This is a genomic window from Pseudomonas sp. ACM7 (assembly GCF_004136015.1).
Taxonomy (GTDB): Bacteria; Pseudomonadota; Gammaproteobacteria; order Pseudomonadales; family Pseudomonadaceae; genus Aquipseudomonas; species Aquipseudomonas frigoris.
Map to the genome: position 1 here is coordinate 4311776 of NZ_CP024866.1, position 85647 is coordinate 4397422.

Genomic DNA, 85647 nt, shown 5'->3' on the forward strand with positions numbered 1-85647 from the left:
GTGCGCCAGGCATGGCGCGTTGCGCGCAAGCGCAACCAGCTTGGCTGTGGTGGCCTCGCTGGTGACTTGGAGGTGAAAGTCCTCTACACACCCGGCAAGGGGAAGTGTTAGCCAGAGGCAAGGGTGTCGCGGGTGACCGCGAATCTGAAGGAAGCCCGAGGCAAAATGCTGGCTTGACGAACAGCAAGCGGATAGAGGCGGCGCAGCGGGGTAAAGGGGCGTGTTTCCCTAAAGCCCAATACTTGCACGGGACGCTGCGACGTAGATCCGACAGGCATAAGCAGGAAGGTCGCGCGAATTACCCTGGGAGATCTGCACGTTTGCCACAGTGCTACCGAGCGTCGAGAGGCGACGGGATGAACGTGCAGAAGTCAGCCGAGGCCGTAGTAAGTGGCGAATAACCCCGTCACCAAGGGCCGAACAAGTTATGCCGCCAGTAGGCGTCAAAGTCTCGTTGAATACCGAAATGCAGAAATTTCTCCAAGAGAAGACTGTTACTCCGAGTCCCGGACAGTATCCGAGGATGACGGCTGACAGCGCACAGGTATCGGCGGCGTCTGTGACGTGGACGAACGCGGAGCCGGACACGCTTATGGAACGGGTGCTTGCACCGGCTAACCTTAGGCGTGCGTATCAACGCGTGGTCAGCAACAAGGGCGCACCGGGTGCCGATGGCATGACGGTCGACGACTTGGCGGACTACGTGAAACAGTATTGGCCGACCCTCAAGGTGAGGTTGCTGGCCGGCGAGTATCACCCGCAGGGTGTACGCGCCGTTGACATCCCCAAACCCAAAGGCGGAACACGGCAACTGGGTATTCCCAGCGTTGTGGATCGCCTGATCCAGCAGGCACTGCTGCAACAGCTCACGCCAATCTTCGACCCTCTGTTCTCGGACTACAGCTACGGTTTTCGTCCGGGCAGAAGCGCTCATCAAGCCATCGAAACAGCCCGCGCCCATGTGGCGGCGGGTCACCGTTGGTGCGTGGAACTCGATCTGGAGAAGTTCTTTGATCGGGTCAACCACGATGTCCTAATGGCCTACGTGGCGCGTCAAATCGAAGACAGGCGTGTGCTCACGCTGATCCGTCGTTACCTCGAAGCGGGAGCGATGTCGGGTGGACTCGTCAGCCGACGGCAGGAAGGGACACCGCAAGGCGGCCCGCTCTCGCCGTTGCTGTCGAATATCCTGCTCAACGAACTCGACCGCGAACTGGAACGACGAGGCCACCGCTTCGTGCGTTATGCCGACGACGCGAACATTTATGTGCGCAGTCAGCGGGCTGGCGCACGGGTGATGGCCGGTGTTGAGCGCTTCCTGAATCAGCGCCTGAAACTGACGCTGAACCGGGAAAAGAGCCACGTAGCACGGCCTTGGGTCTGCGACTATCTGGGTTATGGGATGAGCTGGCATCAGCAACCGAAGCTGAGAGTGGCGACGATGAGTCTGGGTCGCTTGCGCGACCGGCTAAGAGACCTGCTGCGCGGGGCGCGGGGCCACAAGATGGCGAATGTCGCGTCGTCTGGCGACAATGGAAGCGGCCCTCAACGAGGGCACGTAACTTGATGCGCCTGGGGCTTAGCGAAGCTCGCGCCTGCAAATCAGCCTTCAATGGCCGAGGCCCATGGTGGAGCTCAGGCGCATCTCATATGAATCAGGCGCTGCCGAAGAAACTATGGGGTCAGCTTGGGTTAGTTTCGGTACTGGATACGATAAACCGGCTTAGCCGCATAGCTTGAACCGCCGTATACGGATCCGTACGTACGGTGGTGTGAGAGGACGGCGGCTGTAAAGCCGCCTCCTACTCGATCTGCAATTTATTTCTGACAAGCGTCAGCCCATCATGTCCTTGATCATGCGCTCTTCCTCCATCAGCTCACGTTGCCGTGCGTCGATCCGCGACGACAGCGGGAAATTGGTACCTGCCTTGCGCTTGGCGAAGTCCAGTTGCTGAATGGCCTGACGGTAATCACCAATCAAGGCGAAATACTCGGCACGGGCCTGATGCAGGCCGATGATGTTGCCTGACAGACCGCGAGTCTCGGCCACCATGTACCAGACGTCCGGATCGTCCGGACGGCTCTTGAGCAGATTCTCCAGTGCTTTTTCCGCGTCGGGCGCACGGTTCTGCTTGAGCAGCAGGTCAACACGCACCGAATTCAGCGGATAGTTGCCGGGATATTGCGTCAACATCCGGTCAACCCGGGACTGGGCGTCCGGCAGACGATTGTTGGTGATGTCCAGATCGACCTGCGCCAGGTTGTAGATGATCTCGTTCGGCGACTTGGCCAGCAGCAACTTGAGGTTTTCCCGTGCTTCATTCAGCTGGCCGCCCTTGATCTGGGCGATGGCCAGGCCATAGCGAGCGACATCATTTTTCGGGTTTTCATCAAGCTGGGCGCGAAAGCGTTTGGCGCCCAGGCCTGGGGTTTCTTCATAGATCAACTGGACCCGTGCACGAATCAGCTGATAACGCATCGTGTCTTCGATGCCGCCGGGTTTTGCCTGTTCGGCGCGGTTGCGTGTGTCAGCGATCCGCGACTCGGTCACCGGGTGAGTCAGCAGAAATTCCGGTGGCTTGGCGTCAAAGCGATATTGGCGCGCCAATCGCTCGAACATGGTCGGCATCGAGCGCGGGTCGTAACCGGCCTTTTCCAGATTGAGGATACCGATGCGGTCTGCTTCCTGTTCGTTCTGGCGAGAGAAACGCCGTTGTTCCTGAACGGCTGCCGCCTGCGTGCCCGCAATGGCTGCAATCCCGGCATCGCCGGCGCCGGCTGCGGCAATCACGATCCCGGCCAGCAGCGCGGCCATCATCGGCACCTGCATGCGCTGTTGGGCTTCGACGCCACGGGCGAAGTGGCGCTGCGACAAGTGAGCCAATTCGTGAGCGAGTACCGAGGCGTATTCGCCTTCGGTCTGGGCATTGAGGAACAAGCCACCGTTAACCCCGACAATGCCGCCCGGTGCGGCGAAGGCGTTGAGTTGCGGGCTGTTGATCAGGATGAACTCCAGGCGCCGGTCATTGACCTGGCTGGTCTCTACCAGCCTGTAGACGCTGGATTCGACGTAGTCCTTGAGCTGTGGATCGTTGAGCTGCGAAACCTGGCTGCGCAACAGCGCCAGCCAGGCACGGCCCAACTGATGTTCCTGTTGCGGCGAGACGATGGCAGAACTGGCGTCGCCGAGTGACGGCAGGTCGTCGGCGAAGCCCGGTGAGGCGAGCAGGCAAGCGAGCGTCAGCAGGGTAGGGCGCAAAAAAGTCATGCACAAAGCCTTAGTCGACAAAGACCTTACTGTAGCCGGACACTACGCTTGGGACCAGATATTCTAGCCGCTCAACCACCTGAACCGGAGTGATGCAATGACCGACGCTGTAGCCCATGACGCCGAACTCGACGCCAGTGGCCTGAATTGCCCCTTGCCGTTGCTGAAGGCCAAGCTGGAACTCAATCGACTGGCCAGCGGCGCGGTGCTCAAGGTGATCGCCACCGATGCGGGCTCGCAGCGCGACTTCCGCACCTTTGCCCGATTGGCTGGTCATACGCTGCTTCGTGAAGAAGATGAAGCGGGTGTTTACCGCTACTGGTTGAAAAAAGCCTGAATTCTGCTGCGTTCGTTTCTAAGGATTATTGATGTTCAAAGTGTTACGCGACTGGATTCAGCGCTACTTCTCCGATGAAGAGGCCGTTGTGCTGGCGGTCCTGCTGTTTCTGGCGTTTACCGCCGTGCTAACGCTGGGCGGCATGCTTGCGCCAGTGCTGGCCGGGATGGTGCTGGCGTATCTGATGCAGGGGGTGGTCGTCACTCTCGAACGCCTGCGCATGCCGGGCGGGTTGGCGGTGGGGTTGGTCTTTGCGTTGTTCATGGGGCTATTGCTGGTGTTCATCGTGATTGTGGTGCCGTTGCTCTGGCATCAGTTGATTACGCTGTTCAACGAGTTACCCGGCATGCTTGCCAAATGGCAGTCGCTGTTATTGCTGCTGCCCGAGCGCTACCCGCATCTGGTATCCGATGAGCAGGTGCTGCAGGCCATCGAAGTGGCGCGGGGCGAGATTGGCAAGTTTGGTCAGTGGGCGCTGACGTTCTCGCTGTCGAGTCTGCCGCTGCTGGTGAACATCATGATCTACCTGGTGCTGGTGCCAATCCTGGTGTTTTTCTTTCTCAAGGACCGGGAGATGATCGGTCAGTGGGTGCGTGGTTACCTGCCCCGTGAGCGGGCGCTGATCACCCGCGTCGCTCATGAGATGAACCGGCAGATCGCCAATTACATTCGCGGCAAGGTCATCGAGATTTTCATTTGCGGTGGCGTGACCTACATCGGTTTCGTTGTTCTGGGGCTGAACTACGCGGCGCTGCTGGCATTGCTGGTGGGTGTGTCGGTGGTGGTGCCTTACGTCGGCGCTGTGGTGGTAACCGTGCCGGTCATGCTGATTGCACTGTTCCAGTGGGGCTGGAACGATCAGTTCATTTATTTGATGGCGGTCTACGGGATCATCCAGACGCTGGACGGCAACGTGCTGGTGCCGCTGCTGTTCTCGGAAGCGGTCAATCTGCATCCGGTGGCGATCATCTGCGCGGTGTTGTTGTTTGGCGGGCTGTGGGGGTTTTGGGGCGTGTTCTTTGCGATTCCGCTAGCAACCCTGTTCAAGGCTGTACTGGACGCGTGGCCGCGCAAAGAGCCGGTGGTGGCGCCGCTGCTTTAACTATCTGGCCTGATTATTCAGTGAGATTAAGGGCCTCTTCGCGAGCAAGTCGAATCGTCGCACCGCCGCTCCCACATTCGACCGCGTCCGTCAGAACAACTCGGTCAACTGTGGGAGCGGCGGTGCGACGATTCGACTTGCTCGCGAAGGCGTCCGAACAGGCGCCGAAATAATCAGGCCTTGTTCAAAGCCTGCGCCGCAGCCAGAACAGCATCCACATGACCCGGCACCTTCACACCACGCCATTCCTGACGCAGCACACCGTCCTTGTCGATCAGGAACGTGCTGCGATCAACGCCCATATATTCTTTGCCATAGAGTTTTTTCAGCTTGATCACGTCGAACTGCTGGCAGAGCGCTTCTTCCTTGTCGCTGATCAGCTCGAAGGTGAACGCCTGCTTGGCCTTGAAGTTTTCGTGTGATTTAAGGCTGTCGCGGGACACGCCAAAGACTTCGGTATTGGCGGCTTTAAAGGCGTCGAGCTGGTCACGAAAGCCCTGACCCTGAGTGGTGCAGCCTGGAGTGCTGTCCTTCGGGTAGAAGTAAATCACCACCTGCTTGCCTTTGAGGCTCGCGAGGTTGACGGTCTGCCCGCTGGTGGCGGGTGCTTCGAAGTCGGCAACCGGTTGGTCGATGGCAACGGCCATGAAAGCTTCCTTACATTGGGTTTTGTGGGCGCCACGGTTCGATCAGGGCATCCAGGTTCAGCGCGTCAGCGAAATCCAGGAACTGATCGCGCAGCCAGCTGATTTGCACACCGGCCGGCAAGGTCACGGTAAACGTGGCATTGAGCATGGTGCCGCCGGTTTGCGGAGCCTGATAGGTGTCACAGGTCAGGTTTTCCAGCTCGACGTTGTGGTCCATGAAGAACTGGCACAGCTCGTTGATGATGTCCGAGCGGTAAGCCGAGCTGACATAGGCGACGTATGGCAGGGCCTGAGGACGATTTTCCAGCGCTGCGCTGCGCACCACATTAACCGTAAAGGCGTGCTTCTTGGCGAGGCTTGGCAGGCTGCCTTCGAGGCGCGCCAGGGCGTCCCAGCTGCCGGAGATCTCGAGGATCAACGCGCTGCACTCGCCATGACGCGTCAGGCGAGAGGTGACCACGGCGCAGCGGTTTTCATGGCTGGCGCGGCACAGGACGTTAGTCAGCTCCATGGGGTTGGCGCCGAGGGCACTGATGACAAGGAATTGTTCGCGAACTGTGGGGGTGGACATGCAGCATTCCTAAAGCGATGAGCGGTCGATACTTCTACGGGCTTTTTTTGCCGGGAGCGAGCCTGCGGATGCGAATTCAAAAAACCCGAGCCGCAAGGTTGCAACGTGCTCCAGAGTGGCAAGAGCGAGGGGTAGCAACGCTGGATCGGGGCTTGTGATGCCGAAAATGGAGGCTGGAACCCGGCGTACGAGCTTATCAGTACCGATCAAAGTCTGAAGGGTAGCGAAAAGCAGCGCCAAGGGGAATGGCAGCAGCGCAGTACTTCGCTTGTACAAGCATCTTGGCGCCAGTACCATTACCGCTCTCTTTTTCCGGCAGGAGCGGTTGCATGATTGCGGGCAGTATGGTGGCACTGGTCACACCCATGGATGCACAAGGTCGTCTCGACTGGGACAGCCTGAGCAAACTGGTGGACTTTCACCTGCAAAATGGCACCCACGCCATCGTGGCGGTCGGCACCACAGGTGAATCGGCCACCCTTGACGTGAACGAGCACATCGAAGTGATTCGTTACGTGGTGAAGCAGGTTGCAGGGCGCATTCCGGTGATCGCCGGTACCGGCGCGAACTCGACTCGCGAAGCCATCGAGCTGACCACCAATGCGAAGACCGCCGGCGCCGATGCTTGCCTGCTGGTGACCCCGTATTACAACAAGCCGACCCAGGAAGGCTTGTACCAGCACTTCAAGGCCATCGCCGAAGCCGTCGACATCCCGCAGATCCTTTATAACGTGCCCGGCCGTACGGCGTGCGACATGCTGGCCGAAACCGTGATCCGCCTGTCGACCGTGAAAAACATCATCGGTATCAAGGAAGCCACCGGCGACCTGTCCCGCGCCAAGGCCATCATCGACGGCGTGAGCAAAGACTTCCTGGTGATCTCCGGTGACGATGCCACCGCAGTCGAGCTGATTCTGCTTGGCGGCAAGGGCAACATCTCGGTGACCGCCAACGTTGCGCCGCGTGACATGGCCGACCTGTGCAACGCTGCTCTGAAAGGCGACGCCGTGACGGCCCGCGCGATTCACGAAAAGCTGATGCCGCTCAATAAAACCCTGTTTATCGAATCCAACCCTATCCCCGTGAAATGGGCACTGCATGAAATGGGCTTGATGCCGGACGGTATCCGTCTGCCGCTCACCTGGCTCAGTGCTGCCTGTCACGAACCGCTGCGGCAGGCCATGCGCCAGTCCGGCGTCCTGGTTTAATTGAGGAAGTACTACGCATGAAGCGATTGGCCGGACTTTCCGCACTTGCCTTGATCATCTCCAGCACCAGTGGCTGCGGATGGGTCTGGGGCCCGGAAGGTTATTTCCGTGACCGCGGTAGCGATTACCTGGAAGCGCAACAGACTGCACCCATGCAATTGCCGTCGGATGTCAGCACCGCCAAACGTCTGGATCCGCTGTTGCCGATCCCGCGCAACGTGGCCGATGACACCGTCAAGGGCGAGTACATCGTGCCTCGTCCGCAGCCGTTGTCGGCAGGGGCCGACGCCAGCGCCTACTCCCTGCAAAAGACCGGTGATTCGCGTTGGATCGTCGCACAGAACCCGCCGGCCGAAGCCTGGCCAGTGGCCGTGCAGTTCTTCCAGGACAACGGTTTCCGTCTGGACGAACAGCGTCCGCAAACCGGCGAATTCACCACCTCCTGGCAGCATTCCGACGAACTGTCCGCCGCAATGGCCAAGCGCCTGAGCGCAGCTGGTGTCGGCGCTGACAGCGAAACCCGCGTGCGGGTCCGCATCGAGCCAGGCGTGCAGCGCAACACCAGTGAAATCTACGTGGTCAGCGCCGAGCGTCCTGCCGGTAGCACCTCTGACGTGGCCTTCACCAACCGTTCGGTCAACAGTGGCCTGGACGCGGCACTGGTCGACGACATGCTCGCGAGCATGAGCCGCACTTCGGAGAAGGGCGGTTCGGTCTCCATGCTGGCGTCGCGTGATTCCGATACGCCAAGTCGTGTCAGCCTGAGCGAAGACGGCAGCGGTAACCCTGTCCTGAACGTCGGCACCGATCTGGATCGTGCCTGGTCGAGCGTCGGTCGTGCGCTGGAACAGGGCGAATGGCGCGTAGAAGACATCAACCGCAGCCTGGGTCTGTATTACATCAACCTGTCTGAAAAAGCCGAGAAGAAAGACGAGAAACCTGGTTTCTTCAGCGGCCTGTTCGGCAGCGCGCCGAGCAAGGAAGAAGTTGAAGCCCGTGCCGAGCGTTATCAGGTTCGCCTGAGCAAGGTTGGCGACAACGTCCAGGTCACCGTCGAGAAAAACATCAACACCGTGGCGCCAGCAGACGTGGCGCGCAAGGTATTGAGCGTGATTCAGGACAATCTGGGCTGATCACATGCGTTTTGCCGTTCTCGGCAGCGGTAGCCAAGGGAACGGCACGCTGATAGCCAGCGCTGACACGTATGTGCTGGTGGATTGTGGTTTCTCCCTGCGGGAAACCGAAAAGCGCCTGCTGCGCCTGGGTGTGAACCCTGCGCAGTTGAGCGCGATACTCGTGACCCACGAACATGCCGACCACGTGCATGGCGTGGGTTTGCTGTCTCGGCGCTACAATCTGCCTGTCTACCTCAGTCGCGGTACCCTGCGCGGGATGCGCAAACCAATTGAACCGGCTGGCCTTCTGGCCGGCGGCGAGCAACTGCAGATCGGCGCACTGAGCATCGGCGTCATTGCCGTGGCCCATGATGCACAGGAGCCGACGCAATACGTCTTCAGTGACGGTGAACGGCGCTTTGGCCTGTTGACCGACCTGGGCTCGTATTGCAACAAGGTGCTGGACGGCTATCGGGACCTCGATGCGTTGATGATCGAGTCCAACCATTGCCGTGACATGCTGGCTCGCGGTCACTATCCGTACTTTCTCAAGCAACGGGTAGGCGGTGAACTGGGGCATTTGAACAACCATCAGGCGGCATTCCTGGTGTCCGAGTTGGGCTGGCAAGGCCTGCAACACCTGGTCCTGGCCCATCTGAGCAGCAAGAACAACCTGCCGCAGCTGGCCCGGCAATGTTTTGTCGACACCCTCGGGTGCGACCCGGACTGGCTGCAACTGGCCGATCAAGATTCAGGGCTCGACTGGCGACACATCGCCTAGCCCACCTACTTAGCAAGCGGAGCCCATCATGGAAAAACGTGAAGAACTCTACCGCGGCAAAGCCAAATCGGTTTTCAAGACCGACGACGCTGACCGCTTGATCCTGCTGTTTCGCAACGACACTTCGGCGTTCGACGGCAAGCGCATCGAGCAGCTCGACCGCAAAGGCATGGTGAACAACAAGTTCAACGCCTTCATCATGCAGAAACTCGAAGCAGCCGGCGTGCCGACTCAATTCGACAAACTGTTGGGCGACAACGAATGCCTGGTGAAGAAGCTCGACATGATCCCGGTCGAGTGCGTCGTGCGTAACTACGCCGCCGGCAGCCTGGTCAAGCGCCTGGGCGTCGAAGAGGGCATGAAGCTCAACCCTTACACCTTCGAACTGTTCCTGAAGGACGACGCCAAGGGCGACCCGTTCATCAACGAATCCCACGTCGTGGCATTCGGTTGGGGCACTGCCGAGCAACTGGTTCGCATGAAAGAACTGTCGCTCAAGGTCAACGAAGTCCTGAGCAAACTGTTCGACGACGCCGGCCTGCTGCTGGTCGACTTCAAACTGGAATTCGGCGTGTTCTCCGACGGCTCCATCGTCCTGGGCGACGAATTCAGCCCGGACGGCTGCCGTCTGTGGGACAAGGCCACCGGCAAGAAAATGGACAAGGACCGCTTCCGTCAGGGCCTCGGTGACGTCATCGAAGCCTACGAAGAAGTCGCCAATCGTCTGGGCGTACCGCTTTAATCGACGCAAGCATCTGATAGCACGGAAAAATTTCGCTTAGGGGGTTCGCTTCCGGCAAAAGTGTTGTTATGATGCGCGCCGTTGGAGAGATGCCAGAGTGGCCGAATGGGACGGATTCGAAATCCGTTGTACCTTCACCGGTACCTAGGGTTCGAATCCCTATCTCTCCGCCATTATTGAATAAGACTAAGCCCCTGAAATTGTTAAATATTTCAGGGGCTTTTTCGTTTCTGGCGTTTCGTTTCAGGGCAAATTGGCCGCCTGTTTTCCCGGCGAGCGGTACGACTTTCTCGCGAAACATCAGCGGTATCGCTCTTTGCTATCGAACCTGAGCTCTCGCCCGGATCACCCACAATCCCAGCAAAGTCAGAACGGCAAAGCCCCCACCCATCAAGAAAGTGCCTTGGAAGCCTACCGTGTCCCACAACGCCCCAGCGATGACGCTGGCCAGCAGCAAGGTCAACCCGGTCAACAGATTGAACATGCCAAATGCCGTCCCGCGAAGTTCAGCCGGCGCGCAATCGGCGATCAGGGCGGCGAATATCCCTTGGGTAAACCCCATGTGCAGCCCCCATAGAACGACGCCGACGACCAGGCCATCGATACCCGGCGCGAACGCCAGAGTCAGGTCGGCAGCAATCAGCAATATCAAACCTGCGCCGAGCACCGCCACGCGGCTGACACGATCAGACAAGGCCCCGGCGGGATAGGCTGACAGTGAGTACGCCACCCCCATCAGGACAAGCACCGCTGGCGCCCACATCGGCGCCAACCCGACAGCCTGACCGCGCAGAATCAGAAAGGCTTCGCTGAAACGCGCCAGGGAGAACACCGCAGCGACACCCACCACCCACCAGTAGCCAGCGCCCAGTCGGGCTAATTCCCGCCGGCTCAAAGGCGCACGCACCCGGTGCGTCCCTTCCACTTGTTTGGGCTCATGAACGAACACCAGCAGCACCGCGACGGCAAGGAAGGCCGGGATGACGGCCACCCAGAACACAGTCTGGAAGTGGTTCGCGGTTAGCCACATCAATCCGATCGCCAGCAACGGTCCCAGGAATGCACCAACGGTATCCAGAGTTTGCCGCAGGCCGAAAGCGGCCCCCCGTATCGCGGGCGGCGTGATGTCGGCCACCAACGCATCGCGCGGGGCGCCGCGAATACCTTTGCCAATGCGGTCGATAAAGCGAGCCCCGATCAGCCAGTCCAACGAGCCCGCCAAAGGAAAGATCGGTTTGGACAGCGCCCCCAGCCCATAGCCCAGCGCCGCGAGCAGTTTGCGCTTGCCCAATCGATCGCTGAGTGCCCCGGAGAATACCTTGGTGATAGAGGCCGTAGCCTCGGCTATGCCTTCGATGAGACCCACGGCCAAAACGGAGGTACCCAGTACTGTGACCATATAGAGCGGCAACAACGCATGGATCATTTCTGAGGAGATGTCCATCAGCATCGAGACGAAGCCCAGCGCCCAGATACCGCCAGGCATGGTGCGCCAGACGTTGCCGGTTGACGCCTTCTCGATTGGCGCAGTAACCGAAGTGTCACCCGACTTGTCAGTGGTTTTCATCATGAGCCTCGAAAGCCTGTTTGGCATAGGCAGCTAATAGCGCCTCGCACCCCTGCAGCCGCATTGCCGCTGCCTCCGCCAAGATACGCTGTATCGATGAGTGATTTCGATCAAACAGTTGCGCAATCTGCTGAAGCTGGTCGCCTTTCTGTCAGCGATCCCACATCAGCTTTTTCTGGCTTTCGGTGTAACCCTGGTCATTAGCTATCATGCAATACAGAGCAAATCACCGGATGACGGGGGAATGCATGAACAGATGGCGAAAGCTTTGGGTGTTTGTGAAGCTGGTGGCAGCATTTGCAGCCTGCCTGGCCGTTGCTGTTCAGGCTTTTAACTACATGTTGGAAAGTCCCGATGCAGCGCAGATGCACCCTTTGAGCATTGTGGTTGTTGGACTGATCTTTGGCTTCATCACCTATGGAATCCTTTCACTGATTGAAAGGGCTATACGGGGTTTCCTGCCCCATCCTGACCCAGTCACCACCACGGTAGCGGCTCAACCTCAAACAGAACTTGAGGAAGAGGCCGTGCTGGCGGAAGAACAGCCTTTGGCCCTGTCAACTGACGATTCAACTCAGCAGAAAAATCAGTGAACTGTCTGTGAGACATGTATCTGGGCGATCATCAAAGGCTCGAATCAGAGTTTTTGCGTCGGACCAGACAGCACCGCAGCGTAAGAAAAATATGCATCTTCAAGGGAAAAGTTACTCTGCGCAGTCATCCAATTTACCGCCGCCCGGATCTATTGGTCGTCCCGCCAATCAAGGCTGGATCTGCGAAACATCCCCTGACATTGAAAGACCCTGCCTCAAAAAGACCTCATCTACTCTGGTTTCGCAGGTCACTGATCTGCCGTCATCAGCAATCGCAAGGAGCGAGCAATGTATTTTGAGATTTACAGGCAAACCCGTGGCATCGTACAGACCGGCAAAGGTCAATGGCGGTGGCGTTTGAGGGCGGGAAACCATGAAACGATTGCCAGCGGGGAGGCTTACGTCAACAAGTCTGATTGTGTGCATGCCATCAGTTTGATCAAAGGGACCCACGATCAGACCCCGGTCAAGGAAATCTAGGCTTCCGGTGGTGAAGCTGCTCCGTAAGAGCAGCTTCGTTTCAACGGGCGGTCTTACGGTTGTGAGTGGCCCAGTTTTCGTTTGATCAGGTCGTAGACTTCCTTGTGGGTGGAGTTGTGCAGGGTATTACTCTTGCAGGCCAATTTGAGAAACGTTTTAACCTCTTCTTTGGCGTGAGGGTAAAGGCCGGCGACGTAGTCGGCTTCATGGTCCTGAGTGCAGTTGAAGTGTTTGTCGTCTTTCGCTTTATCTCTAGCCATTGATGGGCTCCTTTGAGTTCAAATGGTTGGGTGGTCAGGGCTGTTTTGCCCTAAACGTTGCTGAGCTTAGAGACGCAATCGCTTCCCGCCAGATGAACAAAGAAATCAGGAAGAGGATGTAAGACCAAGCCGTTGCCTTAATCCGGATTAAACGCAAACTGCTTGAGTCGCATAGACGCCGATTGCGACACCTACCTAAACTGTCATCAGATTTGGGAGCGGGGTCAGTGGATGAATCGTAACGAACTACGCAAGGCCGACATCAACCTGATGGTGGTGTTTGAAACGCTGATGCTCGAACGCAACGTCACCCGGGTGGCGGAGAAATTGTTTCTCGGCCAGCCGACCATCAGTTCGGCGCTCAATCGCTTGCGCACGATGTTCAACGATCCGCTGTTCATACGTGTCGGGCATCGTATGGAGCCGACGGCGCGGGCCGAGGAAATAATTCTGCACCTGTCTCCGGCGCTGGATTCGTTGTCGGTGGCGTTGAGCCTGACCCATGATTTCGACCCCGCCAGCAGCACCATGACCTTTCGTATCGGGCTGTCGGACGATGTCGAGTTTGGCCTGCTGCCGCCGTTGCTGCGTGCCTTGCGCCATGAAGCACCAAAGGTGGTGTTCGTGGTGCAGCATGTCGATTACTGGCGGATTCCGGATTTGCTGGCGTCCGGCGATATCACCGTTGGTATCAGCCAGACTCGCGGGCTGCCGGCCAACGCCAAGCGCAAGTTGTTGCGGCACATTCTGCCCTGCATTTTGCGCGCGGACGCATCGGACACACCGCTGACGCTCGATGAGTATTGCGCGCGACCGCACGTGCTGGTTTCCCACACTGCCAATGTCAGTGGTTACGCCGATGAGTGGCTGGCGGAGATTGGTCGCACGCGCCAAGTCGTCCTTTCCGTGCCGCAATACAGCTCGTTGCCGGCCTTGCTTGCCGGGACCGATCTGATCGCCAGTCTGCCGGACTACGCCGCCGAAGCGATGGCCGCGTCCGGCCAGCTGTTCAAGGAACCGTTCCCGTTCAAGGCGCCGACCCTGGATCTATCGATGGTCTGGCTCAGCCATGTCGATACCGACCCGGCCGAGCGCTGGTTGAGGTCGCGGCTGGAGGCGTTCATGAGTGAACGCGCGGTTTTACCGCCCGAGTGAGTAGGGCGATGCTGTGTAATATGTACGACCTTTCTGCCAACCTTCAGGAGCTCAGTCATGCCTCACCTGCACATGGAATACACCGCCAATCTGCCCGAGCTCAATGCCGACGTGGCGTTGATCCGGCTCAACAATGCGTTGGTGGCCTCCGGTCAGTTTGCTGCCGAATACGACATCAAGAGCCGAGCGGTGAAGGTTGATACGTTCAAGGTCGGCACGGCGTTAGGTGAACGGGCCTTCGTGCATGTGAAACTGTCACTATTGAGCGGTCGCTCACCTCAGATCAAGAAGCAGTTGTCCGAAAGCTTGCTGGCGGTGGTTCAGGATCTGTGTGAATGGCCAGCAGATGTTGAAGTCCAGCTGGCCGTGGAAATCCTCGACATTGATCGAGAGTCCTACACCAAGGTCGCCATCAGCCACTGAGTTTCAGGCCAATTCCTGCTCGGCGCAGGCCTTGACCACTTGCTCGCGCAGCCAGGTGTTGGCGCTGTCCTGATCGACATTCTGGCTCCATTGCATGTCGAGGCTGAAACCCGGCAAGCCATTGGGCGCTTCGCAATGATTGAAGATCGCGTCGTTGGCCAGCAATTGTTGGATACGTCGAGGCAGAGTCAGGATGAAGTCGGTGCCGGTGATCATCTTCAGTGCCGCGCTGTAGCTGTTGGAACGCGCGACGATCTGCCGTTTTTGCGCCTGCTGCGCCAGCCAGCCGTCGACCATGTTGGTGGTGGAGGTCCAGGGTGTCGGGAACACATGCCTGCGTTCGACGAAGGCTTGCAGGCTTAAACGCGGCTCCGGCGGTGTGGCACGTTTATCGAAGACACAGACCAGGTCGTCCTCCAGCAGCATCCGGGATTTGAAATCGCCGTGACTGCGATGAAAGTTCGGGCCGAAGCAAATCACCAGGTCGAGGCTGCCGTCGCGCAGTTCTTCGGCCGGGATGTCGGTTTCGAATTTGTGCATGTTGACCATCACTGGCAGGTCGGCGAAATCGAAGCTTTTCAATAGACGCGGCAAGATCAATTGCTCGAAGTATTCCGGTGCGCAGATATTGAAGGTGACTGGTTGCAGGGTGGGGTCGAATGCTGGTGCACCGGCGTGACACAGGTTGATGCTTTCCAGGATCTTCAGCACGTGGGCGTACATGGTGCTGGCTTTGTAGGTGGGGCGCATACCCGCGCGGGTATTGATGAACAGCTCGTCTTCGAAACTGGTGCGCAGCTTTTTCAGGCAGTAACTCACGGTGGACTGGCTGACGCAGAGCGCCTCGGATACACCGCTGACGCTGCTTTGCTCATACACGGCGATAAACACCATGAGGTCCTGCATATCGAGCTTTCTAAGCAAGTTACTGTTCAGCATCCGTTGGGTCTCGCTGTGCTCCTTGCGCTGACTGTGCGCAACTTGTGCGAGTGATCCTAACGGAACGATGGTGCCAGGAGAATGCCCCGTAGGAACTTTCATGGAAAGTTGTGGGGCAATTCCAGAGGCCTTCAGCCCTGAACGGCTGCAGGCACCGCGCGGCGGCTGGACATCAGCAGTGCCAACATACCGATGCCCACCAACAGCGCGCCGATGATTTCCAGCGGCAATGGCGACTGACGTAACCAGAACCAGTGAAACAATGTGAGGAACAGCGTGCTCAGGTAAATGTAGGAAATGACCGAGGAAGGGGCGATAACGCCGATGGCCCGATGCAGCAGCCAGAAGGTCGCCAGCGTGGCGAACACCGCCAGGTAAATCAGCCACCAGAAATCGCTCACGGTCAGCAATGACGCGGATCGCCAGCCGCCGCTTAATCCACAGAATGCCAGCAGAAACAGCGCGCCGAACAGCATGTTCCAGAAAGTCATGCCCGCCGGGCCGCGCCCCTTGAGGCTGCTGGCCTTGAGCCGTTGACTCAGGGGCGAGTAGAGCGCCATCGCCAGGCAACCGACGCTATACACCGACACTGCATACAGCGAAGGCAGCTCACCAGGGCCTGCGCCTTTCAAAACCAGCAGCACGGCCCCGGCAGCGGCAATCAGCATCGGCAGCACCCGCTGTTTCAGGTTGCTGTCGGGCATCAATATGGCTTCGAACAACAATGTCAGCAGTGGTACCAAGGTGAACATCGTTCCGGTATTGACGGCCGAGGTGTAGCGCAATGCCTCGAACAGCGAGCCGAAATACACCGCCAGCAGCAAGCCGAGCGCGGCATGGCCGAACAGTCCGCGGGCGGTCATGGCGGTATCGCCTTTGAACAGCAGCAGCGGCAAAAATACCAGGGCGCAGAATAACAGGCGCAAACCGGTCAGCAGGATCGGGTCGATGGCCTGGCTGACCTGTGCTGCCGCAGAAAACGATGCAGCGATCAAAAGTGCCCAGAGCAGCATGCCGACGTGAGCGGCGGCGAAACCGGTGTGTTTCATGATGTGAGTTCCTGGGTCAGCGAATGTGTTGGGCGTAATGCCGCGGATCGAAGCGCAAGACCATCAGGATCATCAGTGCCATAACGCCGGTCAGTGACCACCAGGCCCATTCGAAACTGCCGAGATGATCGCGGATCAACCCGGCAATCAGCGGTGAGAGACCGGCGATCAGGTAGCCGATGCCTTGCACGAACGCGGTCAGGCCGCCGGCACGCTGGGGATTGTCCAGATGATCCAGGGACACAATCAGGCTCATCGGGAACAGTCCGCCGATGCCGAGCCCCAATAGACATGGCCACAACAGACTCAGGTACTGCGGGCTGAGAATAAGCCCGCAAAAACCCGCCATGATCAGCGCCAGCAACACTACCAGCACCACGCGCCGGTCACGGCTGCAGTTGGCGATGGCCGGTGTCAGCAGGCCAGACAACACTTCCATGGCGGTCAGGAAACCCAGCAGCAACCCGGCGTTTTGTTCGCTCCAACCCTTTTCCACGTAGTACGGCGCCAGCCAGGCCAGCACACAGGTGTAGGACGCCGTGCCCAGGCCGAAGAAGATGGCGAGCAGCCAGGCGCGGGAATTGCCGAAGAAGGATTCATTGCGTTGCGTCTGAGCAGGCTGCGCCGGCAGCCTTTCACGTTGCACGCACCAAAACAGCAGCGCTACCAACGCCAGCGCCGCCCAGATCGCCAGGCCTACGCGCCAGCTGCCCGTGCGGATCATCACCAGCGGCGCAAACGACGCCGCAATCGCTGCGCCGCCCATGATCGACGTGACGTAGAGCCCCATGCACACGGAAACGTTATCGCTGAAGCGGGATTTGATCAGCGCCGGCATCAATGCCTGGATCAGCGCGATACCGATACCCGCCAGTACGGCGCTGAGGATCAGTTCGGCCGCCGAATCGAGGAACAACCGCGACACCGTGGCCACGCCGATGATCAGCAGCGAGAGCACCATGGTGCGTTGTTCGCCGATTCGTTGGCTGACGCCCAGCCCAAAGAACATCGCCAGCCCCATCGCCATCACCGGCAGCATGGTCAGCAGCGAGGCCAGGCTGAAACTCAGTGCAATGTCGCCGCGAATCGCCGACAGCAAAGGACCGACGGCGGCCATGGAAGGCCGCAGGTTCAGGGCGACAAGAATGATGCTGAACATCAGCCAGAGGGCGGGGCGGGAGATTGCGCGAACGTTTTCCATCTATCGGACCTTGAATGACCAGGAGCCGATTAGGCGCGCGAGGCCTGGAGGCCGCAAATCAGAAAGTCCGGAATAGTATTTAGAAATTAAATAGCACTCCGCTCGCCCTGTAGCAGCTGCCGAAGGCTGCGTCCGGCTGCGAAGCAGGCGCAAATTCTGCCACCGGATTAACCTGCCATACCGCATTGGCTGATTTAACGTCTGCTTCGCAGCCGGACGCAGCCTTCGGCAGCTGCTACAAGTACCGTGGTGCTGCTCAATTGTTTAGCCAGCCCACAACCAAAGTTCTTCAAATCCCGATTTAACGACTTAACCTCCCGTGTGACGCTGCTGCTCATCTGTTCTATGCGGTTTTCTCTATGGACGATTGTCCAGTCGCACTTCCCTCCGAATTAGCCTTTTGGGCGCTGTGGCACTGCCGTCACGCGCGCCCACCGGATTCCTGCATTTCCCGTTGATTGTTCTTACAGGTCCCGCGCTATACGCCGGGATCAAAGCGGCGACGCCTGTGCGTTTGCCTGACGCGGAAATAAGAGAATTCCCATGAGTGTTGCCACGACATCTTTCGCCTCCAAGCAAGAAGCCCTGACCTTTCTGGAACAGAACCCGGGTATCGAGATGTTCGAGTTGTTCATCCTCGACAACAACGGTGTACCTCGGGGCAAGTTGCTGCACCGCGATGAATTGCTGGCGGTGTACGAAAGCGGGCGGCCATTGCCGAGCACCATTCTTGGCCTGACCATCAACGGCGATGACGTGGAAAACTCCGGCCTGGTCTGGGACGTTGGCGATATCGACTGCCGGGCGTACCCGATCAGCGGCAGTTTGACGCGCATGCCATGGCGGCTGATGCCTACGGCGGCGGTGCAGGTCAGCATGCACCCGAAGGAGGGCATGCCCGCGACGATTGCCGATCCACGGCATCTGCTGGCGAAAGTCATCGAAGGCTTGCAGGCCGACGGTTATTACCCGGTGATGGCGGCGGAGCTGGAGTTCTATCTGCTGGATCAGCAGCGCGACAGTAACGGTCGACCGCAACCGGCGCGGGATGTCGATGGCGGGCGGCCACGAGGCACTCAGGTCTACGGATTGCGTGAACTGGAACAGATCGAGCCGTTTCTGGCCGATCTCTATAGCGCCTGCAAAGTCCAGGGCATTCCGGCGCGCACGGCGATTTCCGAATACGCGCCGGGGCAAGTGGAAATCACCCTCGAACACCGCACCGACGCCTTGCAGGCGATGGACGAAGCGGTGCGCTACAAACGACTGGTCAAAGGTGTGGCCCACAAGCATGGGATGACGGCGTGCTTCATGGCCAAACCGTTCGATGACCTGGCGGGCACTGGCATGCACATGCACGTCAGCCTGGCCGACAAGGAAGGCAACAACCTGTTCGCCAGCGAAGCCCCGGACGGTACGCCGCTGCTCAAACAGGCGGTCGGCGGGATGCTCAGTACGTTGCTCGATTCATTGCTGCTGTTTTGTCCGAACGCAAACTCTTACCGTCGCTTCCAGACCAACAGCTATGCGCCGCTGGCAGCCACCTGGGGCGTGGACAATCGCACCGTGAGTTTGCGCGTACCCGGCGGGCCGGCGTTCTCCCGGCATATTGAACACCGCATCTGTGGCGCCGACGCCAACCCGTATCTGGCGGCTGCGGCGATTCTGGCCGGGATCCATCGCGGTATTCGCGAACAACTCGATCCTGGTGTGCCGGTGGAGGGCAATGGCTACGCCCAGGCCACGGAACTGTTGCCGACTGACTGGCTGACCACGTTGCGGGCGCTGGAAGGTTCGAGTTGGGCGCGAGAGGCATTCGGCGGTGAGTTCCTCGGCGTGTACCTGGCGGTAAAACGTGCCGAGTATCGACAGTTCATGGGGGAAGTCGGCGAGCAGGACTGGCGTTGGTATTTGAATCAAGCCTGAACAGAACCTGAAGCATTCTCAAATAAGTTGACCGTTTTTGCCTCGTGCCATGAGCCAACTAATCGTTGGCTTCTTTTTCACAAAAAATTGATGGTTGGCAGCCTACACTTAGTGATGTTACGGCCAATGAAATTTTCACATTTGGCGAAGGCACTTTTATTCAGGAACAGCCGATCATCATGTTGAAGATTAAAGCCGTGCGCCCCGAGTGGGTGACACTGATTTCCAGCGCCTTTCTATTGGCAGGATTCAATTTCGTTCTCTGGCAACACCTGTTTGAAATCACGGCCTCTGACGGTCAAGGCATCGTCATGCGTGTGGCATTCGGGGCGATGATCCTTGCTGCTTTCAACATTGTGCTGACCCTGCTGGCGTTCCGGCCGGTAATGAAGCCCGTTTTGACGCTGATCTTTATGGTCAGTGCCAGCGTCGCGTACTTCATGGGTCAATATGGCGTGCTGATTGACACCGGCATGTTGCGTAACTTTGCGCAAACTAATGCGACGGAAGTGCGTGACTTGCTGTCGTTGAAGTTGCTTGTTTATATCCTTGTGCTGGGTGTTTTGCCGTCGTTGTTGTTGTGGCAGATCCCGGTTAATTACCGCCGCTGGCACCGTGAGCTATTAAGTAAAGCACTGGTAACTGTCGCGTCGGTTGCCGTGATTGGTGGCGTTGCACTGGTTAACTATCAGGGCCTGTCTTCGTTGTTTCGCAATCATCATGAATTGCGCCTGATGGTCGTGCCAAGCAACTACATCGGTGCCTCTTTCGGCTTTCTGCGTGAGCAGGTCGCGTCTGCGCAGCAGCCCTTTGTCAAACTGGGTGAAGATGCCCAGAGAAATCCCGCCTGGCAAACCCATGAGCGCAAATCCCTGACCGTGCTGGTGGTGGGCGAAAGTGCCCGGGCCGAGAACTTCGGCATCCTGGGGTATAACCGTGACACCACCCCCAAACTGAGTAAAGAGGCCGGCCTGATCGCGTTCACCGACGTGCATTCCTGCGGGACGGAAACAGCCGTGTCGGTGCCGTGCATGTTCTCCGACATGGGCCGCAAGGATTACAACGCCAGCAAGGCAAAGAACCAGGAAGGCCTGCTGGACGTACTTAAACGCGCGGGTCTCGACGTGATCTGGCGCGATAACCAATCGGGCTGCAAAGGCACTTGCGATAGGGTGACCGTCGACGACGTCAGTAACCTGAAAGACCCGGTGCTGTGTGCCAATAGCGAATGCCGCGATGAAATCCTGCTGCAGGGTTTGCAGCACTTCATCGATACCCTGGATAAAGACACGGTACTGGTATTGCACCAGATGGGCAGTCACGGTCCGGAATACTTCAAGCGCTACCCGAAAGAGTACGAGCGCTTCACCCCGGTTTGTGAAAGTAACGCCCTGAATAATTGCAGTCGCGAAAGTATCGTCAATGGCTACGACAACACCCTGGTGTATACCGACCACGTGCTGTCGACCCTGATCGATTTGTTGCGCAACAATCAGGACAAAGTCGATACCGCGATGCTCTATTTGTCGGACCACGGCGAATCCCTGGGCGAGTACAACTTGTTCCTGCATGGCACGCCTTACATGCTGGCGCCGGAACAACAAAAGCATGTCGCGATGCTGGCCTGGTTTTCCGACAGCTATCAAAAGTCGTTCTCGGTGGACGCCAATTGCCTGCAACTGAGTCGCGACAAGCCCTTGAGCCAGGACAACCTGTTCCATTCGATGCTCGGTTTGCTGGAGGTCAAGACCACGGTGTACAAGCAGAATCTGGATATGTTTGCCGGATGTCGTGGTGCGGTGACCGACGGCGTGTTGGCCAAAAAGTGAGTACCTCAACCTTTTTTTCATGCCCCGGTCGCTAACTTGCGGCCGGCAGAGTTTCCCCCGAGAGCCATTGCACATGCCCGCTCAACCCCCATCTGCCATCGAGCTTGAGATCGCCCGGCGCTACGATCAGGAGCACGCCCGCGTCTGTCTTCAGCCGCGACCGCGTGGCCTGGCCGGGCGGTTGACGTTCTGGCGTGACGAGCAATTGGTGCGCAGCGCGCTCAAGGCTGCCGGCGAACCGGGTCTGGTTCTTGATTTGGCTTGCGGTGTCGGGCGCTTCTGGCCAGTACTGGCCGAGCATGCAAACCGGGTGATCCTCGCGGCCGACCCGTCGCAGGACATACTCGATCATGCCCGCACTCACCATCCGCAGAGCCTGCTGAAACGGGTCAAGACCTTTCAGAGTTCAGCGTTCACCATCGGCTTGTCGGCGAATGCGGTTGACTGCATTTTTTGCATGCAGCTGTTTCAACACATCGCCTGCCCCGAGCATCGTTTGGCCATGCTTAAGGAGTTCCATCGGGTCAGTCGCGATACGGTGATTGTGGGGGTTCGGGTCGATGCTCATTTCAAAGGCCGGCGCACGGATGCACAGGGCGTTCCGGCCCGACCGTTGGCCAGCAAGGCCGACGTGGAAGCCGAGTTCAAGCTCGCAGGTTTGCGCGTGCTCAGTCATCAGGACTTCCTGCCCGGCTGTGCGCGGATGCGCGTCTACGTACTGCGTAAGGCCGGCTAGTCTCCGCTTGTCAGACATTTCTTGCCGTCTGGCAGGCATTTTCGCTAAAGCTCTTGTTCAGTGGAGGCGCGGAAATCGCCGGGGGCGATATATACTGCGCGCCATTCTTCAAGGGAGAGCCGTGTGGCCATCGATATTCACTGGATTCGCGACAACGATAGCCTCGGTCAGTTTTGCGCCGAGTGGCAGCAGCTGCCATTCGTTGCCCTCGACACCGAATTCATGCGGGTCGACACCTTTTATCCGATTGCAGGCCTGCTGCAGATCGGCGATGGCGTACGCGCTTACCTGATTGACCCGCTGAGCATCGACAACTGGCAGCCTCTGGCCGCGTTGCTGGAAAACCCGGCCGTGGTCAAAGTCGTCCATGCGTGCAGCGAAGACCTCGAAGTCCTGCTGCGCCTGACCGGCAGCCTGCCGGCGCCGTTGTTCGACACTCAGTTGGCCGCCGCTTACCTGAACCTCGGTTTTTCCATGGGGTATTCGCGGTTGGTGCAGGAAGTGCTCGGCATCGACCTGCCCAAGGGCGAGACCCGTTCCGACTGGCTGCAACGTCCACTTTCCGACACCCAAATCAGCTACGCCGCCGAAGATGCTTTGCACTTGGCGGAAGTTTTCGTACAGCTTCGTCCGAAGCTTTCTGACGACAAGTACGCCTGGGTCCTGGAAGACGGCGCCGAGCTGGTGGCCAACCTGCGCCGCGAAGTTGATCCGTATGAGGTCTATCGCGAAGCCAAGCTGGCCTGGAAGCTCTCCCGTGCCCAACTCGTCGTATTACGTGAACTGTGCGCCTGGCGCGAGCGCGAAGCCCGCGCCCGTGATCTGCCGCGCAACCGCATCGTGCGTGAGCACTCCCTGTGGCCGCTGGCGCGGACTCAGCCGGACAACCTCGGCGCGTTGGCGAAAATCGAAGACATGCACCCGCGTACCGTGCGTCAGGACGGCGAATTTCTGCTTGATCTGATCAAACGCTCTGGCAGTGTGTCGCCTGATCAATGGCCGCCTGCGGTGCCGGAGCCTTTGCCGGTGGACGCCGCCACGCTGGTCAAACAGCTGCGTGCGATCGGCCAGGCCGAAGCCGAGCGCCTGAACATTGCGCCGGAGCTGATGCTGCGCAAGAAAACCCTGGAAGCGCTGCTCAAGAGCGGCTATCCCAATGGTCCTTACCAATTGCCTGATTCGCTGCGTGGCTGGCGCCGCGAATTGATGGGCCAGGCGCTGCTCGACAGCCTGGCCACCGCCGGAGAACAGCCTTGAAACGTATTTGCTCCATTTATCGAAGCTTGAAGAAAAACGAGATGTACCTCTATGTGCTCAAAAGCGATGCACTGGAGCGCGTCCCGGAAAGTCTGATGGCCGCCTTCGGCAAACCGCATCACGCCTTCGACCTGGTGCTGACCCCCGAGCGTAAACTGTCGCGCGAGGACATCACCGTGGTGCTGGAAAACCTTGAGAAGCAGGGTTACCACTTGCAAATGCCGCCGGCCGAAGACGAATACATCGAACACTTGCCGGAAGAATTGCTGCGCCGCAACGACCCGATGTGACTGGCAGACAGGCTCTGTTCAGAGCCTTTATGAAACACTGGAATGATTTTGGCGAGGGCCAGGGCGATGGAGCGTTACTCCATCGGCGGCCGTCTGCACTGTTTTTGAAAGGTTTGAACCATGCGCGTTCTGATTGCTGAACACGACCACCCGGTGTACGCCCAGCTGTTGCGTCAAGCAGCGCCCGACCTGGAAGTGCTGACCAGCGGCGACTCCGCCGAACTGGCCAGCCAGGCCGCTGATTGTCCGATCTGGCTCGGTCAGCCGGACCTGCTGGCGACCTTGCTGCGTCAGGGCCACGAGCCACAATGGCTGCAATCGACCTGGGCGGGCATTACGCCGCTGCTGGCCGACGGCTTGCCTCGCCACTATCGCCTGACCCGGGCAGTGGGGATTTTCGGTCAAGTCATGGCCGAATACGTGCTGACCTACATGCTCGGCCACGAGCGCGAAGTGCTGCCGCGGCTGGTCAGCCAGGTCGAGCGCAAGTGGGACAGTCGCCAGGGCCAAAGCCTGGCCGGGCGTAAAGTGTTGATCGTCGGCACCGGTGACATCGGCCAGACCGTGGCGCAGTTCCTGGTGCCGTTTGGCGTCGAGTTGTACGGCATCGCCAGCGAAGCCCGTGAGCAGGCGCCGTTTGTCGAAGTCGGGGCGCTGGCTGATCTGCCGCGTCTGGTCGGTGAGGTGGATTACGTGATCAATCTGCTGCCGAATACGCCGAACACCCACGACCTGTACGACGCGGCGCTGTTCAAGCAATTCAAGCCGACCGGGTTGTTCATCAACGTCGGACGCGGCGTGGCAGTGGTCGATGCGGACCTGGTGGAAGCTTTGAAAGAAGGGCATCTGGCCGGTGCTGTGATCGACGTCTGTCGTCAGGAGCCGCTGCCGCAGCGTCATCCGTTCTGGACCGCTTGGGGCCTGCTGCTCACTGGCCACAGCTCGGCACCGACCTCGCCATTGATGATGGTGAATCTGTTTGTCGAGAACCTGCGGGCGTATCAGGCGGGTGAGGCATTGCGCGGGGAAGTGGATTTCAATCGCGGTTATTGACTTCACCGCAATCAAAATGTGTGGGCTTGGCTCGCGAAGAGGCCGGCACATCCAACATCAATGTTGACTGACAGACCGCTTTCGCGAGCAAGCCCCACATTGGATCTTCATTGTTGGTTAGAGGGTGAAATCACCCTCGGCGGCCAACTCGCTCAGCGGACGACGCGGGCTCGGTTCTTCACGTGCTTGCAGGTAATCCGCCAGCGTCGACTTGTCGCCCAGTTTGCCCACCGCTACCGCAGCGTGCAGCGCATAACCTTCTGGAATGTTCAGCTCCTTGCGGGTCAGGTCCTGGTCGAAACCGGCCATGCCGTGGGTGTGCCAGCCGCTGATGCTCGCTTGCAGCGCCAGATGGCCCCAAGCGGAACCCGTGTCGAAGGTGTGCCACAAGGCCGGGGTCTCTTCGGTGGCGCCAGGCACCGCGAAGGTGGTTTTCGAGATAACGATTACCAGTGCCGAGGCGTGTTGCGCCCAGCTGCGGTTGAATTCGTTCAGCAGGCCCAGATAGCGCTCCCAGTTTGGCGTGTCGCGACGCGCATACAGAAACCGCCAAGGCTGCGAGTTGTAGGCCGATGGCGCCCAACGTGCAGCTTCGAAGAAGCTCAGCAGAGTTTCTTCGGAGATCGCTTCGCCGGTGAAGGCGCGGGGCGACCAGCGGTCGGTGAACTGAGGGTGGATGGCATAGTCGGCAACGCGTGGATTAGCACTCATCAGGAGATTCCTTGCTACGTTTGAAGGTGAGGGGCGACGCAAAACCCTACTGGGCGGCACAATAACTGACAAGCTCGTTTTTACCGGCAGTCGCCAACGCTTGGCCCACAAGGGCCTTGGCACTAGACTGGCGGCCTTTTCACCACCTGATGTTGATGCTTGAGCCATGGCCGCCAAAGTCGAACAGTTCTGGATACGCAAAACCCTCGATCAACTCGATCAAGAGGAATGGGAATCGCTGTGCGACGGCTGCGGTTTGTGCTGCCTGCAAAAGCTCGAAGATGAAGACGACAACAGCGTCTATTACACGCGTATCGCCTGCAAACTGCTGGACCTGAAAACCTGTCAGTGCACCGATTACCCGAACCGCCGCGATTTCGTCCCCGACTGCATCCAGCTCACACCGGGCAAGGCTGACGAATTCAAATGGTTGCCGCCGACCTGCGGCTATCGACTGGTCAGCGAAGGCAAGGACCTGCCGCTTTGGCACCATCTGGTGTGCGGTGATCGCGATGCGGTGCACCACGAACGTATTTCCCAGTCCGGGCGCATGCTGGCCGAAGGCAGCGTGGCCGAAGACGATTGGGAAGACCATTTGATTTTCCGGGCGGGTTAATTCCCACTCAAAAAATCGGCAGTGATTACTAGAATTTGGGGCTGCTACGCAGCCCAGCGCGAGCAAGCTCGCTCGCCACAAGGAGTGTGTATGGCTGTGGGATTGCGGCTGGCGCTGGCCTTTGGGCTTTTGGCTCTGAGTTCGCCCGCGTGGGCGGCGAAGAAGGTCGATCTGGATTATCACGTGCGCCTGTTGCCGCAAAGCGATCAGGCTGAAGTGCAGTTGACGCTCGCTCAGGGTTCGGCGGTACGCAGTCTGGATTTCGACCTGGGCGATGGTAGTCACTACAGCGATTTCAAGGCCGATGGCCAATGGCAGCTCACGCCGGGCAAGCAGGCCCGTGGTGTCTGGCGTCCGGCCGCCGACAAGGCCAGCCTGACCTACCGCGTACGCATCAGCCACGGGCGCAAGAGCGGCAGCTTCGATACGCGCATGACGCCAACTTGGGCGTTGATGCGCGGCGATGATCTGGTGCCGGCAGCCAAACTCGATCAGCAGGACGGCATTGAGCTGGTTTCACGCCTTGAATTCGAATTGCCCACCGGCTGGAAAAGCGTCGAAACCGCCTGGCCGCGAATCGGCAAGAACAAGTTCCGGATTGATAACGTCTCTCGATTGTTCGACCGGCCCACGGGCTGGATGCTCGCTGGCCACCTCGGCAGCCGTCGCACGCGGTTGGGGGAAACCGAAGTCACCGTCGCCTCGCCCCAAGGCCAGGGCATGCGCCGCATGGATGTGCTGACGCTGCTGACCTTTGTCTGGCCGCAAGTGCAGGCGGTGTATCCCCGTCATCCCGTCAAACTGTTAATCGTCGGTGCCAACGACCCGATGTGGCGTGGCAGTCTGGGCGCGCGCGAATCGATCTATCTGAACACGCGTCTGCCGATGGTCAGCGAAAGCGGTACCAGTGCGCTGGTGCGGGAATTGGCGCAGGTGTTCGGACGGATCAACGATCAACAGCGCAGTGACTGGATCAGCGAAGGATTTGCCGAGTATTACGCCATCGAACTGGTGCGCCGCGCTGGCGGCATGAGTGATGAGCGGTATGAGAGTTTGCAGAAGAAGTTGGCCAAGGACAGCCAGAACGTCACGACCTTGCGCGCTGAGCAGGTCAGCCCGGCGCAGGTGTCCAAAGCGGTCGCGTTATTGCAGGAACTGGATCGCGAGATTCGCCTGAAGACCCGCAACAAGCGTTCGCTGGATGATGTGTTGCAGGGGGCGATGCATTTGGAGAGCGTGGATACCAAGGAATTTGTTCAGCTTGCCGAAAGCATCATTGGTGAATCGTCCAAGGTCCTCGATACCGAGTTACTTCAGTAATACCGCTATCGCGAGCAAGCTCGCTCCCACATTGGAATGCGGTCACCTGTGGGAGCGAGCTTGCTCGCGATGAGGCCCTTCGACTCACCACAATGTCTGGATCAAACCCCGGTTTTAGGCGACTTCAACGAATCATTACCGGTCACGGTAGCGGTATTGGTCGCCGCTTCAGCATTCGCCTTCAACCGGTTCAACTCTTCACCCGCCCGCTGAATCTTCGCCCGCACGTTGTTCATGTCCTGACGGCTTTTCTGCAGCAGGCTTTTCGCCGAACTGTGCCCGGTAATACCACGGGCCAGGGCTACACCGCCGATCGCCACTTGAATCAACCCGAACACGCCACCGCGACGCAGGCCCTTGCCGACCATCACCACACCGCCGGCCAGGGAAGCAATGCGTTCCCAACCCTCAACGTTTTGCTCAGTGTGAGTCTGGAACGGGGTGGATTCGATGCGTTCTACACGATTGAGTTCGCTCATTATCTGTCTCCTGGCTGGAATGGCTTTCAAGAATAGATAATTAAGCTGACTGCCGAGGCGGGCGGCTTGTTCCATCGGATGTGCGGTGAATCAGCGAAACTTCGCCCCGGAGCGGGTGTTGAGTCCCTTGGACAGGCGGTCATAGAGCACGACGTTGACGGTGGCCGCCAGGTTCATGCAACCGGTGGTCGGGATGTAGACCACGTCTTCGCACCAGTCGCGAATCTCTTTATCCAGCGAGCCGTCTTCCGGGCCGAAGATGTACAGCGCGCGGTCCGGATGGGTGTATTCCGGCAGCGAACGGGCGCCGTCCACCAGTTCCACAGCGACCGGAACGCAGCCCAGCGGCAGGATTTTTTTCAGGTCGTCGATGCCGATCAGCGGAATGTCGTAGTGGACGCGCTTGGTGTCGGTGACGAAGTCGGCGGCGCGCTCATAACGTTTGCCGGTGTAGAACACGGACGCCACGCCATAACAGCCAGCGGCGCGCATCACCGAACCGACGTTCTCCGGTGATTTGGGGTTATACAAACCAATGCAGCTGTACCGTTTGTCTGCCACGAGCGGGTGCCTTCGGGGAAAAAACGGCGATTATACGGGGATTGGGGGAGGGGTGTTCGGTTTGGAGATTGGTGGTGTCTGGTCGGCCGTCTTCGCGAGCAAGCCCGCTCCCACATGGATCCTGAGTGTTCACAAATGTTGTGTTCACAGAAGATCCCCTGTGGGAGCGAGCTTGCTCGCGATGAGGCCAGGTCAGGCGCTGAAGATATTACTCGTCTTTCTTCATCAGGCCGGCCAACGCCGCAAACGGGTTGTGGGTCGCCTTGGCGATTTTCGGCGAGCTCAGCGAGCCTTCACCGAAATACTGTTGATCGGTGTACCGCGAGTGTTCGTTGTCGTGGCAATACAGGCACAACAGTTCCCAGTTCGAGCCGTCCTGAGGGTTGTTGTCGTGGTTATGGTCGCGGTGGTGCACGGTCAGTTCGCTCAGGCGCTTGCCGGAAAACTCACGGGCGCAGCGACCGCACACGTGCGGGTACATTTTCAGGGCCTTGTCGCGGTAACCCATTTCCTTGTCGCGCTGGTTGTCAGCAAGGATGCGGTCCAGTTTCGACGTGTTGGTCGGAGGCGTTGACGAACTCATGGGTTCACCTTTGTAAAAAGACTAATGACGGTATTAATCGCAGTTTAGCTCAGCCCTTGAGCTTCTCGGCAATCCAGATGGTGTGGCGGGTGCCTTTGTTGCCGTGGGCGAAGACCTGGACTTCCTCGGCCTTGAAGCCGGCCTTCTTCAGTTTGTCGGAAAACTGTCGGTCAGCGCTCGCGGACCAGACGGCCAGCACGCCTTTGGGCCGCAGGGCCTTGGCGCAGGCGCTCAGGCCGCCGGCGGAGTAGAGCCAGCTGTTGGCCTTCTGGGTCAGGCCTTCGGGGCCGTTGTCGACGTCGAGCATGATCGCGTCGAAACCTTGCGGCTCTGCCTGCAGGACTTTGGCCACGTCTTCCATGCGAATGACCGTGCGCGGGTCAAGCAACGGGTTCCCGGCTTTCTCGCCCAACGGCCCACGGTTCCACTCCACCACCCCCGGCACCAGTTCGGCGACCACCACTTCAGCGGTCTTGCCCAGGTGCTTGAGGGCCGAGGCGAGGGTGAAGCCCATGCCCAGTCCGCCGATCAGCACGCGCGAATTCGGCCGGCCGGCCACTTTACGGCACGGGATCTCCGCAAGAGAGTCTTCCGATCCGTGCATGCGGGTGTTCATCAGTTGCCCGCCGTCGCCGCCCTGGATCTTGATGACGAAATCCTCACCGTATTCGAACAGGCACAAGGCACCGCCATTTTCAGGAATTGGAGTGGTGTCGAGCAGAACGAAACGTTTCATGGGACTCACTTGAGGAGAAATTGGCATAAGAGGGGGAAGGCAAACACGCGCAGTTGGGAGTAGCCTGCAAAAAGACAACAAGGCCAACGGAGCCATTGATGAAGCGCACCATTCTAACGGTCATTGCCTTGGCCGCGCTCTCGATAACTGCAGTGCAGGCCCAGCAGTTGCAAACCATTCCGACCAACCCGGCGCCGATGCCTGGTTCACCCGGCACCGCGACCCCGACACCGTACCCGCAAATCACCCCGACCGCTGCGCCCAGAACCGGGCCCGGCAGTGGTGGCCCGCCGTTGGTGCCCATTGAAATGCCTAGCCCGCCCAGCAAGGACCAGCCACTGCCGGGGCTGGAGCAAAACACGTCGAAAACCAAATCACCCGGCGGTTAAACCTGCTGCGAGAGCAGTTGTCCATCGGCCATGCGCAAGCGTTTGGAGAGGGAGACGGCGAGGGCACGGATGATTTTGGCGGCGATTTTCGGCGCATCGTTGAGCATCTTTTCCAATGAATCCTTGCCCAGATTGAGCAACTGGCAATTGCTCGCGGCCACGCAACTGGCCGAGCGCCGTTCGCCGTCGAGTACGGCCATTTCGCCGAACGCCCGACCGCTACGCAACGTTGCCATAGTCACCAGGTGCCCGTCGCTGTTGGTTTTCTGCACTGCCACCTGGCCGGTGTGGATGATGCACATGAAGCTGCCGGCATCACCCTCATGGAAAATATCTTCGCCCGAAGCAATGGTGCTGATGCTGAAGTAGCCCGAGGCCGTGGCGAAGTCCGCCGGCAGCAGTTGATCGAACAGGCCACAGTCCATCAGCCAGTCACGAATTTCGTTGTTCAGTAAGGTCGGTTCTGACATGTCGTCACGGTCTTTTTCTTGTGTCTGGTTCCGGTTTTCTGGACGTCCCCAATCCCCTGTGGGAGCGAGCTTGCTCGCGATGGCGGCGGCACATTCAACATCGATTGTGAATGTTATGCCCTCATCGCGAGCAAGCTCGCTCCCACAGGGTGGATGTGTTGTACCGGGTTCGGTGTTCGGTGTTAAGACCGGCACACCGGGCCAAGTTCCTCAGGCGATGCCCAAAACCTTGAAAACAAATGCGTATTCGAGTGCTACGTCACGCAATCCCTGATAACGACCGCTCATCCCGCCGTGCCCGGCACCCAATTCGGTCTTGAGCAGCAGGGGATTGGTGTCGGTTTTGGTTGCGCGTAATTTCGCCACCCACTTGGCTGCTTCCCAGTACTGCACGCGACTGTCGTTGTAGCCGGCGATCACCAGGGTCGCCGGATAAGCTTGTGCGGTGACGTTTTCGTACGGGGCGTAGGCCTTGATCCGCTCATAGACGTCCGGTTCTTCAGGATTGCCCCACTCGTCGTACTCGGTGACGGTCAACGGCAGATCCGGGTCGAGCATGGTGTTCAGCACGTCGACGAACGGCACTTCGGCAATCGCAGCAGCAAACAACTCCGGGCGCTGATTGAGCACCGCGCCGATCAGCAGACCACCGGCGCTGCCGCCGCTGATCGCCAATTGCGATGGCGTGGTGAAGCCATCGGCGATCAGGTGTTCGGCGCAGGCGATGAAGTCGCTGAAGGTGTTGTGTTTGTGTTCCTGCTTGCCAGCGCGATACCAGGCTTCACCCAGTTCACCGCCGCCACGTACGTGAGCGATGGCGAACGCCACGCCACGGTCGAGCAGACTCAAACGGGCGTGGGAGAACCACGGGTCGAGGCTTTCACCGTAGGCGCCATATCCGTACAGATAAAGCGGCGTCGGCTTGCCGAGTGCTTCGCGTTTGACGACGAGGCTGATCGGCACTTTCGTACCGTCAGGTGCCGTCGCCCACAAACGCTGACTGACGTAGGCATCGGCGTCGAACGGGCCGAGCACCGGGGTTTCCTTGAGGACTTTCTGCTCGCCGTTGCCCAATACCAGTTGGCGGATTTGCGCCGGACGGTTCAGCGCTTCGTAGCGCAGGCGGATCCTGTCGCTGACGAATTCCAGGCTGTTCTGCACGTGCAGGCTGTAGGCCGCATCCGGTAATTGCACACGGTAGCTCGGCAGGTCTTGCGGATGAACTTCGATGATCGGCAAGCCACCCTCACGCAAGCTCAGGGTCACGGCCCCGGCGTTCAGGCTCATGCCTTCGATCATCACCGTGTCACTGTGGGGGATCAGGTTCTGCCAGTCGGCCTCGGTCGGCGCCACGCCGGTGTCTACGGCGTGGTACAGGGCAAAGTTGATGCCGTCGCGATTGGTGCGAATGAACCAGGTCCATTGACCGTCGAGCGCGCCGTGGTCGACGTCGTACTCATGGTCTTCAACCCTCGGTGCGATGCAGGTAAAAGCCTGCTGCGGCTGGAACGCGTCAAGCACCCAGACTTCGCTGGTGGTCTTGCTGCCGAGGGACAGCAGCAATTGCTGCTCGGAACTGGAGCGGTAGCAATGCATGAAGAATCGACCGTCCGGCTCATGGAACACTTCTTCAGCCGCCGTACCGTCCAGCCGATAGCGGAACAGTTTGTGCGGGCGATGGGTGTCGTCCAGCTCGCCGAAGAACAGCGTCAGGCTGTCATTGGCCCAGGTCATGCTGCCGTCGCAATCCTGGAATTCCAGTTCGCTGACACGGCCGTTGGACAATTCCTTCACGAACAGCGTGTAAATCTCATCGCCCGTGGCGTCGATGCTGTAGGCCAGACGCTGGTGATCCGGGCTGATACTGAACGCGCCCAAGGAAAAGAAACCGCCTTTGGCCAGTTCGTTCGGGTCCAGCAGCAGCTGTTCCTGGCTTTCGTCGAGCTGCAGGCTGTCATCGGCAGGGCGCGGGCAGCGGTAGTGACGGGCATATTCATCACCGGCCGTGGTGCGCGTGTAATACAGGTACGGACCCCAAGGGGAGGGCAAGGACAGGTCGGTTTCGAGAATCCGGGCCTTGATCTCTTCGAACAGGGTTTCACGCAACCCGGCCTGATCGGCGGTTTGCGCCTCTTGGTAGCGGTTTTCCGCTTTCAGGTAGTCGAGCACCGCGTCGGTGTCGCGCTCCTGCAACCAGGCATACGGGTCGTCGCCTTCGGCCTTGTGGGCAATCGGGGCGCTGGTGACGTTGGCGGTTAAGGGCATGAAGGGCTCTCGGACGATGTACGGAATAAGGGTTTTTCAGGTCTTGATGCCGCTGCAGACCCCTGTGGGAGCGGGCTTGCTCGCGAAAGCGGTGTATCAGNCAACAATGATGTCGACTGACACTCCNNCTTCGCGAGCAAGCCCGCTCCCACAGGGGTTAGGCATAACGGCCCGGCATTGGGGCAAGCCTGACGTGCGAAAAGTCGTTACTATAAGCGCCTCTTTGCCTGCCTTGCCATGGACACCATGACCGAGAACGACTATCTGATCGCTTGGGGGCTCTACGCCTTCGCCGCTTTGGGCTGCCTGCTGGTGTGGATGCGCCTGACCCGCTGGATGTGGCGCTGGCTGCGTGAACCGTTACGGCTATTGGTTGCCGTGTTGCTGTTCAGCCCGACCATCATCGACCCGGTGAAGGAAAAGGTCGCTCCGGCCATCGCCATTACTGCCCTTGATCTATTGTTCAAGGTCGGCAACAACGCCTGGCGGGCGGTTTCCGACCTGTTCATGTACGGCATGATCGCCTTCGGCATTTACCTGGTATTCGTGGCGATCCGTTTCCCTATAGAACGTGCGTCCAACGCTCGCAAGGAACAGGCTGCCGCTGCCAAGGCTGCGGCCCGGGCCGATGACCCTGAAGAGGATCGTCCTTTCGGCGGTGCGGGCGATGATCGTTACGGTCGTCCACCGGTGCCGAGCAACCCTCAGCGATTGCGGGTCGAACCGCGTCTGTAACCTTGCCCCTGCCTTTCAGCGAGAATCCGAGCATGTGTGAGTTATTGGGCATGAGCGCCAATGTGCCGACCGATATCGTGTTCAGCTTCACCGGGCTGATGCAGCGCGGCGGCCGCACCGGTCCGCACCGTGACGGCTGGGGCATCGCTTTTTACGAGGGCCGTGGCCTGCGCCTGTTTCAGGACCCGGCGGCGAGCTGCGAATCCGAAGTCGCGAACCTGGTGCAACGCTATCCGATCAAGAGCGAAGTGGTGATCGGGCACATCCGCCAGGCCAACGTCGGCAAGGTCTGCCTGTCCAATACCCATCCATTCGTGCGCGAGCTGTGGGGCCGTAACTGGTGTTTCGCCCATAACGGCCAGCTCGCGGAGTTTCAACCGATCAAGAGTTTTTACCGCCCAGTCGGCGATACCGACAGCGAAGCGGCGTTCTGCGATTTGCTCAACCGCGTGCGCGCAGCGTTCCCGGAACCGGTAGAGGTCGAAGAACTGCTGCCAGACCTGGTGGCCGCCTGCGCCGAATACCGTAGCAAAGGCGTGTTCAACTGCCTGCTCAGCGATGGCGATTGGTTGTTCTGTTATTGCTCGACCAAATTGGCGCAAATCACCCGTCGCGCGCCATTCGGCCCGGCGCGCTTGAAGGATGTCGATGTGATCGTCGATTTCCAGGCCGAAACCACGCCCAACGACGTGGTCACGGTGATCGCCACCGAACCCTTGACCGAAAACGAAACCTGGACCCGCTACGAACCGGGCCAATGGAGCCTCTGGCGACGCGGTGAATGCGTCAGCCAGGGCAAGACCGAATAAGGATTTCCCTTCATGTTGCTCAGTTATCTACGGCTGGTGTTGTTTGCAGCGGGCTTGTTGATCGGTGTCCAGGTGCCGGGGTTCATCAGCGATTACGCCAAACGGGTCGAAGCGCATCTGATTGAGGCGCAGACCAGTCTGAGCGGTTTTCAGGGCACGGCGAATCAGTTCTTCAAGGGCGACATGCAGGCGTTGGTGGCCCATTACCGCGGCAGCGAAGACCCGATTTTTCGCAGCGATGCTGACAGCCTGAGCACCTTGCTGACCCGTCAGCTGGCGCTCGACAAACAGTTCCAGGCCATGCAGGGGCCGTGGTACATCCGCTTCCTGCAGGTTGCACTGGCGGCTGATCCGGATATTCGCAAGGAAACCTGGAACGGCTACAGCTACCAGATCCTGCTGACGCCGGAAGCGATGATCTGGGGCATGAGCGGAGCGTTGCTGTTGTCGTTCGGCATTGAATGCCTGTTCCGTCTGATCGACTGGGTGGTACTGGGCGGCAAACGCCTGCGCCAGAGCCGACCGATCGAAGATCGGGATGTGCGGGGGTTGTAACAGCAAAAGATCGCAGCCTTCGGCAGCTCCTACATTGGAATGCGTTCCCCTGTAGGAGCTGCCGAAGGCTGCGATCTTTTGCTCTTCAACGACTCAAAGTGATGTAATCCTCACCCACCTTCTTCGCATACCCGTCCAGCACCTGCTGACACAACGAAACAATCTCCTCGACCCATTCCACGCCAACCCGCCACGACACCACCACCTGCAAATTCGGTGGACGTTGATCGATGGCCAGCAAGGTCAATTCCCCCCGCGCCAGTTCCTCGGCTACCAGCACCGGTGGCAGCGCGCCAATACCGAAACCGTCCCGCAGCAACCGGGTGATCGCCGATACCGAGTTCACGCAGTTCAACCGTGGCGTCATGATGCCGTTGGCCTGCATCAGGGCGAGAATCTCCTGATGCGGATGGGAGTTTTTCGAATAGGTAATGATCCGTTCCCGCGCCAGGTCGGCAATACCTGAATACTCGCGGTTGTAGATCGAATTCGTAGCCACAATCCAGCCCATCGGGTGACTGGCCAGCTCAAGGCTGCGCACACTTTCCTGACGCAACAGGTCGGTTTGCAGGATCAGATCGAGAAAGCCTTTTTGCAGCTGATCGCAGAGGTTGAGCGCGGTATCGGCCACCAACTCGATTTCCACCAGCGGATAGTGATCCATCATGTGCGCCACCAACGGGCTCAGCCAGGTATGGATGACCGTGTCCATCACGCCGATGCGAACCCGTCCGACCTTGCTCGAGCGGGTTTCGATCGACTGCTTGAGGGCTTGCATGGTGTCCATCATTTGCTCGGCGTACTCGAGCACTTTCAAGCCTTCGGGCGTCAGGCTCACGCCACGTGAATCTCGCAGGAACAGCTTCACCCCGAGCTCGCCTTCGAGCACGGCAATGCGGCTGGAAACCGACGCCTGGGTGGTGAAGAGCTTGTCTGCCGTCAGGCGAAAACTCTTGAGTCGGGCGACCCAGACAAAGGTCTCGAGAAACTTCAGGTTCATGGGGTCTGCTCGGGGATAAAGAATTCTTATGTCTAGGGCGGGGTTTTATTAGTTGGACGTAGCAGGGCAAGGCGCCCAAAAATCGGGCCATCCGGTTCCCACGATAGGCGTCGTCGGGGCTCAGAACAATACCAATAAAAATTAGCGCGGAGATTTGCCATGAGTGCGCCCGACACGCTCGACATCCCCAAAGCCACGGTTCGTCCTGGACCTTTCGACTGGTACCGCAACATCAACAAGCAGGAACGCCGCACCTTCTGGAGCTGCAAGATCGGCTATGGCCTGGACGGCATGGACACGCAGATGCTCAGCTTCGTGGTGCCGACCCTGATTGCGATGTGGGGCATCACCACCGGCGAGGCCGGGTTGATTCACACCAGCACCCTGATCGCCTCGGCTATCGGCGGTTGGGTGGCGGGGATTCTGTCCGACCGAATCGGTCGCGTACGCACCTTGCAACTCACCGTGCTGTGGTTCGCCTTTTTCACCTTCCTCTGCGGCTTTGCCCAAAACTACGAACAACTGCTGATCAGCCGCACGCTGATGGGCTTCGGTTTCGGCGGCGAATGGACCGCTGGCGCGGTGCTGATGGGTGAAGTGATTCGCGCCAAGGACCGGGGCAAGGCTGTTGGCATGGTGCAATCCGGCTGGGCATTGGGTTGGGGACTGACTGCGATTTTGTATGCGCTGCTGTTCTCGGTGCTGCCACCGGAAGACGCCTGGCGCGCACTGTTCATCCTTGGCATCGTGCCGGCGATCTTTGTGATCTTCGTCCGCCGACTGGTCAAGGACCCGGAAATCTATCGCGAAGCCAAGGCTAAGCAAGAGCCCAGCAATCCGGCAAAATTCTACGAGATATTTGCTCCCGGCATCCTTTTCACCACGATTCGCGCGTCGGTGCTGACCACCGGTGCTCTGGGCGGTTACTACGCGATCACCTCCTGGTTGCCGACGTTTCTGAAGAACGAACGCGGTTTGAGCGTACTCGGTACGGGCGGTTATCTGGCGATGGTGATCGTCGGTTCCTACGTCGGTTACGTCATCAGTGCGTATTTGACTGACATCCTCGGGCGTAAAAAGAACTTCATTCTGTTCGCGGTCGGCTCGTTCACCATTGTTCTGCTCTACACCCAATTGCCGGTGAGCAATGGCGTGATGCTCTGGCTAGGCTTTCCTCTGGGCTTCTTCGCCTCGGGGATCTTCAGCGGCATGGGCGCGTTTTTGACCGAGCTGTTTCCAACACGGATTCGCGGTTCGGGTCAGGGCTTTTGCTACAACATTGGTCGGGCGCTGGCGGCGTTGTTCCCGCTGTTGATCGGCTTGATGAGCCAGAAGGTGCCATTGAGCGTGGGAATCGGTGCTTTTGCGGCAGTGTCCTACGGGGTGGTGATCCTAGCGGCCCTGAGTCTGCCGGAAACCCGTGGCAAGCAACTCGAAGCCCAATAACTTAATGCCCAGCAACTGATAATCTGCGGGCAAATGCCTTACAGATAGAAAAGAATAAAACTTACAGGAGTGTTCACCGTGAGCCGCCTGCTATTGAACTGCGACATCGGCGAGAGTTTCGGCAACTGGACCATGGGTCTGGACGCCGAGGTCATGCCCTTCATCGATTGCGCCAACATTGCCTGCGGCTTCCATGCCGGCGATCCGAGCATCATGCGCAAGACCGTCAGTCTGGCCTTGAGCAACGGGGTGCAGATCGGTGCTCATCCGGCCTATCAGGACCTTGTGGGGTTCGGCCGCCGTTCCATGGCTTATACCGCCCAGGAACTTCAGGACATTGTGCATTACCAGATCGGCGCCCTCGACGGCATTTGCCGGGCTCAGGGTGGGCGGGTGAGTTACGTCAAGCCGCACGGCGCGATGTACAACGACATGATGGCCAACCCGGCGCAATTGCGCGCAGTGCTTCAGGCTGTGGCGTCCTATGATCGTGAGTTACCGCTGATGTTGATGGCCACTCGCGACAACAGCGCAGCCCAGCAGTTGGGCGATGAATACGGCGTAACCCTGTGGTTCGAAGCCTTCGCCGATCGCGCTTACGACAGTGCGGGAATGCTGGTCTCGCGGCAACTGCCGGGCGCGGTGCATCACGATCCCGAAACAATCATCGAGCAGGCGCTGACCATTGCCCGCGGCGGCAACCTCACGGCCAGCGATGGCAGTGCCTTGCACTTGCAGGCCAATACCCTTTGCGTACACGGCGACAATGCCAGTTCGGTAGCCGCCGTGCGGCGTATTCGCGAAGCACTTGATCAGCAGAGCGCGCCATGAAAATCCGGGTCGAAGTGGTGGCGCTGGATTGCTTGATGGTCCGTCTGTTTGATGAGATCAGCGAGGCCAACATGCCGTGGATGCTCGCCGCCAGTGAAAGTCTGCGGGCTGCATTCGCCGGGCATCTGATCGATCTGGTGCCGTCCTATACGACGTTGATGGTGCATTACGATCTGACCGCGTTGAGTCCGGCCCAGGCTCGGGAGCTGATCGCCGAGGCCTTGATCGATCTGTCGCCCAACGCCTGCACCCGCGGCAAATGTCATGTGTTGCCGGTCTGGTATGACTTGAGCGTTGGCCCGGAGTTGAGCCTGTTGTCCCTGCGCAGCGGATTGGCCGTGGATGAAGTGATCCGTCGCCACAGCGAGCGCGAGTATCAGGTATTCGCCTTGGGTTTCGCGCCGGGTTTCGCCTTCATGGGGCTGGTGGAAGAAGCGCTGGCGGCGCCGCGTCTGAACACTCCGCGTAAAAAGGTGGCCGCCGGCAGTGTCGGCATCGCCGAACGCCAAACGGCCGCTTACCCGGTGGTGTCCCCCGGTGGCTGGAATCTGATCGGTCGCACCCCGGCCAAATTGTTCGACCGCGAACGCGACGGCTACAGCCTGATGCAACCAGGCGACACGGTGCGCTTCGAAGCCGTCAGCCATGCCGAATTCATCAATCTGGGCGGTGATGACACGCCGTTGGAGGCGCAGGCATGAGCCGTCTATCAATAGAAGCGAGTACACCGCTGTGCCTGTTGCAGGACGCTGGCCGTTTCGGCGTGCGGCATTTGGGCGTGACCCAGGGCGGGGCGGCGGACTGGCGATCAATGTCGTGGGCTAATTGGTTGCTGGGCAATGGCCTGGAAGCACCGGTGATTGAAATCACCCTGGGTGGGTTCACCGTCGTTGCCGAAGAGGATTGCGTGCTGGCCTTGGCCGGAGCGGATCTGGGGGCACAGGTGGATGGCGAGGCGTTGGCACCGTGGCGCAGTTTCAGGCTGAACAAAGGTCAGCAATTGCAATTCACTCAGCCGCTGCTTGGGGCTCGGGCATATTTGGCGGCCCCGGGCGGATTTGATGCGCCAAAGGTGTTGGGCAGCAGCGCAACGGTGGTCCGTGAGGAGCTCGGTGGGCTGGATGGCATGGGCCGGGCGTTGGCCAAAGATGCGCAGTTGAGCTACTCCGGGAGCTCGCTGCTACTGATACGGGAATTGGCGCGCGAACAGGTGCCGGATTTCAAACTCAACGCGCCACTGGACCTGGTGCTCGGTGCCCAGATCGGCGAGTTCAGTGGACAGAGTTCGTTTGACGCGTTCAACAGCATCTGGACCCTCGACAGCCGTGCCGACCGGATGGGCATCCGCTTGCTGGGAACGGCGTTGCAGTATCAGGGTAAGCCGATGATTTCCGAAGGCATCCCGCTGGGTGCGGTTCAGGTGCCGCCGGACGGGCAGCCAATTGTGTTGCTCAATGATCGGCAGACCATTGGTGGCTATCCGCGATTGGGCGCCTTGACGCCGTTGGCACTGGCGCGACTGGCGCAGTGTCTGCCGGGAACGCAGGTACGGTTGAAGCCGGTGGTGCAGGAAGTCGCGCATCGGGAGCAGCTCGAGTACCTACGCCGGTTTGTGAACCGCTAAAAGCATCGTCGGAACGCCGCCCGGAGCAAGCTGGCTCCCACATTGGATCGTTGTTGCCCACACATTTTGTGAACGACACATTCCCCTGTGGGAGCGAGCTTGCTCGCGATGGCGTCCGGTCAGGCACCGAGTTATTTGGAAAGAAACCGCATCCCTTCTTCCAACCCCCGCAATGTCAGCGGGTACATCTGGTCGTTAATCAAGTCCCGCACGATGTTGGTCGACGACGTATAACCCCACGTATCTTTCGGATACGGGTTGATCCAGATGACCTTCTTGTACTTCTCCATGAACCGCTGCATCCACACATAACCCGCTTCTTCGTTCCAGTGCTCGACGCTGCCGCCGGCCTGGGTGATTTCATACGGCGCCATGGCGGCGTCACCGATGAAGATCACTTTGTAGTCGGCGCCGTATTTGTGCAGCAGATCCTGGGTCGAGGTGCGCTCGGAAGTGCGGCGCATGTTGTTCTTCCACACCGATTCATAAATGAAGTTGTGGAAGTAGAAATACTCCAGGTGCTTGAACTCGGTCTTGCAGGCCGAAAACAGCTCTTCGCAGATCTTCACGTGGGCGTCCATCGAGCCGCCGATGTCGAACAGCAGCAACAACTTGACGGTGTTGCGCCGCTCCGGACGCATCTGGATGTTCAGCAGCCCGGCATCTCGCGCGGTGTGGTCGATGGTGCCATCGATGTCCAGTTCTTCCGCCGCACCCTGGCGCGCGAATTTGCGCAACCGACGCAGGGCGACCTTGATGTTGCGGGTGCCCAATTCGACCGAATCGTCGAGGTTCTTGTATTCGCGCTGATCCCAGACCTTGACCGCTTTGCCCTGACGCTTGCCGGCATCGCCGACCCGAATGCCTTCCGGGTTGAAGCCCCCGGAGCCAAACGGACTGGTGCCACCAGTGCCGATCCACTTGTTACCGCCGGCATGACGTTCTTTCTGTTCTTCGAGGCGTTTCTTGAACTCTTCGATCAGCTTGTCCAGGCCGCCGAGAGACTGGATCGCCGCCCGCTCTTCTTCGGTCAGCGAACGCTCGAACTCCTTGCGCAGCCAGTCTTCCGGGATCAATGCCTGAAGGTGATCGTCAAGTTTTTCCAGGCCGTTGAAGTAGGCACCGAACGCGCGGTCGAATTTGTCGAAATGCTTTTCGTCCTTCACCAGAATCGCCCGGGACAGGTAATAAAACTCGTCCATGTCGGCGAAGGTCACGCGCTGCTTCAGCGCGTTGATCAGGTCCAGCAACTCCCGTACCGAGACCGGCACTTTGGCTGCGCGCATTTCATTGAACAGGTTGAGCAGCATGGCGTTTGCCCTTATCGAGTGCCGCGACGGCTCATGAACGCCAGACGCTCAAGCAACTGCACGTCCTGTTCGTTCTTCACCAAAGCGCCTGCCAGCGGCGGAATCGCTTTGGTCGGATCGCGTTCGCGCAGTACTGCTTCACCGATGTTGTCGGCCATCAGCAGTTTCAGCCAGTCCACCAGTTCGGAGGTCGATGGCTTCTTCTTCAGGCCCGGTACCTTGCGCACGTCGAAGAACACGTCCAGCGCTTCGCTGACCAGGTCTTTCTTGATGTTCGGGTAGTGCACGTCGACGATCCTCTGCATCGTGACGCGGTCGGGAAAAGCGATGTAATGGAAGAAGCAGCGGCGCAGGAAGGCGTCCGGCAGCTCTTTCTCGTTATTGGAAGTAATGATGATGATCGGGCGTTTCTTGGCTTTGATGGTCTCGTCGATCTCGTAAACGTAGAACTCCATCTTGTCGAGTTCTTGCAGCAAGTCGTTCGGGAACTCGATGTCGGCCTTGTCGATTTCGTCGATCAGCAGGATCACCCGCTCTTCGGATTCGAAGGCTTCCCAGAGCTTGCCCTTTTTCAGGTAATTGCGAACGTCGTGGACCTTTTCGGTGCCCAGCTGCGAGTCGCGCAGACGGCTGACCGCGTCGTACTCGTACAGGCCTTGATGCGCTTTGGTGGTGGATTTGATGTGCCAAGTGATCAGTTTGGCGCCGAAGGACTCGGCCAGTTGCTCGGCGAGCATGGTTTTACCAGTGCCCGGCTCGCCCTTGACCAGCAGCGGGCGCTCCAGAGTGATGGCGGCGTTGACCGCCAGCTTCAGGTCATCGGTGGCGACGTAGGCCTGGGTGCCTTCGAACTTCATCTGCTAATCCTCGAACGGTAACGCCGACCTGAACGAGGCAGGGGTGGGCGCAATAATTGTAGTACCCGACTATAACGCGGTGCCCGGTCGACTGTGAACGCAGACGGCTTATTCAGTCTCTGAATGGGGCGTCACATCTTGACTCAGTCTCGGCTGCTTGCCAGTATTGAGCTATCGCCATTTTGGCGATAGCTTGCGGGCATGTCTACTAAATACCGATTTCGCGATACGTACCGCATTCAGTTGCGCGAGAAGGATCATCCGCCGCCCCATGTCCACCTGACCGGTGGCGGGCTGGACGGCATGCTCAGCCTTGAAACCGTCGAAGTGATGGTGGGCAAGGCGCCGCCGCTGATTATCAAGGAAGCGCTGGCGTGGGTCAGTGCCCATCAGGTGCAATTGCTGGAGGATTGGAAACGATGTTACCCATGAAACGACCACGGCTGTCGGCCGTGCAGGCGTTGCCGGATCACCGCCTGACGCTAACCTTTATCGACGGTCAGCAACTGAACCTCGATTTGAGTCGGGACCTGCGCGCCTATCCGGGGTTGCAGCCGTTGCTGGAGGTTGGCGCTTTCGATGGGGCAACCCTGGGCGACGATGGCTGGAGCGTTGAGTGGCCCGAACTGGACATCCAGATCGGCGCAGACACTCTTTATCTGGATGCGCTCGCGCAAAACGCATCGGACGAAAACACGCGGATTTTTATCGACTGGCGCGCTCGTACCGGGCTGCCACTCAATCAGGCGGCCGAAGCGTTGGGGGTCAGTGCTCGCAGCATCACGCGCTACAGCAGTGGGCGTGAAGCCGTACCGCGATCGCTGGCACTGGCCTGCCTGGGCTGGGACTTCTTGCAGCAGCAATCGAACCCGGCGCGGGTGGCCGAAGAAACCGGTCGCTACATCGTCACCCGAAAACCTTAGCCCGCATCCGGCTTGGGTCGTTCGTATTGGGCATTGAACGCCTGGATGAAGCCGTTGCGTAAAATCTGCAAAAAAGCCTCGAATGCGCTGATATCTCGGCGATGCACATTGCCGCTCAGTTCCACGCGAGTCGCAAACTGGTTTTTGCCCTGGTTTTTCAGCACCGTTTCGGAGCCGCCGACGATGGCCTCCCAAATGGAGCGGAAAATCCCTTTGTCCTTGTTCTCGACGTCCTGATGCCAATTGAACACGTCGACGTCCTTTAGCAGCGGTTTGATGTAACCCGTTAATTGAGCTTTTTTAGCCTGCGCTTCAATGACCACATCACCGTGACCTGCATTGAAGTCGAACTTGCCATAGGCGGAGGCAAAGTCGTTCATGCGTTTGAGCTCGATGTTTTTGGCCCGCAGGCGGAACTCGAAATCTTCAAAGTTGCTTAAGGGGTCGAAGGTGGCGGTGGTTTCCAGTGGTGCGTGCCCGAGCAGCAGCGCCTTGCCTTCGAAGCGAGCATCGCGCTTGCCTTTGGTGTCGACCACGTTGGTCAGGTTATAGATGCTGGCGTTGACCTGAGTGGCGTTCATGTTCACGGGGGGCTTGGAATTGAAGTTGCGGAAACTGATCTTGCCATCGCTGATCCGCACTTCGTTCAGGGTGATGGGGGCCAGTTTGCTCAACTGCGCACGCCAGTCGGTGCCCTGACCGGTCTGGGAGTTTTGCTTGTTGGCGCCGCCGTCGACGAAGTTCACCTCGGGGTTGAAGAACTTCACCTCGGCCACAACGGCGTGGTCGTACAAGAGCGAGTGCCAGCTGACAGAAAGATCGATCAGCGGCGCGTTGACGAAAGGCACCGGAACCTTGCCCTCGACCTTGACGATTTTCAGTCCGTTGATTTTGTACGCTCCGCGCCACAGGGCCAGGTCCACATCAGTGATCTGGCCACGGTAGTCGCCCATGTCCGCCAGCTTGTCGTTCAGGTAGTCGCGCACCATGTAGGGCAGGGCGATGTGCAGGGCAATCAGCAGCACAACGAGGCCAGCGAGGATCCACAGGGGCCAACTGTATCTGCGTTTCATGATGACAAATCTCTGGCGATGTATAGCCATTGACTGCTGCGGTTACGGGACGTTCGACTGACTGGACGACCAAGGGCAACAGGCATACCTTGGAGAGCTTATTTAACGCTGTATAAGGACCCAGCCATGAGCCGTATCTACGCTGACAACGCTCATTCCATCGGCAATACGCCGCTGGTGCAGATCAACCGTATCGCCCCGCGCGGCGTGACCATCCTGGCCAAGATCGAAGGGCGTAACCCCGGTTACTCGGTCAAGTGCCGGATCGGTGCGAGCATGATCTGGGACGCCGAAAGCACCGGCAAACTCAAGCCTGGAATGACCATCGTCGAACCGACCTCGGGCAATACCGGTATCGGCCTGGCATTCGTTGCTGCGGCCCGCGGTTACAAGCTGATGCTGACCATGCCGGCGTCCATGAGTATCGAGCGACGCAAAGTGCTCAAGGCACTGGGGGCCGAACTGGTACTGACCGAACCGGCCAAGGGCATGAAAGGAGCGATCGAAAAGGCTGCTGAAATTGTCGCCAGCGACCCGGCTGCCTACTTCATGCCGTCGCAGTTTGAGAACCCGGCCAACCCGGGCATCCACGAAAAAACGACCGGTCCGGAAATCTGGAACGACACCGACGGTGCAGTCGACGTACTGGTGGCAGGCGTCGGAACGGGTGGAACCATTACCGGGGTTTCGCGGTATATCAAGAATACCCAGGGCAAACCGATTATCTCGGTGGCGGTGGAGCCAGCGGTGTCGCCAGTCATCACCCAGGCAATGGCCGGTGAAGAAATCAAGCCGAGCCCTCACAAGATCCAGGGTATTGGTGCCGGTTTTGTGCCGAAGAATCTTGATCTGTCGATGGTCGATCGGGTTGAGTTGGTCAGCGATGAAGAATCCAAGGCCATGGCCCTGCGACTGATGCAGGAAGAAGGGATTTTGAGCGGCATTTCCTGCGGGGCCGCCATGGCGGTGGCCGTCCGTCTGGCGGAAACCCCGGAAATGCAGGGCAAGACCATCGTGGTGATCCTGCCGGACTCCGGTGAACGCTACCTGTCGAGCATGCTGTTCAGTGATCTGTTTACCGATCAGGAGAATCAGCAGTAGGAGCTGCCGCAGGCTGCGATCTTTTGATCTTGTTTTTGAACTTGTGTAAGGGGGGGTGACTCAGGTCAGCCCCCGTTCAGGACCTTTATGTTAAGAAGTGCTTTATTGCGCAATGTTTAACACTGAATGTTCAGTTACACGGGTATTTCCCGAGGCCGGTAATGTTTATCATGGCCGGCTGCCACGTTGGGTAAATGGCGTTGCGCAGAGTTGTCTACTATCAAGGAGTTGTTGATGACCTTTTCCCTTGCCGCGAAAGCGTCGCTGTTGCTGCTGTTCCTCGGCAGCACTCTCTATGTGCATTTGCGCGGCAAGGCACGATTGCCGGTCCTGCGTCAGTTCGTCAACCATTCAGCGTTGTTCGCGCCCTATAACGCTTTGATGTACCTGTTCTCCGGTGTGCCGTCCAAACCCTATCTGGACCGCAGCAAGTTCCCGGAACTGGACGTGCTCAAGGACAACTGGGAAGTCATCCGCGACGAAGCGATGCACCTCTTCGACGAGGGCTACATTCGCGCCGCCGAAAGGAACAACGACGCCGGTTTCGGATCGTTCTTCAAAAAAGGCTGGAAGCGTTTCTACCTCAAGTGGTACGACAAACCGCTTCCCTCAGCTGAAGCCTTGTGCCCGAAAACCGTGGCCTTGGTCAGCAGCATTCCCAACGTCAAAGGCGCCATGTTCGCGTTGCTGCCAGGCGGCAGCCACCTCAACCCGCATCGCGATCCGTTCGCCGGTTCCCTGCGTTATCACCTGGGGCTGTCGACGCCGAACTCCGACGATTGCCGGATCTTCGTCGACGGTCAGGTCTATGCCTGGCGTGATGGTGAAGACGTGATGTTCGACGAAACCTATGTGCATTGGGTCAAGAACGAAACCGACAAGACGCGGGTCATCCTGTTTTGCGACATCGAACGACCGTTGAGCAACCGCCTGATGACCCGCATCAACCGCTGGATCAGCGGCCTGCTCGGTCGCGCGACTGCACCGCAGAACCTTGATGATGAACGTGTTGGCGGGATTAACCAGGCTTACGCCTGGAGCAAGAACTCCAGCGACAAGTTCAGTGGCGTGATCAAAAAGTGGAAGCGTCGCAATCCCAAGGCCTACCGCGTGCTGCGACCGGTGTTGGCGGTGGTGGTGCTGACATTGTTGGGGTATTGGTTGTTTGGGTGATTCCGATTCCTGAAGAAAAAAACCGCTCCTTGGGAGTAATGTCAGTCAGTTAAGCAATTTCACCAGCAACGCATACCTTGTAGCAGCTGGCGAAGCCTGCGTTCGGCTCGGGCCGCGATCGGACGCAGCAGTCGTGAAATCAGGCAGTGCGGTGTTTCAGATAAACCTCGCACACAGGTTTTACGACTGCTGCGTCCGATCGCGGCCCGAGCCGAACGCAGCCTCGCAAGCTCGACAGCTGCTACAGCGCCGAACGCAGGCTTCGCCAGCTGCTAAGGATCGCGTTATGGCTTACTGATCGGCATTACTCCTTGGGAGCGTTTTTTTATGCACCTGTTCGTCACTGGGGTTGGTGTAAGACTCTTGCTTATCGGTTCTTCCAGCTTAGTCATTGCAATCCATCTCACACGCTGGTTATAGTCGGCGCTCGATGTTTTCCAACCCAGCTTTCTACCCTTCAAAAAAGATCAGCCCATGCCAGCTTCCCTCATCAACGCGGTAGTCGATTCAGCGGTCAACGCTGGCGTCGTGCCGTGCGGGAATCAGCAGCCTGCGCAGATCAGTCATTACCCTCCACCTGTCAGTAGCACGCCGGTGTGCGCAGTCGTATCACCGCCAGGCGTTGGCTTCTCGGGCTGATCAGCTTTTTTCTGCTGTTTCCATGCCCGTCTAAAAAGTGCCCGCCTGAAAAAACTACTGAATTTCAGCTTCGGCTGAGTTGGCTTTTTTTGCCTGACTACAGGTGGTATTCATGTTTGTCCTTTCGAAAAACACCGCGCTCGCGGCGGCGTCCACGAGCCTGTTCGTTTTGCTGTGGAGCAGCGGGGCGATCTTCTCCAAATGGGGCTTGGCCCACGCGTCACCCTTTGCTTTTCTGTTGATTCGCTTCGCTATCGCAATCTGCGGATTGGTGCTGCTGGTGCCGTTGCTCAAGCTGAAACTGCCCAAGGGCGGCAAGCCGATGGTGTATGCGATGGCCACCGGCGTGGTGTTGCTGGGGGCTTATCAGATTTTCTATCTGCTGGCCCTGGACCTCAAAGTCACACCGGGCGTCATGGCAACGATCATGGGCGTGCAGCCCATTCTTACGGTGGTGATCATGGAGCGTCAGCGATCAGCCAACAGAATGTTTGGTTTGGCACTGGGTTTGGCCGGGTTGATCATGGTGGTGTACCAAGGCATCGGTCTGGCCGGCATGTCGTTCGCCGGAATGCTCTTCGGTTTGCTGGCGCTGGCGAGCATGACGTTCGGCTCGATCATGCAGAAACGCATCACCGAAAATCCCCTCGGCACGCTGCCAGTGCAGTACCTGGCGGGGCTGTTGCTCTGCGGGATCTTCGTACCGTTCCAGCCCTTTCATTTCGAACACAGCACCGGTTTCATCGTGCCAGTGTTGTGGATGGGATTGGTCGTGTCGGTGCTGGCGACCTTGTTGCTGTATCGGCTGATTGCACGGGGCAATCTGGTGAATGTCACCAGTCTGTTTTACCTGGTGCCGGCGGTGACGGCGGTGATGGACTACCTGATTTTCGGCAACCGGCTGGCGGCGTTGAGCATGCTTGGCATGTTGCTGATCATCATCGGTCTGGTGTTCGTATTCCGTAAAAACGCTTGAAACAAAACAAGGCCTGGGGCATGAGTTCCAGGTCTTTTTTATTTGGCCAGCGCATGCTCGGCCCGCACCGAATTCACATTGGCCGCACCACAAAACTACCTGGCAACCACCTCTTTCGACTTCACCACCGTCGTCTTCAACACCAACCACAACGCCGCCGCAATCAACACCCCGCCATAGATATGCGCCATCGACAACGGCTCATCCAGCAACAGCGCTCCCCACAACACCCCGAACGGCGGAATCAGAAAGGTCGTGGTCATCGACTTCACCGGCCCGACCGAGCTGAGCAACCGGAAGTAAATAATGTACGCAAGCGCCGTACACACCAGCCCCAAACCCAGCAATGACAACCAGACACTCCAGCCGCCCCAGCTCTCCGGTGGCTGGCTGATCACGCTGTAACCGAACAGCGGCAACAGAAACAATGTCGCACCCAGCATGCTGCCCACCGCCGATAGACGACTGTCGAGACCACCGGCCTGATCAAGCCAGCGGCGCGCGAGGAACCCGGCGAAACCGTAGCAGGTCGTGGCGAGCAGGCAGGCGAGGGCGCCCATCATCAGTTCCATGTCGAACGCCACCGGACCGGCTCGGGTCAGGATGCCCACGCCCAACAGCCCGAGGAACACGCCGCCAAGTTTGGCGGCGGTGAGTTTTTCATGGAAGAACAGACCTCCGATCAGCACGCCCATCAATGGCGTGGTGGCGTTGAAAATCGCCGAGTAACCGGCCGGCAGCACCTGGGCGGCTACCGAGTACAGGGTCGCCGGAATCCCGGAGTTGATCACTCCAAGCAGCATCACGGTTTTGAGTTTGCCTTTGAAATCCCAGCTGATGCGCATCAGCCCCAGGATCACCAACAGGCCGACCGCGGCAATCGACACGCGGAAAAAGGCAGTGGGGATTGTGCCAATCACCGGGGCAATGATGCGCATGAACAGAAAGCTAGCGCCCCAAATGGCGGCGAGCGACAACAAACGCAGAGTATCGACGGGGTTCACAGCACGTTCCTTCCTTGATTAGCGCGCAAGTGTCGCGCCAGTCAGGACGCAAGGCAATGGTTGCGTTGCGTAACAAAGGGCCACTAAGCTCATGCCCCACGATAAGAATCAGCCGCCGAGGTTTTACCTATGCCGCAGCAATGGCCAGCCGCCGACATCGCCCGAATGATCCTCGATGGCTTTGACGATTATCGCGAGCATTTCCGCCAGATCACCGACGGCGCCCGGGCTCGCTTCGAGCAGGCCAAGTGGCAGGAGACGCAAACGGCGTCGGCCGCGCGGATCAATCTCTACGAAGAAAAAGTCAGCGAAACGGTAGGGCGGCTGCACATCGCTTTCGACGCTGACACGCTGGATGTCAGCTGCTGGCCGCTGGTCAAAAGCGCTTACATCACGCTGATCGACCTGCGCTTCGACGATGAACTGTCCGAAACCTGGTACAACTCGATCTTCTGCGGGCTGTTCAGCCACGACCTGATCAGCGACGGCTGCATGTTCATCCACACCACCCGGCCGAGCCTGCGCCGGGCCCGTGCTGCACAAACCCGCACGTACAAGCCCCAGGGCCAGTTGTCCGGGATGCTCGCGAGCATTTTTGCCGACTACCGCTTCAGCGAGGATTACGCCAACCTGGCGGGCGACCTGAGTCGTCTCGAAGGACAATTGCGCGAGAACCTGCCGGACTGGGTCTGCAAGGACCCGGAGCTGAGTGTCGAGCTGTTTTCCTCGGTGCTTTACCGCAACAAAGGCGCGTACCTGGTCGGGCGCATCTATACCCAGGACGAACAATGGCCGCTGGTGATTCCGCTGCTGCACCGTGAAGGTCGCGGGATTCAGATCGATGCGCTGATCACCGATGAAGCGGACGTGTCGATCATCTTCTCGTTCACCCGTTCGTACTTCATGGTCGACGTGCCGGTGCCGGCGGAGTTCATCGGTTTCCTCAAGCGCATTTTGCCGGGCAAGCACATCGCCGAGCTGTACACCTCGATCGGTTTCTACAAACACGGAAAATCCGAGTTCTACCGGGCGCTGATCAATCACCTGGCCAACACCGACGACCAGTTCATCATGGCCCCGGGCGTGCGTGGCATGGTGATGAGCGTGTTTACCCTGCCGGGCTTCAACACCGTATTCAAAATCATCAAGGACCGCTTCTCGCCGTCAAAGAACGTCGACCGCGCCACGGTGATCGAGAAGTACCGTCTGGTGAAAAGCGTCGACCGGGTCGGGCGCCTGGCTGACACCCAGGAATTTGCCGACTTCCGCTTCCCGTTGAGCAAGTTCGACCCGGCCTGTCTGGAAGAATTGCTCGAAGTGGCCGCGTCCACCGTGTCGGTAGAGGACGACACCGTGCTGATCCGCCACTGCTGGACCGAACGGCGGATGACGCCGTTGAACCTGTATCTGGAGAACGCCAACGACGCTCAGGTCCGCGAGGCGCTGGAGGATTACGGGCTGGCGATCAAGCAACTGGCGGCGGCGAACATCTTTCCCGGCGACATGCTGCTGAAGAATTTTGGCGTCACTCGTCACGGGCGGGTGGTGTTTTATGACTATGACGAGATCTGTTTCCTGACTGAAGCCAACTTCCGGCATATCCCGCAACCGCGTACGCCGGAAGACGAGATGGCGTCGGAACCGTGGTATTCGATTGGGCCGCTGGATGTGTTTCCTGAAGAGTTTCCGCCGTTTTTGTTTGCCGATTCGGGGCAGCGCAAGTTGTTTGATCAGTTGCATGGTGAGCTTTACAACGCCGATTACTGGAAAAGCCTTCAGGAAGCCATTCGCGCCGGGAAGTTGATTGATGTGTTTCCGTATCGGCGCAAGGGCCTGGATAACGAATAACACCACGCTACCTGTAGAAGCTGTCGAGAGAAACGAGGCTGCGATCTTTTGATCTTGTTTTTTAAAATCTAAAATCAAAAGATCGCAGCCTCGTTTCACTCGACAGCTCCTACAGTAGAACCCCCCGCAATCCCTGCCAAATCTGCGACAATCCGCCCCCTGCGCCACTAGACGACTTATTGCGTACCTGATGACTGACGAATCGCCCTCCATCGACAAACTGCTGAAAAACCTCGATCACGCCATGCTCGCCGACCGCCACCGGCTGCGGCGGCAGTTGCTTGAGCTGCGCAAAAAACCTGACGAGGCCAAGCTGGCCCAGTGGGTAACGCGCACGCAGGCGTCCTGTGATCAGGTGTTGGCGCGGCGGGCCAGCCTGCCGGTGATTCGTTACGACGACAGCCTGCCGATCGCCGCCAAGCGCGACGAAATCAAAGCAGCGCTGCTCAAGCATCAGGTGCTGATCATTGCCGGTGAAACCGGTTCGGGTAAAACCACCCAGTTGCCGAAGATCTGCCTGGAAATCGGTCGCGGTCAGCATGGCCTGATCGGCCACACCCAACCCCGTCGAATCGCCGCCCGCAGCGTGGCGAGCCGGGTCGCCGAAGAACTGGCGACACCCTTGGGTGCGCTGGTCGGCTATCAGGTGCGGTTCGAGGATCAGAGCGATTCCAACACCCTGATCAAACTGATGACCGACGGCATCCTGCTGGCGGAAACCCAGAACGACCGTTACCTCGAACGCTACGACACGATCATCGTCGACGAAGCCCACGAACGCAGCCTCAACATCGACTTCCTGCTCGGTTACCTGAAAACCCTGCTGCCGCGTCGCCCGGACCTGAAAGTCATCATCACCTCGGCGACCATCGACCTGGAGCGTTTCTCCAAGCATTTCGATGACGCGCCGATTGTTGAAGTCTCGGGCCGCACCTTCCCGGTAGAAACCTGGTACCGTCCGCTGACCCTGGAGCAGGACGAAGAGGGCAACCGCGTCGAGGATGACCTGACCGTGGATCAGGCGATCCTCGCCACCCTCGACGAAATCGCCGCGTTCGAACGCAGCGAACGCAAGAGCCCCGGCGATGTGCTGGTGTTCCTGCCCGGTGAGCGTGAGATTCGCGACGCCGCGGACATGCTGCGCAAGGCCCAGCTCAAGCACACCGAGATTCTTCCGTTGTACGCGCGGTTATCGCCGGCCGAACAGCAGCGGATTTTCCAGTCGCACCCAGGCCGTCGCGTGGTCCTGGCAACCAACGTCGCGGAAACCTCGCTCACCGTGCCGGGCATTCGTTACGTGATCGACAGCGGCACCGCGCGCATCAGCCGTTACAGTTACCGCGCCAAGGTCCAGCGCTTGCCCATCGAAGCCATTTCCCAGGCCAGCGCCAACCAGCGTAAAGGTCGCTGCGGACGGGTCGAGCCGGGCATTTGCATCCGCCTCTATGGCGAAGAAGATTTCATTGGCCGACCGGAATTTACCGACCCGGAAATTCTGCGGACCAACCTCGCGGCGGTGATTTTGCAGATGCTGCATCTGCGCCTCGGCGAGATCACCGATTTCCCGTTTATCGAGCCGCCGGATGGCAAAGCCATCAGCGACGGTTTTAACCTGCTGCAAGAACTCTCGGCGGTCGACCGCAACAGCCAGCTGACGCCACTCGGTCGCCAGTTGGCGCGCTTGCCAGTGGACCCGCGCATGGGCCGCATGCTGCTGGAAGCGGCGAAACTCGGCAGCTTGCAGGAAGTGCTGATCGTCGCCAGCGCCATGTCGATTCAGGACCCGCGCGAGCGTCCGCCGGAACGTCAGCAAGCGGCGGATCAGGCGCACGCACAATGGAAAGACGTGGACTCGGACTTCGCCGGCCTGGTCAATTTGTGGCGTGGTTTCGAAGAACAGCGCCAGGCGTTGACCGCCAGCCCGCTGCGCAATTGGTGCCGCAAAAACTTCCTGAATTACCTGCGTCTGCGCGAATGGCGCGACTCCCATCGGCAGTTGAGCCTGATCTGCCGCGACATGCAGTTGAGCCTCAATAAAGAGCCGGCGGATTATCCGAAACTGCACAAAGCCGTGCTCTCGGGGCTGCTCAGCCAGATCGGCCAGAAAACCGAAGACGGCGACTACCTCGGCGCCCGTCAGCGGCGCTTCTGGATTCACCCGTCATCGGGCCTCGGTAAAAAGCGTCCGCAATGGCTAATGGCCGCCGAACTGGTGGAAACCACCAAGCTCTACGCGCGTATGGTCGCCAAGATCGACGCCGACTGGATCGAGCCCTTGGCCGGGCACCTGATCAAGAAAAACCACTTCGAACCCCATTGGGAGAAGAAGCGCGGTCAGGTCGTGGCCTTCGAGCAAATCACCTTGTTCGGGCTGATCGTGGTCGGTCGCCGGCCGGTGCATTACGGGCCGATCGATCCCGTGGTGTCTCGTGAGTTTTTCATTCGTGAAGGCCTGGTGCGCGGCGAGATTCAATCCAAAGCCAAGTGCCTGACGGCCAATGCGCAACTGCTGGAACAGCTCGACGAACTGGAAGCCAAGGCTCGCCGTCGCGACATTCTGGCGGACGAAGAAACCCTGTTCGCCTTCTACGATGCGCGACTGCCAGCGGAGATCCACCAGACCGCGACCTTCGACAGCTGGTATCGGGTCAACAGCCAGAAAGACCCGCAGCTGCTGATCATGCGCGAAGAAGACGTACTGGCTCGCGAGGCCAGTGAAGTCACCGCGCTGCATTACCCGGACACCTTGCACATCGGTGATCTGGAGTTGGCGCTGAGCTACCACTTCGAACCGAACCACCCGCGTGACGGCGTGACCCTGCGTGTGCCGGCACCGTTGTTGCCGATGCTGCCGCCGGAGCGCCTGGAATGGCTGGTGCCGGGCGTGATCGAGGCCAAGTGCATCGCGCTGGTGCGCAACCTGCCTAAAGCCCTGCGCAAGAATTTCGTACCGGTGCCGGACTTCGTCAAAGCCGCATTGCAGCGCGTGACTTTCGCCGAGGGCTCGTTGCCTCAAGCGCTGGGCCGTGAACTGTTGCGCATGACCGGTGCGCGGGTCAGCGATGAAGCCTGGGCCGAAGCGTCGCAGCAGGTCGACAGTCATTTGCGGATGAATCTGGAAATCGTCGACGGCCAGGGTAAGTTCCTTGGCGAAGGGCGTGATCTGGCGGAACTGACCGCACGCTTTGCCGAAGCCAGTCAGGCCGCGTTGGCGGTGCCGCAAACCGCGAAAAACCAGCAACCGGTGGAGCCGAAAGTGTTTGCCGCCGTCGCCGAGAAAACCCAGCAGAAGATCGCCGGGCTGTCGATGACGGTGTACCCGGCGCTGGTGGAAGAGAGTGGCACGGTCAAGGAAGGACGTTTCTCGACACCGGCCGAAGCCGAGTTTCAACATCGCCGCGCCTTGCAGCGTTTGCTGATGCAGCAACTGGCCGAACCGGCGAAGTTCCTGCGCAGCAAGTTGCCAGGGCTGACCGAGCTGGGGCTGATGTACCGCGACATGGGTCGTATCGACAGTCTGGTCGAAGACATCCTGCTGGCCAGCCTCGACAGCTGCATTCTCGACGGCGAAGACCCGCTGCCACGGGATGGCGCCGGGTTGGCATCGCTGGCCGAACGCAAACGCGGCGGCTGGACCGAGCACGCCGAGCGTCTGGCCAAGCTGACGCTGGAAATCCTCAAGCTCTGGCACGGCCTGCAAAAACGCTTCAAGGGCAAGATTGATCTGGCGCAAGCCGTGGCCCTGAACGACATCAAGCAGCAGCTCAGTCATCTGGTGTATCCGGGGTTTGTCCGGGAAACCCCGATGCAGTGGCTCAAGGAGTTGCCGCGTTATCTGAAAGCGGTCGAGCAGCGCTTCGAGAAAATCGGCGCTCAGGTGCAGAGGGATCGGGTCTGGAGTGGCGAGTTGTCTGGCCTGTGGACGCAATATCAAACCCGCGCCAACAAACATGCCCAGGAAGGTAAACGCGATCCGCAGCTGGAGCTCTATCGCTGGTGGCTGGAGGAATACCGGGTTTCCCTGTTCGCCCAGCAATTGGGGACCAAGGTGCCGATTTCCGACAAGCGCCTGAACAAGCAGTGGACCCAGGTCGAACCCTGAACCCGATACCCTGCGATCACCGCGATCCACTGTAGGGGCTGTCGAGTGAAAGGAGGCTGCGATCTTTTGATTTTAGATTTTTAAAAGCAAGATCAAAAGATCGCAGCCTCGTTTCACTCGACAGCTCCTACAGTCCTACAAGTAGTGTGCGCTTTATCCAGCAAAAGGCGCCAAACCCCAATGTTTATGGCAAACTTCGCGCCTATAAACGCCGGTCCCGCGGTTTTGAGCCTTCACAGGTCTGGGCGGATTGGAATAAAGCGATGCCAGGTTTGCTCCCCCTGACGGGAGCAGATCCTTTGTGTGTTGGTACGTCGGTGCCAACACTTTCTGCCTGAACAGATTAGAGAAACGACCATGCATAACGTCGTCATCAGCGGCACCGGCCTGTACACCCCGGCCAACAGCATCTCCAACGAAGAGCTGGTGCAGTCTTTCAACGCTTACGTCGCGCAATTCAACGCCGACAATGCCGACGCCATCGCGCGCGGCGAAATCGAAGCGTTGACCGAGTCCAGCGCGGCGTTTATCGAAAAAGCCTCTGGCATCAAAAGCCGCTTTGTCATGGACAAGGAAGGCATCCTCGACCCGCAACGCATGGCGCCACGCCTGCCGGAACGCTCGAATGACGAGTGGTCGGTGCTTTGCCAAATGGCCATCGGCGCCGCCGAGCAAGCCTTGCAGCGCGCCGGCAAAACCGCCGCGGACATCGACGGCGTGATCGTCGCCTGCTCCAACCTGCAACGTGCCTACCCGGCCATCGCCATCGAAGTCCAGGAAGCCTTGGGAATCCAGGGTTTCGGTTACGACATGAACGTCGCCTGCTCCTCGGCGACCTTCGGCATTCAGGCTGCGGCCAACAGCGTGCAACTGGGCCAGGCCCGGGCGATCCTGATGGTCAACCCGGAAGTCTGCACCGGTCACCTGAACTTCCGCGACCGCGACAGCCACTTCATCTTCGGCGACGCCGCTACCGCGGTGATCATCGAACGTGCTGACCTGGCGACGTCCAAGTATCAGTTCGATATCGTCAGCACCAAGCTGCTGACCAAGTTCTCCAATAACATCCGCAACAACTTCGGCTTCCTCAACCGCGCGGCGGAAGAGGGCATCGGTGCCAAGGACAAACTGTTCGTGCAGGAAGGCCGCAAGGTGTTTCGCGATGTCTGCCCGATGGTCGCTGAGCTGATCGCTACGCACCTGGAAGAGAACACGCTCAACATCAGCGACGTGAAACGCTTCTGGCTGCATCAGGCCAACCTCAGCATGAACCACCTGATCGTCAAGAAGCTGCTGGGCCGCGAAGCCACCGAAGAAGAAGCCCCGGTGATTCTCGACACCTACGCCAACACCAGCTCCGCCGGTTCCGTGATTGCGTTTCACAAGAACCAGGACGATCTGGCCGCCGGTTCGCTGGCAGTGCTCAGCTCGTTCGGCGCCGGTTACTCGATTGGCAGCGTGATTCTGCGCAAGCGCTGAGTTCGCCTTAAAAGATCGCAGCCTGCGGCAGCTCCTACACGGGATTGGATTTCAACGCGATATCGCGGTTGGAATACGGTCGGTGTAGGAGCTGCCGCAGGCTGCGATCTTTTTTTGCGCCAACAAAAAAACTCGCGCTGCAGTATCGGACGGATGATGGGGACCGATACCACAACGCGAGTTTGTAAAAGCGGCTCAGGTTTCCTTGCCCGAGTCGTGTAGCGGGGAATCAGAACTTCGCTTCGGCATCCAGTTGCAGGGTGTTGATGTCCGAATCTTTGAGAGTGGCGTTAGTGTAGTCAGAGTTAGCCATGAAGTACGTCGCACCCAGGTTGAAGTTTTTGTCCAGCTCATAACTCACTTTCAACTTGCTGCCACGCGAACCGGTGAAACCGTTGGCGAAGTCGGAGTCGGTGAAGGCGCCGACCACCGCGTTACGCTGTACGTCGCGGTAGTTGTAGTCCACTGCGAAGCCGTAGAACTTGGTCTTTACACCGGCCAACCAGGCAGAGTCCTGATCGTTGCTGGCGTCTTTGTTATTCACGTACTGACCGTACAGCGAGAGCGGCATAGGCAGGCCACCGATGTCGAGCTGACCAAAGCCTTCGTACAGTTTGAATTGCTCGTTCGGGCTGTTGCCGTTGATGGCCAGTGCGGCTGGAATGCTTGTGCCCCCTGCTCTGATGTCGTCATCATTGTCGTAGCCGTAGACGCTGCCACCCAGGGTCAGTTTCAGGTTGTCAGTGATGGCGAAGCGCGCACCCAACTGGCCGGCGTAAAGACGCAGGTCGTGTTTGAACTGCACACCCTCGCCGTCGACGTTGTCCTTGAGGGTGTAGTGACCGGCGCTACCGAACAGCTCGGTGCTGCCGCCCAGCGGGTATTTGTAAGTCGCTGCCAGGCCTTCCGGGTTGATGTCGCTATCCCAGATGATGTCGCCCATGCTCACCCATTGTTGCGGCATCTTGCCGCCGACGAGGTGCAGGTTCTTGATCGCGTCGGGGTGGTAGTCGACGTAGCCCTGGTCCAGCCAGATCGACTTCTTGTCGAAGTAGTTGTTCAGGTCCTGGTTGGTGGACCGGGCGTCGTCGTTGCTGCCGGTGGCGATACGAATACCGGTGTCGACCTGAGGGTTGATTTCGCTGTAGGCACCCAGACGGGCACGAATGCGCTGACGATCCTGGTCTTTGTTGTTTGAAACGCCATCGTTGTGGACGGTTTCCTGACGGAAACGCACGTCACCCTTGAATTGGGTCTTGGCGGCCCACGCCAGTTTCTGGTCGAAGGTACTCAGTTCATTGGTTTTCTTCGCGGTCGCTGCGATCTGTTCGTTGGTCTCTTGTTGAGCCTGACGAGCAATCTGCTGGTCCTTTTGATCCCTGGTCAGCTCGGCTTGCAGTTCGCTGTACTGCGCGTTGGTAATCGAGCCGTTTGCCTTAAGCATGTCGAGCAGTTTGGCGTCGACTGCGGCGCTGGCCGGAACGCTCATGGCCAGCAACAGCCCGCCACACAGGGCTGCCGCAGTTTTCGTGGAAGCAAGACGCATATCAATCTCCGAAGATGAGAGGGGATGACTGAGCCATCCAGGACACAACCGACCGTTACGGGCGGAAAACAGTGGCCGGGCTAGAACCCGACGCTCTAAAAACAGGCGCCAGTATCGCGATGGTTTATGACAGAGCAGTGGCAATGTGATGGCGTCTCGATGACGATACAAATATGGCGTAAGGCCTTATCCAGAGCCCTGTCGGCGGATTGCTCGTGTGGATTTTTTGGCGATGGGCGATACTCGCCGGGCTTTCACGCAAAGAAGTAGGGAAGAACTGATGCCGCTGCAACGTCTGGAAAGTCTGTCCGAAATCGCGTCGCAGACGTGGGATGCCCTGGTGCCCGAGAATCAGCCCTTTCTGCGCCACGCCTTTCTCCGCGCGCTGGAAGACAGCGGCAGCGTCGGCCCTCATTCCGGCTGGCAACCCGAGCATTTGTTGCACATCGAAGGCGATCGCCTGATTGCTGCGCTGCCCAGTTACCGCAAATGGCATTCCTACGGCGAGTACGTGTTCGATCACGCCTGGGCCGATGCCTGTGAGCGTGCCGGTATCGATTACTACCCCAAGCTGCTGACGGCTGTGCCGTTCAGTCCGGTCAGCGGCCCGCGTTTGCTGGCGGCCACGCTCGAGGACGGTTTCGAACTGTTGAAAAGCCTGCCGGGCTACCTTGAAATCGAACAACTCTCCAGTGCCCACATCAACTTCACCGACCCGTTCACTGACGCGGCCTTGGCCGAGCAGCCAGGCTGGTTGCAGCGAATCGGCTGTCAGTACCACTGGCAGAATCGTGGCTATCGGGATTTTCAGGACTTCCTCGACGTCCTCAGTTCGCGCAAGCGCAAGCAGATGCGCAAGGAGCGCGAACAAGTGGCGGGGCAGGGTATTGATTTCGAATGGCTTGAAGGTAGGCAGCTCGATCAGGCGCAGTGGGATTTTGTCTATGCCTGCTACGCCAACACCTACGCAGTGCGTCGGCAAGCGCCGTATCTGACGCGGGAGTTTTTCAGTTTGCTGGCCGAGCGCATGCCAGAGTCGATTCGTGTGGTGTTGGCCAAGCAAGGCTCACGGCCGGTGGCAATGGCCTTCAGTCTGGTGGGTGGCGACAGCTTTTACGGTCGTTACTGGGGCTGTCTGGCGGAGTTCGACCGTCTGCATTTCGAGACCTGTTTCTACCAGGGCATGGACTACGCGATTGCCAATGGCTTCCAGCGATTCGATGCCGGTGCTCAGGGTGAGCACAAGTTGATTCGCGGGTTTGAGCCCGTGATCACTCATTCATGGCATTACCTTCGCCACCCTGGACTGAAAGCAGCGGTGAAGGATTTTCTCGAGCGGGAACGGGTGGGGGTGCAGGCGTATGCGCACGAGGCAAAATCGGCTTTGCCCTACCGGCAGACTTAAGGTCGCCGCGACGACTTTTTCATCGGCAGACGTTCGTTTGTAGTGCGTGCGCAATCTCCATCATGGATTCAGGCACCTTCGTCTTCCCTTGAAAACGTGGTTCCAGATGACTCGAATTATTTGTCGGACTTATGGATTGGTTCTCCGCTGAATCGATAAACCTGATACTTGTGTCAGTAGCTTTGTAAAAGAGATGAGTATTTAAATGGTCCTAAACCTCGTTTGGTTGTAAACGACTTGACCATCAAAGGTGCTTTATCATGAACAAGCAACTTGACACTCTGCGCAAAGTGGCCGGCGATTTAGATCAAAGCTTCAATAAGGGAAGTGTGCTTACTTTTAGATTTTATGAGCGTGAGATGAATTTCGCATATGACGCCGTCGTAGGAGTGGATGAGCGGATTTATATCGCGGGTTCTGTCATTGGGCGATTTGCGATCGCTGTATTAAATCAGGATGGAACGTTTGCGAATGAGTTCAATGGTAACGGCAAGTTGCTGGATTCATTTCATGGTGATGAACGGTCCACGGGATATCGGATCAAGCTGGTCGACGGAAAGATCCGGTTGCTGGGTGAGACCGATGTGTCGATGGAGGCTGGCGTAAGACGCTGTCCAGCGATTGCCAGTTATCATTTGAACGGTCAACTGGATACTGCATTTGGTGATGGCGGGTACAAGGTCATCAATCCCGATTTTGAAGCCGGCGTTGAATTTATCCATCACTATAACGATTTGCATTGGTCCACTCATGGCAATAAAACATACGTTGCGGCCTTTCGACCATACGATCTTTCCGTCGTAGTGACCTGCCTGAACATTCACGGCCAGGTGGACCCTCTGTTTGGTGTCGGCGGAGTAGCTACTATCAAACACCCTCGCACTGCGCAGATGGCGCTTATCCGTGCTACGGACGAGGGTATCTACCTGGCAGGTTCATTTTCGATGGGGGGAGTTGACCGTAGAGCCTTTTGCAAACTCGACCTGGAAGGAGAGATGGATCTGAGTTTCGGTACCGACGGTTTTGTGCATGATGAAACTCCGTACTCGGGTGTAAGCGCACTGCCTCAGCATTCCAGTGCCACACTCCTGGGTGTCGGGAGAAACACCAATGGCTCCGATGAAGAGGGATACATCAGGTATCAAGGCGCCCTGGTGAGCCTCGATCAATTCGGTAACCCTGATAAAAATTTCAATGACGGCGCGCCGGTGTTCACCGAGATCGATTTTTCAACGGTCTGGATGACCGGGGCTGTTCAGGAAGATGGTGTAATCGTGGCATTAGGATCAACTGGAGATCCGAGGCCCTCGGCCCCACGTACAGCACCTGAACAGCCGGAGCTTAAGTACGTTGACCATAATAAACACGACAGGGCGCAGGAACGGGGCCTTGAAAGCTATCGATTTACCGTCGCACGTTTCTTGCGCGAGGGGGCTATTGATACAAGTTTCGGTAGAGATCATCGGGGTTGGATAACGTTTAATATTAACCAAGGGGCTGAGCCTATGGGTATTGCCGTGCAGTCGGACCACGCGATAATCGTCGTTGGGTTTACCGGTGATTACAGCGTTTTTGTTTGTCGGTTCAACGGTTGATCCGAATCGGTATTCGAGTTATGTGCCAACTGGATGTGGCAGAACACGGGCATCCAGACTTACGGTGACAGGGATCGAGATCAGGTGAATCAGCGTCAGGGCCAGGCCGATGGTGATCGGCGCCAGCCCGGCGGGGGCGCGTTTGTCGGTGGCACCGAGGATGATCAGCACGAACATCGCCGTCATCACCAGCTCACAGACAAAGCCTGCGGCCATCGAGTATTTGCCGGGAGAATGCTCGCCGTAGCCGTTGGAAGCCAGACCGTTGGCGAGATCGAAGCCTTCCTTGCCGTTGGCGATGTAGTAGATCAAGGCCGCCGCGATAATCGCGCCAATCACCTGAGCGATGATGTAGGCGGGCAGCTCTTTGGCGGGGAATCGAGCGCCGACGAACAAACCGACCGAGACGGCGGGGTTGAGATGACAGCCGGAAATATGGCCAATGGCGAATGCCATGGTCAGTACCGTCAGACCAAAGGCCAGGGCCACACCCAGCACCCCGATCCCCAGCGGAGAAGACGCGGCCAGGACCGCACTGCCGCAACCCCCCAACACCAGCCAGAACGTACCTAACAACTCAGTGACTGAACGTTTGAACAGAGACAAGAGAGCGTCCTTGATAGGCTTCCTATCGAGACTGTATCGAGTGATGCCTCCTGCACATTTACGACAGGCTCATCTCCAGAACCTTGGCTGATTACAGCAGGGGTTTTGCGGATTTCCAGCGGCCATAAAAAACCGCCAAGGCCCGTGGTTGACGGTCTCTGACGGTTTTTCAGGGTGTCGAAGATAAATGTGGGAGCGAGCTCGCTCCCACAGGGGACAGTGTTGATCACACGATATCAATCGATGCCGACAAATCCACCCGTCTGGTGCTGCCACAACCGCGCATACAACCCGCCATGGGCCAGCAGTTCGGCGTGGCTGCCGGTTTCGGCGATCTTGCCTTTTTCCAGCACCACCAGCCGGTCCATGCGGGCGATGGTCGAGAGCCGGTGAGCGATGGCGATCACGGTTTTGCCCTGCATCAGGGTTTCGAGGCTTTCCTGGATCGCCGCTTCGACTTCCGAGTCCAGCGCCGAAGTGGCCTCGTCCATGATCAGGATCGGCGCGTCCTTGAGCAGCACGCGAGCAATCGCAATCCGCTGACGCTGGCCGCCGGAGAGTTTCACCCCGCGCTCACCGACGTGGGCATCGAAACCGGTGCGGCCTTCGGAGTCCGACAACAACGGAATGAACTCGTCGGCGCGGGCCTTGTGCACCGCCTCCCAGAGTTCGGCGTCGGTGGCGTCGGGTTTGCCGTACAGCAAATTGTCGCGGATCGAGCGATGCAGCAAGGACGTGTCCTGGGTGATCATGCCGATGCGCTCGCGCAGGCTTTCCTGGCCGACTTCGGCGATGTTCTGGCCGTCGATGAGGATGCGTCCGCCCTCCACGTCATAGAGGCGCAGCAGCAGGTTGACCAGTGTCGACTTGCCTGCGCCGGATGGACCGATCAGGCCGATTTTCTCGCCAGGCTTGATGGTCAGGTTGAGGTCGCCAATGATCCCGCTCTTCTTGCCATAGTGGAAATCCACGTGCTCGAAACGCACTTCGCCACAGGTTACCAGCAACGGTTTGGCCTGCTCACGATCAGTGACGCTGACCGGTTGAGAAATGGTCTGCAAACCGTCCTGAACCATGCCGATGTTTTCGAAAATGCCGGTGACCACCCACATGATCCAGCCGGACATGTTGACGATGCGGATCACCAGGCCGGTGGCCAGGGCAATGGCGCCTACGGTGATCAGCGACTGCGTCCACAGCCACAGGGCCAGGCCGGTGGTGCCGACGATCAGCAAGCCGTTCATGCTGGTGATGACCACGTCCATGCTGGTGACCACCCGGCCGGCCAGTTGGGCTTTTTCGGTTTGTTCCTTGATCGCTTCGCGAGCGTATTGCTGCTCGAAATTGGTGTGGGCGAACAGCTTCAGGGTGGTGATATTGGTGTAGCCGTCGACAATCCGTCCCATGAGTTTGGAGCGCGCATCGGAGGACACGACCGAACGTTCCTTGACCCGTGGCACGAAGTAGTAAAGGGCACTGATGAAGGCGACGATCCAGGTCAGCAGCGGGATCATCAGGCGCCAGTCGGCTTCGGCGAACAGCACCAGCGAACTGATCGCGTAGATCAGCACGTGCCACAGCGCGTCCACGGCTTGCACGGCTGAATCGCGCAGCGAGTTGCCGGTTTGCATGATGCGTTGGGCGATGCGTCCGGCGAAGTCGTTCTGGAAAAAATTCAGGCTCTGTTTGAGCACATAACTGTGGTTCTGCCAGCGGATCAGGCTGGTCATGCTGGGGCTCAGGGTCTGGTGCACCAGCAGGTCATGCAGGCCAACAAAAATCGGCCGAAAAACCAGGGCTACCACCGCCATCCAGGCCAGTTCGATGCCGTGTTCCTTGAAGAAGTCGACGTTAGGCGTGCCTTGGGTCAGGTCGATGATGCGACTCAGGTAACTGAACAGCGCTACTTCGATCAGCGCACCGATCAGACCGACGAACAGCAGGACGGCGAAACTCGGCCAGACCTGCTTCAGATAATAGGTATAAAAAGGGAGAACCCGATCCGGCGGAGCGGCCGTCGGGGCCTCGCGGAAAATGTCGATCAGTTTCTCGAAACGGCGATAAAGCATCAGTTCTCCGCCCGCGCACGGGCTCTCCTTTGAACAGTGTGAGCGGCGCACTCCGGCGGCCGCTCAAGACTTCCTGTGTAGCTTAGTCGATGACTTTGGCTGACTTGATGAACACAGGGTCGGCTGGCACATCTTTCATGCCGCCACGGGTGGTGGTTTGCGAGTTGACGATGACGTCCACCACGTCCATGCCTTTCACGACTTTACCGAAGACCGCATAGCCGTCACCGCTGTCGAGGAAGTCGTTGTCCTTGACGTTCACGAAGAACTGGCTAGTGGCCGAATCAGGATTAGAGGTGCGGGCCATGGACAGCGTGCCACGGACGTTATGCAGACCGTTTTTGGACTCGTTCTTGATCGGTGCCTTGGTTTCTTTCTGCTGCATTTGTTGAGTGAAACCGCCGCCCTGGATCATGAACCCTGGAATGACACGGTGAAAAATCGTGTTGTTGTAGAAGCCGCTGTTGACGTAATCAAGGAAGTTCTTGGTACTGATCGGCGCTTTGACCGGGTCCAGTTCGATCTCGATCTGGCCGTTGGTGGTTTCCAGCAGCACGTGCGGCGCCTTGGCGGGCGTTGCGGCCATCAGGTTGGCGGCAAACAGAACGGAGCCAGCGACGAGGGCGATTTTTTTCAGCATGGGTCAGTGATCCTGAGTGAGGTGGTGTCGACTGCGGTGAGAAACTCGAGCAGCGTTTGGTTGAATATTTCGGGTTGATCCAGCGGGGTGGCGTGGCGCGAATCGGCAATCACCACCAGCCGCGCATCGGGCAGCAGTTTTACGTAGGTCTCTTTCAGCGAAACCGGTGTGTAGTCACGGTCGGCGCTGACGATGAGGGTTGGACAGGAGACCCTCGAAAGTCGTTCCTGAACCCCCCAGCCAACGATTGCATCGAAGCTGGCGAGATAAGCATGTTTGTCGTTTTTTGCCCAGCGCTCGGCCATTTTTTGTCGCAAGTCACCCTGTTCGGGTTTCGGGAACAGCTTGCCGCCCAAGGCCGTGCCGATGGCGCCCAGACTGAGGACGCGCATCAGGCTCCAGCGCTTGAACCACTGCCAGTAATCGTCGCGGCTGCGCAGTTTGACCTCCGGCGCGCTGTTGACGATGCACAGGCTTTTGAGCAATTGCGGCTGATCCACGGCCAGTTGAAAACCGATCATGCCGCCCATGGACAGGCCCACGTAATGAGTGGGGCCGAGGTTCAGGTGTTCAATGAGGGCGATCAGGTCGGCGCTGAACCCGGCGATGCTGTAGCGCTCGCGGGGTTTGTCGGAGCGACCGTGGCCGCGTACATCCGGGACGATCACCCGGTAGCGGGCCGACAGCGCCGGGATCTGCTTTTCCCAGTCCAGGGTGCTGGAACCCAGCCCGTGAACCAGCAGCAACGGCGTGCCGTGGCCATATTCCTCATAGTGCAGGTTGCAACCTTCATGTTCGAAATAGGCCATGCGTACACTCCGTGTCAGGCTTGTTCAGGGGCGGCGAAAGGTGCATCCAGCGGCGCAGTGTCGAAAGTGCGCAGCAGTTCGATAAGAATCTGCGTGGCCGGACCCAAGGGTTTGTCCTTGTTCGAGTACAGGTAGAAGCTCGGGTTGCGGCTGCCACCCTGGTCCAACGGTAGCAGCTTGAGCAGACCTTCCTTGAGTTCTCGTTCGATCATGTGCCGAGGCAACCAGGCGAAACCCAGGCCGCTGCTGACAAAAGTCGCCGCGGTGGCCAGGCTGCCGACGGTCCATCGCTGTTCCGCGCCGAGCCAGCCAACGTCCCGTGGCTGCTGGCGGCCGGAGTCGCGAATGACCACTTGCATCTGAGATTCCAGATCCTGGAAGTTCAGTTCGCGGTTCAGTCGATGCAGCGCATGTTCCGGATGGGCAACGGCGACGAATTCAACATCGCTCAATTCCGCGCCCAAATAACCGGGAATGCTGAACCCGGTGATCGCCAGGTCCGCCACGCCTTCCAGCAACACTTCTTCGACACCCGACAACACCTCTTCGCGCAGACGCACCCGGCAGCCACGGCTCTGCGGCATGAACGCGGTCAAGGCGCGGACGAGGCGGGCGCTCGGGTAGGCGGCGTCAACCACCAGTCGCACTTCCGCTTCCCAGCCTTGTTCCATGTGGTGGGCCAGGTCTTCCAGCTGACTGGCCTGTTTCACCAGTTGCCGCGAACGACGCAGCAGCACGCCGCCGGCTTCGGTCAGCACCGCTTTGCGGCCGTCGATGCGCAACAGCGGCACGCCGAGCTGGTCCTGCATGCGCGCCACGGTGTAGCTCACCGATGATTGCGAGCGGTGCAGCGCTTCGGCGGCCTGGGCGAAACCGCCGTGGTCGACCACGGCCTGTAACGTTCGCCATTGATCAAGGGTCACGCGGGGCGCTTTCATGAATAGCTCCTCTTGTCCTAAGCTGGCAGTCCTTATTGGAGACTGCTGAATGAAAAAATTCTGTTGCGTGCTGTTGGCAATGCTGCCGCTGACGGCGTTTGCCTATCCGATCGACGTTGAAAAACAGCTGAACGGCTTGAGCATCGACTACAACGCGTATGACACGGATAGCGACATCGCCTCCATTCAGGTGAACAACTACGGCACCACCGATGCGGCCTGTAAGGTAGTTTTCAACAATGGCCCGGAAGCGCCACGCACCCGCAATATCGAAGTGGCCGCTGGTAAACACAAAAATGCCACCGCCAAGTTCAACCGGAGCATCATCAAGATGCGTATCAAACTGACCTGCACCCCCAAATGACCTTACAACCCTGTGGGAGCGGCGGTGCGGCGATCCGACTTGCTCGCGAAAGCGGTATGTCAGTCAACATTGATGTCGACTGACACGGCCTCTTCGCGAGCAAGTCGGATCGCCGCACCGCCGCTCCCACAAGGCATGCTCCGCTTATAAACGAATTTATTGATGGTTTATAGCAGTTATTTGCGCTTTTTCATCGATTTAACTCTGTTTAACCTTCACTCCATCGACCTACAGCATTCTCAGATGGAGGCTACATCCCATGTCCCGCGTTCTGATCATCGAAAGCAGCGCTCGTCAGCAAGACTCGGTTTCGCGTCAACTGACCCAGACCTTCATCAGCCAGTGGCAAACCGCGCACCCGAACGACCAGATCACCGTTCGTGACCTGGCCGTCAACCCGGTACCGCATCTGGACATCAACCTGCTGGGCGGCTGGATGAAAGCTGCCGAACAGCGCAACGACATCGAACAGGTTTCCCTGGAACGCTCCAACCAGTTGACCGACGAACTGCTGGCCGCCGATGTGCTGGTCATGGCCGCTCCGATGTACAACTTCGCCATCCCGAGCACCCTCAAAGCCTGGCTCGACCATGTGCTGCGTGCCGGCGTGACCTTCAAATACACCGACACTGGCCCGCAAGGCTTACTCAGCGGCAAGTGTGCCTACGTGCTGACTGCGCGCGGCGGGATCTACGCCGGCAGCCCGGCGGATCACCAGGAACCCTACCTGCGTCAGGTCATGGGCTTCATCGGGATTCACGACGTGACGTTCATTCACGCCGAAGGCATGAACCTGGGCGGTGACTTCCAGGAGAAAGGCCTGAGCCAGGCCAACGCCAAGCTTTCCCTCGTCGCCTGAGGCTTTAATCGCCAGATAATCCCTTGATGTTCAAGTGACCTGGCGCAACCTCTTCAAGGCTTTACGCGCATCGAACCTCCCTTTGCACTTGTTGCTCCTGAGTGCTGTAGCCCGATTGAACGCTTTAGCGAGATCGGGCTTTTTTTTGCCCGGGATTCGGGAGCGTGCACATAACCCCTGTGGGAGCGGGCTTGCTCGCGATTGCGGTGTGTCATTCAACATTGATACCGACTGGCACGCCCTCTTCGCGAGCAAGTCGAATCGTCGCACCGCCGCTCCCACATTAGTGGATTTGTGTGTTGCCTGACGATTCGCAGAGAAGAGTAAAAACCGCTATCGTCGCCGCCATTCGAAACGAGGCGAGCATGGGCTATCTACTTTTTGTCACGCTGATTCAGGCGTTTTCCTTCAGCTTGATCGGCGAATACCTGGCCGGTCATGTCGACAGTTACTTTGCGGTGCTGGTGCGAGTGGTACTGGCGGGGCTGGTGTTCATTCCGTTGACCCGCTGGCGTTCGGTTGAACCGGCGTTCATGCGCGGCATGCTGCTGATCGGCGCGTTGCAGTTCGGCGTGACCTACGTCTGTCTGTACCTGAGCTTTCGGGTGCTGACAGTGCCGGAGGTGTTGCTGTTCACCATCCTCACACCGCTGCACGTGACCTTGATCGAAGACGCGCTGAACCGGCGCTTCAATCCGTGGGCATTGGTCGCGGCACTGGTGGCGGTGATGGGCGCGGCGGTGATTCGCTACGACCGGATCAATCCCGATTTCTTCATGGGCTTCCTGCTGCTGCAACTGGCCAACTTCACCTATGCCGCCGGGCAGGTCCTGTACAAACATCTAGTGGCGCGCCATCCGAGCGATCTGCCGCATTATCGGCGCTTTGGTTACTTCTACCTGGGGGCATTGGCGGTGGCGTTGCCGGCGTTTCTGTTGTTCGGCAAACAGAACTTCCTGCCCGAAGCACCGCTGCAATGGGGTGTGCTGGTGTTCCTCGGGCTGGTCTCGACGGCGCTCGGGTTGTACTGGTGGAACAAAGGGGCGTGCCTGGTGAATGGCGGGACGCTCGCGGTGATGAACAACCTGCATGTGCCGGTGGGGTTGCTGATCAATCTGCTGATCTGGAATCAGCATGAAGCGCTGGGGCGGTTGTTTCTCGGTGGATCGGTGATTTTGATGGCAGTGTGGATCAGTCGGTTGGGCGTCAGGCGAGAAGTACTTCCGTTGCGGGAACGGCCATGACGGACCTGATCGACGCCATCGAGCAGATCTACAAGCCCGCAGGCATGACATTAACGGATGAAGCTCGGCGCGAGGAGGAGAGTGCCGACTACGGCGCCTGCCGCTTTGGCCTCGATGGCCAGGCGATGGTCTTCCGCGTAGCGAAAACCACGCCGACCAAGATTGGCCAATTCGTCACGCTCTGGAAGCGGCCAACGCCTGCCAGCGAGATTGCACCGCTCGACACCGGCGATGGCGTCGCCTTTGTGGTGGTGAGCGTTGCTGATGAAACCCATCGCGGGCAGTTTGTGTTTGACCGGGAGATATTGGCAGCCAAAGGGGTCATGTCGATTGATGGCGAAGGTGGCAAGCGGGCGATTCGTGTCTATCCGCCATGGTCCAGACCCGTCGCTAAACAAGCTATGAAGACGCAGCAGTGGCAGTTGACGTATTTCCTCGCGCTTGACCAAAGCGGTAATGCCGACCTCGTTCAGGTGCGCCGACCCCTTCAAGTCTAAACATACAAGCGAGCTTGCTCGCGATGGCTGAGTGTCAGGCAACATAGATGTCGCCTGACACTCAGCCATCGCGAGCAAGCTCGCTCCCACAAGGGATCTCAGTGTTACATGACGTGTTTTTCGGCCTCGGGAATGTGGCTTGCGCCCAACATTGCCGGTAACAACCCCGCCCGCAAATCCCCGCCACTGGGCTGCTGATAAAGGCTCAAGCCAAACTCCGGCAACACCGCCAGCAGGTAATCGAAAATATCCCCCTGAATCCGCTCGTAATCCGCCCACACGGTGGTGCGGGTGAAACAGTAGATCTCCAGCGGAATCCCCTGCGCAGTAGTCTGCATCTGGCGGACCATGCAGGTCATGTTCGACTGGATTTCCGGGTGACTCTTCAAATACGCCAATGCATACGCGCGGAAGGTCCCGATATTGGTCATCCGCCGACGGTTAGCCGACATCGCTGCAACGTTGCCCTGCGCTTCGTTCCACGCCTTGAGCTCGGCCTGCTTGCGACTGATGTAGTCGGTCAGCAGATGCACCTGGGACAGCTTCTGCTCTTCGTCATCGCGGATGAATCGCACGCCACTGGCGTCGATGAACAGGCTGCGCTTGATCCGTCGTCTACCGGACTGCTGCATCCCGCGCCAGTTCTTGAACGACTCGGACATCAGGCGCCAGGTCGGAATCGAAACGATGGTTTTATCGAAATTCTGCACCTTGACCGTGTGCAGCGTGATGTCGACCACGTCACCGTCGGCGCCGACTTGCGGCATCTCGATCCAGTCGCCGACCCGCAGCATGTCGTTGCTGGTCAGCTGCACGCTGGCGACGAACGACAGCAGGGTGTCCTTGTAGACCAACAAAATCACCGCCGACATGGCGCCCAGACCCGACAGCAGCAACAGCGGCGAGCGGTCGATCAGCGTGGCGACAATGATGATTGCGCCAAGCACGTACAAAACCATTTTCGTGAGCTGCACATAGCCTTTGATCGAGCGGGTACGGGCATGTTCGGTGCGCGCATAGATGTCGAGCAGGGCGCTGAGCAGGGCACTGACCGCCAACAGCAGGAACAGAATGGTGAATGCCAGCGCGACGTTTCCGAGGAAGATCAGACTGGTCTTGCCCAGCTCCGGCACCAGGTGCAAGCCGAACTGGATCACCAGCGAGGGTGTGATCTGCGCCAGACGATGAAAGACCTTGTTATGCCGAAAGTCATTGATCCAGTGCAATGCCGGCTGGCGACCGAGCATTTTGGTCACATGCAGAATGAGGTAGCGCGCCACTCGTCCGAGGACCAGCGCAACCACCAGCAATAGCACCAATGCCAGGCTGGAATGCAGGAGCGGGTGCTGATCGAGGGCACCCCAAAGGTCTTGGACGTTGAGCCAGAGCTGTTTGATATCCATGGGCAAAAACGGTTCTTCTGTAGGACGCGACGGGGCGATTAGAGCACTTAAGACGCTTTGGATGACGTTTGAGGACAAAAGACGCAACAAAAAAACCACTGTTTAGCGCCGTTTGTATAAAGAAACTCGGCCTTAGCGCTCGAAACCGTTACCCTATGCAGCTGTTTTTTTGTATTTCTTCGAGGTAGCACCCGTGTTTTCCCAATTCGCCCTGCACGAACGCCTGCTCAAAGCCGTGGCCGAGCTTAAATTTGTCGAGCCAACGCCTGTGCAAGCAGCGGCTATTCCGCTGGCGCTCCAAGGGCGTGACCTGCGGGTGACAGCGCAAACCGGCAGCGGCAAAACCGCCGCCTTCGTTTTGCCGATCCTCAACCGTCTGATCGGCCCGGCTAAAGTCCGCGTCAGCATCAAGACCCTGATCCTGCTGCCGACCCGCGAGCTGGCCCAGCAGACCATCAAGGAAGTTGAGCGTTTCGCTCAGTTCACCTTCATTAAGTCCGGCCTGATCACCGGCGGTGAAGACTTCAAGGTCCAGGCCGCCATGCTGCGCAAGGTGCCGGACATCCTGATCGGTACGCCGGGCCGGATGATCGAGCAACTGAACGCCGGCAACCTCGACCTCAAGGAAGTCGAAGTACTGGTCCTCGACGAAGCCGACCGCATGCTCGACATGGGCTTTGCCGAAGACGTCCAGCGTCTGGTGGAAGAGTGCACCAACCGCCAGCAGACCATGCTGTTCTCTGCCACCACCGGTGGTTCGGGCCTGCGCGAGATGGTCGCCAAGGTGCTGAACAACCCTGAGCACCTGCAGCTCAACAACGTCAGCGATCTGAATGCGACCACCCGTCAGCAGATCATCACCGCTGACCACAACCAGCACAAAGAACAGATCGTGAACTGGCTGCTGGCCAACGAGACCTATCAGAAGGCCATCGTGTTCACCAACACCCGGGCCATGGCCGACCGTATCTACGGCCGCCTGGTGGCGCAGGAATACAAAGCGTTCGTCCTGCACGGTGACAAAGACCAGAAAGACCGCAAGCTGGCCATCGACCGTCTGAAGCAGGGCGGCGTGAAAATCCTGGTTGCCACCGACGTCGCCGCTCGCGGCCTCGACGTGGAAGGCCTGGACCTGGTGATCAACTTCGACATGCCGCGCAGCGGCGACGAATACGTGCACCGCATCGGTCGTACCGGTCGCGCCGGCAACGATGGCCTGGCCATCTCGCTGATCTGCCACGGCGACTGGAACCTGATGTCGAGCGTCGAGCGCTACCTCAAGCAGAGCTTCGAGCGCCGCACCATCAAGGAAGTCAAAGGCACCTACGGCGGACCGAAAAAGGTCAAGGCCTCGGGCAAAGCCGTTGGCGTGAAGAAGAAAAAGGTCGACGCCAAAGGCGACAAGAAGAAAACCGGCGCCAAGGCCCCGACCAAACGCAAAATCGCCAACCGCCCGAAGACCGACGCCCTGTCGCTGGTCAGCAAGGACGGCATGGCGCCGCTCAAGCGCCGCAAGCCGGAAGCGCCGGCTGCTGAATAAAGCAGCGTCGTGATCCCATAAAAAAACCGGACCAATGTCCGGTTTTTTTATGCCTGGGATTCCTGAGCTGGATCAACCCTCGGTTTTCTTCTCCGCTGATTCCAGCTCCTTCAATCGCTGATCGATCAATTGGCACTTGTCCGGCAAATCCTTGCTCGCCGTCCCCAAATCCATTTTCTGTAACTCATCGTTGATCTCCTTGGCCTTGGCCGGATTTTGCTCGGTGAGCTTGGTCACTTCCTTGGCTAATTGTTCGCGTTTTTCAGTGGCTTCCTCGGGCGTGCAGGCCCAGATGGGGAGGGCGCAGGTGAGGGTGGCGGCGAGGGTGAGTTTCAGCAGGGTTTTCATGGAGTGGGCCTCAATATCTGCATCGCGACGATATTGAGTGGAGGGTCGAGCGCTCTCAAAAGTTCAGGGAATTTGCGAAGACCAGCGGCCTAGAGCGTTGGTGAAAAAAACCTGAAATCAACTTATTGACGTCAGAATGATGGCAACTTAACATCGCGCCACTAGATTGATATCACGTTGTCATTTCGAGGGATCGAACAGTCCTGACGCCTGCCGTCGCGAAGGACAGTGCAGCCTGCCCTGGACGTCCTGACCGGGGCGCGCACTTATCCCTTTTGAAGTCCGACCCGCTGCGAGCACCCATCGTGCCGGCAGTGACGGGATTGCTTTGCCTTCGATTTTTGTCTTCCACCATCGCTCCGACGAAACGAGATCTTTGACATGGACGTTCGCCACTATGCCCTCCTCGCTGGCCAGCCCTCTGCTGCGGTCAAAAACCGTGAGCGCTTCTGGGGTATGCCCAAGCGCGGGTTGGCGTTCCTGTTGGCCAACGTCATGTTCTGGCAACCGATGTGGGCCCAGGCCGAGGGGATCGTTGTGGCGACGCCGGGCACTAGTCTCGGTCAGGCGGGCAACGGTGTGGCGATCGTCAATATCGCCACGCCAAATGGCACCGGGCTGTCGCATAACCAGTTCCACGATTACAACGTCGGCACCCAGGGCGTGATCCTCAACAACGTCGCCAACCAGACCGGCGCGACGCAGTTGGGCGGGATCATCGTCGGCAACCCCAACCTGACCAACCGGATCGCGGCGCAAACCATCCTCAACGAAGTGATCGGCGGAAGCCCCAGCCAGTTGCGCGGTTACACCGAAGTGGCGGGGCAGTCGGCACGCGTCATCGTCGCCAACCCGTATGGCATCAGTTGCAACGGTTGCGGTTTCATTAACACCCCGCGTGTGACATTGACCACCGGCAAACCCGTGCTCGACGGCGGCGGTCGTCTGGATCGCTTCCAGGTCGATCAGGGCAGCATCGCCATCGAAGGTGCCGGACTCAACGCCACGAACGTCGACCGCTTCGAAATCATCACCCGCAGCGCGAAAATCAACGCCGAGATTCAGGCGAACAACCTGACCCTCATCGCCGGGCGCAACGACGTCAACGCCGACAGCCTCAACGCCACCGCCCGCGCCGACGACGGCAGCGCCAAGCCGGGGCTGGCTATCGACTCCTCGGCCTTGGGCGGCATGTACGCCGGGGCGATCAAACTGGTGGGCACCGAAGCCGGGGTCGGGGTGAAACTCGACGGCAAACTGATTGCCAGCGGCGGCGACATTCAGCTCGATGCCAACGGGCACTTGAGCCTGGTCGACACCTCGGCCACCGGCGCCGTTATCGTCAAAGCCGCGAGCCTCGACGCCCGCGGTCCGGTTTATGCCGGATCCGCGCTGAACGTTCAAACCAAGGGCAACCTGACCAACCAGCAAACCCTCGCCGCCCGCGACAGCATCATGTTGAGCGCCGGTGGTCAGTTGACCAACAGCGGCGTCATCGAGGCCGGGGTTAACGCCGACAGCAGCCGCAACGCCAACGGTGATGTGAGCCTGACGGCGCAAAATCTCAACAACAATGGAAAAAGCGTGGTTGCCAGTCGCAACCTGTCGGTCAATACCGCGCAGACCCTGAGCAACCAGGGCGGCACGTTGAGCGCCGCGCAAACCGCAAACATTACCGCCGGCACACTAGATAACCGGAACAATGGTCGGGTATTGAGCACGGGGGCGCTGAACATCACGGCCAATCAGGCGTTTAACGCAAGCGGGGTCATCAACAGTGTCGGCAATCTGACGGGCACTTTCGGTCAGATGAACAACAGCAACGGTGAAATCTCCAGCACCCGCATCACCCGGCTCAACGCCATTACGCTGAACAACCAAAGTGGCCAGGTCCTGGGCGACCTTGGCTTGAACATTGACCTCAGCGGCGCGCTGGATAACCGGGACGGTTTGCTCGGTTCAGGCAAGCAGGTTGAACTCAAAGCCGCCAGCATCGACAACCGCGACGCGGGCGTGATCGTCAGCGACGGTAGCCTCACCGCGCGCATCAGCGGTTTGCTGGATAACCAGAACGAGGGCGAGATCAGCGCCAAGGGCGCAATCGATGTACGCAGCGGCAGCCTCGACAACCGCGGTGGCAAAGTCAGCGGTAAAGACACGCTGACCGTCAGCAGCGACTCTGCTGATAACCGTGGCGGGGTGATCCAGGCCGACAAACAGCTGAAACTGCAAATCAGCCAACTGGATAACCGCGATAAAGGTTTGATCAGTGGCAAGGCCGGTATCGCTTATGACGGTACTCGCCTGGACAACAGTGCCGGTTTGCTCAGTGCCATCGGCGCGGTCACCCTCAACGCCGATGAAGTGCAAAACGCGGCCGGGCGGATCTCCAGCCAAAGTGACCTCACTGCCAACATTGGGCTGCTGCAACAACAAGGCGGGGCATTGGTTGCCCAAGGCAATCTGAGCCTGACCGGCACGACCCTCGATAACCGCAACGGCGGCCTGGTCGGCACCACTAAAGCGCTGACGCTGAAAGTCGGCGACATCGACAACCGTGCAGGCGAGCTCTCCAGCGGCTTGTTGCTGAACATCAAAGGTCAGCGCCTGGACAACAGTGATGGCGGGAAAGTGCTGGCCGCGACCCATCTGGAAATGGTCGTTGCCAAACTGATTAACCAGAATAAAGGCCAGATCGTCGCCAAGGGCGCAACGACGCTGACCGGCACCACGCTGGATAATACTGGCGGCACCTTCGACAGCCTCAATGGTTTGGTGATCACCCTCGACGATGCCTTGCTCAATGGCCAAGGGCTGATCAGCAGCGAAGGGATTTTGACCATCAACGCGGCCAGCCTCGACAACAGCGCCGGCAGCCTGGGCAGTGCCGGTGCGTTGTCCGTGACCAGTCGTGGCGCCTTGGTCAATCAGAGTGGCTCGATCAGCACCGACAACACTTTGACCCTTGATAGCGCCAGCCTGGATAACAGCCAGAAAGGCCTGATATCCGGCAAAGACACCACCCGCGTCGTCACTGGCAACGTTGATAACAGTCAGGGCGGGCGTCTCATCAGTGGCGCCACGCTGGAGCTCACTGCCAAGCAGGTTAATAACGCCACCGGACGCATTGCCAGCCAGCAAGCATTAACCGCCTCGGTCACCGGGCTTGACCAACAGGGCGGTGAACTGTTCAGCCAAACCAGCCTGAGCCTGGACCTGAACAACGGTCAACTGAACAACCAGGGCGGTCTGATCAACGCGCCGTTGCTGATGTTGAAAAACCTCAAGGACGTCAACAACCAGCACGGTGAAATTTCCAGCGCTCAAGCCTTCACACTGGCCGCTCAAAACCTGGACAACAGCAACGGCAAATTGCTGAGCAATCAGGGTCTGACCCTGCGCATCGCACAAGCCTTGAACAACCTCAAAGGCGTGATCTCCGCCTCTTCCCTCGATAGCCACAGCGCCAGCCTCAACAACAGCGAAGGCTTGATCAGCAGTCACGACCGGCTGGAACTCACCACTGACAACACACTGGATAACCAGCAAGGTGCGGTCATCGCTGACGGTGAACTGCTGCTTACTGCCGACACCCTGGACAACCTTGGCGGCGATATTGCCGGCAAGGCCGACGCCACCGTTCAGGTCAAAACCCTGAATAACCAGAAAGGCAAATTGATCACCACCGGTGTGCTCAAGCTGACCGCCGATACCCTCGATAACCGCCAAAAAGGTCTGCTGGGGTCCACCAAAGCCATGACCCTGACGGTCGATGACCTCGATAACCGCGGCGGCGAAGTCAGCACCAACGCCGACTTGTCGGTCACCGGCACAAAACTCGACAACAGCGATGGCGGCCAGATTTTCACCGGTCAGGCACTGACCCTCACCGTGGATCAGTTGCTCAACCGCAACAAAGGCCTGCTCAGCGCCACCACCGCGCTGAACCTGCAAGGGCGTTTGCTGGATAACAGCGGCGGCCATTTGCTCAGCGTGCAAAACATGCACTTGAACCTGACCGGCGCATTCGACAACAGCCTGGGCGAGGTCGGCAGCGAAGGTGCGTTGACCGTCAAAACCACGCAACTGACCAACACCGAGGGCAGTCTTTCCAGCGCGGCCGGCCTGAAGCTCACCAGCGACGGCAGCGTCAGCAACCAGGGCGGTGCAGTGGTCACCGATGGTGCACTCACACTCAACAGTGCCAGCCTCGACAACCGCCAGCAAGGCAACATCAGCGGCAAAGGCGCGGTGACGGTCACCACCGGCGCGTTCGATAACAGTCAGGGCGGGCGACTCAACAGCGCCAGTACCCTGAACCTCGTCGCGGGCCAAGTCACCAACCGGGCCGACGGCCGTATCGGCAGCGAGGGCGCCTTGACCGCTTCGGTCACCGGGCTGGATCAGCAGGGTGGCAAGCTGTTCAGCAACAGCAGCCTCAGCCTGGACCTGAACAACGGCCAACTGAATAACCAGAACGGGCTGATTAATGCTCCCGGTACCTTGCTGCTCAAACAACTTAAGGGTGTTAACAACACGGGCGGCGAAATTTCCAGTACCGAAGCCTTCACGCTAACTGCGCAAAGCCTGGACAACAGCAACGGCAAATTGCTGAGCAATCAGGGCTTGACCCTGCGCATCGCCAACGCGCTGGATAACATCAAAGGCCTTATCGGCGCGGCGTCCCTTGACGCGCACGCCGCCAGCGTGAACAACAGCGGCGGTAGCCTGACCAGCCGCGGCGATCTCGAACTGACCGTCGACGGTGTGTTGCGCAACGATGCCAAGGGCCTGATCAACGCGGCTCAGCTACTCAAAATCGGTAGCGCCGAATTCAATAACCAGAGCGGCACCGTGCTCGGCGTCAGCGCCGTCATCCTCGATGCCATGGCGCTGAACAACCGTGATGGCGGCTTGATTAACAGCCAGGGCAACCTGACCCTGATCGCCACCAGTCTGGACTCTAGCAACGACGGCGAAGTCTCGGCCAAGGGCAACATCGACCTGACTCTGACGTCCCTGACCCAGAACGGTGGTCGCCTGCTCGGCGACAAAGCCGTCACTGTGGAGCTGGCCAACGGCGACTTCGACAATCGCAACGGCCTGCTCACGGCCAAGGGACCGCTGACCCTCAAGCGCCTTCGCGATCTCAACAACCAGAACGGCGAAATCTCCAGCAACCTCGGTTTTGATGTGATTGCCCGCGCCTTGGATAACAGCGCCGGCAAGCTGATCAGCAATCAGCTACTGACCGTCAACGGCACCGCCCTGGTCAACCAGAAGGGACTGATCTCCGGCTGGCAGGGCCTGACCGTCAACGGCGATAGCCTCGATAACCGCGACAGCGGCACACTCTCGAGTCGCAACGGTGATGTTGCCGTGGACCTCAAGGGCGCCTTGCTCAACAGCAATGCCGGAGCATTGGTCGGTCAGGGCAGCCTGAACGTCAAAGCGAGCACACTGGATAACAGCAACAAGGGCATTCTCAGCAGCGCGGCGGGGCAGACACTCACCCTGACGTCGCTCAACAACAACCAGGGCGGCCTGATCGACAGCGGCGCCGCACTGGACATCACCGCCGGCGCATTGACCAACGCGGGCGGCACGATCAACGCACAAGAGGCGATCAATGCCACGGCCACCGGCCTGGACAACACGGCCGGGAGCATCGCCGGCAATGGCGCGGTGACGCTGGATCTGCTTGGTGCATTGACCAATACCCGCGGCAAGCTGGCCGGTGCCGGACCGGTGCTGATCAAGCGCGTGACCGATCTCGCTAACCAGAACGGCCAACTCGCCAGCCAAAGCACACTGACCCTCCTGACCGGTTCGCTGGACAACAGCAACAACGGCACCATCGCCGCCAAAGACGCGTTGCAGATCACCGCCAGCGGCGCGGTACGCAATGACGCTAATGGTTTGATCTACAGCCAGAACGCCGGCCTGAACCTGCAAGCCGCCAGCCTGGCCAACGGCAAAGGCGCGATCCAGAGCCAGAACGGTCTGACCCTCGACGTCAGCGGCAACCTCGATAACCAGAGCGGCAAAGTCATTGCCGAGAACGGCGTGGTGACGGTCAAAGCCGCCAGCATCGACAACCGCGGCGGCGTGCTGTCGAGTATCAAAGGCGCCCTTGAAGCACGAACCGTTGGCGTATTGCGTAACGGCTACGACCTCAACAACAACCGTCAGGGCGGGATCATTCAAGGCCAGGGCCTGACGCTGTCGGCACTGGCCGGCCTGGACAACAACGGCGGACGGATCTCGGCGCAAGCCACTGACGCGAGCATCACCACCGCCGCGTTCGACAACCGTAATGGCGTGCTCTATGCCAAGGGCCTGGTCGGCGTGACCGGCATCAGTCTGGACAACGGTAACGGTCAGATTGCCGGCAACCGCATCGACCTCAGCCTCAGCGGCGCCCTGAGCAACCGTGCCGGTATCGTTGAAAGCGACACCACGCTGACCGTCAAAGCGGCTAGCGTCGATAACCAGACGGGCCGGCTTCGCTCTCTGGGCACTACCGGCAAGACCAGCTTCCAGATCGGCGGTTTGCTGGATAACCGCAATGGCGTACTCGAGACCGCCAACACCGACCTGACCTTGGCCGTTGGCAGCTTTCTGAATGCCGGTGGCCAACTCAATCACGTCGGTCGTGGCCGATTTGATATCTCCACCGCCAACGTCATCGGCGCCGGAGGCGGCATCACCACCGGCGGCACGCTGGATCTGAATGCCGACACCTGGGCCAACTCCAGCGTCATCCAGGCCGGGCGCTTGAACGTTAACGTCAATAATTTCAGTCAGACCGCGAGTGGCAAGTTGCTGGCCTCTGACTACTTGCAAGCTCGTGGTGGTAACTGGACCAATGATGGCCTGATCGCCAGCGATGGCGTGTTGGATATGCAGTTGGGCGGCAGTTACAGCGGCAACGGGCGGATGTCGAGCATTGGCGGTCTTTCCCTGACCGCGGCACAACTGAGCCTGAACGCAGCCTCAAGCATCGCGGGTGGTGGTGATTCCACGGTCAAAGTTGGCGGACAACTGACCAACGCCGGGCGGCTGACTTCCAATGCCGACCTGACTGTCGAAGCCGGTAGCCTGAACAACACCGGCACACTGGGCAGTTCGCAAGCGCTTCTGATCAAAACGCCTAACCTGATGAATGATCGCGGCCTGATCTTCAGCGGTCAGAACACTGCACTGGAAGTCGGCAGCCTCACCAACAATTACGGCGACTTCTACAGCCTCGCTGACCTGACCATTAAGGGCTACGCGGGTGCGGCGCGAGCCAACGTCTTGGAGAATATTTCCGGGGTGATGGAGAGTGTCGGCAACATGTCGATCAATGCCACGACCCTGAACAACCGTGGCGACAAGTTTGAGGTGACGCGCAAGCTGGTGTCCGGCTTCATTGCGGTTCACTGCAATGATTGCCGCGGGGATACCTATTCCGTCGACTACGGCCTGCGGGAAATTTACGAAGGCTCGGTCTCCGATCAGTCGCCCGGGGCAAAGTTGACCTCGGGCGGCAACTTCACGTTCAACGGCGGTGACTTCCTCAATAGCCGCAGCGAAGTGGTCGCGGCTAGCAATATCACGATCAACGCCAACAACTTCACCAATCTCGGTGCGTCAGCTGGCACCATCGAACGTACGCGGATCTTCACCGCACCGGGGATAACCGACGGTACTCATACCCGTTTCGTCCTGGGCGATCTCTGGGAATACAACAAACGCAATGACAACGGCCCATTGACCTTTCACTACATTGACAATACCGGGCAGTTTCGCACCACCAATTATGCAACTGAGGAGTACACCCTCAAGGGGAGTTTTGAGTATCGCAGCATCCTTGTGGACAGTGAAACCGGCAAGAAGCTGATAGGCTACGGCGGCGCGCGTCACCCTGACCGTTATGAGCAATCGGAGTACGACCCGAACAATCTGCTTTCGATACCCACTCGGCTTGCTAACTATGCGGTGGTCAGCGACGTTGAGGTGTCCCGCGACGGCGGCGCTGTTCAATCGGCCATCGTTCAGGCAGGTGGCAAAGTCAGCATCAACGCCGCGCAGAACCTCACCAATAGTGTGATCCACCAGGATTACGGCTTCAGCGCCGGCGTTGATCGTCGACAAAATACCCAAGGTGGCGGGACCGGCAAACCGCTGCTGGTGCACCTTAACAGCCAACTGCCACCAGACCTTTCACAGCAGCAAGTCAACCCGCTGACATTGCCGGGCTTTAGCCTTCCCTCCGGGGAGAACGGCCTGTTTCGCCTTAGTGAACAGGGCGCAAGCAGTCTTCCAGCGGGGGTAGGGACACAGCATCCGTCGAACTGGATTGTGGGCAGTGAAAACGTCAGCACCCTGGGACACGTGGTCGCCGCATCCAGCGGTGGCCCGCGCAGCTTGCTGGTAGACAGTCCTGTGGCCGTCTCCAGCAGTGATCGCGCCGTCGACCCGGTCAGGCGTCCACCGACGGTGGCGGCGGGTGTCGCCAGCACACTCGACGTTTCCGTGACGTCGACCGCTCCTCGCACGGGCGGACTCGGCGACGATATGAAGAGCTCGTTTGACAACCGCCCCGTGACGCGCGTCACCGGCTTGCCGGACGTGAAAGCGCCGGCCAACGGTCACAAATACCTGATCGAAACCAATCCGGTACTCACCAACCTCAAGCAGTTCATGAGTTCGGATTACCTGCTGAGCAACCTCGGCTACGACCCGGACACCAGCGCCAAACGCCTGGGCGACGGTCTCTACGAACAGCGCCTGATCCAGCAAGCGGTCGTCGCTCGCACCGGCCAACGCTACATCGACGGCCAGACCACCGACGAAGGCCTGTTCAAGTACCTGATGAACAACGCCATCGCCAGCAAGGACGCCCTCAATCTGTCGATGGGTGTCAGCCTTACCTCGCAACAAGTCGCGGCGCTGACCCACGACATCGTCTGGCTCGAAGAGCACGAAGTGAATGGCGAAAAAGTCCTGGTGCCGGTGCTCTATCTGGCACAGGCCGAAGGCCGTCTCGGCCCGACCGGTGCGCTGATCGCCGGTAAAGACGTGACGCTGATCGCCGGTCAGAACCTCGATAACGTCGGTACGTTGCGCGCCACCAATAACCTGTCGGCGACGGCGGGCAAGGACCTGGTCAACAGCGGCTTGATTCAGGCGGGTAATCGCCTGGACGTGCTGGCGGGTAATGACGTCATCAACAAGTCGGGCGGTATTCTTGCTGGTCGTGACGTGAGCGTGAACGCGATCATGGGTGACGTGCTCAACGAGCGCACCATTACTTCGCAAGACAACAAAACGCGCTTCGGTACGCAACATCACGATTTCGCTGACAGCGCCGCGCGCATTGAAGCCGCCAATGACCTCAATGTCTCGGCGGGGCGGGACATCAACAATATTGGTGGTGTGCTGCAAAGCGGCCGTGACATAGACCTGAATGCCGGACGGGATCTCAACGTCTCCTCGGCGCAGGTCACCAACAGTGTGTTCCGCGATAGCAGGCACAACAGCAGCGACATCACCCAATTGGGTGCCACCGTCAGCGCCGGCCGTGACCTGTCGGCCCAGGCTGGGCGTGATATCAGCGTGATCGCCAGCCAGATTGATGCCAAACGCGACATCGCGATGTCGGCAACCGATAACCTGATCATCAGTTCTGCGGCGGACGAAGAGCACTCCCTGTCCAAGAGCAAAAAGCTCACCCGGCAGGAAGATCATGTCAGCCAGGTCATGTCGGGTATTACGGCGGGCGGCGACGTGGCATTGGGTGCCGGTCAGAATCTCGCCGTGGTCTCCAGCCGCATTACTGCCGGCGACGAAGCGTATCTGGTGGCGGGCGACAGCCTCGACATTCTCGCGGCGCAGGACACCGATTACTCGCTATACGACAAAAAGAAAAAAGGCTCCTTCGGCTCGAAGAAAACCAAGCGCGATGAAGTCACCGATGTGAAAAACATCGGCAGCGAAATCACCTCCGGCGGCAACATGGTGCTCGCCAGTGGCGGCAATCAACATTACCAGGCCGCCAAGCTCGACAGCGGCAATGACTTGACCATCAGCAGTGGCGGGGCCATCACGTTCGAGGGTGTGAAGGACCTGCATCAGGAGAGCCACGAGAAAAGTGATACCAGCCTGTCCTGGAACTCAATGTCGGGCAAAGGCAATACCGACGAGACCCTGCGGCAAAGTCAATTGGTGGCTCAGGGGCAATTGGTGATCAAGGCGGTTGATGGCCTGAACATCGATATCAAACAGATTAATCAGAAATCGGTCAGCCAGACCATTGATGCAATGGTGCAGGCAGATCCACAACTTGCGTGGCTTAAAGAGGCCGAGAAGCGTGGGGATGTGGATTGGCGTCTGATCAAGGAGACACACGAGTCCTTTAAATACAGCAACTCCAGCCTGGGCCAGGGCGCGATGTTGGTGATCATCATTATTGTCACTGTCCTGACGGCCGGAGCCGCGAGTGCGGCTGCGGGGACTGCCGCCGGCGCGACGGCGGGTTCAGGGACTGCCATGGCAGCAGCGGGTACGGCATCCGCCTCGGCAGTGGCCGGCGGCGCTGCAGTCGGTTCAACCGTGGGGGCGGGGTTGGGGAACATGATGGCTTCCGCCGTGTTGACCTCCATGGCCAGCACTGCGGCCGTCAGCACGATCAACAACAAAGGCAATGTCGGAGCAGCTTTCAAAGACGTCTTCTCTTCTGACAACCTCAAAGGTTATGTGCTCGCAGGTGTCACCGCAGGCATCGCCGCACAATTCGGCTTTAACCCTACGGAGTTGACGTTCGATTCGGCCGATGCCAAGGCCGTGGCAATCAAGATTGCAGCCGACACAGTGGCCAAAACGGCAATTATGGGCGGTAGCCTGACGAACAATCTGGTCGACGCGACGGTAGGGGCCGGGATCAGTATTGGTGGGGCACTTGCGGCCAACAAAATTGGCGATGTAACCCTGTTTGAAAACGGCAAGTTGACAAAACTCGCGATGCACGCGGCTCTCGGCGGCCTGATGGCTGAGGCCATGGGGGGCGACTTTCGTACGGGGGCTCTGGCTGCAGGGGCAAATGAAGCGGTTGTGGACTTCCTGGCCGACAAGTTGTTACCGGTCGGGGTCGACAGAAATAGCCTCGAGTATCAACAAGGGGTTAGTAAGCTGCTGGCGGCCTCCCAACTGGTCGGCGTGTTGACGGCGGCCGTTACGGGAGGCGATGCCTCCGCCGCCGCTGCAGTGACGGCAAACGCAACGCAATACAACAACCTCGACCATCCGTCGGCTGAGCGATTGCTTAAAGAGCTTCAGGGCTGCCGGGCGACTCAAGGGTGTACTGCCGAAAACATCCGCGAAATCGTTGGACAGTACGAAAAACTGTCGAGCCAGCGCTCGATGGCTATTAACGCCTGCGGAAACAGGGCGTGTGTGGAGGATATTCAGAAAAGTGCGGTCTCGCTGGAGACACCCGTTGCCAAGGACTTGATGGATTTCCTGCGGCGTAATATTTCATATGACATGGCAGGGCTGCTAACGGGAAATCCAGGATTGATTGCAGTCCCATCGCAGGGGGTTGATCCGTGGGGAGCAATGTTTACTTCGGATAAGCAGATGGCTTTCGCGAAGTACGTCAAGGAAGGCTGGCTGACACCTGATGAAACGGCAGGCATCGATCAATGGGTCAAGGACACTAGTTGGCTTGATGTGCAGGCTGGGAAGCAATTGTCTCTGCAGGATCGAGCGAACATGATGACCGGGCTGACATCTGCGGCTGCGATGGCGCTCATTGGTCGGAATCCGGCGGGTGCAGGTGGAGTCGGTGCAAAAGGGGTAAGTTCGGTTGCAGATGATTTCTTCGCGGGAACTAAATATACGGATAAGGTTGTAGGCCAAATTAAAATAGGCGATCTACATGCGTTCCCGGAAAGTGTCAAAGCATTCCAAGGCTCTGGGCAAGTGACGAAGATCACTGGAGGGGATGGGGTCGTGAGGGATATGCTGAAAATTCCCGGCGAGTACCGTGGCAAGCAAGGTGTATTCGAATTCATAAAGGAATCGGATGGGTCAATCAATCATCGTCTATTTAAACCGAGTTCGGGGCAGTGAAGTATGAATAATATTTGGTCGAGTGAGGTTGATGTCATTCTAAGTGTCGGTGTGCCCCTAGAGTGCATTGGAATAAAAAATTGGGCTTTAAGTCGTAATGAAGCGATATCTGCTATTTGTGAACTTGAAACTCATGGAATACCTATACTAGGTGGCGATGTATATCATTTGGTTAATGGGGCGGCTGAGCAAACATACGACAATTGGTACTGTGACCGAGATGCAAATGAACTGGCTTCAGAGTTTTTAAGACGCAGTGTGAGTAAAGCAAAAAGCTATATCGAGAATTACGAAGTGGATGGTGCTTTGTTTGCGATAGTGCCTATGATTGGAAACTCTGAAAAAGACATCCAGATTTGGTGAAATACGCACCTCGCACAAACTGAGCGGTTGAACCCCGATGAAACAGATGTCCTTCGCCGATGCCGAATATGCCGGAAAACGTAAGCAGACCCGCCGCGAGCGCTTCCTGATCGAGATGGATCAGGTGGTGCCTTGGAAGGGCCTGATTGCCTTGATCGAGCCACACTATCCGAAGGGCGAAGGTGGCCGTCCGGCGTATCCGTTGATGGCTATGTTGCGGGTTCATCTAATGCAGAATTGGTTCGGCTACAGCGATCCGGCAATGGAAGAATCACTGTATGAAACGACCATTCTGCGTCAGTTCGCGGGGTTGAGTCTGGATCGGATTCCCGATGAAACCACGATCCTCAACTTCCGGCGCTTGTTGGAGAAACATGAGTTGGCGGGCGGAATCTTGCAGGTTATCAACGGCTATCTGGGTGACCGTGGCTTGATGCTGCGCCAAGGCACGGTGGTCGATGCGACGATCATTCATGCGCCGAGTTCGACCAAGAACAAGGNCGGTAAACGCGACCCGGAAATGCATCAGACGAAGAAAGGAAACCAATATTTCTTCGGGATGAAAGCGCACATCGGCGTCGACGCCGAATCCGGCTTGGTGCATAGCCTGGTGGGCACCGCAGCGAATGTAGCGGACGTGACACAGGTCGATCAGTTACTGCACGGCGAGGAAACTTATGTGCGCGGGGATGCGGGTTACACCGGAGTGGACAAACGCCCAGAGCATCAGGACCGCAAGATGATCTGGTCGATTGCGGCACGCCCGAGCAGCTATAAAAAGCACGCTAAAAAGAGTTTGATCGGGCGTATGCGACGCAAGATCGAACACGCGAAAGCGCAGGTCCGGGCCAAGGTTGAACATCCGTTTCGCGTGATCAAGCGCCAGTTTGGCTATACGAAAGTGCGCTTTCGTGGCTTGTCGAAAAACATCGCTCAACAGACAACCTTGTTCGCTTTGTCGAATCTGTGGATGGTGCGAAAACGGTTGATGGGTATGGGCGAGGTGCGTCTGTAATGCAGGCTGATCGCCCTGAAGCAGCGCGACTAGAGGAAAGAACCATGAATTAAGGACAGGAAAGGCCTGTTTTTCGACCGACTCATGATTTTTTGAACCTCAAGCAGAGAGGGCATGAAAAATCGGTGGGTACTTCAGACCTTCC

The 85647-nt window shown here is 58.7% G+C and carries 71 protein-coding genes, 1 tRNA gene and 3 pseudogenes; 47 read left to right on the forward strand and 28 right to left on the reverse strand.

All coding sequences use genetic code 11. The features are described from left to right. The first annotated feature begins 427 nt into the window (after positions 1 to 427). A pseudogene (gene ltrA / locus CUN63_RS20470) lies at positions 428 to 1740 on the forward strand (group II intron reverse transcriptase/maturase). A gap of 94 nt (positions 1741 to 1834) precedes the next feature. On the opposite strand, the gene CUN63_RS20475 reads toward ltrA, so the two are convergent. Next, positions 1835 to 3268 carry a M48 family metalloprotease gene (locus CUN63_RS20475; protein WP_129441942.1) on the reverse strand — a complete coding sequence of 478 codons (1434 nt, stop codon included), beginning with the start codon at positions 3266 to 3268 and terminating at the stop codon, positions 1835 to 1837. Between the two features lie 97 nt (positions 3269 to 3365). Here CUN63_RS20475 and CUN63_RS20480 point away from each other — a divergent pair, with 97 nt between their 5' ends. Both CUN63_RS20480 and CUN63_RS20485 read left to right on the forward strand, forming a co-directional pair. Continuing rightward, positions 3366 to 3605 carry a sulfurtransferase TusA family protein gene (locus tag CUN63_RS20480; RefSeq protein WP_020300476.1) on the forward strand — a complete coding sequence of 80 codons (240 nt, stop codon included), beginning with the start codon at positions 3366 to 3368 and terminating at the stop codon, positions 3603 to 3605. Between the two features lie 31 nt (positions 3606 to 3636). Then, positions 3637 to 4707 (forward strand): AI-2E family transporter, encoded by a 1071-nt coding sequence (locus tag CUN63_RS20485; protein ID WP_129441944.1) that lies wholly within the window; start codon positions 3637 to 3639, stop codon positions 4705 to 4707. A 173-nt stretch (positions 4708 to 4880) separates the two neighbouring features. Here the strand turns inward: CUN63_RS20485 and CUN63_RS20490 are convergent, their stop codons facing one another. Beyond that, a complete protein-coding gene (locus CUN63_RS20490) occupies positions 4881 to 5354 on the reverse strand; it encodes a peroxiredoxin (protein WP_008153083.1) in 474 nt (157 codons plus the stop codon). Positions 5355 to 5364: 10 nt separating this feature from the next. Beyond that, entirely contained in the window at positions 5365 to 5925 is a 561-nt protein-coding gene (locus CUN63_RS20495; RefSeq protein WP_008034925.1) for a glycine cleavage system protein R, read from the reverse strand. 329 nt (positions 5926 to 6254) lie between these two features. Between CUN63_RS20495 and dapA the strand changes: the two genes are divergently transcribed. The 5 genes from dapA (at position 6255) to CUN63_RS20525 (ending at position 9944) form a co-directional block, all read left to right on the forward strand. Continuing rightward, a complete protein-coding gene (dapA, locus tag CUN63_RS20505; protein WP_129441946.1) occupies positions 6255 to 7133 on the forward strand; it encodes a 4-hydroxy-tetrahydrodipicolinate synthase in 879 nt (292 codons plus the stop codon). Between the two features lie 17 nt (positions 7134 to 7150). Then, positions 7151 to 8266 carry an outer membrane protein assembly factor BamC gene (bamC, locus tag CUN63_RS20510; protein WP_129441948.1) on the forward strand — a complete coding sequence of 372 codons (1116 nt, stop codon included), beginning with the start codon at positions 7151 to 7153 and terminating at the stop codon, positions 8264 to 8266. Between the two features lie 4 nt (positions 8267 to 8270). Beyond that, the gene (locus CUN63_RS20515) at positions 8271 to 9029 is read left to right on the forward strand and encodes an MBL fold metallo-hydrolase (RefSeq protein WP_008153089.1); all 759 of its coding nucleotides are present in this window, start codon (positions 8271 to 8273) and stop codon (positions 9027 to 9029) included. A 28-nt stretch (positions 9030 to 9057) separates the two neighbouring features. After that, positions 9058 to 9771, forward strand: coding sequence for a phosphoribosylaminoimidazolesuccinocarboxamide synthase (gene purC / locus CUN63_RS20520; RefSeq protein WP_008034929.1), 714 nt, complete (start codon positions 9058 to 9060; stop codon positions 9769 to 9771). A gap of 83 nt (positions 9772 to 9854) precedes the next feature. Next, positions 9855 to 9944, forward strand: a tRNA-Ser gene (locus CUN63_RS20525). Between the two features lie 146 nt (positions 9945 to 10090). Here CUN63_RS20525 and CUN63_RS20530 read toward each other — a convergent pair. After that, a complete protein-coding gene (locus tag CUN63_RS20530) occupies positions 10091 to 11257 on the reverse strand; it encodes an MFS transporter (protein ID WP_218570153.1) in 1167 nt (388 codons plus the stop codon). A 329-nt stretch (positions 11258 to 11586) separates the two neighbouring features. On the opposite strand from CUN63_RS20530, the gene CUN63_RS20540 reads away from it, so the two are divergent. Together CUN63_RS20540 and CUN63_RS20545 are read left to right on the forward strand one after the other, a co-directional pair. Beyond that, a complete protein-coding gene (locus CUN63_RS20540) occupies positions 11587 to 11931 on the forward strand; it encodes a hypothetical protein (protein WP_165353261.1) in 345 nt (114 codons plus the stop codon). A gap of 288 nt (positions 11932 to 12219) precedes the next feature. Beyond that, positions 12220 to 12411, forward strand: a complete 192-nt coding sequence (locus tag CUN63_RS20545; RefSeq protein WP_129441952.1) for a DUF1508 domain-containing protein — start codon at positions 12220 to 12222, stop codon at positions 12409 to 12411. A gap of 53 nt (positions 12412 to 12464) precedes the next feature. Here the strand turns inward: CUN63_RS20545 and CUN63_RS20550 are convergent, their stop codons facing one another. Continuing rightward, positions 12465 to 12671 (reverse strand): hypothetical protein, encoded by a 207-nt coding sequence (locus tag CUN63_RS20550; protein WP_129441954.1) that lies wholly within the window; start codon positions 12669 to 12671, stop codon positions 12465 to 12467. A gap of 231 nt (positions 12672 to 12902) precedes the next feature. Here CUN63_RS20550 and CUN63_RS20555 point away from each other — a divergent pair, with 231 nt between their 5' ends. Both CUN63_RS20555 and CUN63_RS20560 read left to right on the forward strand, forming a co-directional pair. Beyond that, a complete protein-coding gene (locus CUN63_RS20555) occupies positions 12903 to 13826 on the forward strand; it encodes a LysR substrate-binding domain-containing protein (RefSeq protein ID WP_129441956.1) in 924 nt (307 codons plus the stop codon). Positions 13827 to 13883: 57 nt separating this feature from the next. Next, positions 13884 to 14249: a 5-carboxymethyl-2-hydroxymuconate Delta-isomerase gene (locus CUN63_RS20560; RefSeq protein WP_129441958.1), complete on the forward strand. Its 366-nt coding sequence runs from the start codon at positions 13884 to 13886 to the stop codon at positions 14247 to 14249. Between the two features lie 3 nt (positions 14250 to 14252). Here the strand turns inward: CUN63_RS20560 and CUN63_RS20565 are convergent, their stop codons facing one another. The 3 genes from CUN63_RS20565 to CUN63_RS20575 form a co-directional block, all read right to left on the reverse strand. After that, on the reverse strand, positions 14253 to 15188 hold the full coding sequence (locus tag CUN63_RS20565; protein ID WP_129441960.1) for a LysR family transcriptional regulator: 936 nt from the start codon (positions 15186 to 15188) through the stop codon (positions 14253 to 14255). A 131-nt stretch (positions 15189 to 15319) separates the two neighbouring features. Further along, on the reverse strand, positions 15320 to 16237 hold the full coding sequence (locus CUN63_RS20570; RefSeq protein ID WP_129441962.1) for a DMT family transporter: 918 nt from the start codon (positions 16235 to 16237) through the stop codon (positions 15320 to 15322). 16 nt (positions 16238 to 16253) lie between these two features. After that, positions 16254 to 17438, reverse strand: a complete 1185-nt coding sequence (locus CUN63_RS20575) for a cyanate transporter (protein ID WP_129441964.1) — start codon at positions 17436 to 17438, stop codon at positions 16254 to 16256. Positions 17439 to 17981: 543 nt separating this feature from the next. Here CUN63_RS20575 and CUN63_RS20580 point away from each other — a divergent pair. The 6 genes from CUN63_RS20580 to CUN63_RS20605 all read left to right on the forward strand — a co-directional run bounded on the left by CUN63_RS20580 (position 17982) and on the right by CUN63_RS20605 (position 24529). Then, complete coding sequence (locus CUN63_RS20580) at positions 17982 to 19364, forward strand: glutamine synthetase family protein (protein WP_129441966.1); 1383 nt, start codon at positions 17982 to 17984, stop codon at positions 19362 to 19364. 179 nt (positions 19365 to 19543) lie between these two features. Further along, complete coding sequence (locus CUN63_RS20585) at positions 19544 to 21193, forward strand: phosphoethanolamine transferase (RefSeq protein WP_129441968.1); 1650 nt, start codon at positions 19544 to 19546, stop codon at positions 21191 to 21193. A 73-nt stretch (positions 21194 to 21266) separates the two neighbouring features. Then, the gene (locus CUN63_RS20590) at positions 21267 to 21929 is read left to right on the forward strand and encodes a class I SAM-dependent methyltransferase (RefSeq protein WP_129441970.1); all 663 of its coding nucleotides are present in this window, start codon (positions 21267 to 21269) and stop codon (positions 21927 to 21929) included. Between the two features lie 123 nt (positions 21930 to 22052). Continuing rightward, a complete protein-coding gene (gene rnd, locus CUN63_RS20595; RefSeq protein WP_129441972.1) occupies positions 22053 to 23186 on the forward strand; it encodes a ribonuclease D in 1134 nt (377 codons plus the stop codon). Next, positions 23183 to 23476 (forward strand): YcgL domain-containing protein, encoded by a 294-nt coding sequence (locus CUN63_RS20600; protein ID WP_007898694.1) that lies wholly within the window; start codon positions 23183 to 23185, stop codon positions 23474 to 23476. Before rnd ends, CUN63_RS20600 begins: the two co-directional genes overlap by 4 nt. Positions 23477 to 23596: 120 nt before the next feature. Continuing rightward, positions 23597 to 24529 carry a D-2-hydroxyacid dehydrogenase gene (locus CUN63_RS20605; RefSeq protein WP_129441974.1) on the forward strand — a complete coding sequence of 311 codons (933 nt, stop codon included), beginning with the start codon at positions 23597 to 23599 and terminating at the stop codon, positions 24527 to 24529. A gap of 117 nt (positions 24530 to 24646) precedes the next feature. Here the strand turns inward: CUN63_RS20605 and CUN63_RS20610 are convergent, their stop codons facing one another. After that, positions 24647 to 25240 (reverse strand): nitroreductase family protein, encoded by a 594-nt coding sequence (locus CUN63_RS20610; RefSeq protein ID WP_129441976.1) that lies wholly within the window; start codon positions 25238 to 25240, stop codon positions 24647 to 24649. 166 nt (positions 25241 to 25406) lie between these two features. On the opposite strand from CUN63_RS20610, the gene CUN63_RS20615 reads away from it, so the two are divergent. Both CUN63_RS20615 and CUN63_RS20620 read left to right on the forward strand, forming a co-directional pair. Next, positions 25407 to 25856, forward strand: coding sequence for a YcgN family cysteine cluster protein (locus CUN63_RS20615; protein ID WP_129441978.1), 450 nt, complete (start codon positions 25407 to 25409; stop codon positions 25854 to 25856). A gap of 90 nt (positions 25857 to 25946) precedes the next feature. Next, on the forward strand, positions 25947 to 27176 hold the full coding sequence (locus CUN63_RS20620) for a hypothetical protein (RefSeq protein WP_129441980.1): 1230 nt from the start codon (positions 25947 to 25949) through the stop codon (positions 27174 to 27176). A gap of 101 nt (positions 27177 to 27277) precedes the next feature. Here the strand turns inward: CUN63_RS20620 and CUN63_RS20625 are convergent, their stop codons facing one another. From CUN63_RS20625 to CUN63_RS20640, 4 genes are all read right to left on the reverse strand, one after another. After that, positions 27278 to 27655, reverse strand: a complete 378-nt coding sequence (locus CUN63_RS20625) for a DUF2892 domain-containing protein (RefSeq protein WP_129441982.1) — start codon at positions 27653 to 27655, stop codon at positions 27278 to 27280. Positions 27656 to 27745: 90 nt separating this feature from the next. After that, the gene (locus CUN63_RS20630; RefSeq protein WP_129441984.1) at positions 27746 to 28216 is read right to left on the reverse strand and encodes an RNA methyltransferase; all 471 of its coding nucleotides are present in this window, start codon (positions 28214 to 28216) and stop codon (positions 27746 to 27748) included. Positions 28217 to 28424: 208 nt separating this feature from the next. Continuing rightward, positions 28425 to 28799: a YajD family HNH nuclease gene (locus CUN63_RS20635; protein WP_056742523.1), complete on the reverse strand. Its 375-nt coding sequence runs from the start codon at positions 28797 to 28799 to the stop codon at positions 28425 to 28427. A gap of 49 nt (positions 28800 to 28848) precedes the next feature. After that, entirely contained in the window at positions 28849 to 29535 is a 687-nt protein-coding gene (locus CUN63_RS20640) for a spermidine synthase (RefSeq protein ID WP_129441986.1), read from the reverse strand. Between the two features lie 98 nt (positions 29536 to 29633). Here CUN63_RS20640 and CUN63_RS20645 point away from each other — a divergent pair, with 98 nt between their 5' ends. Then, positions 29634 to 29924: a hypothetical protein gene (locus CUN63_RS20645; RefSeq protein ID WP_129441988.1), complete on the forward strand. Its 291-nt coding sequence runs from the start codon at positions 29634 to 29636 to the stop codon at positions 29922 to 29924. On the opposite strand, the gene CUN63_RS20650 is transcribed toward CUN63_RS20645, so the two are convergent. Together CUN63_RS20650 and CUN63_RS20660 are read right to left on the reverse strand one after the other, a co-directional pair. Continuing rightward, positions 29921 to 30394, reverse strand: a complete 474-nt coding sequence (locus CUN63_RS20650) for a cyclic nucleotide-binding domain-containing protein (RefSeq protein WP_129441990.1) — start codon at positions 30392 to 30394, stop codon at positions 29921 to 29923. The two genes, CUN63_RS20645 and CUN63_RS20650, sit on opposite strands and share 4 nt — an antisense overlap. A 210-nt stretch (positions 30395 to 30604) precedes the next feature. Further along, entirely contained in the window at positions 30605 to 32659 is a 2055-nt protein-coding gene (locus tag CUN63_RS20660; RefSeq protein WP_129441992.1) for a S9 family peptidase, read from the reverse strand. 237 nt (positions 32660 to 32896) lie between these two features. On the opposite strand from CUN63_RS20660, the gene CUN63_RS20665 reads away from it, so the two are divergent. From CUN63_RS20665 to CUN63_RS20675, 3 genes are read left to right on the forward strand one after another with little or no spacing between them, the layout of a single operon-like run. Next, entirely contained in the window at positions 32897 to 33394 is a 498-nt protein-coding gene (locus CUN63_RS20665; protein WP_129441994.1) for an MFS transporter, read from the forward strand. 32 nt (positions 33395 to 33426) lie between these two features. Further along, positions 33427 to 34203: a class II glutamine amidotransferase gene (locus CUN63_RS20670; protein WP_046046095.1), complete on the forward strand. Its 777-nt coding sequence runs from the start codon at positions 33427 to 33429 to the stop codon at positions 34201 to 34203. A gap of 12 nt (positions 34204 to 34215) precedes the next feature. Further along, positions 34216 to 34758, forward strand: a complete 543-nt coding sequence (locus CUN63_RS20675) for a DUF2937 family protein (RefSeq protein WP_129441996.1) — start codon at positions 34216 to 34218, stop codon at positions 34756 to 34758. Positions 34759 to 34843: 85 nt separating this feature from the next. Here the strand turns inward: CUN63_RS20675 and CUN63_RS20680 are convergent, their stop codons facing one another. After that, a complete protein-coding gene (locus CUN63_RS20680; RefSeq protein WP_129441998.1) occupies positions 34844 to 35758 on the reverse strand; it encodes a LysR family transcriptional regulator in 915 nt (304 codons plus the stop codon). 159 nt (positions 35759 to 35917) lie between these two features. Between CUN63_RS20680 and CUN63_RS20685 the strand changes: the two genes are divergently transcribed. From CUN63_RS20685 to CUN63_RS20700, 4 genes are all read left to right on the forward strand, one after another. Further along, positions 35918 to 37204, forward strand: coding sequence for an MFS transporter (locus tag CUN63_RS20685; protein ID WP_129442000.1), 1287 nt, complete (start codon positions 35918 to 35920; stop codon positions 37202 to 37204). Between the two features lie 78 nt (positions 37205 to 37282). Next, entirely contained in the window at positions 37283 to 38035 is a 753-nt protein-coding gene (locus tag CUN63_RS20690; protein ID WP_129442002.1) for a 5-oxoprolinase subunit PxpA, read from the forward strand. Continuing rightward, positions 38032 to 38736 (forward strand): allophanate hydrolase subunit 1, encoded by a 705-nt coding sequence (locus CUN63_RS20695; RefSeq protein WP_129442004.1) that lies wholly within the window; start codon positions 38032 to 38034, stop codon positions 38734 to 38736. The genes CUN63_RS20690 and CUN63_RS20695 overlap by 4 nt, the downstream gene beginning before the upstream one ends. Next, positions 38733 to 39659, forward strand: coding sequence for a biotin-dependent carboxyltransferase family protein (locus CUN63_RS20700; RefSeq protein ID WP_129442006.1), 927 nt, complete (start codon positions 38733 to 38735; stop codon positions 39657 to 39659). Before CUN63_RS20695 ends, CUN63_RS20700 begins: the two co-directional genes overlap by 4 nt. Positions 39660 to 39790: 131 nt before the next feature. Here the strand turns inward: CUN63_RS20700 and CUN63_RS20705 are convergent, their stop codons facing one another. Both CUN63_RS20705 and CUN63_RS20710 read right to left on the reverse strand, forming a co-directional pair. Continuing rightward, positions 39791 to 40969, reverse strand: a complete 1179-nt coding sequence (locus CUN63_RS20705) for a VWA domain-containing protein (protein ID WP_129442008.1) — start codon at positions 40967 to 40969, stop codon at positions 39791 to 39793. A gap of 11 nt (positions 40970 to 40980) precedes the next feature. Then, the gene (locus CUN63_RS20710) at positions 40981 to 41826 is read right to left on the reverse strand and encodes a MoxR family ATPase (protein ID WP_007898718.1); all 846 of its coding nucleotides are present in this window, start codon (positions 41824 to 41826) and stop codon (positions 40981 to 40983) included. 201 nt (positions 41827 to 42027) lie between these two features. Between CUN63_RS20710 and CUN63_RS20715 the strand changes: the two genes are divergently transcribed. Next, positions 42028 to 42258 (forward strand): DUF4160 domain-containing protein, encoded by a 231-nt coding sequence (locus tag CUN63_RS20715; RefSeq protein ID WP_129442010.1) that lies wholly within the window; start codon positions 42028 to 42030, stop codon positions 42256 to 42258. After that, positions 42246 to 42749, forward strand: coding sequence for a DUF2442 domain-containing protein (locus CUN63_RS20720; RefSeq protein WP_129442012.1), 504 nt, complete (start codon positions 42246 to 42248; stop codon positions 42747 to 42749). The genes CUN63_RS20715 and CUN63_RS20720 overlap by 13 nt, the downstream gene beginning before the upstream one ends. On the opposite strand, the gene CUN63_RS20725 is transcribed toward CUN63_RS20720, so the two are convergent. Beyond that, a complete protein-coding gene (locus CUN63_RS20725; protein WP_129442013.1) occupies positions 42746 to 43822 on the reverse strand; it encodes a DUF748 domain-containing protein in 1077 nt (358 codons plus the stop codon). The genes CUN63_RS20720 and CUN63_RS20725 overlap by 4 nt on opposite strands. 126 nt (positions 43823 to 43948) lie before the next feature. On the opposite strand from CUN63_RS20725, the gene cysK reads away from it, so the two are divergent. From cysK to CUN63_RS20740, 4 genes are all read left to right on the forward strand, one after another. After that, positions 43949 to 44923: a cysteine synthase A gene (gene cysK, locus CUN63_RS20730; protein ID WP_129442015.1), complete on the forward strand. Its 975-nt coding sequence runs from the start codon at positions 43949 to 43951 to the stop codon at positions 44921 to 44923. 234 nt (positions 44924 to 45157) lie between these two features. Further along, the gene (locus CUN63_RS20735) at positions 45158 to 46096 is read left to right on the forward strand and encodes an aspartyl/asparaginyl beta-hydroxylase domain-containing protein (protein ID WP_129442017.1); all 939 of its coding nucleotides are present in this window, start codon (positions 45158 to 45160) and stop codon (positions 46094 to 46096) included. Positions 46097 to 46570: 474 nt separating this feature from the next. After that, entirely contained in the window at positions 46571 to 46735 is a 165-nt protein-coding gene (locus CUN63_RS31710) for a hypothetical protein (protein ID WP_165353262.1), read from the forward strand. 112 nt (positions 46736 to 46847) lie between these two features. Beyond that, on the forward strand, positions 46848 to 47711 hold the full coding sequence (locus CUN63_RS20740) for a DMT family transporter (protein WP_129442019.1): 864 nt from the start codon (positions 46848 to 46850) through the stop codon (positions 47709 to 47711). 95 nt (positions 47712 to 47806) lie between these two features. On the opposite strand, the gene CUN63_RS20745 is transcribed toward CUN63_RS20740, so the two are convergent. Further along, positions 47807 to 48715, reverse strand: coding sequence for a DMT family transporter (locus CUN63_RS20745; RefSeq protein ID WP_129442021.1), 909 nt, complete (start codon positions 48713 to 48715; stop codon positions 47807 to 47809). A 129-nt stretch (positions 48716 to 48844) separates the two neighbouring features. On the opposite strand from CUN63_RS20745, the gene aceK reads away from it, so the two are divergent. The 3 genes from aceK (at position 48845) to CUN63_RS20760 (ending at position 56144) form a co-directional block, all read left to right on the forward strand. Beyond that, complete coding sequence (gene aceK / locus CUN63_RS20750; RefSeq protein WP_129442023.1) at positions 48845 to 50563, forward strand: bifunctional isocitrate dehydrogenase kinase/phosphatase; 1719 nt, start codon at positions 48845 to 48847, stop codon at positions 50561 to 50563. Between the two features lie 190 nt (positions 50564 to 50753). Continuing rightward, complete coding sequence (hrpA, locus tag CUN63_RS20755) at positions 50754 to 54665, forward strand: ATP-dependent RNA helicase HrpA (RefSeq protein ID WP_129442025.1); 3912 nt, start codon at positions 50754 to 50756, stop codon at positions 54663 to 54665. Between the two features lie 357 nt (positions 54666 to 55022). Next, positions 55023 to 56144, forward strand: a complete 1122-nt coding sequence (locus CUN63_RS20760; RefSeq protein WP_129442027.1) for a beta-ketoacyl-ACP synthase III — start codon at positions 55023 to 55025, stop codon at positions 56142 to 56144. Between the two features lie 229 nt (positions 56145 to 56373). Here CUN63_RS20760 and CUN63_RS20765 read toward each other — a convergent pair whose 3' ends face one another. Then, the gene (locus CUN63_RS20765) at positions 56374 to 57690 is read right to left on the reverse strand and encodes a putative porin (RefSeq protein WP_129442029.1); all 1317 of its coding nucleotides are present in this window, start codon (positions 57688 to 57690) and stop codon (positions 56374 to 56376) included. 280 nt (positions 57691 to 57970) lie between these two features. Here CUN63_RS20765 and CUN63_RS20770 point away from each other — a divergent pair, with 280 nt between their 5' ends. Both CUN63_RS20770 and CUN63_RS20775 read left to right on the forward strand, forming a co-directional pair. Continuing rightward, positions 57971 to 59095, forward strand: a complete 1125-nt coding sequence (locus CUN63_RS20770; RefSeq protein WP_129442031.1) for a GNAT family N-acetyltransferase — start codon at positions 57971 to 57973, stop codon at positions 59093 to 59095. Between the two features lie 260 nt (positions 59096 to 59355). After that, positions 59356 to 60690, forward strand: a complete 1335-nt coding sequence (locus CUN63_RS20775; protein ID WP_129442033.1) for a hypothetical protein — start codon at positions 59356 to 59358, stop codon at positions 60688 to 60690. Positions 60691 to 60753: 63 nt separating this feature from the next. On the opposite strand, the pseudogene aqpZ reads toward CUN63_RS20775, so the two are convergent. The 5 genes and pseudogenes from aqpZ to CUN63_RS20800 all read right to left on the reverse strand — a co-directional run. Further along, positions 60754 to 61296 (reverse strand): annotated as a pseudogene (gene aqpZ / locus CUN63_RS20780) (aquaporin Z); the annotation flags it as partial. 236 nt (positions 61297 to 61532) lie between these two features. Continuing rightward, entirely contained in the window at positions 61533 to 63365 is a 1833-nt protein-coding gene (locus tag CUN63_RS20785; protein WP_129442035.1) for an ABC transporter ATP-binding protein, read from the reverse strand. Between the two features lie 82 nt (positions 63366 to 63447). After that, entirely contained in the window at positions 63448 to 64005 is a 558-nt protein-coding gene (locus tag CUN63_RS20790; protein WP_008153188.1) for a peptidylprolyl isomerase A, read from the reverse strand. Between the two features lie 3 nt (positions 64006 to 64008). Next, positions 64009 to 64814: pseudogene (locus tag CUN63_RS20795) on the reverse strand (alpha/beta fold hydrolase). 14 nt (positions 64815 to 64828) lie between these two features. Further along, the gene (locus CUN63_RS20800; protein WP_129442037.1) at positions 64829 to 65752 is read right to left on the reverse strand and encodes a LysR family transcriptional regulator; all 924 of its coding nucleotides are present in this window, start codon (positions 65750 to 65752) and stop codon (positions 64829 to 64831) included. A gap of 49 nt (positions 65753 to 65801) precedes the next feature. Here CUN63_RS20800 and CUN63_RS20805 point away from each other — a divergent pair, with 49 nt between their 5' ends. From CUN63_RS20805 to CUN63_RS20825, 4 genes are all read left to right on the forward strand, one after another. Further along, the gene (locus CUN63_RS20805) at positions 65802 to 66116 is read left to right on the forward strand and encodes a 3-phosphoglycerate kinase (protein ID WP_129442039.1); all 315 of its coding nucleotides are present in this window, start codon (positions 65802 to 65804) and stop codon (positions 66114 to 66116) included. Between the two features lie 259 nt (positions 66117 to 66375). Next, positions 66376 to 66975, forward strand: a complete 600-nt coding sequence (locus CUN63_RS20810; RefSeq protein WP_129442041.1) for an FMN-dependent NADH-azoreductase — start codon at positions 66376 to 66378, stop codon at positions 66973 to 66975. A 365-nt stretch (positions 66976 to 67340) separates the two neighbouring features. Beyond that, positions 67341 to 68219, forward strand: coding sequence for a carboxylate/amino acid/amine transporter (locus CUN63_RS20820; RefSeq protein ID WP_129442043.1), 879 nt, complete (start codon positions 67341 to 67343; stop codon positions 68217 to 68219). Then, on the forward strand, positions 68216 to 68716 hold the full coding sequence (locus tag CUN63_RS20825; RefSeq protein ID WP_129442045.1) for a MepB family protein: 501 nt from the start codon (positions 68216 to 68218) through the stop codon (positions 68714 to 68716). Before CUN63_RS20820 ends, CUN63_RS20825 begins: the two co-directional genes overlap by 4 nt. A 104-nt stretch (positions 68717 to 68820) precedes the next feature. On the opposite strand, the gene CUN63_RS20830 is transcribed toward CUN63_RS20825, so the two are convergent. Beyond that, positions 68821 to 70119, reverse strand: a complete 1299-nt coding sequence (locus CUN63_RS20830; protein WP_129442047.1) for a mechanosensitive ion channel family protein — start codon at positions 70117 to 70119, stop codon at positions 68821 to 68823. A 193-nt stretch (positions 70120 to 70312) separates the two neighbouring features. On the opposite strand from CUN63_RS20830, the gene CUN63_RS20835 reads away from it, so the two are divergent. Then, entirely contained in the window at positions 70313 to 71659 is a 1347-nt protein-coding gene (locus CUN63_RS20835; RefSeq protein WP_008153197.1) for a DEAD/DEAH box helicase, read from the forward strand. Between the two features lie 72 nt (positions 71660 to 71731). Here CUN63_RS20835 and CUN63_RS20840 read toward each other — a convergent pair whose 3' ends face one another. Next, on the reverse strand, positions 71732 to 72007 hold the full coding sequence (locus CUN63_RS20840) for a hypothetical protein (RefSeq protein ID WP_129442048.1): 276 nt from the start codon (positions 72005 to 72007) through the stop codon (positions 71732 to 71734). 381 nt (positions 72008 to 72388) lie between these two features. Here CUN63_RS20840 and CUN63_RS20845 point away from each other — a divergent pair, with 381 nt between their 5' ends. From CUN63_RS20845 to CUN63_RS20855, 3 genes are read left to right on the forward strand one after another with little or no spacing between them, the layout of a single operon-like run. Further along, positions 72389 to 84124: a filamentous hemagglutinin N-terminal domain-containing protein gene (locus CUN63_RS20845; RefSeq protein ID WP_129442050.1), complete on the forward strand. Its 11736-nt coding sequence runs from the start codon at positions 72389 to 72391 to the stop codon at positions 84122 to 84124. Between the two features lie 3 nt (positions 84125 to 84127). Beyond that, positions 84128 to 84487, forward strand: a complete 360-nt coding sequence (gene imm40, locus CUN63_RS20850; protein WP_129442052.1) for an Imm40 family immunity protein — start codon at positions 84128 to 84130, stop codon at positions 84485 to 84487. Positions 84488 to 84524: 37 nt separating this feature from the next. Next, positions 84525 to 85502, forward strand: a complete 978-nt coding sequence (locus CUN63_RS20855; RefSeq protein WP_129442054.1) for an IS5 family transposase — start codon at positions 84525 to 84527, stop codon at positions 85500 to 85502. Positions 85503 to 85647: the final 145 nt, after the last annotated feature.

What these genes read in the sequence shown, in the direction of transcription:
- CUN63_RS20475 (WP_129441942.1), bottom strand. Translation starts at nt 3,268, where the DNA reads ATGACTTTTTTGCGCCCTACCCTGCTGACGCTCGCTTGCCTGCTCGCC.
- CUN63_RS20480 (WP_020300476.1), top strand. Translation starts at nt 3,366, where the DNA reads ATGACCGACGCTGTAGCCCATGACGCCGAACTCGACGCCAGTGGCCTG.
- CUN63_RS20485 (WP_129441944.1), top strand. Translation starts at nt 3,637, where the DNA reads ATGTTCAAAGTGTTACGCGACTGGATTCAGCGCTACTTCTCCGATGAA.
- CUN63_RS20490 (WP_008153083.1), bottom strand. Translation starts at nt 5,354, where the DNA reads ATGGCCGTTGCCATCGACCAACCGGTTGCCGACTTCGAAGCACCCGCC.
- CUN63_RS20495 (WP_008034925.1), bottom strand. Translation starts at nt 5,925, where the DNA reads ATGTCCACCCCCACAGTTCGCGAACAATTCCTTGTCATCAGTGCCCTC.
- dapA (WP_129441946.1), top strand. Translation starts at nt 6,255, where the DNA reads ATGATTGCGGGCAGTATGGTGGCACTGGTCACACCCATGGATGCACAA.
- bamC (WP_129441948.1), top strand. Translation starts at nt 7,151, where the DNA reads ATGAAGCGATTGGCCGGACTTTCCGCACTTGCCTTGATCATCTCCAGC.
- CUN63_RS20515 (WP_008153089.1), top strand. Translation starts at nt 8,271, where the DNA reads ATGCGTTTTGCCGTTCTCGGCAGCGGTAGCCAAGGGAACGGCACGCTG.
- purC (WP_008034929.1), top strand. Translation starts at nt 9,058, where the DNA reads ATGGAAAAACGTGAAGAACTCTACCGCGGCAAAGCCAAATCGGTTTTC.
- CUN63_RS20530 (WP_218570153.1), bottom strand. Translation starts at nt 11,257, where the DNA reads ATGCCTGGCGGTATCTGGGCGCTGGGCTTCGTCTCGATGCTGATGGAC.
- CUN63_RS20540 (WP_165353261.1), top strand. Translation starts at nt 11,587, where the DNA reads ATGAACAGATGGCGAAAGCTTTGGGTGTTTGTGAAGCTGGTGGCAGCA.
- CUN63_RS20545 (WP_129441952.1), top strand. Translation starts at nt 12,220, where the DNA reads ATGTATTTTGAGATTTACAGGCAAACCCGTGGCATCGTACAGACCGGC.
- CUN63_RS20550 (WP_129441954.1), bottom strand. Translation starts at nt 12,671, where the DNA reads ATGGCTAGAGATAAAGCGAAAGACGACAAACACTTCAACTGCACTCAG.
- CUN63_RS20555 (WP_129441956.1), top strand. Translation starts at nt 12,903, where the DNA reads ATGAATCGTAACGAACTACGCAAGGCCGACATCAACCTGATGGTGGTG.
- CUN63_RS20560 (WP_129441958.1), top strand. Translation starts at nt 13,884, where the DNA reads ATGCCTCACCTGCACATGGAATACACCGCCAATCTGCCCGAGCTCAAT.
- CUN63_RS20565 (WP_129441960.1), bottom strand. Translation starts at nt 15,188, where the DNA reads ATGCTGAACAGTAACTTGCTTAGAAAGCTCGATATGCAGGACCTCATG.
- CUN63_RS20570 (WP_129441962.1), bottom strand. Translation starts at nt 16,237, where the DNA reads ATGAAACACACCGGTTTCGCCGCCGCTCACGTCGGCATGCTGCTCTGG.
- CUN63_RS20575 (WP_129441964.1), bottom strand. Translation starts at nt 17,438, where the DNA reads ATGGAAAACGTTCGCGCAATCTCCCGCCCCGCCCTCTGGCTGATGTTC.
- CUN63_RS20580 (WP_129441966.1), top strand. Translation starts at nt 17,982, where the DNA reads ATGAGTGTTGCCACGACATCTTTCGCCTCCAAGCAAGAAGCCCTGACC.
- CUN63_RS20585 (WP_129441968.1), top strand. Translation starts at nt 19,544, where the DNA reads ATGTTGAAGATTAAAGCCGTGCGCCCCGAGTGGGTGACACTGATTTCC.
- CUN63_RS20590 (WP_129441970.1), top strand. Translation starts at nt 21,267, where the DNA reads ATGCCCGCTCAACCCCCATCTGCCATCGAGCTTGAGATCGCCCGGCGC.
- CUN63_RS20605 (WP_129441974.1), top strand. Translation starts at nt 23,597, where the DNA reads ATGCGCGTTCTGATTGCTGAACACGACCACCCGGTGTACGCCCAGCTG.
- CUN63_RS20610 (WP_129441976.1), bottom strand. Translation starts at nt 25,240, where the DNA reads ATGAGTGCTAATCCACGCGTTGCCGACTATGCCATCCACCCTCAGTTC.
- CUN63_RS20615 (WP_129441978.1), top strand. Translation starts at nt 25,407, where the DNA reads ATGGCCGCCAAAGTCGAACAGTTCTGGATACGCAAAACCCTCGATCAA.
- CUN63_RS20620 (WP_129441980.1), top strand. Translation starts at nt 25,947, where the DNA reads ATGGCTGTGGGATTGCGGCTGGCGCTGGCCTTTGGGCTTTTGGCTCTG.
- CUN63_RS20625 (WP_129441982.1), bottom strand. Translation starts at nt 27,655, where the DNA reads ATGAGCGAACTCAATCGTGTAGAACGCATCGAATCCACCCCGTTCCAG.
- CUN63_RS20635 (WP_056742523.1), bottom strand. Translation starts at nt 28,799, where the DNA reads ATGAGTTCGTCAACGCCTCCGACCAACACGTCGAAACTGGACCGCATC.
- CUN63_RS20640 (WP_129441986.1), bottom strand. Translation starts at nt 29,535, where the DNA reads ATGAAACGTTTCGTTCTGCTCGACACCACTCCAATTCCTGAAAATGGC.
- CUN63_RS20645 (WP_129441988.1), top strand. Translation starts at nt 29,634, where the DNA reads ATGAAGCGCACCATTCTAACGGTCATTGCCTTGGCCGCGCTCTCGATA.
- CUN63_RS20650 (WP_129441990.1), bottom strand. Translation starts at nt 30,394, where the DNA reads ATGTCAGAACCGACCTTACTGAACAACGAAATTCGTGACTGGCTGATG.
- CUN63_RS20660 (WP_129441992.1), bottom strand. Translation starts at nt 32,659, where the DNA reads ATGCCCTTAACCGCCAACGTCACCAGCGCCCCGATTGCCCACAAGGCC.
- CUN63_RS20665 (WP_129441994.1), top strand. Translation starts at nt 32,897, where the DNA reads ATGGACACCATGACCGAGAACGACTATCTGATCGCTTGGGGGCTCTAC.
- CUN63_RS20670 (WP_046046095.1), top strand. Translation starts at nt 33,427, where the DNA reads ATGTGTGAGTTATTGGGCATGAGCGCCAATGTGCCGACCGATATCGTG.
- CUN63_RS20675 (WP_129441996.1), top strand. Translation starts at nt 34,216, where the DNA reads ATGTTGCTCAGTTATCTACGGCTGGTGTTGTTTGCAGCGGGCTTGTTG.
- CUN63_RS20680 (WP_129441998.1), bottom strand. Translation starts at nt 35,758, where the DNA reads ATGAACCTGAAGTTTCTCGAGACCTTTGTCTGGGTCGCCCGACTCAAG.
- CUN63_RS20685 (WP_129442000.1), top strand. Translation starts at nt 35,918, where the DNA reads ATGAGTGCGCCCGACACGCTCGACATCCCCAAAGCCACGGTTCGTCCT.
- CUN63_RS20695 (WP_129442004.1), top strand. Translation starts at nt 38,032, where the DNA reads ATGAAAATCCGGGTCGAAGTGGTGGCGCTGGATTGCTTGATGGTCCGT.
- CUN63_RS20700 (WP_129442006.1), top strand. Translation starts at nt 38,733, where the DNA reads ATGAGCCGTCTATCAATAGAAGCGAGTACACCGCTGTGCCTGTTGCAG.
- CUN63_RS20705 (WP_129442008.1), bottom strand. Translation starts at nt 40,969, where the DNA reads ATGCTGCTCAACCTGTTCAATGAAATGCGCGCAGCCAAAGTGCCGGTC.
- CUN63_RS20710 (WP_007898718.1), bottom strand. Translation starts at nt 41,826, where the DNA reads ATGAAGTTCGAAGGCACCCAGGCCTACGTCGCCACCGATGACCTGAAG.
- CUN63_RS20715 (WP_129442010.1), top strand. Translation starts at nt 42,028, where the DNA reads ATGTCTACTAAATACCGATTTCGCGATACGTACCGCATTCAGTTGCGC.
- CUN63_RS20720 (WP_129442012.1), top strand. Translation starts at nt 42,246, where the DNA reads ATGTTACCCATGAAACGACCACGGCTGTCGGCCGTGCAGGCGTTGCCG.
- CUN63_RS20725 (WP_129442013.1), bottom strand. Translation starts at nt 43,822, where the DNA reads ATGAAACGCAGATACAGTTGGCCCCTGTGGATCCTCGCTGGCCTCGTT.
- cysK (WP_129442015.1), top strand. Translation starts at nt 43,949, where the DNA reads ATGAGCCGTATCTACGCTGACAACGCTCATTCCATCGGCAATACGCCG.
- CUN63_RS20735 (WP_129442017.1), top strand. Translation starts at nt 45,158, where the DNA reads ATGACCTTTTCCCTTGCCGCGAAAGCGTCGCTGTTGCTGCTGTTCCTC.
- CUN63_RS31710 (WP_165353262.1), top strand. Translation starts at nt 46,571, where the DNA reads ATGCCAGCTTCCCTCATCAACGCGGTAGTCGATTCAGCGGTCAACGCT.
- CUN63_RS20740 (WP_129442019.1), top strand. Translation starts at nt 46,848, where the DNA reads ATGTTTGTCCTTTCGAAAAACACCGCGCTCGCGGCGGCGTCCACGAGC.
- aceK (WP_129442023.1), top strand. Translation starts at nt 48,845, where the DNA reads ATGCCGCAGCAATGGCCAGCCGCCGACATCGCCCGAATGATCCTCGAT.
- hrpA (WP_129442025.1), top strand. Translation starts at nt 50,754, where the DNA reads ATGACTGACGAATCGCCCTCCATCGACAAACTGCTGAAAAACCTCGAT.
- CUN63_RS20760 (WP_129442027.1), top strand. Translation starts at nt 55,023, where the DNA reads ATGCATAACGTCGTCATCAGCGGCACCGGCCTGTACACCCCGGCCAAC.
- CUN63_RS20765 (WP_129442029.1), bottom strand. Translation starts at nt 57,690, where the DNA reads ATGCGTCTTGCTTCCACGAAAACTGCGGCAGCCCTGTGTGGCGGGCTG.
- CUN63_RS20770 (WP_129442031.1), top strand. Translation starts at nt 57,971, where the DNA reads ATGCCGCTGCAACGTCTGGAAAGTCTGTCCGAAATCGCGTCGCAGACG.
- CUN63_RS20775 (WP_129442033.1), top strand. Translation starts at nt 59,356, where the DNA reads ATGAACAAGCAACTTGACACTCTGCGCAAAGTGGCCGGCGATTTAGAT.
- CUN63_RS20785 (WP_129442035.1), bottom strand. Translation starts at nt 63,365, where the DNA reads ATGCTTTATCGCCGTTTCGAGAAACTGATCGACATTTTCCGCGAGGCC.
- CUN63_RS20790 (WP_008153188.1), bottom strand. Translation starts at nt 64,005, where the DNA reads ATGCTGAAAAAAATCGCCCTCGTCGCTGGCTCCGTTCTGTTTGCCGCC.
- CUN63_RS20800 (WP_129442037.1), bottom strand. Translation starts at nt 65,752, where the DNA reads ATGAAAGCGCCCCGCGTGACCCTTGATCAATGGCGAACGTTACAGGCC.
- CUN63_RS20805 (WP_129442039.1), top strand. Translation starts at nt 65,802, where the DNA reads ATGAAAAAATTCTGTTGCGTGCTGTTGGCAATGCTGCCGCTGACGGCG.
- CUN63_RS20810 (WP_129442041.1), top strand. Translation starts at nt 66,376, where the DNA reads ATGTCCCGCGTTCTGATCATCGAAAGCAGCGCTCGTCAGCAAGACTCG.
- CUN63_RS20820 (WP_129442043.1), top strand. Translation starts at nt 67,341, where the DNA reads ATGGGCTATCTACTTTTTGTCACGCTGATTCAGGCGTTTTCCTTCAGC.
- CUN63_RS20825 (WP_129442045.1), top strand. Translation starts at nt 68,216, where the DNA reads ATGACGGACCTGATCGACGCCATCGAGCAGATCTACAAGCCCGCAGGC.
- CUN63_RS20830 (WP_129442047.1), bottom strand. Translation starts at nt 70,119, where the DNA reads ATGGATATCAAACAGCTCTGGCTCAACGTCCAAGACCTTTGGGGTGCC.
- CUN63_RS20840 (WP_129442048.1), bottom strand. Translation starts at nt 72,007, where the DNA reads ATGAAAACCCTGCTGAAACTCACCCTCGCCGCCACCCTCACCTGCGCC.
- CUN63_RS20845 (WP_129442050.1), top strand. Translation starts at nt 72,389, where the DNA reads ATGGACGTTCGCCACTATGCCCTCCTCGCTGGCCAGCCCTCTGCTGCG.
- imm40 (WP_129442052.1), top strand. Translation starts at nt 84,128, where the DNA reads ATGAATAATATTTGGTCGAGTGAGGTTGATGTCATTCTAAGTGTCGGT.